Here is a 115343-nt window from a genome sequence, read left to right on the forward strand (position 1 = left end):
ATGGACAGGTTGAACAGGAAGGACAAGGCCACCAGCACGATGCCTACCTTGGTGATCAGCGGCTGCTCCAGGTAGCCGCGCCCCATGGTGGGCAGCAGGTCGTTACCGGTCAGGTGGGCCAGCACGTTATATGGCAAACCCAGATAGCCCAGGATGGTCAGCGCACCCGCCACCAGGAACACCCAGAAGGTGATGATGGCCAGCTTCGGGCTGTACAGCTCCCGTTCGCACTCTTCCGGAATCAGGAAATAACCCGCCCCCATGAAGCCGAACAGCAGCCAGACAATCAGCAGATTGGTATGCACCATGCGTGCAGTGCCAAACGGAATGGCGGGAAACAGGAAGTCGCCCTTGAAATACTGCAGGCCGATGATCAGGCCAAACAGGATCTGGCCGATGAACAGGCCGATGGCCGCCACAAAATAGGGTTTGGCCACCGCTTGCGAGCGGTATTTTATCTGGTCATTCACGGCCGCCTTGCTGGCTGGCAGTGGTGCCACGGTTGCATTACTCATGTATTTTCTCCGGAAGCAATTGATCGTGTTGCTGATCAGCCTTCGATATTGGGCGGCCAGTTATTGGTATTGATCTGCGAGCTGTATTTCAGGAATGCCACCAGATCATCCAGCTGGGCATCGTTCAGGTTGAACTGCGGCATCTGGCGACGACCCGGTACATTGGTCGGCATCGCCTTCATCCAGCCCTTGATGAATTCCGGACCACGGCGCACATAGACATTGCCCAGCTCCGGAGCGAAGAAAGCCCCCTCGCCAATCAGCGTGTGGCAACCGGCGCAGTTGCGTGTCTCCCAGATTTTCTTGCCGCGCACGGCGGCGTCGGTCAACTGGGCCTTGGCGTTATGGCTGGGCACCGCCATGGTGGTATCCACGGTCAGCCCCAGGAAAATCAGGAAAAAGAAAACCGACCCACCGTAAAAGATGTTGCGGGCCGTCGATTTGGTGAAGCTCGCGCTCATCACGTCCTCCTCAATTGCGTGTACCGGCAAGCCCGATACCTGCGGCGAAATGTACGGTTTTGGACATCCCGATAGCATTGATTCGAATCAACGATTTCCAGCCCCCTCTCTTCCTACACTGGCAACATCACCCCAAGGCCCAGCCAGAGGAGCCGGTATGAACAGCCCGCATCAAGTCCTGCACACGCCCCCTGTTCCGCCAGAAAAACCAGTCATTCCCGGCAGTGAATTCCGGCCGGGCAGCGTCGCCCTGGTAGGGGCAGGGCCGGGCGCGGCCGACCTGCTCACCCTGCGCGCGCTGCAACGCCTGCAACAGGCCGATGTCGTGCTGTACGACCATTTGCTGGACAGCAGCATTCTTGAACTGGCACCGGCCGCAGCCGAACGCATCTGCGTGGGCAAGCGCGCCAGCCGCCACACCCTGCCGCAAGCAGACATCAACCAGTTGCTGGTGAGCCTTGCCCGGCAGGGCTGGCGCGTGGTGCGGCTAAAGGGGGGCGATCCGCTGCTGTTCGGCCGTGGTGGCGAAGAGATGGAAGCACTGGCCGCCGCCGGCATTCCCTGTGAAGTGGTTCCCGGCATCAGCGCCGCGCTGGGGGCTGCCGCCAGCGCAGGCCTGCCCTTGACCCATCGCGACTATGCCCAGGGCTGTAGCTTTGTCACCGGCCATCGCCGCCAGGGACAACAAACGCTAGACTGGCCACGTCACTGCACGCCCGAGCAGACCATCGTGGTTTACATGGGGCTGGGTGAAGCCGCCAGCATCGCCAGCCAGTTGATGGCGCATGGCCGGGCGGCCGATACGCCGGTCGCCGTGGTGGAAAATGCCTGCTCCACTCGACAGCGCTGCCTGTGCGGCAGCTTGCAGAACCTGGCCACCCTGATCGAACAGGAAGGCATCAGCGCCCCGGCACTGCTGGTGATCGGGCAGATTGTCACCCTGCATCAAAAACTGCAGGCCAGCACGGCACAGCCGCTTGCAGCGACAAGTTCTTGATCCGCGTCATTCAAACGGACAGCCGCAGCACCGCATACTGCGGCTTTACTGATCGCCCAGCCTCACAGGACACCCCCCATGAACGCCATAGCCTGTCTGACCCAGCAGCATCGTGACTGCGACGCCATTCTTGCCCAAGCCGAACAGGCCGTACGACACGGTGACTGGACGAGCGCCGGGCAGACCTGCCTGCGCCTGACCGCCGAGCTGGAACAACACTTTCAGCTGGAAGAACAGCAGCTGTTCCCGGCTTTCGAGGCAGCCACCGGCATGCTGAACGGGCCCACGGCGGTGATGCGCAACGAACATCAGGAAATCCGCCTGCTGCTGCAAGACATGGACGACGCGCTGCATGCCACGGATGCCACGGCATGGCTGGGCCACGCCGAAACCCTGCTCATCCTCACCCAGCAGCACAATATGAAAGAAGAAAACATCCTCTATCCCATGTGCCGCCAGCACATTGCCGGCTTTGAGCAAATGGTGACGGCGGGAGCCAGCGCATGAGCCCGGTCGACCTGCGCCACCTCGCGCCCCCCGGGCCGATGGAAATCATTCTGGATGCCGCCGAGCAGCTGCAAGACCAGCAAACCCTGGCCTGGATTCTGCCGCACCACCCCACACCGCTGCTGCCGCTGCTCACCGCGCAAGGCATTGACTACCGCTTTGAACTGTCCGGCGATGGCGGGGTGATTCTGTTCATCAGCAAAGCATGAGCCAGGCCTGGCTTTCCTACGACGACGCACCACCCTTCTGGCTGCCCGCCAGTTTTTTTGGCGCAGCCATGCTGTGGCTGCTGACCCTGGGATGCTTGCTGCTGCCCGCAGACATGCTGGCCGCCAACCGCTATCACCCACAGCTGCTCGCCCTTACCCATGCCTTGGGCCTGGGCGTGCTGGGCAACATCATGAGCGGTGCCCTGCTGCAAATGCTGGCGGTGGCCAGCGGTGTAGCGACACGGCACGCAGGCCGCCTGTTGCTGGGCATTTTCCTGCCCTGGCAGGCGGGAACGGCCTTGCTGGTGGGCGGCTTTTTGCATGGTTTCTCCCCACTCGCCCTGCAGGCGGCTGCAGTCCTGCTGTGCGCGGCCATCATCCGCCTGGCCTGGCACGGCCTGTATGGTCTGGCCCGCAGCCCGGCGCGTGATGCCAGCAGCCGGGGCATGGCGCTGGCGCTGGTGGCGCTGCTGGTCACCGCCCTGCTGGGACTGTGCCTGGTGCTGACGCTGAGCGGCCAGTTACCGCTGCCGCTCATGCCGCTGCTACACAGCCATGTGCTATGGGCGGCGCTGGGCTGGCTGTTTCTGCTGGTGCTGGCGGTGAGCCAAACCGTCATCCCGATGTTTCTGATTACCCCGCCCTACCCGGCCTGGACGCTGATCACCGGCCGGGCGGTGCTGGTCTTGTTGCTAGCCTGCAGCCTTGCCCTGTTGTTCTGGCCCGAGCAGCTATGGTTGCCCGCCAGCCTGCTGCTGATTCCGGTCTTGGCGTATGCCGTGCAGTCCTGGCGACTACTGCGGCAAAGCCGGCGGCCAGCCGATCCGCTGTGGTGGCAATGGCAAGGGGTCATCGCCTGCCTGCTGCTGGGTGGCATGAGCGCCTGGCTGTGCAGCAGCTGGACAGCATGGCCAAGCCTGCCCTTGCTGGCCGGCTTGTGGTGGCTGGGTGGCGCGGGCCTGGGTGCCACGCTGGCCATGCTGGGCAAGATCCTGCCTTTCCTGGCCTGGCTGCATTTGAAACGGCTGAACCCGCCGCGCGGCCTGCTGCCCTCCACCCATGGCTTTCTGCCGGAGTCCGCCCAGCTGCGGATGCGCCATCTGCATCTGCTGTGGCTGCTGGCCGGCACGCTGTGGTGCTGGCAGCCCGGCCGCTTTCATCTGCTGTTTGCCCTGGCCACGCTGGAGCTGGCGGCTTACGCCTTGGTGCTGGGTGGGAAACTCGCCCGGCGCTACCGGGCAGTGCAACGCGCCGTATCAGCGTCTACGGCGCGCTGACTAGCCCAAAGCCGCGCTGCTGCACCCACCCCGCGCAGCTGGATTTTCTTGACGAGAATCATTCCGCTTTGCGCTGCCGCCACCGATACTGGGCTACCACCACCTCCGAGCCCGACCATCATGCCTGACACCCTCCCCCCCGCCTTGCTGCGTGCACCGCACCGCCTGGCCTTCCTGCTGGGCATGCTCAGCGCCCTGTTGCTGTTTGCCGCCTGGTTTGCCGAGCTGGCATCCCGGCTTGGCTCGCATACCATCACCCCGCAGATTCCTGCAGTCATGGCCCACGCCTTGCTGATGCTGTATGGCATTTTCCCGCTGTTCATGACTGGCTTCATCTTTACCGCCGGCCCGCGCTGGCTGGGGGTGGCCCCGCCCAGCCGGGTACGTTATCTGCTGACACCCGGCCTGATGGCTGCCGGGGTAGCCGGCTGGCTGGCAGGCCTCGCGCTGGGCAAAAGCTGGCTGCTCGCTGGCCTGCTGCTGTACGGCCTGGGCTTTGCCAGCCTGACCTTGTGCTTTGCCGGCCTCGTCTGGCGCAGCCCGCAGCCGGATCGCCGCCATGCACTGGTGGTACTGGCGGCTTTTGTGCTGGGGCTGGCAGGCGTGCTGGCGGCCGGGTTCTGGTTGCTCACGGGCAATGGCGCTTACTGGCTGATCATGCGCGATCTGGCCTTGTGGGGCTTTTTGCTGCCGGTATTCCTGACCGTGTGCCACCGCATGCTGCCTTTCTTTACCAGCAGCGCACTGCCGGAGCGCTTGGCATGGCGGCCCTACGCCCTGCTGGCCGCCATGGTGGCTGGCAGCTGGCTGCATGGTTTGCTGGTGCTGACCCAGCACAGCAGCCTGCTGGCTGATATTCCGCTCACCCTGCTGTTTGGCTACACCAGCTGGCGCTGGGGCCTGTTGCCGGCGCGCAAGGTCAAACTGCTGTGGATGCTGCATCTGTCCTTTGCCTGGCTGGCCGTGGCATTTGGCCTGTACACCCTGGCTGGCCTGCTGCCTGCGCTGTCGCTGGGGCTGGCTCCGCTGCATGCCATCACCGTCGGCTTCTTCATGACCATGGTCATCGCCTTTGTCTCACGCGTGACCCTGGGGCATTCCGGCCTGCCACTGCAAGCCGGAATCTGGCTGTGGCGCATCTACCTGGCCGTGCATGCGGTCGCGCTGAGCCGGGTCGTGGCCGACTTTCTTCCGCCGGCATGGGTAGCCTACCTGTATGCTGCCGTCGCCCTCAGCGGACTGCTGGCACTGCTGGGCTGGAGCCGGCAACTGATCGGGCTATACCTGAAACCCCGCGCCGACGGGCAAGCGGGTTGAACCGGATCGGACACGACACTGGGTCGCGGGGGGCAAAAGCTGGCGACATATTGCGCACGCATTTGCTGCCCGTCCTCAGTCCAGGCAGGCTCCGCCGCTGGCAATCACCTGCTGATACCAGTAGAAGCTGTCCTTGCGGATGCGCTGCAGGCTACGGCAGTCCTGTTCGTCCCGATCCACATAGACAAAGCCGTAGCGCTTCTGGTAGCCGTTCAGCCAGCTGAGAATATCGGTGAAGGACCAGGCGCAATAACCCAACAGCGAAACGCCATCCGTGATGGCCTGCTGGCAGGCGGCAAGATGGCTGCGCAGGTAGTCGATGCGGTAGTCGTCATGCACGCGGCCATCGGCCGTCAGCTGGTCGAATTCGCCCAGCCCGTTTTCAGTAATCAGCAAGGGCAAGGCATAACGTGAAGTCAGCCGGCGCAAGCCGATGCGCAGGCCGGAGGGGTCGATGGCCCAGTCCCAGTTGCTGGTGGGCAGATGCGGATTGGGCCGGGTCTTGTACAGCCCGGGCACGCCACTGGCCGGGGTACTGCCTTTCTGGCCGGTGGTGTTGATGCGCTGCAGGCCGATGCCATCTGCCGGATTATCGGTATAGCTGTGGGTCTGGTAGTAGTTGACGCCGATGAAGTCCGGCAGGCCGCGCCGTAGCAGCGCCTCATCGCCGGGCAGGATGTCCGGTGCTTCGCCGTGCGCCCGCAGCCAGTGCAGGGCCGCCGCCGGGTAACGCCCCAGGCAATAGCTATCCAGCCACCACAGATTGGTGAACTCCTCGGCATTTTCAAAAGCCAGCATGTCCTGCGGGCTGCTACTGGCGGCATAGGCTGGCGAATAGGCAAAGCTGGGGCCGATCAGCCCCTGCGGCACCCACTGGCGAAAGGCGGCAATGGCGCTGGCATTAGCCAGAAATGCGTGATGGTTGGCGGTGTAAAAGCGCTTGCGATCCTGCACGGCTGGCGGGTGGGTGCCCAGCAGATAGGCATTGCCAAGGTTGTAGTTCTGCTCGTTCAGCGACACCCAGTATTTCACCTTGCTGCCAAAGCGCTGATACAGGGTGGTGCAGTAGTGCGTGAAGTCATCAATGATGCGCCGGTCCTCCCAGCCACCGTATTCATCCTGCAAGGCCTGCGGCAGGTCCCAGTGATACAGGGTGAGCACCGGCTCGATGCCGTGGCCGCGCAGGCTGTCGATCAGCCTGTCGTAAAAGGCCAGCCCAGCCTCGTTTGGCGTACCACGACCTTCGGGGAAGATACGCGGCCAGCTGACGGAAAAGCGGTAGGCGGTGAGGCCCATTTCCGCCATCAGGGCGATGTCTTCCGGGTAGCGATGGTAGTGATCCACCGCCACATCGCCATTACTGCCCTGGAAGGTGCGTCCCGGCTCGCGGCTGAAGCTGTCCCATACCGAAGGGCCTTTGCCCTCGGCATTCCAGCCGCCCTCCACCTGATAGGCCGCCGAAGCGGCACCCCACAGAAAGCCAGCCGGGAAAGGCAGGGTTTGTTGATGGTGCATGCCACGGTCTCCTGCAAAGAATGGTCTGACCGCAGCATGCGCCCACGCTATCATTCCATCCATTGACATATTTTCACCATCACAAGTCCCTGGAGGAATGATGGAATTGCGTGATCTCAAGGCCTTTGTGGTGCTGGGCGAGTTGCTGCACTTCGGTCAGGCTGCCAACCGGCTGCACATCACCCAGTCCGCACTCAGCAAGCAGATACGGCGGCTGGAAGATGAAGTGGGTGCGCCGCTGTTTACCCGCAATGCCAGCAGCACCCGGCTGACCGGGCTGGGCCGCGCACTGCAGGACAATGCCGCCCGCCTGCTGGATGACAGCCAGGCCTGGCTACGGCAGGCGGCCGATTGGCAGGCCGGTCGCAGTGGCAGCTTGCGCATCGGCTTTGGCGCATCCACCCACACCCTGCTGCCGGGGCTGATTGCCCGCTTTCGCCACAGCCGGCCGCAGGTACGCATTACCCTGAGCGACCTGTCCAGCCATCACCAATGGCAAGCCATGCGCGAAGGCCGGCTGGATCTGGGCTTCTGCCGCCTGCCCGCCCCCGACGGCTGGCCCAGCCTGCCGGTATTGCAGGACCGCTTCCAGGCCGTGCTGCCACCGGGCTATCCGCCTGATATCAGCTTGCAGGCGCTTAGCGATCTACCCCTGGTCATCATCCGGCGCGAGCTGGCCCCGGCCTATCACGACCATGTGCAGTACTACCTGGCCAGCCGGGCGCTGGATTGCCGCGACATCCTGCCGGTGACTGACTTTCCGGCCGCCGTGGCACTGACTGCCGCCGGTCTTGGCTGGGCACTGCTCCCGGCCTCGGCCAGCCTGGGCGGCCAACAGGTCCGCAGCATCCTGTTACGGGAAGACGCTGCCGCCTGGCAGATCGGCCTGATCCGCCCGCCCAGCGTGGCCGGGCCACTAGTGGAGAGTTTCTGAGAGATGGTGCGGCAATCACTGCCAGTTAACACGGACACAAAATAAGAAAGGCCCCGCAGGGCCTTTGCTGATCAATCACTTACCGTTCAAGCACGCGGACGCACCAGCTGCCAGGCGCGGCCCAGATAGCCGACTGCAGCAAAGCCGCTCCACACATGCACCAGGCGGGTGAAGGGGAAGATCACGAACAGGCTCATGCCCATGAACAGGTGCAGCTTGAACACCGGCGAGGCCGTCACGATGAATTGCGCCGCATCTGCGCGCAGGGTAACGATATGCTGCGCCCAGGTCATCAGCAGCACCATTTCGTGGCCATCCAGATGCTGGGCGGACACGGCGATGGTGGACAGGCCCAGTAGCAGCGTGGCCAGCAGCCACAGCAGTACCAGCTTGTCGCGCCAGGTGGTATTGGCCGCCAGGCGTTGGTTGGTGAGACGGCGATGCAGCAGGATCAGCAGACCGATCAGGGCCAGGCTGCCCATGATGCCACCGGCGGTCATGGCGAATACCTGTTTGAAGCTGTGGGTCACACCCAGCGCTTCCCATACCGACAAGGGTGTCAGCAGGCCCACCAGATGGCCGAAGAACAGCCCGAGTACGCCGATGTGGAACAGGATGCTGCCCAGCCGCAGATTGCCGCGATACACCAGTTGGGACGACTCGCTCTTCCAGCTGTACTGTTCGCGCTCGAAGCGCATCAGGCTGCCCAGCAGGAAAATGCCGAGCGCAATATAGGGATAAATCCCGAAAACAAATTGATGCAGATAGTCCATCTCTCTCTCCTTGCTGTTCCGGCCAGCCCCTGATTGAGGACAGGGCGGGCCGGAAACGGGCAGATTCAGGCGCCGGATCGCGACGGGTAGAAGTTGACCGGAGCGATGGCCGGCAGGGCGGGCTTGAGCAGCGGCTCGCTGCCATCCGCACCGGGGCCAAAGGTTTCCAGCAGTTCGTCCATGTCGCGGATAGGCGGCACGCTCAGGGGCTCGGGCGCAACCGGCGACAGCCAGACCAAGAGGTCGAGCACGCCGGCATAGGGCGAGGACGACTCGCGCAGCTTGCCGGCGATATGGCCCAGCACATGCACGGCATCACCCAGCAGACGGTCTGCCTCCTGCGGCTCGCATTGCGTCAGGAACTCCAGAAACAGCGGCACGTAATCCGGCAGTTCAGCGCACACCGGCTCAAAGCCGTGCTCCTTGTACTCTTCCAGCAAATCCACCATGGCCTGACCACGGGCGCGGTCCTCGCCATGAATGTGCTCGAACAGGTGCAGCGAGTGCGCCGGACTGCGGTCGAAGGTCTGCACATAGTTTTCCTGCAGACGGATCAGATCGCCCCCCTCCAGCTGCACCAGCAAGGGCTGCAGCATGCTGGCGGCGGTGGGGCTGGCTTCCAGCTGCTGGCGGATATCATCCAGCGCGGCCAGCAACTCGGGCTCCGGATAGCACAGCAGCACCGAGCTGATCTTGTACAGTAACTGGTTCATGGCTTAACTCCCGGCGTTGGACTTGCGGTCGCGGCGCATGTCGTGGAAAACAATGGGCGTCGCCTTTTTCTTGCCAAACAGGCTGGCGTCCGACTTGCCATCCGAACAGCCATTGCCAAAGGTGAAGCCGCAACTGGCCTTGTCGTCGAAGGTGTTTTCCACCATTTCCTTGTGGCTGGACGGAATCACGAAGCGGTCTTCGTAATTGGCAATCGCCATCACCTGGTACATTTCTTCCACCTGGGCCGGTTTCAGATGCGTGCCGCGCAGGGTGGCCGGGTCGCTCACCTTCTCCACACTCTTTTTGCGCATGTAGCGGCGCATGGCGACCATGGTTTCCAGTGCGCTCACCACCGGCTCTTCTTTGCCTGCGGTCAGCAGATTGGCCAGATAGCGGATGGGGATACGCAGGTCTTTCACGTCCGGGATGATGCCGTTTTCACCGATCAGGCCGTTTTCCAGCGCGCTCTGGATGGGCGACAGCGGCGGGATGTACCACACCATGGGCAGGGTGCGGTATTCCGGATGCAGCGGGAAGGCCACTTTCCATTCCATGGCCATCTTGTACACCGGCGACTTTTGCGCCGAGTCGATCCAGCTTTGCGGAATGCCCTGCTTTTGCGCTTCGGCAATCACCTCTGGTGCATTCGGGTCGAGGAACACACCCAGCTGTGCTTCGTACAGGCTCTTCGGGTCTTCCACGCTGGCAGCCGCTTCGATCTTGTCGGCGTCGTACAGCAGTACACCCAGATAGCGGATGCGGCCGACACAGGTTTCCGAGCACACGGTCGGCTGGCCGGCTTCGATGCGCGGATAGCAGAAGATGCACTTCTCGGCCTTGCCGCTGGTCCAGTTGTAGTAAATCTTCTTGTACGGGCAGCCGGACACACACATGCGCCAGCCACGGCACTTGTCCTGATCGATCAGCACGATGCCGTCGTCTTCGCGCTTGTAGATGGAGCCGGACGGGCAGGAGGCGACACAGGCCGGGTTCAGACAGTGTTCGCACAGGCGCGGCAGATACATCAGGAAGGTGTTCTCGAAGGCCGAGTACATTTCCTTCTGGATGCCTTCAAACAGCGCGTCCTTGCTGCGCTTGGCGAACTCGCCGCCCAGGTCGTCTTCCCAGTTGGGGCCCCATTCGATCTTGTCCATCTTCTTGCCGGTCAGCACCGATACCGGGCGGGCCGTCGGCGGCGTCTGCATTTCCGGCGCGTTCTGCAAGTGCTCGTAATCGAAGGTGAACGGCTCGTAGTAGTCGTCGATGGACGGCAGGTTCGGGTTGGCAAAGATATTGGCCAGAATGCGCATCTTGCCGCCCTGCTTGGGCACCAGCTTGCCATTGGGCTTGCGCTCCCAGCCGCCCTGCCATTTTTCCTGGTTTTCCCAATCCTTGGGGTAGCCGATGCCCGGCTTGCTTTCCACATTGTTGAACCAGGCGTATTCCACGCCGTCGCGGCTGGTCCAGACGTTTTTGCAGGTAACCGAACAGGTATGGCAGCCAATGCACTTGTCCAGGTTCAGCACCATGCCGATTTGTGCACGGATTTTCATTTGTCTTCTCCTGCAGGCTGATCCATCCAATCCACTTTTTTCATCTTGCGCACGATGACGAATTCGTCACGGTTGGCACCTACCGTCCCGTAGTAGTTGAAGCCCCAGGACAGCTGGGCGTAACCGCCAATCATGTGGGTAGGCTTGGTCACCGCACGGGTCACCGAGTTGTGGATGCCGCCGCGCTTGCCACTGGTTTCCGCACCCGGCACGTTCACGATCTTCTCCTGGGCGTGGTACATCAGCGTCATGCCTTCCGGTACGCGCTGCGACACCACCGCACGGGCAGTCAGCGTGCCGTTGACGTTGAACACCTCGATCCAGTCGTTGTCGACGATGCCGGCCTTCTTGGCGTCCACTTCCGATACCCAGACGTGCGGGCCGCCACGCGACAGCGTCAGCATGCGCAGGTTGTCCGAGTAGGTACTGTGAATGCCCCATTTCTGGTGCGGGGTGATGAAGTTGAGCACCAGCTCGTGATTGCCGTTGGACTTCCTGCCCAGGATGGCCTGGGTGGTTTTCAGGTCCACATGCGGCTTGTACACGCACAGGCCTTCGCCGAAAGCGCGCATCCACTGGTGATCCTGATAGAACTGCTGGCGGCCGGTGATGGTGCGCCATGGAATCAGCTCGTGCACATTGGTGTAGCCGGCGTTGTAGCTGACTTCTTCGCTTTCCAGGCCAGACCAGGTGGGCGAGGAAATGATCTTGCGCGGCTGCGCCTGTACATCGCGGAAGCGGATGCTGTCATGCTCGCGTGGCAGCGCCAGATGGGTGTGGTCGATACCGGTAATCTTCGACAGCGCATCCCAGGCTTTCACCGCCACATGGCCGTTGGTTTCCGGAGCCAGGGTCAGAATCATCTCGGCGGCGTCGATGGCGGTATTGAGCTTGGGCTGACCCTTGCCCGCGCCTTCGGCCACGGTATGGTTCAGGCCGCGCAGCACGTCCACTTCATGGCCGGTTTTCCAGCTGATGCCCTTGCCGCCATTGCCCACTTTTTCCAGCAAGGGGCCGATGGAGGTGAACTTGTCGTAGATGGCACCGTAATCGCGTTCCACCACCGTCATCGCCGGCATGGTCTTGCCCGGCACCGGCTCGCACTCGCCTTTTTTCCAGTCCTTCGGATCGAAGGCCTGGCCCAGCTCCTGCGGGGTGTCGTGCATCAGCGGGGTGAGGATGAGGTCTTGCTGCACGCCCAGGTAGTCCTTGCCGATTTCGGAAATCTTCTTGGCAAAGCCCTTGTAGATTTCCCAGTCGGACTTGGCCTGCCACAAGGGCTGCACGGCTTCGGACAGCGGGTGGATGAAGGGGTGCATGTCGGACGTGTTGAGGTCGTCCTTTTCATACCAGGTGGCGGTCGGCAACACGATGTCGCCGTACAGGCAGGTGGTGGACATGCGGAAATCCAGCACGACCAGCAGGTCCAGCTTGCCTTCCACCGCCGGGCGCACGGTGATTTCGGTCGGCGTGATGCAGTCGTCTTCGCTGCCCATTACCGCGTTCTGCGTGCCCAGCAGGTATTTGAGGAAGTACTCGTGGCCCTTGCCGGAGCTGCCCAGAATATTGGAACGCCACACAAACATATTGCGCGGGAAGTTCTTCGGGTTGTCCGGGTCGTTGCAGGACATGTCCAGCGCGCCGGACTTGAGGTTTTCCACGGCCCAGGCCACCGGGTCCTTGCCTTCGGCAGCGGCCTGTCGGGTCACGTCCAGCGGGTTGGTGGTCAGCTGCGGGGCCGACGGCAGCCAGCCCATGCGTTCGGCCTTGGCGTTGTAATCGATCAGCGCCATCGAACCCATGGTCTGGTCTGCGGTGGGGCAAAGGATTTCGTTCACGCCCAGCTTTTCATGCCGCCACTGGCTGGTATGGGCATAGAAGAAGCTGGTGCCGTTCATCTGGCGCGCCGGGCGTACCCAGTCGCCGGCAAAGGCCAGCGGGGCCCAGCCGGTTTGCGGGCGCAGTTTTTCCTGGCCCACATAGTGGCACCAGCCGCCGCCGCTCTGGCCGATACAGCCACACAGCATCAGCATATTGATGATGCCGCGATAGCTCATGTCCATGTGATACCAGTGGTTGAGCGCGGCACCGACGATCACCATGGATTTGCCATGGGTCTGATCGGCGTTCTGGGCGAATTCGCGCGCAACCTGGATCACCATTTCCGGCTTCACGCCGGTGTGTTTTTGCTGCCAGGCCGGGGTATACGGCACATCGGCCATGTAGTCGTTGGTGACGTTGCCACCGCCCAGGCCACGGTCGATGCCGTAGTTGGCGGCCATCAGGTCGAACACGGTCGCCAGCAGCACTTCGCTGCCATCGGCCAGCACCGCCTTGCGCACCGGTACATTGCGGGTGAGCAGTTCCTCGTGCTCGGCGCCAAAGTAAGGGAAGCCCACGCCGACGACATCGTCGCGATGGTCAATCTGCGACAGGCGGGCCGAGACTTCACGGCCAGTGCTGCCATCATGCTGCTGCAGGTTCCACTTGCCACTCTGGCCCCAACGGAAGCCGATGGAACCAGTCGGTGCCACGATGTCGCCACTGGTTTCGTCGAAAACCAGGGTCTTCCATTCCGGATTGTTGTCTTCGTTCAGGTGGCCCGCCAGATGGCTGGCGCGCAGGAAGTAGTCCGGCACATAGCGCTCGCCATCCTTGCGCAGGGTCACCAGCATCGGCATGTCGGTGTAGCGGCGGATGTAGTCGGTGAAGTAGGCCGACGGCTTGTCCAGGTGGAATTCTTTAAAGATGACATGACCCATGGCCATGGCCAGCGCGGCATCGGTGCCCTGCTTCGGGGCCAGCCAGATGTCGCCAAACTTGGCCATTTCGCCAAAGTCACTGGAAACGGCTACGGTCTTGGTGCCCTTGTAGCGCACTTCGGTATAGAAGTGGGCATCCGGGGTACGGGTCATCGGCACATTGGAACCCCACACCATCAGATAGGTGGAGTTGTACCAGTCGGCCGATTCGGCCACGTCAGTCTGCTCGCCCCACACCTGCGGGCTGGCCGGCGGCAAGTCGCAATACCAGTCGTAGAAGGACAGCGGCACGCCGCCGATCAGGCTGAGGTAACGGCTGCCCGCTGCGTAGGACACCATGGACATGGCCGGAATCGGCGAGAAGCCCACCACGCGGTCCGGGCCGTAATTCTTGATGGTGTAGGCATTGGAGGCCGCGATGATTTCGTTGGCCTCGTCCCAGTTGGCACGCACGAAACCACCCTGGCCGCGCTTGCTCTTGTACTGCTTGGCCAGTTCCGGGTTCTGGCTGATGTGTTCCCAGGCCTGTACCGGGCTCATGCTCTGGCGCGCTTCGCGCCACAACTTGGCCAGGCGGCCGCGGATCATCGGGTATTTCACCCGCTGCGCCGAATACACATACCAGCTGTAGGACGCGCCACGCGGGCAGCCGCGCGGTTCGTGGTTGGGCAGGTCCGGCCGGGTGCGCGGATAGTCGGTCTGCTGGGTTTCCCAGGTGATCAGACCGTTCTTTACATACACTTTCCAGCTACAGGAGCCGGTGCAGTTCACCCCGTGGGTGGAGCGCACGATCTTGTCGTGCTGCCAGCGTTGGCGATAGGCGTCTTCCCATTGGCGGTCTTCATTGACCACCGCGCCATGGCCATCAGCAAAGGTGGATTTCACCTTGCCAAGGAAATTCAGTCTGTCCAGAAAATGGCTCATCTTGCCTCCGAGTATTTACCGCAGATGCGGTGCAGCGGCCCTGCCGCGCAGCCTTTGCTTACCCTGCAGAGATTACGTCCGGGCAACAACAGCGCCCATTGGCCACTAGAGGAAAAACCCATGCGCAGAGTGAGGAGACGCATAAGCCATAAGAAGTAGGTGGAACTACACAGGCTGGCCAGCGAAAAACGGAGCGCTGCTGACGATACGCTCAATGAGCCGGAATGCATGACGATCAATGACAAACGAATGGATTTGTGCTGCTGGCATGGCCAAGTCCGCAACGTGTACTACGCGCCATCCGTACGACACCGGCTCGCCAGGGCGGCAAGCCTTGATCTGGATTTGCTGTAACGCCGGAAAAACTCCCGCATCGGCTTAAAACAGGATTGCCAGCGCTACACCTGTCCAAAATGCCAGAAATCTTTCATATCAAGCAAAATTATCTATATACAAATCAGCAACTTCAAAGCAAGGCCGTCATCAGTAAATAAATCTAAAAAATGAATGAATTGCTACTAAGTTGTATCTCGGGAAAACATACCATTAGGAGTAGCTCCATGCAGCGCACACTCGCTATTTTCTGCACCGCTTGCGCCGGCCTCATCTCTCAAGCGCATGCTTCGGACGGCACCATTACCTTTACCGGCAATATTGCAGCAACAACCTGCACCATCAGCGTTGCAGGGGGCAGCAGCAGTGGCTCCATCAGCTTGCCCAGCATTTCCACCAAGGCATTGGCGGTCGCTTCCGCCACGGCAGGCACTATCCCGTTTTCCATTGCCCTTAGCGGCTGTACCGGCGCAGCCACCCAAGCCGCCATCTGGTTTGAAAATGACAGCAATGTCAACGCTGCCGGTCGCTTGATCAATACCGGCACAGCAAGCAATGTCGATGTGGCTCTCTACAACACGAGTTCAAGCTCCCACATTCTCATTGGGCAAACCAGTAGCACATTTGGTAGTAGCGGCATGGCATTTCCAATCAGCAGTGGCAACGCCACCCTGCGCTATCTGGCAAAGTATTACGCTAGCGGAGTAGCCACTGCCGGCACGGTCACCGCCATTGCCAACTACACCGTTCAGTATCAGTAAGTGAGGCCCAGCGGGGTGCCGATTTGCCAAGCAGAATCCGGGCAGCAAATGGCAAAAGCAGCCTGTGGCGATCCGCTCTGCCACACGGCATGCCAGTACGGTGGATTGCCTTCCTGCACACCATCACCACAGTCTGCTCAGTGACTGGTGTGCTGGAAACGGTCTACCAGCTCCACCATCTTGCCGGCAGTGCGGTTAAGCTGGCCGGACAAGGCAGCGGCCTCCTGCACGATATGGGCATTGTTTTCCGCCAGCGCGGCAATCTTGCTGACATTGGTGGCGACATCGTTGCTGGCAGCAGTCTGCTCTTGCATCGCCAGCGTGGTACTGCGGCTCTTGTCGGCAGTATCGCTGGCCTTGCCGTGAATCAGCGCCAGGTCTTCCACCGTCAGATCCACCTCAGCCATGCCACCCTGCATGCGCTGCCGCGCCGTGGCCATCTGCTGCGCCACGCCCTGGGTTTCGCGGCGGATATCTTCAATCAGCGCGGCGATGTCCAGCGTTTCCTTGCTGGTGCGCTCGGCCAGCTTGCGTACCTCGTCCGCCACCACGGCAAAACCGCGCCCCATTTCGCCAGCCCGTGCCGCCTCGATGGCGGCGTTAAGGGCCAGCAGATTGGTCTGGTCGGCAATCTCGCGAATGGCGGTGACAATGCTGTGAATACCCTCGGACTTGTCGCGCAGCATGTCCACACTTTCGCCGGTATGGGTCAGGCCATCGGCGGTTTCACTCAGCGCGGTGGCGGTACTGCGCATGCGGTCGCGACCATCATCCACACAGCCCTGCATGTCCTCGGCCACGCGCATGGCTTGCAAGGCATTGTCGGTCACGGCGGCAATGCCGGCGGACATTTCCTCGATGGCGGCGGCGATGTCCACGGATGAGCGGCTTTGCACCTCCGCCGTGGAGGCAGCACGGGCCGATACATCATTCAGTGAGTTGGCTGCCGCCATCATCTGGTGCGCTTCGCTCTTGATCTGGCGCAGGGTGTCGGCAAAGGCGTCTGCCAGATGGTCGAATGCCTGGCCCATACGGGCAATTTCGTCGCTGCCGGGCAGCGCGGCACGGCGCGACAGGTCGAAGTCGCGGCTCATGCCGCTCATCAATTGCTCCAGCCGGGAAATCGGCCGCTCCACGCTGTGGTAAATGGCCCAGCCCAGCACCGACAACAGCAGAATGGTGGCGGCAGAACCCAGCAGGGTGAACCACAGCTGGAAGCGCGCCTCACCCAGCAGCCGCTGCATATCACCATCCAGTTGTCGCAGCAGTTGATCCTGCAGCTTTTTCAGATTGGCCATTTGGGCGCTGGCGGTCTTGAACCACAGGGCCGGTGCCACGCCCAGCGGCTGCCCCAAGGGCACGGCCATGATCTGCTGGCGCATGGCCTGTACCGCAGCCGCCTCGGCGGACTGATCGGCCTGCTGTGATGCCTGGCGAATCTCGGCAGATGCCACCAGCCGCAGCTGGCTGGCACAGGCTTGTTGCCGGGCCTGCATGCCAGCAGCCTGCAGCAAGGCGGCCTGGTCAAAACTGCCCCGCCCCAGCAGGCCATTGATGAAGCCACGCTCCCGCCCGGCAAATTCCTTCTGGCATTGCAGATTGAGCAGCGCCACCGCATCGTGCAGCAGCCCGGCATCGCTGGTGCTGCCTGCCAAGCCGGCAATCAGGCCAATCAGCTGTTCGATATTGCCCGAGTAAGCGGCAAACATTTGCGCCGCCGGCTGGCTACGGCTGTCGATGGCGGCGCGCCCCTGCAGCAGGCTGCGCACCTGACCCTCCGCCGCTGTCGCCTGCGTGGCCTCTGGCAACTGCGCCAGGCTGGCGTGGAAGTCGGCCAGCGCGCTGTCAGTTTGCTGCCGTGCGCTTTGCAGATCGGCCGGCAGGCTGCTGCCTGCCACGCTCAGAAAGCCATTGCTCAAGCCCCGTTCGGCCTGCAACTGGTGAATCAGGCTGCTGGCCTTGCCAGCCACCTGCAATAGCTGGCCGGAAGCCTGCAGACGCGACAGGCTGTGCCATTTTTCCAGCGACAGCACGCCGGCAAGGCCGGCAATCACCAGGACGAAAGGCAGGATCAGCAGGCTCAGCCTGCTGGCAATGGAGAGTCTGGACAACATGACAGCCTCACAATCGGCGTGGGGGGAGTGGTGTGTTGCAATGCACTAACAGCATAGGCAATTTTTAACTGACAGCAAATATGCCGATAAAGTAAAAAAGGGGAAGCAGCCACGCTTCCCCTGCTCTCCCCGTTACCAGGGAGCTTGTCAGCCGCGCTGGATCAGCAGCGGATTTCCGCGTTCTGGCGCGCGTAGAACCACCAGTTGATCAGCACGCAGCTGGCATAGAACAGGATGAAGGCATACAGCGCAGCCTCCACACCACCGGTCATGGCAATGGAAGTGCCATAGCTCTTGGGAATGAAGAAGCCGCCATACGCACCAATCGCACCAGAGAAGCCCAGCACGGCTGCGGCCTCGCGCGTGGCATCGGCCTGCGCCTGCTTCTGTGCCGCCTCACCCTTGCCGGCCAGACGCTGATGCAGCGTCAGGAAAATCACCGGCACCTGCATGAAGGTAGAACCATTGCCCAGCCCGGTCAGGGCAAACAGGCAGAGGAACATGGCGAAGAAGCCCTGGAAGTTGCCACCCTGGCCAGCATGCGGCAGAAAGCCCAGCACGCCGCCCACTGCCAGCATCATCAGCACAAACACCGCCTGGGTCACCTTGGCACCGCCGATCTTGTCCGCGATCCAGCCACCGACCGGACGGGCCAGCGCCCCCACCAGCGGGCCGTAGAACACATACTTGGTGGGGTCTACATCCGGGAACTGGCCTTTCATCAGCAGCGGGAAACCAGCGGAGAAACCGATAAAGGAGCCGAAAGTGCCGATATACAGCCAGCACATCAACCAATTGTGCTTGCGCCGGAAAATCACCACCTGGTCGGCAAACGAGGCGCGGGCCGAGGCAATGTCATTCATGCCCAGCCAGGCAGCGACAGTGGACAGCACGATGAACGGCACCCAGACAAAACCGGCATTCTGCAGCCACATTTTCTTGTGCACCGCGCCCTTGATCCAGGTTTGCGGGTCGCCGCCAAAGGCACCGAACACGCCCATGGTGATCACCAGCGGCACCACAAACTGCACCAGCGACACCCCCAGGTTGCCCAGACCGGCATTCAGACCCAGCGCCGTGCCCTTTTCCGCCTTGGGGAAAAAGAAGCTGATATTGGACATGGATGAGCTGAAGTTACCGCCACCAAAACCGCACAGCAGCGCCAGCACCACCATGGTGATGTAGCTGGTATTCGGGTCCTGCACGGCAAAGCCGATGCCGATTGCCGGAATCAGCAGGCTGGCAGTGGACAGGGCCGTCCATTTGCGGCCACCAAACACCGGCACCATGAAGCTGTAGAAAATCCGCAGGGTGGCACCGGACAAGGCCGGCAGCGCCGCCAGCCAGAACAGCTGGTTTTGCGAATAGCCGAAACCGATATTCGGCATGTTCAGCACCGCCACGCTCCACACCTGCCAGATGACAAAGGCCAGCATCAACGCCGGGATGGATATCCACAGATTGCGCCGTGCTACCGCCTTGCCTTGCTGCTGCCAGAATTCGGCATTCTCCGGTTCCCACCGGTTAAGTATATGTGACATCAAGTCCTCCCTGACGGCACGCTGACCGTCAATCAAAAATGGGGTTGGCGCGATCAGGCCGACTGTCTGGCAACGCTGGCCACGGCCTTGCCCTGCGCGGGCTTAAAGGAAAAATGCATCCACACCAGCGATACGCATACCGTGCCGTACAGCAGCATGAAAGCGCTGGTACGCACACCGGTCACATCCAGCAGCACACCGAACAGGATGGGCAACAGGAAACCGCCCATGCCGCCAGCCAGGCCTACCACGCCGGATACCGCGCCGATATTGTCGGGAAACTCATTGGCAATGAACTTGAACACCGACGCCTTGCCGATGGCCATGGCAATGCCCACGCCAAACAGCATCAGGGTGAACTGGGTCACGCCCAGGCCGATATGAAAGCTTTGCACGCCGTGCGTGGTGGTAATGCTGAAGTCGGTTTGCGGGTAGGACAGGATGAAAAAGGCCACCCAGCAGGTCCACATCACGCCCCAGGTCACCTTGTAAGGGCCGAAACGGTCGGACAGCCAGCCGCCCATGGCACGCAGCACGCCGCCCGGCAGGGAGAAACAGGCCGCCAGAAACGCGGCATGCTTGATATCAAAGCCATACTCGCCAACGTAGTATTTGGTCATCCACAAGGCCAGCGCCACATAGCCGCCAAACACCACCGAGTAATACTGGCAATAGCGCAGCACCGCCGGGTCTTTCATCAGGGCCAGCTGCTGGCGCAGGCTCACCTTGCTGCTGACCAGATGGGCCGAATCCTGATAGGAAAACAGCCAGAACAGGATGGCCGTTACCAGCATGGTGATGGCGTATACCGTGGGCACCATTTGCCAGCCAGCCACGGCAATAATGGTGGGCGCCACCAGTTTGGTCAGCGAGGAACCGGCATTACCGGCACCAAACACCCCCATGGCCATGCCCTGCTGCTCGGGACGGAACCAGCGCGCCACATAAGGCGTGCCTACCGAAAAAGCACCGCCAGCCAGCCCTACCAGCAGGCCGATGGCCAGAAACTGCCAGTAAGCGGTGGCGTACTGCATGATGAAGATGAAGGGCACGCATACCAGCATCAGCACAAACATCACGATGCGGCCGCCGAAACGGTCGGTCCAGATGCCCAGTGGTACGCGAATCAGCGAGCCGGACAGCACCGGCGTCGCCGCCAGAATGCCGAATTCGGTTTCATTCAGGCCCAGATGCTGCTTGATGGGGATGCCCAAAACCGCAAACATCATCCAGATCATGAAACAGATGGTAAATGCCAGGGTGCTGGATGCCAGCACGGCGTACTGCTTGAAGCGTGGGGAAGCCATGGTGCCTTGCTCCGCGATGGGGATAGCAGGCATTTAACCCTGATACGCACACGGGAAATATTCGCCGATAGCAGCAAAACGCGCAGCATGAGGAGCTAGCCCGACCCTGCAGATGGGGAAGCCGGACTAATCACAAAGTAGCATGCCACCCCGCGCGGCCTTAGCCATTGCAGCCGGCCCCGGACATGTCACGCCACTGCGCCCTACCCCTTACGGAGAATTGCTGTCCGGCAGGCCAGGGGTTATTGTGGGCAGCATTGCCTTTGGCAATACCATGCCACCCGCCACCCGGATGCCCCGCACGATGATGCTCTACCAGACCCCGCGCCTAAGCAGCCTGTCCACCAAGCTCTTGCTGCTGACCATCGCCTGGCTGCTGCTGGCCATGACCTCCATCGGCTACACCCTCATCCTGTCGTGGAAGCTGGAAGGCGGCGCGGCCGCCATCAACGATGCCGGCAGCTTGCGCATGCGCAGCTACCATATCGCGCTGCAAGTAAGCGAAGGCGCACCGCTGGCCGCCATTCATGAAGGCGAGCAGCAGTTCGCCGCCATCCTGGCCCGGCTGAAGCAGGGCGATCCGGCGCGGCCGCTGTTCCTGCCGGACAATGCCACGGTCAGGCAGCAGGTGCGCGATATCGAGCACTCATGGCAGTCCGACATGCTGCCGCTGCTGGAAACCACAGCCAGTCAGCATGCCGGCCAGCGCCAGATGGAAAGCCCGGACATCGCCCGCTTCGTCAACCGTATCGACCGCCTGGTCAAGCTGGTGGAAGAAGACAACGCCCGCAATACCACCCTGCTGCGCTTTTTCCAGATGGCGCTGATCGCCATGGCCATCATTGGCTCGTTCAGCATGATGTTCCTGCTGTTCCTGCTGGTGATCCGGCCACTCAACACCCTGGGCGAAGGCATGCTGCGACTGCGCGACGGCAATCTGGACGCCCGGGTCAGCGTGGACAATAACGACGAATTTGCCACCATTGCCACCGGTTTCAACCAGATGGCCGACCGTTTGCAGGACCTGTACGCCACACTGGAACAGAAAGTGGCCGACAAGACCCGCTCGGTGGAATACAAGAACCGCCAGCTGGCCGCCCTGTACAACGTCACTGCCTTCCTGCATGACTCGCACAGCCTGACCGACATGTGCAGCGGCTTCATCGAGCGGCTGATCGAGCTGACCGGTGCCGATGCCGGCAGTGTGCGGCTGGTGGATTTCAAACGCGGACGGCTGGAGTTGATCGCCCAGAACGGCCTGCCGGCCGAACTGCAGGAAGAAGACGATTGCGCCACGCTCAATGGCTGCCTGTGTGGCGATACCGTGCCGCAGCCCTTCTCCGTGCTGCATCGCTTCGACCAGTTGCCGGCGGCGACCGAAAAGCACTGCCAGCGCGCCGGCTTCTCCAGCATTGCCGTGTTTCACATCCGGCACAACCAGACCAATGTCGGCATTTTCACCCTGTACTTCTATCAGGACCCCAAGCTGGCCACGCAAGACCAGTTTCTGCTGGAAACCCTGGGCAGCCATCTGGGCGTGGCGGTGGAAAACCACCGCCTGGCAGCCCGCGACCGCCAGTTTGCCGTATCAGAAGAGCGCAACCTGATGGCCCAAGGCCTGCACGACAGCATTGCCCAGTCGCTGTCCTTCCTGAATCTGCAAGTACAGATGCTGGACGCCGCACTGGCCGAGCAGCAAATGGAGCAGGCGCAGGAAAACCTTGGCTTCATCCGCGCCGGAGTGCAGGAATGCTATGAAGACGTGCGCGAACTGCTGCTGAATTTCCGCACCCGCATCAGCAAGGAAGACTTTTCCGATGCCGTGCGCACCCTGCTGGAGCGCTTTGAAAAGCAGACGCACATCCCCACCCAGCTCAATATGGGTGGTGACGGGCTGGCGCTCAATCCACAGCAGCAGTTGCAGCTGATCTTCATCCTGCAAGAAGCGCTGTCCAATGTGCGCAAACATGCGCAGGCACAGCGCGTACGCATAGAAATACTCAACCAGGCCGATTTCAGCATGAGCATACGGGACGACGGCTGCGGCTTTGATGAGGATGTCGTTGCCACCCGCCGCGCCAGCCATGTCGGGCTATCCATCATGCAGGAGCGCGCAGCCCGCATTCGCAGCCAGATCAGCATTCATCCCCATCCGCACGGCGGCACCGAAGTACAATTGCTGCTACCACAAAGTGAAAGACAAGCCGCATGACACCCATCCGCATTTTGCTGGTTGACGACCACACCCTGTTCCGCAGCGGCCTGAAGGCGCTGCTGCAACGACAAAGTGATTTCGACATCATTGGCGAAGCGGCCGACGGCCTGGAAGGCGTCAAGCTGTGCGAACAACTGAAGCCGGACGTGGTCCTGCTGGATATCGACATGCCGCAGATGAACGGGCGCGAGGCGCTGGCACAGATCATGGTCAGCCAGCCGCAACTGGCGGTGCTGATGCTCACCGTATCGGAAGACGGTGAAGATCTGGCCGAATGCCTGAAACTGGGCGCGCGCGGCTATCTGCTGAAAAACATCAATGCCGACTTCCTGCTGGCCAGCATTCGCCGCGCAGTGGATGGCGACAGCGTGCTGTCGCCGGAAATGACCTCACGGCTGCTGCAACAGCTACGCAGCGTCGACACGCAGAAAAACAAGCCGACCGGGCTGGATCAACTGACCCAGCGTGAACGCGAAATCCTGGCCTGGCTCAGCCGGGGCATCAGCAACAAGGAAATCGCCCGTGCGCTGGATCTGGCCGAGAGCACCATCAAGGTGCATGTACAGAACATCCTGCGCAAACTGAACCTGAACGGCCGGGTGCAGGCCGCGCTGTTTGCCGTGGAGCACGGGCTGGACAAGCTGCCCTGAAGCCAGGGCGGTATCCGCCCTTTCGCACCAGCCCCCTACTCCCTCAGACCTAGCGAAAACCCCACCACCGGCCAACTGGCAAGCCCGCTGGATGCGCCTACACTCTGGCCATTCTCCCCTCAGAGGGTCAGCCATGTTACGCGACCGTTTTGGCAGAAGCATCGACTATCTGCGGCTATCCGTTACCGACCGCTGCGATCTGCGCTGCAGCTACTGCATACCCAAGGGTTTCAAGAACTTTGAAGAACCGGCCAACTGGCTGGGCTTTGCCGAAATCCAGCGGGTGGTGGCAGCCTTTGCCCGCCTGGGAACCCGGCGCTTTCGCCTGACCGGCGGCGAACCGCTATTGCGGCGCAATCTGCCAGAGTTGATCGGCATGCTCGCCAGCCAGCCCGGCGTGGACGACCTGTCGCTCAGCACCAATGGCACCCAGCTGGCCGCCCAGGCCGGTGCGCTCAAGGCGGCAGGCTTGCAACGGCTGAACGTCAGCCTCGACTCGCTACGGCGAGACTGCGTCGCCAGCATCAGCGGCAGCGACAGCCTGGAGCAGGTATTGCAGGGACTGTCGATCGCCCGCGCTGCCGGTTTCAAGAGCATCAAGATCAATATGGTGCCACTGGCCGGCGTCAACGACCACGATATCGACGCCATGCTGGCTTACTGCAAGACACATGGATTCATCCTGCGCCTGATCGAAGCCATGCCCATGGGCCATACCGGCCAGCAAGCAGACGGGCTGGATTTGTCACAGCTCTTGCACAGCCTGAGCGAACGCCATGGCCTGACCCCCAGCGCGCTGAGCCTGGGCGGCGGCCCTGCCCGCTACTGGCAAAGCCAGGACGGCAGCTGCACGCTGGGGCTGATTACGCCGATGTCGCAGCATTTCTGCGCCAGCTGCAACCGGGTGCGCCTGTCGGTGGATGGCACCTTGTATATGTGCCTGGGACAAGAGGAAAAGCTGGAACTGCGCCCGCTACTGCGCGCAGGCTGCAGCGATGCCGAACTGGAAACAGCCATTCGCACCGCCATCGAACTGAAACCGGAACGCCACGAATTCAACCAGCAACCGCAGCAAATCATGCGTTTCATGTCGATGACCGGGGGCTGAGGCCAGCCCATCATGCAAGGAGCGAGCTGCCGGCCAAGGCAGGGCTCGCTCATCCCACCGCGCGAGTCAGTCCCCTGGCTTGTACCAAGTCCCCGTCCCCGCATGACGCATATTTTTACCGTCAGCCGCTGTTTTCAGTCTCCGACATAAACAAACGGTGCCCAAAAGAAAGGGTGTGCGCGCGAAACCTGCTGCCCGGCATTGCCATAGCGGCTTTGCTTGAGCTCACGCCGTGCCGCTTCGATAGCCGCCGTGGCGCTGCTGCCGGCCTTCAGGCGGCTGAACGTGGCCACCATCAATTCCTGCGTGGCCTGGCTTTCCACACTCCAGTGACTGACCAGCAAGCCCTGCGCGCCAGCATACATAAAGGCCCGCGCCAGGCCGGCAAAGCCTTCGCCGCTATGCGCCACATCATGCTCGCCAGCGGTATTGCAGGCAGACAGCACCACCAGCTCGGCGCTCAGGTTCAGTTGATCCACCACCTCATGCATGGTCAGCAGGCCGTCCTCACCATGCAGATTGCCGGACAGCGACAGCAATAGCGCAGGCTCCGGATGCAGGCGACTGCTGTCGCTCCCCTCATCCGCCAAGGATTCCTTGAGCATGACAAACTCGCCGCCCAGCAAACCGTGGGTGGCAAAGTGCAGGTAGCGGGTGGTGCTGAGGTCCAGATGCTTCAGCGTGTATTCCTGCGCATTTTCTTCCAGGTACAGGGTGTTGTTGCCACCCAGGATACGGTCGATGCCACGGGCCTCCTGCGCGGTTTCCGGCAGGCGCGGAATATTCAGCTGGCTGGCCTTGGGCTTGCCATAGTTGCGGGTCAGGCTTTGCCCCAGCAGGCTGGAGAAAAAGCCCGATTCCTGCTGCGCCGTCGCATCGAACAGCGGGTCGGCAAAGGACACCAGCTCGTGCCGGTAGGCAATGCGCGGGCGACGGTATTCACGCATCGACACCAGTGAGGACAGGCTGGGCAAATAAGCCAGCTGGTAGCGGTCGCCCAGATAATGCAGACCGGCATACTCGCCCAGCAGCGGCTGTTGCTGGCGGGCCTGGGCAAACTGTTGCTGGTCGGTGTCATCCCAGCGGGTGATCAGCATTTCCAGCGGCAGGGTGTGCAGCGGGCCATCGCCCACCGACAGCAGCCGGCTTCCCGGCTTCAGCCAGGGCTCCAGCGGCTGGAACAGCTGCTGATAGGCGCGGTACAGCAGGGCCGGGTCCAGTTGCTGCAAGCTGGCCATGGCGTCGCCGGCGGCCTCCTCCGGTGCGCGTAGTGCGGTAACCAGCTCGGCCACCTGCTTTTTCCCCACGGGCAGTCGCACCATGTGAAAACTATCGGTGGTGGTGACAAAAGCCAGGGTTTCCTTGTCGAGCAGGAAATAAGTCAGCAGGCTTTCGCCGGGATGCAGGATGTTCTTTTGCAGGCGCTGCACGTCTACCGCTTTGGGTTCGGCCAGGTCCATGAAGCGCGGAAACTGCTGCCACAGCTGTTGGTTGACGCCTTGCAGCGCCTGGCGCGCCTGGTGGATATCGGCATCGATACGCTGCCGGCTGGCCTGTACCCGCTCCTGCACCAGCTTGTCCCTGCCGGTGTTGTCACTGTCGCTGGAGGCCGCTCGCCCATCATCCGGATTTTCATTGAAGGCCCCGGTATTGGTGCGTTCGCGGCGCAACTCGGCCAGACGGGTCTGCAGCTCTTGCTGCTGTCGGCGCAAGGCGCGGAAGCTGCTGTTGTCGTTCAGGCGGCTGACATCGGCCTGCTTCAGCAGTTCGCTGAACAAACGGCTCTGGGTACGCGACACCACCGCCAGGATCTGCCGGTCGTAGCCGGCCGTTGGCTGCTGCTGGTGCAGACGCAACAGCAGCTGGATGGTTTCCAGATAATTGACATGAAAGCGCGAGACAAAACCTTCACGCACGCCATCATCCAGCCCGCGCGTCTGGGCAAACTGCTTGTCTACCGCGTCCAGCGTCTGCTGATAGATGGCCAGCGCCTCTTCCAGCCGGCCGTGGCGGGCGAGAAAACGCCCATACAGCAGGCCGGCGCGGCTGAAACTGTTCAGCGCATTCAGCTGCTCCAGCTGGGCGACCGCAGGTCGATACAGTGCGTCTGCCTCTGCGTCCTGCCCGCCATTCTCCAGCGCCAGCGCCAGATCGACGCCACTTTGCGCGGTGAGCGGATGCAACGGCCCCAGTACCTGGCTGGATAGCTGACGGGCCTGGCGCAGCACGCTGACGGCCTTTGCATAGCGCTTTTGCTGCAGATACAGCATGCCCTGGGAATTCAATATCTGAATGCTGGTGGCCGACTCTTTGGCACCCGGCAACTGGTGATAGCGGTCCAGTGCCTGCTGATAGAATTTCTCCTCAGCCGCCCGGTTGCCCAGGCCCGCCTGACACAAGCCATGCAGGTAGAGGCTGCTGGCACGCACTTTGGTCACGGTATTCGGGCCGGAGCCGTTATCGTCCGGGTCCATCGGCTCGGCCACCACCTTGAGCGCATCCGCTTTCTGCAGCACCTCCTCCGCCTGCTTGTCCTGATGCAGCTGGTGCAGCACGGAGGCCTGCAGATTGTAGAGCTCCACCATGGAGATGCGATCCGGCGCATACGCCAGCTGGCGGCGCATGCCTTCGCTGATGAAGGCCTGTGCTTCCTGGAAACGAGCCTGACGGATCATCAGCTTGGCCAGATTCTTCAGCACGCCAATCGGCTGGCGATTATTGCTGCCATGCTTGCTTTCAACCAGTGGCAGTGCCTGACGCAGCACCACTTCGGCCTCCACCCATTTGCCACGCATCACCAGCGTGCCGCCAAGGTTACGGTAGCCATCGCCCAGATGGTCGGTACCCAGGCTCATGGCCACGCGGGAGCGGGCGGTGGCTTCGGCATTCGGGTAGTCCTCCTGCAGCATGTACTGGGTCCACTGCCAGCCCATCTCCGACACCTGGCGGCCCAGTCCGTTACCGGCAAAGGCCGGGCTGGCCAGCAACAGGGCCAGCACAGCCAGCCGATGACGCAAGGGGCTGCGCTGGCGCAAAGTCGGACACAGCAATTTCAACAGCGTGGCAACACGGCCAGGACGATGGCAAACAGACATGCAGGGGCTCGATCAGGGTTTTCTGGTCAGGATGACGCGATTGATGACGGCATTGCCACCCGCGTCCTTGTAGTAATACACCTTGGCGTTGTAGCGCTTGGCCTGCGCATTCACCAGTGCTTCCCGCGCCTCCCCCACCATGGAATACATGATGGGCAGCAGGGCAAACAGTGCGCGCTGGTTCAACTGGGCCGGCTCGGGGATTTCCTGCAGCTCCATCAGGCCATTCTCGCCAATCAGCGACAGCCAGCGGTCCAGCCGCGGCGAGATATTGGTCAGGGTAATCTGGCCGGACATGGTGATTTCCAGCTTGTCCGGCTGCTTGCTCAGTTCGTTGTACAAGCGGCCATCAAACAGTTTGGAATCAATGAACATCAGGCTCTGGCTGGTCGGCTGCGCCGGTGGGGTGCTGGCCGGCAGCGGAAGGTTTTCTGCATGGCTCAGGCTGGCAGCCAGCAACAACAGGGTGGCGAGGCGTTTCATGCGCGGTTCTCCATGGGAGGGATTGGGGGCGAACGGGCTAGTCCACTTCCTGCAATGGCAACAGCGCCGAGGCAAAGGCATCCGAACAGCGTTTGCTGACCTGCAGGTTACGCAGCGGGGTGGCGCTGCTGCACTCTGTCATGCCGGTATTGGCCGAACTGGCCATCACCTGCTGCAACAGGGAACGGCCCTGCTTGTCGAGCAGGGTCTGCACAAAGGGGCCGGCCGCTTCGCCCTTCAGCTGTTTGAGCTGGCGCGGCGAGTCGGTCACCATCACCAACAGGCTGTCACGCCCTGCCGGCCCACCGGCGTCCACCTGCCATGTCTTGCGTGGCAATTGCACGGTCTGCCCGGCCTTGATCCGGTTGTCGCCATCCAGCTTGTTGGGGTAGAGCAGGTAGAGGCTCTTGCCATCCGAACCGGCCAGCGCAATGTAGAGATAGCCGTCCTGCGGTGCAGTCACGCTGAGTTCCAGCTTGTCGCGGCCTATCTTCAGCTGCTCGCGCCCCATTTTGACCTGCAGTTCACGGCTACCATCGCGCTGGGCATGAATCTGCTCCAGAATTTCCGCCGGGCTGGCCTGGTGTACAACAGTTTGCGGCAGCGGTGCCGGACGGTTGGCGGAGGCCGGCGTGGCAAGGGGCGGTGTGGGCGGTGTCGGTGTCACGAAGGCGCTCTTGATCCAGGCCGGCACAAATTCCTTGTTGCCACCTACCGTCATGTGCTGACCCAGCACACCGGGCTGATTGGCCAGATTGTCATCCAGCTTGGCCTGGGCACAGCGGGTGATTTCATCCACGGTAATGGCACCACTGCCATCCAGATCACGCGCCTCACCCTGCAGGCAATCGCGCCAGGCAGTAGTGGCCAGGCCTCCGCGCTGGGCATTGTCAAAAGACACTTCGTCCGGCTTGCTGGCGGCGATATGAACAATATTCTGCGGCAGACCGCCCTGCTCTTTCAGCGCGGCGCTGAGCGAGCGTGTTTTGAAATTGCTGGGGCTGAAGCAACTGCCCGGTGCCGTTTCGGAGGTGAACTTGGGGGTATACAGGGTATTGTTGATGGTCAGCGCCCGCGTCTTCATCGGATTGGCCACCACGCCACCGGAGAAGCAGGAGTCATAAAACACCATCATCTTGTCGGTCTTGCGCGCCAGCGGCTCCAGCAACTTGCCCATTTCCCGGTTGCTCAGCACATCGCCATCGGTGGCGACCAGGCCCTCGGTACACATGCCCTCGGCACTGCTCGATTCATGCCAGCGAGTGCCATGACCGGAGTAATAAACAAACAGCCGGTCACCGCTGTGCAGGCGCTGGTTTAATTGGGCAATCGCCTGGCGGATATGCTCGGCCGTGGCCTGCTCATCGCGCAGATAGCTGATGTTTTCGTCCGGAATACCCATGCTGGCCGCCATCTGGTGCGCACTGCCCATATCATGCTGCACCCCCTTGAGCGATGGAATGGCGGCATTGCTGTAATGCCCAATGCCGATGATCAGCGCAAAACGGTTGTTCACCACGGCCGGGGCATCGGCCGCCAGGGTGATGCCAGAGGCGCACAGCGCGGCCAGCGTGGCGGATAACAGGCTTTTCTTCATCGCAGTGGCTTTCACGGATTGACCTGATCGGTATTGACGATACGAACGCGGCGGTTTTCAGCTGCATAGGGGTCTGCCTTGTTGGCCGGCTCGTCCGAACCCTTGCCTAGTGCGCGCAATTGCTGGGCAGCCACACCACGGGTAATCAGCAGCTTGCGTACGGCATCGGCCCGCAGCTGCGACAGCTTGCGGTTATAGGCTGGCAGGCCCTTGGCATCGGTATGCCCCTCGATCAGGAAATGAAAGTCGCGCAGCTCGCTGGACTGCAGCGCCGAAGCCAGCCGTGCCAGCGCCTGCTGGCTAGCGCTGCTGATCTGTACCGAATTGGGATCAAACTGAATGGCCAGCGACAGGCTGGGCGCAGCCTCGGCCTGCGGTGGCGTGGCTGCAAGCGGCGCGGCGGCGACCGGCGTCGGCTGGTTACTCGCCGCAGGCACGGCGGGTGGCAGATTGACACTGTCGACGGCGGCCTCGGCAGCAGGCTCGGCCACCGGCTTGACCGGGCTCACCTGCAGATTGCGCAAGCTGCGGGTTTTCAGTGGCTTGAGCGACTCGATCATGGACCGGGTATCCGGCGCATCTTCTGCCTGCGCCACGCCTTGACAAACGAATAAAAACGCCATGACACCCCATGCCAGACGCAGCATGCTCTTGTTCTTGTACATCACGACTCCCTGCCATTTTTATTGATGGTTTCTTGTATGGCGGGCCTTCCCGGCCCGCAGACACTCCGGCAGCACCCGACAGCCACCACATATCCCATTTTCATGATAACAAACTGGCCTGCAAAAACCGAAAAAGCAAAGCATTTTTGTCAAGTGATAGAGGTAGCAACAACACCGCGACAAGGGACAGTGATCCACCCTTTGGGCAAGAAGGCCCGCTCAGGATGAGTGCGCCCTGCCAGAGCAACTGGCGGTGGTGGGCATGCAGCGAGGGTGGAACGCAGCAAATGCAACAGCCCGGTCTTTCACAGGAAAGATACCGGGCTGGCAGGAAGCGCTGACGGGCCTTGTCAGTGCTTGAGCATCACATGGCGCACGCAGCTGTAGTCTTCCAGCGCGTACATGGACATGTCTTTGCCGTAGCCGGAACGCTTCATGCCGCCATGCGGCATTTCGTTCACCAGCATGAAGTGGGTATTCACCCAGGTGCAGCCATATTGCAATTGCGCACTCAGCTGCATGGCGCGCCCCACATCGGCAGTCCATACCGAGCTGGCCAGGCCGTAATCCGAATCATTGGCCCACTGGATGACCTGATCGGCATCGTCGAACGGGGTAATGGACACCACCGGGCCAAACACCTCGCGTTGCACGATTTCATCCTGCTGCTGCGCACCGGCAATCACCGTGGGCTGGTAGAAAAAGCCCGGCCCCTCACCCAGCTTGCCACCGGTCAGCACCTCGACATGGGACAGTTGCTGGGCGCGCTCGACAAAGCTGGCGACGCGATTGCGCTGACGTTCGGAAATCAGCGGCCCCATCTCCACGCCATCCAGGTGTTGATGGCCCACTTTGATGGTGCTGACGGCACTGGCCAGATCAGCAGCAAAACGTTCGTACAGCCCTTTTTGCACATACAGGCGGCAGGCTGCAGTGCAGTCCTGGCCAGCGTTGTAATAACCAAAAGCACGGATGCCCTCTACTGCGGAAGCCAGATCGGCATCATCAAAAATGATCACCGGCGCCTTGCCGCCCAGCTCCAGATGGGTACGCTTGACCGAGCGCGAGGCGGTTTCCAGCACACGCTGACCGGTGGAAACATCACCCGTAATGGAGATCATGCGGACCTGCGGCTGGGAAATCAGCGGGCTACCCACGGTTTCGCCACGGCCCAGCACCAGGTTGAACACCCCGGCCGGAAACAGACCTGCCACCAGCTCGGCCAGCTTCAGCGTGGACAGCGGCGTCTGTTCCGATGGCTTGAGCACCACGGTATTGCCGGCAGCCAGCGCCGGGGCAATTTTCCAGGCGGCCATCATCAGCGGGTAGTTCCACGGTGCAATCGACGCCACCACGCCCAGCGGGTCGCGGCGAATCATGCTGGTATGGCCTGGCAGATATTCACCGGCCAGCATGCCCGTCTGGGCACGCACCGCACCGGCAAAGAAGCGGAACACGTCCACCACGGCGGGGATTTCATCGTTCAGTGCCAGATGATAGGGCTTGCCACAGTTAAGCGACTCGAGCCGGGCAAATTCCGGCCCGCGCGCCTCGATGGCATCCGCCAGTTGCAACAGGCGTTCGGATCGCTCACGCGGGCTGGTGCGCGCCCAGGCCGGGAAGGCTGCCTGGGCCGCCGCCACCGCCGCCTGCACCTGCTCCAGTGACGCTTCGTTGACATGCACAATCAGCTCGCCAGTGGCCGGGTTGAGAATGCCCTCCTGCTCGCCCTCTCCCGTCACGAATTCGCCGTTGATCAGCATCTTGCATTGCAGAGTCTTGTCCATGCTTGTTCCTCGTCTTATTTGCCGCTACCGGCAATGTCTTCCGTGCCACGGGTCAGGGTGTAGGCAGCCAGAATGGGCAGTGCTGTCATCAGCATCACGCACAGGGCCACCACATTGGTAATGGGTACATCGCGCGGGCGGCTCAGCTGGTTCAGCATCCAGATGGGCAGTGTCACTTCATTGCCCGCGGTAAAAGTGGTGACAATGATTTCGTCAAAGCTCAGGGCAAAGGCCAGCATGCCCCCGGCCAGCAGCGCGGTAGCAATTTGCGGCAGGATGACATAGCGGAAGCTTTGCCACATATTGGCACCCAAGTCCTGCGAGGCCTCCAGCAGGCTGGTGCTGATGCGGCGAAAGCGGGCAATCACATTGTTGTACACCACCACCACACAGAAGGTGGCGTGGCCGATGGCGATGGTCCAGAAGCCGGGTGTGATGTCCGCCAGCCGGAATGCCGACAGCAAGGCAATGCCGGTAATGATGCCAGGCAGCGCAATCGGCAGGATCAGCATCATGGTGATGGCGTCCTTGCCCAGAAAGTCGCGCCGATACAGCGCGGCAGCCGCCAGGGTACCCAGCAGCAGCGCCAGCACCGTGGCCAGCGCAGCCAGCCGCACTGACAGGCCAATGGCGGCCATCACGTCATCACGCGCAAAGGCAGCGGCAAACCAGCCCAGGGTGAAGCCCTGTGGCGGAAAGCTGTAACCGGAACTCTCCGCGTTGAAGGCGTACAGCACGATGACGGCAATGGGCAGAAACAGAAAGCCGATGCCACCAAAGGCCAGCAGACGCAGCAACCACGGCGCGCGGTCGGATTGATCAGAGTGCATCGAACGCTCCCAGTTTGCGGGCACCCAGCAGGTACAAGCCGATGATGCATACCGGCACCACGGTAAAGGCGGCGGCCAGCGGCATATTGCCGATGGAACCCTGCATGGTGTACACCATGGAGCCGATGAACAGGCCGGAAGGGCCAATCAGCTGCGGAATGATGTAATCGCCCAGTGTCAGCGAGAAGGTGAAGATGGAACCGGCCACCACGCCCGGAAAGGCCAGCGGCAGGATGACGTGACGGAAGGTTTGCGCACCACTGGCCCCCAGATCGCTGCTGGCCTGCAGCAGATTGGCCGGCACCCGCTCCAGAGCCGCCTGAATCGGCAGAATCATGAAGGGCAGCCAGATATAGGTGAACACGGTAAAGCGCCCCAGGTTGGACGTGGTCAGCGAATTCCCCCCGATCAGCGGCAGTGCCATCAACCAGTCGACAATCCCCTGCAGGCCCAGCGTCTGGTAAGCCCAGTACACGATGCCGCCCTTGGCCAGCAGTACGGTCCAGGCATACACCTTGACGATATAGCTGGCCCACATCGGCAGCATCACCGCCACATAGAAGAAGCCCTTCTGCCAGCCACGGGCATAGCGCACCATGTAATAAGCCAGCGGGAAAGCCAGTACCGCCGAAGCCAGTGACACCAGCGTGGCCATGCTGAGCGTGCGCAACACCACGTCCAGATTGGCCGGCGACAGCAGCTGGCGGTAGTTGTCCAGCGTCAGTTCGCGGCTGACCGACATGGTGAAGTCGTCAAAGGTCAACACGCTCTGTGCCAGCAAGGTACACAGCGCACCCAGATACACCAGCACGAACCACAGCAGCGGCAGTGCCAGCAGCAAGGCCAGTTGCAGGGCGGGATGGCGATACAGCGCGCCTCCCAGCCGCAACAAGATGCCCGGGCGGGTTGGGGTGGCCTGCCCTTCTGGCAGTGAAACAGTCATCATGTCATCTCCTTAGCCGGCCAGCGCATGCATGGCCTGCGCCGGCAGCCACACCGTAACCGCCTGACCGGGAGTCAACACCTGGCGAGCGGCTGCATCGTCATTGGGCAACACCATGCTGATGATGCGCTCCGGGCCGGCTTCCAGCTCGTAGCGGCTGACTGCGCCCAGGTACTGCACGTCGAGCAGCCGGGTGGGCAAGCGGATGCCATCGCCAGCCTGGCCATCCTGCACCGGGCGGATGCGCTCCGGACGCACGGCAAAAGCCTGCTGCTGGCCGGTCAGGCAGGCCGCCCAAGCAGCATCGAAAACATTCGACGTCCCGACAAAATCCGCCACAAAGGCAGTGGCCGGCTGGGTATAGAGCACCTGCGGGGCGGCAATCTGTTCGATGCGGCCCTTGTTGAACACCGCCACCCGGTCGGACATCGACAACGCCTCGCCCTGATCGTGGGTGACATAAATAAAGGTAATGCCCAGCTTGCGCTGCAGGGCCTTCAGTTCGGTCTGCATCTGCTCGCGCAGCTTCAGGTCCAGCGCACCCAGCGGTTCGTCCAGCAACAGCACCCGCGGCTGCAGAATCAATGCGCGCGCCAGGGCCACCCGCTGGCGTTGGCCACCGGACAAGGCGGACGGACGGCGGCTGCCGTACTGGCCCAGTTTCACCATGTCCAGCATGGCTTCGGCACGGCGGTGGCGCTCGGCCCGCGCCGCGCCCTTGATCATCAAGCCGTAGGCCACATTGTCCAGCACGCTCATGTGCGGAAACAGCGCGTAGTCCTGGAACACGGTATTCACGTCGCGCAGATTGGGCGGCAAGCCAGCGGCTTCGCGGCCAAAAATCTGGATGGAGCCACTGCTGGGCTGCTCGAAACCGGCAATCAGCCGCAAACTGGTGGTTTTGCCTGAACCGGACGGCCCCAGCATGGAAAAGAATTCGCCCTCGGCAATGGCCAGGTCGATCTGGTCCACCGCACGCACGGCATCGTAATGGCGGCTAACCTGTTGGAAACGGACGGCAAGGGTCATGACTCAAACTCCCGGCTGCCCATCGGCACCGTGCCGACAGGCAGCATGTTCTGCATGCGGTCAGCGACCGCCCATGATGGCAATGTAATCGGCAGTCCAGCGGCTATACGGCACACAGCTGCCCTGGCCACACTTGGCCACAGGAGTACGCCAGAAGCGGATCTGGGCAAAGCGGTCAAAGCCGTTGCTCTAGCAGAAATTGCTGCCGCCAGGGGCCTTGGTCTGGCAGGCTTCGGCCACCACCGGGTTAGAGCCAAACCACTCGGCCAGACCAGACTGCAGCTTTTTATTGAGCGACCACTCCATCCACTTGTAGGCGCACACCGGGTGCTGCGCCTGAGCATGCAGCATGGTGGTATCGGCCCAGCCCGTGGCCCCTTCTTGCGGAATGGTGCCGGCCACCGGGAATTTCTCTGCCTGCAGGGTGTTGATGGTGTAACCCCAGGCACTGGATACGGCCACGCCTTCTTTCTTGAAGTCATTCATCTGCACGGTGACATCATGCCAGTAGCGATGGGTCAGGCCTTTTTGCTGACGCAGCAGCTTCAGCACGGCGGCGTACTGGGCTTCATTCAGCTCATAGGGGTCTTTGATGCCCAGCTTGGGGTTCTTGTGCATCAGGTAGAGTGCGGCGTCCGCAATGTAGATGGCGCCATCGTAAGCCTGCACCCGGCCCTTGTTGGGCTTGCCATCGGGCAGATTGCCCGGCTCGAACAGCACCGACCAGCTGGTGGGTGCCTTGCTGAAGACCTTGCTGTTGTACATCAGGAAGTTGGCCCCCCACTGGTAGGGTACGCCATAGGGTTTTCCGGCCACGGTAAACCAGTTACCACTCTTCACTCGCGGGTCCAGCGTGTTCCAGCTGGGGATCAACGCCGGGTTGATTTCCTGCACCTTCTTGCCGTAGATCAGCCGCAGCGAAGCATCACCCGAGGCTGTTACCAGGTCGTAATTGGGTGAATTCATCAGCGACACCATTTCGTCCGAGGTGGCCGCGGTTTTCACGTTCACCTGGCAGCCGGTGGACTTTTCGAAACCGGTCACCCAGTCGTAATTCTTGTCGCTCTGCCCGCGCTCGATATAACCGGGCCAGGCAATGATATTGAGTTTGCCTTCCGGCTTGCCCAATGTGGCCAATGGTGCGGCCAGCACGGCAGGGGCAATCAGGCTGGAACTGACCAGGGCGGCGGTCAGGCGAATCAGGCTGCTTTGCATCACGTTTCTCCTTCTCCAAGGACTGCGCATTGTGCGTCTGGGAATGTGTGAGCCGATTCTAGGCAGCACACGGCAGAGCCCCTAGCCAGTCCGGCCAATGACAGGGATTGGAAAAACAGATAGCAATGCTTTGGTGCAGGAGAAAAAGAATAAGACAGGCCGGCGGCTGGACAGCAAGCGCTTGTCCGCAGCAAGACAACAGCATGAGGCGCACTAAGCCATCGCAATAAATGATGGCTTATGAATGATTATCGAAAATACAGATATCAAGAAAAGGTTTGTTTATGACTGCGGCTGTACTCTCTGGCCAGAGCAAGGAAGTTGTGAGTGCTGTCAGAAACCCGCATACCGCGCCGCCACACCACGCCTACTTCCAGCGTTGGGGTTTCTTCCTGTAAGGGCAGCACCTCCAGACGGTCCCCTTCTAGCGACCACGGGCGATAGAGCACATCCGGCATGATGGCCAGGCCAGCCCCGGTGGCCACCAGGCTACGCATGGCCTCGACCGAAGCCGTGCGCACCGCCAGTTGCGGCTTGCGGCCAATCTGCCGCCACAAGGCAGTCGCCACATCCTCCAGCTCATCCAGCTTCAGCGCCACCAGCGGCTGCTCGGCCAGGTCCGTCAACGTGACTACGCCACCATCCAGCAAACGATGGCCAGCCGGCAGCCATAAACGATAACTGGACTGCTGCAATACCTCGGCCTGTAGCGCCTGACGGTTCTGAACATTGGAGACGATCAGCACCGCCGCATCCAGCTCGCCATTGACCAGCAGGTGTTCGATATAGTCGCGCTGGTCTTCCACTACCCGCACTTCCACCTGCGGGAAAGTGCTGCGAAAGCGCTCCAGCAGATAAGGCAGGAAATAACCACACACCAGGCTGGTGACACCGATATTGAGCTGGCCGGTTACCGCATCCGGTCGCATCGACAGGGCTTCGCGCGCATGCCGCACCGATGCCAGGATCTGGTGGGCATGACGCAGAAACTGATAACCAGCATGGGTCAGGCTCATGCCACGGGCGTGTCGTGTAAACAGCTGCACCCCCAGGTCAAGCTCCAGCGCACGGATGGCTTCGGTCACCACCGATTGCGATACATTCAGATCCTGCACCGCGCGTGAAATCGACTGCATTTCAGCCACAGCAACAAAATAGCGCACATTTTTCAGCGTGATCGACACTTCCGCCCTCTTCACCCTATTGTTATGGCGCGATTGTGCCCGAGACCCGTTGCTGCGAACAGCCTCATGCCACGGCTGTCCTGCCCAAGCAGGAGCCAAGGGGCATTTCACCCAGAGAAGCCCGCTCGGTCGTGACAACGGACAAGACCTCTTCACCCGCTATGGATGGTCATTCTGTCGGGAGAATGATGCTGATCGGCCGGGTCCCGATGGGAAAGCCGGTTGCCCCATCAATGGCCACGGGCTGAATCTCGGTACCGTTCTCAGTATCCATAAAACGTATCATCTCGCCGCCGCCACGATGCTTGCGGCCCCACGCTCCGATCATGAACAACACCGGCAAGAAGTCTGTGCCTGCCGTAGTCAGGACATATTCGTCACGTGGCGGGTGTTCTGAATAACGCCTCTTCTCCAGCAAACCCTCCTCCGTCAGCTTGGCCAGTCTAGTCGTCAGCATGGTTGGCGCGATTCCCAGGCTTTTCCTGAATTGGTCAAAGCGGGTCAATCCTGCATGCGCATCGCGCAGGATAAGCATGCTCCATGCATCGCCAACCAGGGCAAGGCTGCGGGCGATTGGGCAGGGGTTGCTACAACTATTTTTCTTGTCCATATCAATTTAATAGTGACTATCGAGAAAAAGAATGCTACTGTTACTTTCAAATTGATAGTAACACCTTCGTGACCAAGAATCCATCTGCCCACCAAAGCTGAAGCAAAGGATGAATGGTCCGCAACCGCTCAACATACAGGAGTTTTCCCATGCTCATCCTCGCGGCCCCGCTGACTTACCTTGTTTTCACGCTGATGACTGTTGGCATTGGTCATGACCTGTCCACGGCAAAGGATGCCACTGCTCAGCCAGCCTACAGTGCCGACCAAAGCAGCAATTTGGTCCCGACTGCAGCAGGTATGGCGCAATGAGTCGTTCTACCATTGAATCTGATCAAGCAAGAAACGTTGAGCCCATGCAAGTACTGAGAATGGAGAGAAATTGATGAAAGCCCTTACCTTCAAGCGCTATGGCAAGTCACCCGATATCGGCTTCTCAGACGTGCCGCGTCCCATTCTGAAACCCAATGAGCTACTGGTTGAAGTGCATGCTGCAGGTTTGAACCCGATAGACAACATGATTCCGACCGGAATGTTCAAACCCGTACTGCACTTTCAGCTGCCAGCGACACTCGGCAGCGATCTTGCCGGGGTGGTGATGGAAGTCGGCAGCAGTGTCACGCACTTCAAGCCGGGTGATGCTGTTTTTGCCAGCATTTTTGACCAGGGAACGGGCTCCATTGCCGAGTTTGCTGTTGTGCCGGAAGAGTCTGCCGCACACAAACCGGCCAATCTGGACTTTGTGCAAGCGGCATCCATTCCGATGGTGGGATTGACCTCCTGGCAGGCACTGAAAGAACGCGCCGAACTGAAAAAAGGGCAGAAAGTCTTTATCCCGGCGGGTTCGGGTGGCATCGGAACATTTGCAATCCAGTTAGCCAAGTATTTTGGTGCCAAGGTTGGCACCACGACGAGTACGAGCAATGTGCAACTGGTAAGCCGTCTTGGTGCTGATGAGGTGGTTGACTACAAGAAACAAGAGTTCGAAAACGTGCTGCACGGCTATGACGTGGTGCTGGGAACCATCAAAGGGGATGCAATCGAGAAGTCGCTACGCATTCTGAAACCGGGCGGCAAGATCGTGTCACTCATTGGCCCGCTGGATGCTGCATTTGCCCGTGCCAAACGCTTGAATTTCGTTCTTACCTTCATTTTTGGCCTGATGAGTCGAAAGATCACACGCCTGGCAAAAAACCGAGGCGTCAGCTACGCCTTTCACTTTGTACGGCCTGATGGTGCTCAGCTCGCTGAAATCGGCAATCTCCTTAATGCAGAGCGCATCCAACCCGTCATCGACAAGGTATTTCCATTTGCACAAGCAAAGGAAGCCCTTGCCTACCTTGCTCAAGGACGGGCCAAAGGCAAGGTGGTGGTCAAAATCAGATAGCGCCTGACACTAGCCACTCCGGCGTTTCCAATTGCGGTCACACCTGAGCAGGAGTGACGTGTTTTCCCTATACGACCTGGTTTCCCCAGATGAAAAATGAAAATGCTGTTGTTTTGATTACCGGTGCTTCCAGCGGCATTGGCGCTACCTATGCGGAACGGTTTGCCCGCCGTGGCCACGATCTTGTTCTGGTAGCACGAGACAGAACACGACTGGATGCCCTGGCAACACGCTTGCGGGAAGAATTCAATGTCCTTGTTGAAGTCCTTCCGGCCGACCTGACCCAGCCCACCGACCTGCACGCAGTGGAAGACCGCCTGCGCAATGACGCCAGAATTGGCATCCTGATTAACAACGCAGGCATTGCACAGGCAGGCAGCTTTGTGCAGCAGACCCCGGACAGTATCGACCAGCTGATTACGCTGAATACGCAGTCGCTCACACGGCTTGCCGCTGCGGTCGCCCCGCGCTTTGTACAGGCTGGCAGGGGTTCCATTGTCAACATCGGTTCTGTGGTCGCTTTTGCACCCGAATTTGGCATGTCGATCTACGGTGCGACCAAAGCTTTCGTCTTGTTCCTGTCTCAAGGGCTGCATCAAGAGTTATCCCCCCAAGGCGTCTATGTACAAGCCGTGCTGCCGGCCGCAACCCGTACCGACTTGTGGCAGCGTGCCGGCATCGACATCAATACGCTGCCGGAAGTCATGGATGTTGGCGAGCTGGTCGATGCAGCGCTGCTTGGCTTTGATCGCCGTGAGCTGATCACCATTCCGCCGCTGCATGTAGCCGAACGCTGGGATGCGCTGGATGCTGCACGCCAAGGGCTGATGTCAGACATTCGGCAAGCACAAGCTGCCGCGCGATATCGCGGCTGATGCACAAGTATTTCGGAGAACAGTAATGACGGAAAATCACCTGACTACCCCGACGCGATTCGTTGATGTGGGTGGCGCAAAAATCGCCTACCGGCGCTGGGGTAATGCCAAGGCAGGCCAGCCACCCTTGCTGTTTCTGCAGCACTTCCGTGGCGGGATGGATCACTGGGACCCATTGATGACAGATGGGCTTGCCGAAGGCCGGGAGGTCATTCTTTATAACGGCCGCGGTATCGCATCGTCTGGTGGTCAAGCACGCACCCGTATCGAAGAGATGGCCGATGATGCCGCCGCCTTTGTTCGCACATTGGGCTTGGAACAAATCGATGTGCTGGGGTTTTCCTTGGGGGGCTTCCAGGCACTGGACCTGACCTGGAGACACCCGACACTGGTGCGCAAGCTGATGCTGCTAGGCACAGGACCGCGCGGGGGCGATCCCGCAATGGAAACACCGGTGCTGACCGCAGCGGCACGGCCAGCCCCTGTATTTGAAGACTTTCTGTATCTGTTTTTTGGCAAGTCCGCACAGGCTGAACAGGCTGCACGTGCATTCTGGGCGCGGCGTCACCAGCGCGTGGAGCAGGACCCGCCATCTTCACCCGAAGTTGCCAGGGCGCAGATTGAGGCCAATATGCTGTATCTGCCCAGATTGTCGGAGGAGGATCCATTCGCTTACCTGCGTGGCATCCAGCAACCCACCTTCATCCTGAACGGAGTAAATGATGTGATGATTCCGACCGTCAACTCATTCTACATGGTGCGAAATCTGCCAAATGCGCAGTTATTCATCTATCCGGATAGCGGCCATGCTGCGCAATTCCAGTACCCGCAGCGCTTCCTGCATCACGCAGCCCATTTTTTGAGTGAGTGATGCCAGCAGCAGCTCTTCCTATTTACCATCCAGTACCTAAGGTTCTGCCATGCTCAAATTCAAGCTCCTGCTGTGGGCGTTCACCCAGCTACTGAAACGACAGATCAAACACAACCCCGATTGCGCGCGTTACGTTGAAGGCAAGAGCCTCGCGTTTCAGATCCGCACCGCGTCTGGGGTTGGTCGTCACTACGTCATCCGCAATGGCACGATTCATTCCTCTGCAGAGCTGGCATCGAATCCGCAATTTACCTTGAACTTCAGGGATGCAGCCAAAGGCTTTGCCATCCTGGCGGCAAAAGATAGCCAGGCTGCCTTCCTGCGTGGTCTTGGTAGTAAAGACTTGATCATCAGCGGAGATTTCCAGGAGGTCATGTGGTTTCAGGGCCTGACAGCTTTCCTGCAAGCACCCAAGGAAATTTCTCCCTATGATCGCACCGCATTTTGAGGATTTATGGATAAAAACCTGCTGAACCAGCCTTTGAAGCTGCCTAATGGCAGCATGCTGCGCAACCGCCTTGCCAAAGCAGCCATGAGCGAAGCGCTGGGGACCTATGACAATCGTCCAACCGCGGACTTGGTGAAGTTGTACCAGCGTTGGGCTGCTTCGGGATTGGGCCTGATTGTGACGGGTAATGTCATGATCGACCGTCGGGCACTGGGAGAACCCGGCAATGTGGTGATTGAGGACGAGGCAGACCTGCCTGTTTTACGTGAGTGGGCCAAGGCAGCGACGGCCCAAGGGGCTGACATCTGGGTCCAGCTCAACCATCCGGGCAAACAATCTCCGAAAGGGTTGAATGCCTATAACCTGTCGCCATCGGCAGTCCCATTCCGGGAAGACATGGCCGCATTCTTCGACACGCCACGCGAAGCGACTCCTGCCGAAATACAAGACATCATTGCCCGTTTCGGGCGCAGTGCCGCGATCTGCAAGAAAGCAGGCTTCAGTGGTGTGGAAATTCATGGCGCGCATGGCTACTTGCTTAGCCAGTTTCTTTCTCCGCATCACAACCGCCGCAATGATGAATGGGGTGGCAGCCCCGAAAAGCGCCGACGTTTCGTGCTTGAGGTTTACGCGGAGATTCGCCGGCAAGTAGGGCCAGACTTCCCCGTGGGAATCAAACTCAACTCGGCAGACTTCCAACGTGGAGGCTTTAGCGAAGAAGAATCGATCGAGACAATTCGGGCACTCGCCGATGCAGGCATTGACCTGATTGAGATCTCAGGTGGCACCTACGAGGCACCGGCCATGAGTGGCTCAGTAGAATCAGCCAAGATGGCTTCCACATCAACACGCGAAGCTTATTTCCTGGAATTTGCCGAAAAAGTGCGGGCCGCCGTGACGGTTCCCTTGATGGTAACGGGTGGCTTCCGTACAGCCGCAGGCATGAATGCAGCCTTGCGTTCCAATGCGCTGGACATCGTCGGTCTTGCGCGATTGCTGGCCATTGATCCGGATGCGCCTGCCGCCCTGCTACAAGGACGTGACAGCCTGCAACAGGTGCGCCCCATCCGTACCGGCATCAAGAGCATCGACCGCCTGGGAGTCATGGAAGTACTGTGGTACACCCGTCAGCTCAAGCGCATTGCAAGGGGGCACAAGCCATGCCCAGATGAAAGCGGCCTGTTCGCATTCTTGAAATCGCTGCTCCACAGTAGTTGGGGGACTTATCGAACACGGCGATTACGGGCAGCTGCTTGATCAGGATGAATCGTTCCCGCGTGTAGCTACTTTTGGCTGCATCAATACTGGCGCAGCCATTTTTTATCCCGCCTACAAATGGCAGCCTTGGCCGATCAACCGCCGAAGAGTCAGCCAGACAGGCGGCCGTTTGGCCTATGAACAAGTTCTAAGCGCACAGTCACGCGAACTTGGGCCAACGACCGCGGCAGACGACATTCCAGACGATTGAGGCGCTACTGTTGCAAAAGCTGCTCGGTGGAGACCTTGGCAAGGCCAATCGCATCTGCCAGGTACACGTTGACCGCAAACGCTACTGCTTACCATGTGGGCCAGCAAGATACTGTTTATCGGCCTGCTCGGCATTGGCAGCCATGTGTGATGCAAATGGACTGCCAAGTAGCGGAGACCTCTGGTGCAGCCACCTTGCTCTCTCAGGGGCGTGCGCTACCCTCGGTGGCAAGTTGCGACATGATTTGGTACGCCACACTCACCCGCTCACCCAGCGGGGTGTTCTTGTTGGCCAGCATCACAATACCCACGCGCTTCTCGGGTACAAACGCGACATACGCGCCAAAACCGTTAGTCGACCCCGTCTTGTTAATCCAGACATCAGCACGCGGTGGCTGATGCGGCTTGATCTCGGTCGCCGGTATTGCTTCTACCATGCTCGACCCGTTTCCTTCTAGCAGCGTCGGTAAAGCGACGGGATACGGATACTGCTCCCAGATCAGGTCCTGAATCATTGGCCCGGCCCGGAAATAAGCCGTATGCGTCTCGTCTATCGCGCGCTGTAGCTTTTCGTCGAGTGAGATCGCATGCATATTGGCGTCGATAAAGCGCAGCAAATCCGCGGCCGTACTCTTGACACCGTAAGCTTCGGCCGACAACACCCCACCTTTCATCCGGATCGGCACACCGGTCTTGCTATAGCCCTGCGCATAATCGGCTAATTTGGCGGCCGGAACATCGATATAACTGTTGTTCATCCCCAGTGCCGGAAACAGCTTCTGCTCGATCAGCGCAGTAAAATCCTGCTTCATGCTTTTTGCCGTGATCCAACCCAGCGTACCGATGCCGGGGTTGGCATAGGTACGGTAGGTGCCAGGGGTATAGGCCGGCTGCCACGCCTTGAAGTAATGTAGCAATTGCTCGTCGTTATGAATGTTCGCCGGCACTTGTAATGGCAAGCCGCCAGGTGTGTGCGTCCCCAAATTGAGCAGGCTTACTTCACCGAAGGGACTCCCGCTTAGCGACGGCAAATACTTGCTAGTTTTGTCCTGCAGAGAGAGGTAGCCCCTCACTTGCGCATAAGAGGCCAGCGTGGCAGTGAAAGTCTTGCTCACCGAGCCAATCTCGAACAAAGTGTCGCGCGTGACCGGCTGGCGCGTTTCCAGAGAGGCCACGCCATAGTTGTATACGTAGGTCGTCCCCGCGACAGTGACCCCAACGGCCATGCCAGGAATGCCATCTTTGACCATCAAGGTGTGGATCGCTTTGTCCACTAAACTTTTGATTTTATCTTGCGGCATATCGGACGCCTGACTGACAGTGGCGGTCGCACAGAACACCGCACAGACCACTGCGGCGAAACGCATGGTGTTGGATTTCATGACTTTCTTCCTTTCGTCTTGCTCGTGGGAGGCTACCTCGACTCATTAGCCTTGTTTATGTATTGATTGCGCCAAGTATTTTCATTTCTTGCCGTATCAACCACAAGCGACGAAAATTTGTATTAGACAATAGAAATTCTTATACATAAGCCCAATGCGCCCACACTTACCGTTAAACGCTCTCCGGGCGTTCGAGGCCTCGGCCCGGCACCTGAACTTCACCCGAGCCGGGCTGGAATTGAAGGTTACCCAAGCGGCGGTCAGCCAGCAGGTGCGAATGCTGGAAGACTGGCTCGGTACCCCGCTATTCAAACGCCTACCGCGCGGCTTGGGACTGACGGACGAAGCCAGGGCGATCCTGCCGGTGCTGAGCGATGCGTTCAACCGTATCGAAGCGGTACTCAAGCAATGTGAAGGTGGCCATATGAGCGAGGTGCTGACCATAGGCGTGGTCGGCACCTTCGCCGTTGGCTGGCTGCTGCCTCGGCTCAAACTATTTCGCGATGCTCATCCCTTTGTGGATCTGCGGCTGCTTACCCATAACAATCTGGTCGACCATGCCGCCGAGGGGCTGGATTTTGCGATTCGCTTCGGCGAAGGAGGCTGGCCAAGCACCGAGAATGCTTTGTTGTTTGATGCTCCGCTCTCGGTGCTCTGCTCGCCGGAGATCGCCAGGCGGCTTGCCGTGCCGGCCGATTTGACCAGGGAAACCTTACTGCGCTCCTACCGCACCGAAGAATGGATGCAATGGTTCGAAGTAGCACGACTGGAACCATGGACCATCAGTGGCCCGATCTTCGACTCCTCGCGCTTGATGGTAGAAGCGGCGATGCAAGGGGCAGGTATCGCGCTGGCTCCAGCACGGATGTTCCAGCGTGAGCTGCAGTCGGGTGTTCTGGCGCGACCTTTTGAATTGGAAGTACGCACCGGCAGCTACTGGCTTACTTGGTTGAAATCACGCAGCCGGTCCCCGGCCATGCAGATGTTCCACGACTGGCTTTTGCATGAGGCCGCCTGCGCATCTGGCTAGCCGGGGCCGTGTCCGCAATGATGTGTATAGCCGCCGTTTTCACTACTCGATGGCGCGTTCGCCAAGGCCGAACCGCCGCCGAACAGGCTGACGAACCGCCAGATGATCGGCCGAAACGGTCTTGCGGCTGCAAAATGGAATATGGCTGCATCCACCCGTGATGCAGCCATAAAGCATCTGGCCCTCAAGGTCGAGTCAGACGCTCACAGCGTCCGTCACCAAGCTGCAATGCAGCCCACCCATCTGCGTCAAGCCACTGACTTGGCTGCGTTTGCCCATATCTGAGGGAACTGCTCGGCACGGATGGCCGGCGCAATGGCCTGGATGCTGAAGCTGGCCAGTTGGTGGCTATCAAAAGGGTCGGCTGCAATCATCTGCTGCATGTCAGCCTTCTGCTCGCCGTGTGCCAGGATAAATCCGCCCGTGCCGCTGACCAGCGGGCCGGCAAACAGGATGCGGCCTTGGCGGATATTGTCGGCCAACCATGCCTTGTGGCCTTCCAGTTGTGTCTGGACTTCCTGCTCCGGGCGCAAATAGTTGAGGGTAATGGCAAATAGCATGCTTTTTCTCCGGTAATGAAGGTGACTTACAGTCCGCCGAGGCTACGGTTAATGGCGCTTTTGGCTTTGGCAATGCCTGCCGCACGGATTTCAGCGGCTTTCGATGCGCCTTCTGCACGGACGAACTGCACATCGTCGATACCCAGAAAGCCGAAGAGTGCGCGCAGATAGCCCTCCTGGAAGTCCATGTGCGCCAGCGGGCCTTCGGCATAGAAACCACCACGGGCCGAGACGACAATCACGCGCTTGCCACCGGCCAGACCAACGGGGCCGCGCTCGGTGTACTGGAAGCTACGCCCGGCCTGGGCCAGGCGATCCAGCCATGCCTTGAGCTGGGAGGGGACGGAAAAATTGTACATGGGGGCAGCCACGACGATGACATCGCTGGCCATGAACTCCTGCAGCAGTAACTCCGATAATTGATGTTCCTGCAGCGTGGCCGCGTCAAACGCGCTCACGCCGCTGGGCCGGAATCCGGCTGCGATGGCAGCGGTCAGATGGCGGATTTCCTGCTGCACCACGTCGCGGTAAACAAGCCGGGCGTCAGGGTGCGTGGCTTGCAGCTGCTGCACCACGGCAGCAGCCAAGTCACGGGTGATGGACTGTGCGCCAAGAATGCTGGCATCAATTTGCAAAATATTCATGGGTATCTCTTTGCTGGGTGAGGTGTTAGCGACTGGCGGCTCTGGCTGCCTGATCCAGCAGGCTGGCGATGGCCGCCGGGCGGGAAATCATGGAGAGATGACTGGATGGCACCGACCACACGGTGGCACCGATTTGCCTGGCCATGCGCAGCTGTACCTCGGGCGGCAAGGCCTGGTCACGTGTGGTGTGCACATACCAGCGGGGCTTGTCGCGCCAGGCGGCATGCCCGATCTTGCTGCCAAAGCTGGCGCTGGCAATGGGCTGCTGCACGGCGGCCAACAGCCGCACCTGTTTGAGAGGCACATCTGCAGCCATCACCTGACGGAACTGGGCCGGCTGATCCAGCCAGAGCATGCCATGCTCATCGGCAGCAAGACCTTCCATGGGAGCGTGCAAGCGCGTCAGCAGCTCACTGACTGATTCATTACTGTCCGGCACCAGGGCCGACAGGTAGACCAGGCCTTTCACCTTGGGATCATTCCCCGCCTGGGTGATAACCGCTCCGGCCCAGGAGTGGCCAACCAGCAGCACATCTCCCGTCTGGCGCTGCAATACTTTTTCAGTGGCAGCCACATCGTCAGCCAAGGAAGTCAGCGGGTTTTGTACGGCGCTGACGTGATAACCCAGGCGCTGCAGCCTGCTGATGACTGGCGACCAGCTGGAGCCATCGGCGAATGCGCCATGCACCAGCACGATATTGCGGATGGTGGGCGCAGCCTGGCTTGGCGTGCTGGCCAGCGTCAATACCACACCGGCAAGGGCAAGCAGTTTCTGCTTCCAGTCACGGGGGAGCCGTGCGCTGGCATTCTTGCTTGAAAATTCTTTTGAATCATTGGCTTGTGACATTTCTTGCATCCGGCAAATCAATGTCATGCAGTGTAGCCGGGTGGATGAAGGCAAATAAGATGGCGAATTGGACATTGTTCATGCAAAATTCGCCAAACAAACAAGGGGAAGATCATGCAGATCGCCATCGTGGCACTGGAAGGCAGTTTGTTATCCGCCATCAGCGGCCTGGCGGACATGTTCTGGATCTGCAATCAGGCCAGCCGCAATCCGCCACCCGGGGTGGTGACCGCACGGGCTGGCAGTCCCGGCCCGTTGTTCCATAGCCGTATTGTCAGTGCCGATGGCCTGCCGCTGCGCGACCCGCAAGGACGGTGGATTCCGGTAGATGCTGCGTTTGATACAGAAACCGCCTACGATGCCATCCTGATTGCCGGCATGGCGCTGGGGCCGGACGGCCAGCCCCCACATACCGGCGCACAAGCACAGGCTGCCCGCTGGCTGTCATCCCGCCATCAGGCTGGCGTGCTGATTGGCGGTGCCTGTGCCGGCACCTTTGTGCTGGGAGAGGCCGGTTTGCTCGACCGGCGTCGTTGTACCACCACCTGGTGGTTACACCATGTATTCAAGCAGCGCTTTCCCGCTGCCTGCCATGTGTGGGGTAGTGCCATGGAGGAGCAAGACGGCATCATTACCACGGGAGGGCCGCTCTCCTGGGTGGATCTTGCGCTGCATGTCATCCGGCACCTAGCCGGCCCGGAACTGGCCCGACTGGCCGCAGACATTGCAGTGGCCGACAGCCTGCCCTTACCCCAGTTGCTGTATGCCCCGCGTGGCTTCGTCAACACGGCCAACCCCCTGCTTTTGCAGGCAGAACAAATCATCCGCCATGCCCAGCCCGGGATAACGGCGGAGGCCTTGGCCCAGGCATTGCACCTGAGTGAACGCACCTTGCACCGCCGCCTGAAGCAACTGACCGGTGAGTCACCCAAGGCCTTTATCACCCGCGTCCGCATCGAGACGGCCTGCGTGTTACTGGGTACGCCGGGCATCGGCATCAAGCAGGTGGCCAGCCAGTGTGGTTATGGCGATGAAACGGCTTTCCGACGGGCCTTCATACAGGCCATGGGTCTGACTCCGGTGGATTACCGCCGCCGGATGCAAAGCCGCAACAGCTAAATAGTTAGCTTCAGCAGTCCGGCTCTCCTGCTCTGCGGGCAAGTTGCGCCTGCAGGAGGCGAAATACGGTGAAATAGCACAGAAAACCGGGCTGGCTAGGCAGTTGGGGTGGCTGAAAATCAAGAAAATGGCCTAGCCAGTCATCGGAAGCTAACGCTTGGAAAGTTGTACTTCACGTGTTTTTCAACCGAGCAGCCACTAAGGGGAACAGTAATCAGCCCCCTCCCCTCATGTGCTTACACCACCTCCAATTGCCCCATCATCCCAGCAGCCTCATGTTCGAGAATGTGGCAATGGAACATCCGGATGCATGGCCAGTGCTGTACCGTTTTGATACGCACAGTTTCACCCGACTTCAGGTTGATGGTGTCGTGCCAGGCCAGATAGGGCTCGGCCTTGACCACACCGTCCATTTCCCGCGATTGCACCTGGAACTGTGTGCCATGCAGATGGAAGGGATGATCCATGTCGGACTGGTTGACGATCTCCCATAGCTCCACCTCATCGACTCGGCTGCTCAAGTCAATGCGATGCATGTCGTACTCCTTGCCATTCACCAGGAACTGCATGCCATGCTGGCCATTGGTCATGGTCATTTTTTCGGAGAAGACAACCCGCTTTTGGGCAACCGGGCGTCCCAGATCCTTGATGGTGGCCAGCCTGGCCGGCAAGGGTGCAACTTGGCCAGTCGTAACCCGTGAAAAATCGACAGTCAGAATGTCCAGCGGCGTGTCAGGGGCAACCTCTCCCATTTTTCCACGCGCATACACTGCGGCAATCAGCTTGCCCTGATCACGCCGTTTGCCCGCATCAACGATCAATTCGATACGCTGGCCCGGTGCCAACACATGCTCGGTCAAACCGGTGACGGGCCGTTCCAGCAAGCCACCATCTGTTCCAATCAGGATCAGCAGCGAGCCAGGCAACTGCAGGCGCAGATAGCGCGCGCTATTGGCATTCCAGATCCGCCAGCGCTCACGTCCCCCCGCATCGAAATGGACGGTCGGCTTATTCTGCGCATTGGTCAGGACAAACTGCCCTTCGCGCCCGTTCATCCAGTCATCGCTGTTATTCGGCGCAATCTGCCCCATGTGATCCAACTTCAGATCAGACAGAATCAGCAAACGCTCCGGCACTCCGGCAAGTGGGTCTTGTTTCGCCCGAACGATAAAGCCACCGGCAAGGCCACGAAAGGCCTGTTCTGCCGTGAACTCATGTGGATGAGGGTGATACCAGTAAGTCCCGGCGCTGCCTTCCGGCAAGGTAAAACGATACGTAATGTGCTGGCCGGGAGCGACGGCCTGCTGTGGGTTGCCATCCTGATTCGGTGGCACCGGCAGTCCATGCCAGTGAATTGAGGTCGGTTGGCTCAGTTGGTTGTGCAACGTGATTTCAACCGTATCGCCTTCCATCACATCAATCAGTGGCCCGGGCAGGCTGCCGTTATAAGTCCAGAATTCGGTCGGCCCGTCTTTCAGCAGCGGGACGCCTACCGCTTTTGCCGTCAGCGTAGCCTTGAACAAGCCGGGCTGGCTGCTTTCATTGGCGAGTAAGGGCATGCTGCCCAGATCCGCAGCTGAAGCCAGTAATGCCGGATCCAGCAAGGGCATGGGGCTGCCATCAACCGGCATGGCATGTGACATGGAGGCAGCGAGGGACTTCAGGCTGAAGCCCCCCAGGCTTGCCAGCAACATGCCGCTCAAGAATGAACGTCTGTGCATGATAAGCCTCGTCTGTTATTGCGCCGTCGGCATTTTCATCATTGACGACTGCTGGTCCATCATCTGCATCATCATGTCCATCATGCGCATATCACCCTGCATCATGGATTTCATCGGCATGCCATCACCCTGCTTCATCCCTTTCATCATGCCCATATTGGACATGCCACCCTGACAGTGCGCCATGTGCATTTGCTTCATCATGCCCATGCTGTCCTTCATCACTGCCATTCCTTCTTGCATGGCGGCTTGCCGTTCTTCCGGCGTTTTGGCAGCAGCCATTTTTGCGTGTACCGCATTCATTTTTTCCATCTGGGCCTCCATCTCCTTGCTTGCTGCCATTTGTTTGACAGTGGGCTTGGCCGCTTTCTTGGTGACGACCGCAGCGGAAGCATCCTGGTGATGGGCTTCATTTGCCTGTGCGGTAAAGGTGGTGGCGGCAATAGCCAGGGCGATAACGGTTTTCCATTGGGTTTTCATGATTCGACTCCGTATAGACGTGACAAAGGATTGTCCTGCCACGATGGCAGGAGAGGGGCACGAGGGTGGCTGCGCCACCCCATCGGGTAATGACTTAGAAGCGGCCGAACAGCACGCCGGTACGTTGGTCTTTAGTCATGGTGTAGATGGCCAGCGTACCTGGCTTTTCTTCACCCATACCGGGGCTGTTCAATGGCATGCCGGGGGCAGACAGGCCCACTACGTCGGCCTTGCTGGCGATCAGCTTTTTGATGGCGGCCACTGGTACATGGCCTTCAATGGTGTAGCGGCCAATCTTGGCGGTATGGCAGCTGCCCAGACCCGGCGTGACACCCATCTGCTGCTTGATCGGCTGCATGTCGTCGCGATTGATGGCGGTGACATCAAAGCCGTTGTGCTTGAGATAGCTGATATAGGCCTCGCAGCAGCTGCAAGTCGGGCTCTTGTACAGCGTGACTGGAGTGGCGGCAAAAACGGAGGTGCTGAACGCGCCGATCAAGACGGCAAGAACGCGGGTACGGATGGTGGCCATGATGGCCCTCCTTCTGGCAATGACAATGATTCAGATAACCGGCAACAGGCCGGCAAGTCAGAAAATACGGTCAGGCGAGTAAAGGGGGGCGATGCGGCGGAGAAAGGGTGATACCAGCCAGTTTGGCGGGCTGGGTAGGGACAAAAATACCAACCTGGGCTAGCGGGGCAGCAGACCAAGCTGCTTGCTGGAACAAGGACGGTGCACAGAGTTGCACGCAGCCTGCACCGCTACACAACATGCCATGCGCAGCTTTTGCATGGGCGGCATGTGTCGGCATCTTGCCTGCGGTTTCCTCATGGCAGGCCGCATGGGTTTCATGGGCCATGCAGTCTGCCGATATGATTGCCTCGCCTGCCATGGCCATATCTGCACTTGCTGCCAGCACATTGAGTGCCGGAAGCGCGAGCAGAAGCATGAGCAGGAAACGGTATAAGGCTTTCATATTCGGCAAGATAGCACTGTTAAGCGGCTAAGGTGAATGCAAAATAATTCTTTGCTATCGCATTGTTGATCTGGATCAGTCGCACTACCAGCATGTCGCCACCTCACTTCACGGGCAGGTCCGCATTTTTGTGTAAACGGGTTTTGGGTTACGTCTGTGGCATGCGTTCCTCGAACTGAATGGTAAGGCGCGTCAGCTCCGCCTTCCACTCGCCTTCGCCCATCATCTTGATGCCGGCACGGTCCACGAGGCGATGCAGACAAACCGACACCATGTCGCGCCTGTCAGAAGTTCTTCGGAAGTTACACGGTCTCTCCGGCAACAAGGCCATGACACCAAACGTGATTGGACATATTCAAGTTGTCGCAAAAGGCAGCAGTTACTCGGGGCTGAAGCCTGCAAAGATCGCTATTGTCGAATGCAAAGTGCCGCCATTCGCATTTACAGACCGCGATGTTCAAACCTCGTATATTGCCCAGGCAACTGAAATTATTCACGAAACATCTGATCGCAAACACCCGAAGGAGTACATCTGGGTCAACATGACTCACGCCATTGACGGTGCATGGGGCATTGCAGGCAAGGCGTATATCCAGCCCGATCAAGAATAGAGAGACAGCGACCGGCCATGATGCGTCAACATCAGGCCGGCCAGCTGACCCGCAGAACGACCCTGCAAGTCACCCCAAGGCTGCCACTTTCTGCGCAGAAAGCCCGGACAGTCTAACGGTTAAACGGTCCTGGACCACCTTGCCGATGTCACTACCCGAAATCCGCTGCGGCCATTGCGGCCGCAAACTCGCCGAGGGCCACGTACTGGTCCTCAGCATCAAATGCCCGCGCTGCCGGGCACACAATCACCTGAAGGCCGCCGAGCCTCCTGCCAGCGCGTCATCGCACGCCACTGCAAAGGATGCACATGCATGGCCCACAACCCACCATCGGTAGCCTGTTCGCCGGCATCGGCGGCTTCGACATCGGCTTTGAAAACGCCGGTTTCACCACCGCCTGGCAAGTCGAAATCAACCCCGTCTGCCGCGCCGTCCTCGCCGACCGTTTCCCCCACGCCCGCCAGTTCGACGACGTGCGCACCGTCGGAGCCCACAACCTCAGCGCCGTTGACATCCTGGTCGGCGGCTTTCCCTGCCAGGACCTGTCCACCATGGGAGCCCGGCAAGGCCTGGCCGGCCAGCGCTCTGGCCTGTTCTTTGAAGTCTGCCGCCTCGCCCGTGAGTTACAACCTCGCTGGCTGGTCCTTGAAAACGTCACGGGGCTGCTCTCTTGCCGAGATGGCCAGGATTTCCAGGCAGTCATTTCCACGCTTGCCGAATGCGGGTATCTGGGATGCTGGCGGGTGCTGGATGCTTCATGTTTCGGAGTCCCCACAAAACGCCGTCGCGTATTCATTATTGCCGGTCTTCACGAACAGCCCCCCATCAAGCTGCTGGCTGACGCCAGCCCAGTGGCAACAGTTCCTGGCACGCCGCCAGCGCAACAATCCGAACTCAAGCCTTTCCCTACTTTACTTGCCGGACAAGCTGCCAGCCAGATCCCTATCAATGGCGCAGGCCTCGTCGCTCAAGCCGACGGATGGGATTCGATGGCTGAACGGGCCCGAGCGTCTGAGCATCATGGGCTTTGCCTCGGACTGGATGCGACCAACTTTGCAGAGGCTCAAGCTGCCGGCAACGCCGTTGTGCCGCAAGTCGTGGAATGGATCGCCCGGAAGCTGAGGGGGACTTATGTGTAGGGCTGGGGGGTAATCAGGATGAAGGGGGTGGAGGCCCCCTTTTTGCGTTGTGGATTAGGAGTAAGGTGGCTGGATTCGGCCAGTTGCGGGCATAGGGAAGCTTCAACTACTCGGCAGCTGAACGGCCAGTATTTATCGAAGAGCTGCCATCAACGTTCGACATGAGCGGCAGTCTTTATTCCGTCCACACGACAGAGCGTCATACGATGAATGATTTTGGCAGTAGCTTGTTTATAAAAACATCTTGCTCATATTTGTTTTTGAGTTCCATTTCTGCCATAGCCTCTCTGACTCTTTCCTGTGATAAGTGGCAGATATACGGAGGCGAGCAAGAAATAAGTAGAAAATATTCGCCGCACTCATTCCGGCAAATTCTATGAAGATCCTCGAAAGTGTATCGCATATGCTCTAGCCGTTGAACTACGATCTCTGCCTTGGCTCCATCAAATTCATACTTTGGATCATCAGCCTTTAGCTTGATCTTTTTTAGGATCGCATCCGCACTGGAAATTTCTTTGATCTTTGCTCTTGAGTATGCATAACTTCCAAAAAAGAAAATAACATACATCACGGCCAGTGTAGGCAGCCCTGTGATAAGAAAAATCAGAAGAAATGTCATAAATTAGGTTTCTTTATCAAGTTCATTTCTTCAATCACCAATAGTATTTGAAGACACATCATAGCGAATGAAAAACTGTCGGCTGCAATAGTTGGTTAGCTGTTTCCAGTATCGCGTTGAACGAGGTGAAAACGCACTACAACGTTGAACGCAATGCCTCTAGCATGTCAATTGATTTTGATGACAAAATTTATATCCCCAACCGATTGACATGTAAAGGCATTGTCATAACAGGGACCCATAGATGCCTCAGACCAAGCCCCGATAAGTGGCAGCCACAAGCTGCGAAGTAGACGCCACTTGGCCAAAGGGGCAAGTGACCGCTTTGGGTCGAAAGCAGTCACCGACCAGCATCACACCCTGCCTTCACGCAGGGTGTTTTCATTTACAGGTAGTGGTAGAACACTGAGAAGTAAGACTGGACCACCCTCCTCCATCACAGGAAAAGGTAGCAGTAAAGGAAGCGTTAGATCGCTATGGATTTTTGCACCCCGGTGACAAAAAAAGCGCAAATAGTGCCAAAAACCCTGCAAATTAGCGGTGACAATAAAAGTGCAAACGAGTGCCAAAACGGCCGCAAAGTTACATTGGGGGTGGCGCTGCAGGCCGGTGGGTAACATTGGCATCGTTCATTGAGTTCCGATCCAGAGTATAGGAAGCCAAGAAAAAAACTGAACTCTTATCGCCAATGTGTAGGAGTGTTGTGTAGAACTCAGGGGCAAAAAAGCCTTATAGAACCTGAATTTACTGTAAAAACAACACTTTAGGGGTGTTTGGCGGAGAGGGGGACCGCTTGAATATCATCCAACACGACTCAAAGATAGCCATTTAACCTAGTAAAATCATAACACTACGAGAATATAAAGTCTTTTAGTGTCCAACGACATCTCGTAGCAGCGCGAATAAATGGCATACTAACTGGCATACCACATCTGCAGGAACTGCTCATGGCCGTCCTTACTGATACCAAAGCGCGCGCAATCAAACCCGGTGACAAAAACCTCCCTCATGGCGGAGTTACAGGGCTGACCCTCCACCCGTCTGAGACCAAGGGACGAGGGAAGTGGGTTTTCCGCTACGTCAGCCCGACTACCCACAAACGCCGCAACAAAGGACTTGGCCCCTACCCCGAGGTCGGCATTGCGGAAGCTGGCAAAGTTGCTCAGGAGTTACGCGTGCTGCTTGCCCAAGGCGTAGACCCACTTGCGGCAGAAGAACCACTGCCGCAAGTACAGCCCACACCAACATTCCACGAAGCCGCTGAACTTTTACATGGTGATCTCAAGCCTGGCTGGAAAAATGCCAAACACGCCGTGCAATGGATAAGCACGCTGGAAAAATTTGCATTTCCAACTATTGGTTCCATGCCGCTCAACACAATTGAGCCACGCCATATCGCTGACGTTTTACGTCCTATCTGGCTCGAAAAAGCGGAAACTGCAAGCCGCGTAAAGCAGCGTCTCCATGCTGTTATGGCCTGGGGATGGGCTCATGGTCATAACCAGGCCAATCCAGTGGATGTCGTCGTACACCTGCTTCCACAGCAACCAGGTAAATCTGTTCGCACTCAGCGCCAGCCCGCCATGCCTTGGCAAGATCTTCCCCAGTTTTATGTCGATCATTTCAAGGCACGAAAAACCTATGACATCACACGCTCTACCCTTCTGTTCCTGATTCTGACCGCAGCACGCTCGGGCGAAGTGCGCGGGATGACCTGGAGTGAAGTCGACCTGAAAGCTAAGGTCTGGGTCATTCCTCCAGATCGCATGAAAGCAAAAGTTCAGCACCGCGTTCCATTGAGTGATGTCGCCATTGAAATTCTTCGTCGCCAGATGGGACTACATCGAGAACTGGTCTTTCCCTCACCTCGAGATGCAGTTGTCTTGTCAGACATGGTTCTCACGGCATACCTGCGGCGCGTACGCGCTATCAGTGATGTGGAGGGGCGGGTTGCAACCGCTCACGGATTTCGTTCGAGCTTCCGCGACTGGTGCAGTGAGAACGGCTTTGCGCGGGATCTGGCAGAACGCGCACTAGCACATACCGTGGAAAACAAAGTCGAAGCAGCCTATCACCGTACTGACCTGCTTGAGCAGCGACGCCCCATGATGGACGCATGGGCCTCATTCATCACAGGAAGATAACTTCGCAACACTCAGCCACATGGTGGCTCATAAAGGCAGAACATAAGTTTCAATTAAAAAACAATAACATAGATAATAAATTAGGAAAAACACTGTGGCAAAAGCAAAAAAATTGGTTGTGTGACTTTCAAACCAACAAAGTGCAGAGTATTGTAAAAAAGCCAGCTTAACTGGTGATTTTTACTTTAACCAAACAGGAGTAAGCATGGATCTCACAGCTACAAGCGAGCTTTTAACGCCGGACATCACCTATGTTTGCAACACATTCGCCGACTCAATGGAAGGTAGGCGGCAAGCGGTCCAAGCCGTAGAAACAGATTCCGGGCCTACCGCATCGGAAGCAGTAAAGGAAATTTTCAATCAAGTTCTAAATCACATCCAAAAAGCAAAAAAAGTTCTAGAACCTATTGTTAGTTTTATAAAAAACCGCCAGCAGGCCGTAAATCTCTGTTCTCGCATTTCGTTGAGTGTGAAGCGTATTGGTACGCACCGTGCTCAGCGCAGTACCCGTCGTAGCTCTACCAAGCGTGCAAAACCATCAGGTTCATCCGACTCCGACGGAGGCCCCGCTGCGTCAGACACATCTGATCGACGTATCGTCTACCGTACCTCTCTTCCGCATTACCTCAGCTTTTCCAGTAACACCGCAGTAAACTCCTCTAGTAAATCAATAGCACACTCCAGCAATGGCTATTTATGCCATGCTATTTCCACGCTTCTCATCTGGCTTTATTACTTAGCCTTAATACCATTTCAAATCGACATATCAACCTCGTCACGCATGGGGGTGAGTCATGTCTAATCAAAATTCCCCAGTACAAATTCTGCGAATAAAAGATGTAATTGCAGTAACAGGATTAAGTCGATCCTCGATATATAACAAAATTAGCCCAAAGAGCATCTATTACGACAAATCATTTCCAAAATCATTCAAGCTTGGAGAAAGAGCAATTGGCTGGTTAGAAGGCGATATTGAACAATGGATTTTAGAAACATCGAAATGTTTTCATACAGTGGAGAACGTGAATGGAAACTAATTATTACCCCCCATACGAGTTCAAAATCGACATTAAAGAACTTGTCAAAAATTATACAATGGGAGAAAAATCATTTCCATTCGAATCTCTACCCCTCATATCTGAAAATACAGTTGACGAAGCACATCAGAACACAGGCATCAGTAAAGGGTTACTTGCTCACATAATTCTGGCAGCAATGTGCACTTCGGCCCAAGGGCTTTATGACGTCAGCCCGACACCTGGCTTTATAAGACCCATAACTCTATCCATCATCGGAATAGGAGAATCCGGAATAGGGAAAACTACGGCCGTTGAAATACTATTCAAGTCAATTTTTGAATATGAACAAAAATTGGATGATAAATATAAAAATGAACTTGAAGAATACAATGCAGATCTAGTCATCTGGGATGCCATAAGCAAAGACTTAATAGGAGAAATTACTAAAACTGCCGATGAAAAAATTAGCAACCAAATAAAAGAACACCAAAAAAATAAACCAAAACTACCAAGGAAAAAATCCATCGCAGCCAGTGACTACTCCAACGCTGGACTTATCAAGGAACTTAATAACAACCCCAAAACATTTACGCTAATATCAGCGGAGGCTGCCGAAATACTTAACAGCAAAGAATTCAAAAACCCAACACTACTACTAAAAGGATGGGGAAGTGAAAGTATTAGAAAAATACGACACAACACCGAGAACGTCAATCTTAACGAATATCGACTCTCCCTTACAGCACTGACAAACAAAGCGCAATTTGATCAATTCAGATCGGGAAATGGAAAAAACGCAAAGGAAATAGGATTTGATGCAAGAACCCTATTCATGGAAATTACAGAGAAGAAAAAACCATCATCAACAGCAGAGTACAAAGAAGAGAAATTAAATATCTTTTACTCATTCACAAATAAGCTCCTTGATAAAACATTTGATGGCAATAACAGTACTTCAGAAAGAGAGTGCTTGAATTTCTCAAAAAAAGCTTCTGAGCGTTGGCATCAAATTATAGAGGACGTAAATCGTGCATGTGAACCAGGTGGTTACTTTGAACACCACCATGAATACGCCGCAAAGTGGCCTGACAATGTCGCCAGGATTGCTGCGCTTCTTCACATATTTGATCAGTCAACTGGGGAGATATGCCTAAGCACATTAAATAGGGCTGAGAAAATTTGCAGTTGGTTCGCTGATGAATTTCTTGGAATATTTTCGACAAACCCCATCAGCACCCCCTTAGAGCAATATGCTGAAAATTTAATAAATTTCATCTTGTCCGAATGTAGAAATTTGAATAAAAATTGCATTCCATTCAATCGAATTCTTCAATACGGACGAGGCATTTCAAGAGACAAAACTGAAAGAAATAAGGCCACGGACTATTTAATACAACAAGGAAGACTTCGCAAATTCATGTATGGGAAAACCATGTACATAGAACCAATCATCTTACCGTAAAGTACTTTAAACCGTAGCAACTACGAAAAGTATACCCTGCTATTCTTGCTATTCCTGCTATTTGTAGCAGGAATAGCAAGAATAGCAGGGTTGTAACAATCAACAAAACACCGTCAAGGCAATAGAACAAGCACTGATTGAGGGTTAGCAACACTTCACCAAACCAAAAAGGAATTTACCGTGCAATACATGAAAGGTCCACATCACAAAGGCAACGTAAATAACACCCAGCAAAATAAAATTTCAATTAACACCACCCCGTACACAATGCCTTTCAACAATTCAGCAGGTATGTTCCCAACAACAATGAACATGAACATGGCAAACAATCAATACTGGGGAAATTTCACACCACAGATAACAAATTACTTCAAACCAAATAACATCAACTTACCATTAAATCCATCATTCACAGAAAGCACTTGGAAGAACAACACTTTCACACCCAACAACATCCACAACAGCGTCCAACCCGAATTGAGTCACGATACTGAGCAAAACATCATACATCAACGCCCCCACCCGACCCCCTCTATTGATAGCTTCTCAATTTACGCCAGGGATACTCATTTAGTCGAAAAAACACCTGCAAACGACAAACCAACAATTATCATTCCTATTAATAATCAAATTTACCACGATCTAAAGTATTTACGAAAAATCGCAAAACAACTTAGCAGAGAAAATGGATATTTTTTTCAAATAGATGAATTTAAAAACAGGGCTAAATTCATTGGCTGTGAAAAGTATAAATTAGCTTATAACGCACTATCAAACCGTATTGATTTACAAGCCATTAAAGAAAAGATGCCATACATGCAACTACACCCGATGCTTACTCTTTTACGTGAAACACTTTGCAATGAAGAATGGGTTGGATGCCATCCTAATCAGACCATGTCAAATGGCGAACTAGCAGCAACTCACTTTGACCGATGGCTTGACAAGTTTCGTACTTTCCTAAGAAAGCCGGCGAACGAAGAGAAAATTGCAGAATGGGAATATGAACCCAACAAGCAATACAATGATACCGTAGCAAAATTCAATTTAATGCTCAAAAACACAGATCATACACCGACCATATCCAGGTTTGATCTCAGCACTACCAACCAACCTTTTAATACAAATGATCTACGCCTCCTGTCCGACTCGTTAGATGATTTACTAAAAGCCATTCGTAACAAGAAGCTGCCTGCAACTATTCATGGCCTCATTTGGCACCTTCAATATCTAGAACGGAAAGGGTTTTATTATCACTGCATGATCTTCTATACCGGCACAGATAACGAAACAGAAAGTGAAATTCTTGAAGAAGTAGTGGAGCATTGGAAATACACCATCCTAAGAGGAAAGGGAACAGTGACTAATTGCGAAGAGGAATTATCACATTATCGAAAAATGGGAATAGGAACTCATGATTTTCCAAATCAACAAGAATACGATCAGTTTTGCAATAATGTATTGCCGATGTACAGCCTCATTGACCAGGACTTTCGACTGTGCGTCCCCGATGTATTGTTAGAAACAAATAACATCAAAAGACACAAATTACAAACAGTTGGATCATGGTTAAAATATTAAAACAATACAATCTCACCAAGGAATAAGTATGTACATACTCAATTGAATAATTTATAGCAATTTCAAAAAAGAGTTCAACCAATGAAAGGAAAATAACACTACATTAAACACATCCTCATCACAAGAACAATGTGGTATACATTTATTATTACTTGCAGTATTTATATATAACTTAGTTATAAATATCATTCATAACTTAATGATTAGGAAGTAACAAACCAATCCAAGGGTGTAAGCGATGAATAAGTCCACAATCAATAGAGACAATTACACTCTGTCACCAGGAGCACAGGAAGAGCTAATCTTAAGCAGAATCAACCACCCTCTTCTACAGCAACACACTGGTCCTACTATTGCCAGCCACATTCTGGCATACCGTAGAACAATTGAACTCGCTGAATGGCTTTTTAAAGCAGACTTACCCATTCTTGCCATTAGTAACAAAGGAAAGTCGTTAGCTACTGTCACAACCACTAACCCTGACGATATAGACTATGCTAGCAGGCTGATCAGCACACCTAGGTCACACTACTTTACCAATGCATTTCCTGACGTTTTTATTCACCCTTTTGTGGAGTTAATTACTACTAAGCTTGACGCGCTTGAATGCCGCTCTATGGAGCTTGGCAGGGTACTTGCTGATGGTAAAGTCGTTGCTGAGCAACTCAATCAAGCAATTGCAGAGTATCAACGTGAAGCATCGGCTCCTAGCATTCAAAAACAGGTTGCTGTATGGCGTGCAATGCAAAGCGATCATTACGCAACAGCAAAGCGTTTTATTCAGTCCTGTGAGCCAGCAGGCTATCCACGCGTACTTGTTGTTCGTGTCGATTTATCTTTGAAGGAGCCGTATCAAAAGACCAGTAGCATTTTTACATTCCATCAGGCTGTGCATGCTTTATGGAAGAATCATCGCCATAAGCCAAATATCTTTCAACACTGCTTAGGGTGGGTATGGTCAATCGAATACGCGGAAGAATGTAACTACCATGCACACTGCGTTTTTATCTTCGATGGCAACAAGGTCCAGAATGATTGCTACTATGCCGATCAGATCGGTCAATACTGGATCAAGACGATTACGCATGGGAAAGGTAGCTATTACAACTGCAATCGGGACAAGGCCAAATATCAGTATTGTGGATTAGGCAGGATAGATCTTAGAAGCTCACAGAAACGCCGCTACTTGCTTGAGCGTGTTTTGCCCTACCTGGCCAAGGAAGACACCGAGATCGCAGCTGCTATAGCCCTAGACGGGGCTGCAATGGGACTTGCAGCACAAAACATCAGAACATTTGGCTGCTCAGGCCAATTGAAACACAAATTAATCCGTTAAATATCTAAGTTTTCTTGACTTAATGGATAGCGCCTGCTGAAATGCAGAGCATACTTACCATGGAGACAAAAATGAATCTGTCTGAACTGAGCTTTGCTGAACTGCAAGACCTGCATGCTAAAATTGCTACTGCTATCGAGCAGCAACAAGCTGCTGAAAAAGCGGAAGCCAAGAAACAGATCCTGGAGCTGGTTAAGCTACATGGTCTTAGCCTGGATGACGTACTGAGCAAGGCCACTGCTACTGTACGTAAGCCGGTAGAAGCCAAGTACAAGAACCCGAATGATGAGTCCCAGACCTGGACTGGTCGTGGTCGCAAGCCGGTATGGGTACAGGCACTGCTGGATGAAGGTTTTAGCCTGGAAGATCTGGCAATCTGATCGCACTGAATACCAGTAAAAAAGCGCTCCATAAGGTAGCGCTTTTTTTAATTCATGGTGCTTATCCTATGTAGACCATACAGTCCAAGGATATCGCCATGTTTACGTTCATCAAACGGTTCATCACCCGATTCAGACCAAGACCCAAGCCATTCACATCCGACATCATCGTAGGCTATCAATGCACCAATTGCGAAATGACCCATGAGCTATTTGAAGCGTTTGAACGCCTTGGTCGAGTGCTCATTGAGCATAGAAAGAAAGCCAAGCCAGAAGTGAGTTCTTCAGTACCAGCAGCGACTGAGACACATAATTTGCACTAGTACATGTGAAGAGTTATCGATCATTTTTCGCCCCCCGCCAAGGCGTAGACATCCCGGAAGGGGTCGCCTGTACCTAATTAACCGGTGTCAATTTCCCCAATGCACTCGCAAGCTGATATTTAGCCGTATGCCAATCGGCAATAGACTGGATCCGCTGCTGACGTGCAGTTGCCAAGGCAGTTTGCACATTCATCAGCTCCATGATGTCGGCCACACCGGTTCGATAGCGTTTCTGGCTGGCGGTAAATGCCGCCTCTGCATGCCGCAACAATTCCGCCGTGGCAGCGACATTCAGGCCACTGGTCCGCAAGGCTTCATGGCTAGTCCATACATCTCTTGCTACCTGCTGCTCGGCATCTGCCAAGCGTGCCTCCTGTAGATCAACTTCCGCTTCTGCATTACGGATCTTGTAAGTCCGTCCAAATCCTTCAAAAATCGGCACATTAAGCTCAATGCCGAGATAACGATCCTGCGAACGTGCCGGGGTAGTCGACAAACCTACGCCCAGGCTTTCCGGCTGGGTGTTGTGACTGGCACGTGCCACCAGATTGATACTGGGTCGCCCCTCTGCCCTGACCTGATCCACCCGGGCTCTGGCAGCATCCCGCTGTAGCCGTGCTGCTTTCAGAGTAGGATGCTCACGCTGGGCCTCACCCAACAGCACACTGACAGCTTCTCCTACTTGGTCGAGGTTCGCAGCTGTACTTTGCAAGGCAACTACCTTACGTAGTTGGTTGACTGGCAAGCCCATGTCCAGCGCCAATACACCCAGCGCATTATGCTGCTCTCCTTCCGCTTTGATACGACTGATCATCGCTTGGGTATAGGCAGTTTGTGCCTGTAGTTGATCGGTAATGGCCGAGACGCCGCCAGCCACCCGGCCGGAGGCGGCCTTTAGTGTTTGCTGGGCCGTCTGCTCATTCTCCACTGCTGCAGCCAAAGCAGACTGTGCTGCTACGGCCTGATAGTAGTCACGAGCGGTATTGGCAAAAATCTTCAGCAAGGCTTGGTCGTACTGCCCCTGCGCGGCCTGCAGCAACAAACGGGCATTGTCCAGGGCCGCGGCGCGAGAACCAAAGTCGTAGAGCAGCCAATTCAGCGTGGCGGTATCGACATGGTAAGTATTGGCAATATCAGTACCAAGACGCGGGTACTGAGGCGTGGTGGTACGCGCCCGATTACGCACGCCCTGGATGCTGGCACTGATTGTGGGCAAGTAGGCTGACTCAGCCACACCCACTTGCATGGCCTGGGCTCGAATGCCGGCCCAGGCACTTTGGCTTTGCGGGTTATGGCACAAAGCCTGATCCACTGCGGTGGCCAGATCAATCTGCGTCTGCTCAGTCAGAATCGGACACGGGCCGCCACCTGAAAGTGGAGGCGCAACAAGTGCGGGCATCACCCTTAACGGATCTTGCGGATAAGGGTCCCAGGCGTGACAGATAGAGGGGCACAACAGCAATCCGCTGAATAAAACTGGCCATATTTTCCTGCGGGTACTCACAATTCGGGAGATCACAACAAAGCTTGATTTCATGACACGAGACAGTTCATCAATAGGAATGTAAACAGTGATATATCCCCCGGCTAAGACCGGGGGATATCCTGAGTGTTAAGGCTTATTTCCAATTGGCAGCCAGAGTCGGCTGCAAGGAACTGCTGTAGTTGCTAGGCAAGCTGGTCTGGCCTGCGGCGGGCGGGCTGAAAGAAGCCATTGCACTGACCAGATTCTGCACCTGGCTGTTCAACAGCAACTTGCCATCTCCGGAACGAATCTGCTCTACCTGATTATTCGTCCCACTGCCAGCCAGATACCAGTTCTGAATGGTCACCTTGTCACTGCTACCGATAATGGTTACCACCAGATCGTTGCTGCTCTTCTGGAACCAGAGCTGGTCGTAGCGGACATCAGACCCCAAAATCAGCTGGTCGGTATTACCTGCCGTACTGTCCTGATCCTGGATGATGTCGGCACCATCACCACGTTTGAGACGGTAAATATCATTACCCAGGCCACCTTTCAGCGTGTCACTGCCAGCGCCACCCCACAGATCGTCATTGCCGGCACCGCCATCCAGTATATTGCTGCCGGCATTGCCAATCAGCACATTGGCAAGGCTATTACCCGTGCCATTAATGGCGGTCGTGCCGGTCAGCGTCAGGTTCTCCAGATTATTACCCAGCGTCCAAGTCACCGAACTTTGCACCGTATCCGTCCCTTCATTGGCATTTTCGGTGATCTTGTCTCCCGTATTATCCACGATATACAGGTCATCACCGGTACCGCCGAGCAAGGTGTCGGCACCGGTACCGCCGTCCAGCCGGTCGTTGCCCGCACCGCCAGTCAGCGTATTGATAGCCGAATTTCCAATCAACACATTATCCAGCGCATTACCGGTGCCATTGATGGCTGCTGTACCGGTCAGGGTGAGGTTTTCAAGATTATTGCCCAAGGTGTAGCTGACCGAACTTTGTACGGTATCCGTCCCCTCGCTGGCATTCTCATTGATGACATCGGCAGTGCTATCCACCACATAGGTATCGTTACCCAGGCCACCATTCATGGTGTCATTCCCTGCCCCGCCATCCAGCGTGTCGTTACCAGCTCCACCATTCAGGATGTCGTTACCTGCCAGTCCACTCAGGGTATCGTTACCGGCCCCGCCATTTAGCGTATCAACACCGGAAGTACCAGTCAGGGTAAGGTTCTTCACCGACACGACCAGATCGAACACATCGGAAGCCGTCAGATTGCCGCTATCACGAGCGGTCACCATGACACTGACGGTTCCAGAAGCACCGACGGGTGGTGTCCCGCTGAATTGGCGGGTGCTGGCATTGAAAGTGAGCCAGGAAGGCAAAGCCTTGCCGTCCGCGAGCGTCGCGCCATAGCTCAGCGTGTCACCACTATCCGGATCGGTAAACGCATTACTCGCCACCGTGTAGGTGAAGGCTAGCCCTTCACCTGCTGTTTGATCCGGCAAGGCCGCCGACAGCACCGGGGCTCGATTGGCTGCGCCGATGGTCATGTTGACGTATACCCCGGTGGAGTAGTTGTAATTATCGGTCCCCCACAGCACAAACTTCAGGCTGCCGACATTGGCAGTACCAGGCGTCCCCGACAGGGTGCGCGTGCTGGCATCAAAACTCAGCCACGATGGCAGTGGCGAACCGTCCTGCATCTTGACGCTGTAGGTGATCGAATCCCAGACATCCGGGTCGGTAATCGTGTTGACGGGTACCACATAACTGAAGACAGCGCCGGCCTTGGCTTGCAAGGTAGGCAGACCGCTATTAAGTACTGGCGCATGGTTGTTATTGGCCCGATCCACCACGCTCTGGATTTTTGCCTGGTCCCAAACCACGCCATTGGCAAACTCGATGCGATCAATCTTGTGATCAGCGGCCTGCCCATTAAGCGTGGTATTGGCGGCGTAATAGTCCAGGAAACCAATCTGGTCTGTCGAGTTCTTGAGCTTCAAGAACATATTGTTGCCAGACTGGAAAGCCAGCACATCGGCTTCGGCAATCCCTGCGCCAAGTCGCAGGGTGTCACTGGCGCTGCTTACATCGGTATTATCGATAGTGTCCTGGCCATCACCCTTGTTAAACACATAGATGTCATTGCCCAGTCCGCCTGACAGATAGTCGTTGCCCGTGCCGCCAGCGAGGACATTATCGCCATCATTCCCCCACAGGCCATTGGCCAGTGCATTGCCTGTCGCATTCAGATTTGCCGTACCGTCCAGAGCCAGCCGCTCGACATTGGCACCAAGCGTCCAACTGACCGAGGAGCGGACAAAATCATCCCCCTCGCCCTCCTGCTCCACGATCACATCGCCGACATCATCAATTTCGTAGTAGTCGTCACCGCTACCGCCAATCAATGTGTCCTGCCCCTCACCGCCGAACAGCGCATCATTGCCTGCACCACCAATCAGCGTGTCATTACCCGTCAGGCCCAACAGGCTGTTATCGGCGGCATTGCCGGTGATGACGTTATCCAGCTCATTGCCATTACCGTGAATCACATTGCCTTTGAGGACAAGGTTCTCGACATTACGCTCCAGCACATACAGCGTGTCGTAACTGCGTTCGATGGTATCGATACCCTCAGACATCGACTCAATCACCTGATCACCTTCCGAGTCGACCACAAAAGTATCGTTACCCCGGCCGCCGTACAGGGTGTCCTGTCCAAGACCACCATCCAGACGATTATTGCCATCGTTACCAGTCAGGATGTTATTGGCCGCGTTGCCTGTACCATCCAGGTTTGCCGAGCCGGTGAGTGTCAGATTTTCGACGTTGTCCTGCAGGGTATAACTGAAGCTGCCGGTTTCGATGGTATCGCGGCCCTCATCCGCAAGCTCCACGACCACATCCTGCAGATTATCAATGACGTAAGTATCGTTGCCGGCGCCACCAATCAGGGTATCAGCACCGGCACCACCATCCAGGCGGTTGTCACTGACATTGCCGTACATGGTGTTGTCCTGCGCATTGCCGACCGCTTCCTGCATGCCCCCGTCTTCGGCCATGCGCAGGATCTCGACATTGTCCGCCATACGGGTAAGCCAGGACGTGGTGTAGATGGTATCGATTCCCTCATTGGCCGCCTCGACAACAACGTCATTCAGGCTATCGATGTAGTAAGTATCATCACCCAGCCCACCAACCAATGTATCCGGAGCAGACAAGTCGACATTTCCCTTCAAAATGTCGTTGCCTGCGCCGCCATCCAGCAAACCGCTACCGATCAGCGTATCGTTGCCATCACCACCATACAGCGCATTGCGCCCCAGGCGGTCTTCGATGACATCATCACCTGCCTCGCCATAGATGGTGTCATCTCCGATCAAACCATTCAGTTTGTCATTCCCCTTGCCACCATGGATCACATCATTTTCGGGGTGGCCGAAAATCACGTCATCACCATCGCTACCCTGCAACACCTGCAGCCGGATGGCCTCCAGATCCCAGCTGGTGCCATCACCCAGAACAATCGTATCAATCGCCAGGGGATGGCTCTTGTCATACTCGGTGTAGAAATGTTGCTGGACGCGAATCTGGTCTGCCGTCACGGTATTGCTGATAACCAGGTCATCACCATCCCGGCGCAGAATGGCCGTTTTGGCAGTGAGGGAGGACAACACGATAGTGTCATTACCTGCCACATCCATGACGGTATCGCTGCCATCGCCAGCCACAAATACATAACGGTCATCTCCTGTGCCGCCCAACAGGCTGTCATTACCCACACCGCCATTCAGGGTGTCATTGCCATCCATCCCCCACAGCGTGTCGTTGCCTGCAGCGCCAGACAACACATCAGCCTTGGCCGAGCCTTCAATCACATCGTCAGCGGCTGATGGGCGCTGGGTGGCGGCAACAATTGCCACGGCATCCAGGGTCGTAACCGTATTACCTTCCATCATCTGGATGACATTGCGTGGCATGTCCTCCCAGAAGAAACCACCCAGGGTAATGCGGTCTTCCGGGCTGCTGCTAAAGCTGAGTACCAGATCATTGTTATGCCGCCGGAAGGTCACCTCACTGACCGACAAATCGATGAGGGCGACGGTAGTCAGGTCCTGATAGTCATCCATCACATAGTCTTTGCCATCGCCACGAGCAAAAACATAGGTGTCGGCGCCGGCATCGCCAGACAAGGTGTCATCGCCCGTCCCACCCTGCAGAATGTCATTACCGTTATCGCCATTCAGAGAATCGCGACCACTCCCACCACGCAGGATATCGGCACCATTGCCACCAACTAGCCAGTCATCCCCGTCGCCGCCATCCAGAGAGTCCTGACCATCACCACCATCCAGCACATCGTTGCCAACAGCGCCTTGCAGTACATCGTTGCCATAGCCGCCAGACAGGTGGTCATCTCCGGCATCGCCATACAGCATGTCGTTTCCGTCACCACCGCTAAGCGTATCGTTGCCATTACCACCATGCAGGATATCGTTGCCACCCATGCCATCAATGATGTCATCACCGCCCAGGCCATCAATCACGTCATCAATGACATAACCACCAATATAATCATTACCCTCAGTGGCACGCTGCATGGAAACCAGTACATCCTTGACCAGCCACACCTTGCCATCAGCAAACTCGATACGGTCTACGGCATAGCCGGTTTGTCCATCACCATCGAAATAGCGTTCAACCGTGATGACATCCGTCGCAGAGCTATGAATCAGCAGATTATCGCCAACACGTTCAAGCGTGACCGCCGAGGATGCAATGGATGCATCAAAACGGATGATGTCGATCGAACCTTCGTTATTGTCATAGTTGCGGATGGTGTCTTTGCCATGGCCAGCCGAGAACAGGTAGGTATCCTGCCCTTTCCCGCCCACCAGCAAATCATCCCCCTCACCACCGATCAGGGTATCGTTGCCGGCATCGCCAGTGAGAAAATCATTGCCCTTGCCACCATCCAGCACATCATTGCCGGCATAGCCGTACAGCTTGTCGTTGCCGCTCAGTCCGTTGATACGATCATCAAGCGGCGTGCCATACAACTGGTCATCACCTGGCGTACTCGCACTGATCAGCCTGTTGACAAGGTCCCCATAACTCCAGCTACTGCCATCGGCAAAGCGGATGGATTCAATCAATCCTTCCGCAACATTGCCATCAAAATCAAAGAAGCTATCAATCTGAATACGGTCGCCGGTATCGCGGCCGTTGGCATCCTGGATATTGATCCAAACTGTCGTTGCATCTCGTGTCAGACGCAGCCGATCAGGTGTTATGTCCGCGCTGAGGAAAACCAGTACATCCTGACCGGAACTATCGTAAATACGGTCTTGCCCATCGCCAATTTGAAATTGGTAGGTGTCATTACCTGCAGCGCCGAACAGCAAGTCATTACCTTTATGTCCTTGAATGACATCGTTTCGATCGCGTCCAATAATAGTATCGTCGGCATCCGTACCCAACTCGGCAACGATATCAAGCAGTTGCTGCTCCAACTGTGGGTTATACAAGGATAAATCATGTAATACGGATAGAATGCCCGCCTTGATCGGATCATTCGGGTCCATTGCAGTAAGCGCTGCCTGCATGGCAGGGAAATCAATTGCCATCCCCTGAGAAGCAGAAGAAAAGGCACTATTGATAAAATCCAGCTTTCCGGCATAGACCGTTTGTGCCAGCAACTCAGCCTGGAAGAATTTTTTGAATTTTTCATACTCGGCAATAAGCACGGGAGCTGCCTTGCCGTGCGGGTTAGGGTCACGCGTCCCCCAGCACCAGGTGCCCAGATATCCCCGGCCAGACAGATGCTCCAGCGTAACCAGTTGGCGCGCATCCATCACATGGCCATAACCATTACTGGAGTCACGGCTATTGGGGTCTACGCCTTCAGAACCGGTCCAACGATAAATGATATTATCGAGTGGATTGGATGCCGGATTGGCGATGTAATTTTCAACCATCTTGCGCAGTGTGGCATCACCTGCCATGGCGGTACGCAAGTCATGCACCTGGCCAAAGCCGATGGCATCAGGCAACTGATAAAGATCCATATCGATTTCATCCGGTGTGCTGTCGATACGGTTCTGATTATTGGTCTTGAACCAGACATCCACCGCCGCCGCGCTGGATCCGTCATTACGGATAACCGAGCCGGTCTGCCCCAGGGTATTGCCATTGGCATCAACGCTATTGGTGTCGGTGTACGCGGTATTGATGGCCTTGATGCCAGCCTGGGCCAGCGTCAATAACTCACCGTCATCGGTCACACCATCTCCATTGGCATCACGCCAGATATGCAGATCGGCAAAAATCTTGTCTGCTGCATCAATCTTGCCATCGCCATTGTCGTCAAAAGACGCAAGAGCCCGGAAACCGTTGGCAGCAGCCGAACCATCCGCGGCCAGCGTATTACTGCCAAACAACTCTCCACCATTATTGATCTGGCCATCACCGTTCAGATCACGCACCAGCAGGCCATCATCCGCCCCCACCCAGGCGGTTTGCTCTTGCAAGCCATCCTTGTTGTGATCGAAGTAATGCGCACCAATACCGACGGTTTCGACACCATCACCATCCAGATCAATCACAATGGGAGAAGTAATGGGCTCTGCCTTGCCCATATTCGGCCCCGGAGGCAATGGCGGGTCTTCTTCCAGCAGATGAATACCCAGGTCATGGTTTTTATACTTATCAATCACTAGGCCGTTGTTAACGGTGAGCTTGTTACCCACTAATACGTAAGTAAATCGACCATCCTTACTCTTATAGACGCCAGCTGGATCGTCTTTTTGGTGCACACCACCAGTCAATAACGACTTGCTAGCAATAAGCTCATTTTTCTTGAAATAGACCTCACCTTTTCCATCATCATCAAGAATATAATCTTGCATGTCGGTAATATACGAATCAAAGCCCCCCCCACCTTTTAATGTATCGCGCCCGACTCCCCCAACAAGAAGATCACGCCCATCGCCCCCCAGTAGAACATCCTGGCCATTACCACCGAAAATTTTGTCATCACCTGCCCCCCCTGCCAAGAGGTCATCACCATCCATCCCAAACAGAATGTCATTCCCATCTCCAGCATCAAAAATATCTGAAGATATTCCGCCAACTACAGCATCATTACTCTTTCCAACGGAAGTACCAGACAAACCGCCACCTCCCTGCTGAATAAACCAGCCATCTTTGGCAATCAAATCTGAATACACATTGGTAGTACTTTCTACCACATACTTTTTAACCGCATCGGCCAGCATAGGCAATGACTTGTATGTTTTTGCACCAATCGTACTGTACTTGAACGACACGCCTCCGCCAGACTGCTCAAAAAAACCAGCGGCGGTTGCCGCAGGGTCCTTATAGTTAAAATATTCAACTACCGCTAGCGTCAAAGCCTTTTTAACATCATCCCCACCAGCAACACCTGCACTCCCGGCAATTTTACCCAACTCCACAGCGAATCTTTCAAGCAAGGGGAAATCACTACCATCCATTTGCTTAATATATAATTTACTTAAAATATCTTTTTCATTAGAATTTTGCGGATCCCTTGCGTAATACATTTCATCAAACAAAACTTCAAGTGAGAATTTATTACCTCTAATAGCCTGAGCAAAGGCTGGCGACGCAATCATCGCAGCAAGTAGTGTCATAGAGTGCAAGTTCACCCGTGCAGAATCCAACGGCGAACTGAATGCACCATCCAACATGGTTTGCTTACCAACATCAATAATAGTTTCATTACCAAAAACCACATTCTTGAATGGGGCACCATCCCATAAAGTGGTAGCCCTGAGGTAAAACAATGCCTCACCCGAAACCGAATACGACCGAATAGCACCAACACGCGCATCATACGAATCGAATGGATGCAAAATATAATCATTCAATGCAGAATCAACATAGCCACGCGCCAATAAATTTGCTGCATAGATAGAAACCGTTTTCAAATTTGCGGCAGTCGGGGCGAATGGTGCAGGATCAAAAATAACAGCTGATTTATTGAAGAAAACTCCCATCAGCGATGCCAAACCTCCACCCAGCGAGTGCCCCGTAAAGGTAATATTAGCAGTGGGGTGCTCCTTCCGAACCTTCTCGTACACCAACATCGCATCCAAAACCTGAGATGAATACTCCCCGGCTCCTGCTGGTATATTTCCAGACAAAAAATCTAGCGCTTTGCCCTCATTCGTCCCCGTGTAGGCAATAACAATATCATTGCCACTAGAGAAAACACCATAAGAAAATCCTAGATTAACCACATCCGATAGCCACCCACCATCACCAACACTATCCAGAACATTCCACCCCAAAGGAACTGTGGTTTTGTTTGCAGGCGTTCTACGATAAACAGAATTAGCCAATTGAGCATATACAGCATCAGAAATAGTACTCATCTCATTACCCTCTATTCAATATGTGCAATTAACATAGACAACCACAACCTCACCGACACCCACCACTTTCCACGAGCAACTCCGCCATAGTTGCTACTTTTAAATACTGAATAAAAATTCGACCATCTCCTTTTATTCTAGCTATTTTCTTATCTCGCAATGTCAAATCATCCATCGTGTCATTTCTAATACCCGGCCCCAAATTAGTTAGCCTCCCCACCAATCTGGCATCCAACTTCACCTGTTGCCATTTACCATCCTTTTCAATAAACTGGGTATAGGGTTGATAAGGTTTACCCAGCGCTAACATACGCTCACAGGTATAAGCAGTCGCCACAATAAACCATCTACCATCCGGGTAGCGATCTATCAGAATTGGCACATAAGGCTGTATCCAAATGGGCGGGGTATGCTCTACTGCAGCACCATTCACCATTAACACCCACTCCATTACTTCCCCACCGCCCTCGCCCCAAGGGCCAACTCCATTTATCCAGTTAAAATTTCTGACCGAAATGATTTTCCCGGACTCCAGTTGCACCTCTTCCTTCCAGCTAACCGGCCACCATGCCCTGATAACCAAACAACAAACAAGCAATGCAATGAACACCAATGCACCACGTATCTTATCCGCCAACAACCACTGCCATATTCTTTGCATGATTTATCCACTCAACAAAACGAGTCATTAAAAACTTCAGCACCCTTTATCGCTCCCGTAATCCCTCACTCGCATACTCCTGTAAAGGGCTCAGGAAATAACTGATCACTCTGCGCTTGCCTGTTTTTATTTCCGTACTCACCACCATGCCTGAGGTCAGATTTACCCGGGTACCATCGATATCCAGATGGGTCTGTTTCAACTTCACCCGGGCCTGATAAATCAGCCCTTTCTTTTCATCCTGTATGGCATCGTGGCTGACACTTTCCACCGTGCCTTGCAAATAGCCGTAACGGGTATAGGGGAAGCTTTCTATCTTGATGGTGGCACTCTGCCCGGGTTTGACGAAGCCAATGTCCTTGTTTTCCACCTGTGCTTCGACCTCCAGGGTTTCGTTGTCCGGCACAATCGCCATCAAGGCCTCCGCTTCTTTCACCACCCCGCCGACGGTATGGATCGCCAGTTGCTGCACGGTGCCGGTGACCGGTGCAGTCAAGCGGGTCAAGGCCTTGCGCTGACCGGTTTTCTTGGTGTCTTCGCCGGACTGGGTAATCTGGTCCTGTGCGGCGCGCAGCTTGTCCAGAGCATCGCTCTTGAAGTTTGCCGTCAGCGAGTTCAGCTCTTTTTGCTGATTGGCGATGGCGGCGCTGATTTCACGCAGACGGCTACGCTGGGTGGCCAAGTCCCCCTGTTGCTCGATACGGTTTTGTTCTTTTTCCAGATAGGCGTGTTTGGAGATGTAGTTATCCGCCAGCAAACCCTGGTAGTCCTTCTCCCGGTCCTGGGCAATCTTTACCGTTGCTTCCAGTTTGGCCACCTGCTGGCGCGTGGTATTCAGTTCGGCCTCGCGTTGTTGCAAGGTGGCGTTGAGCGCCTCCCGCTTGGCCTGAAATGCCTGCCATTGACCGACTGCCAGTGTTTCTTCAGCCAATCTTTGGGTTTCGGTCACCCCTTCCACCTTACCCAGCTGTGGCAACTGGCCGGCTTGCAGCGCAACCAGCAAGGACTGATAACGGGCGGCTGCCAGATTGGCGACATCCAGTGCTTCGTCGGCTTTCTGGTAATCAGCACTGGCACTGGTGGCATCCAGTTCGATCAGGAGCTGATCTGCCTTCACATGTTGGCCATCCTTGACATAAATAGCCTTTACCACGGCGGTTTCCAGCGGCTGGACGACTTTGGTGCGCCCTCCCACCAGGGTTTTGCCGTTGGCGACGGCGACCACGTCCAGTTGCCCCACGCAGGCCCAGAGCATGGCAACGAGGAACAAAGCCACGATGATGCGCATGCTCCAGCGCGGCGCTGGCGAAACCGGGCTATCGGTCAACTCCAGGTGAGCAGGCAGAAAGGCAAGCTCCTGCTCCTGCCGCTGCGGCGGGTCCAGCGTATCGCGCAGCGACCAACTGACCTGGAATGCCTGACAGTAGCGTTGAATAAAGTCGGCAGCACCTTGCAGTAGATGTTTCATGCTGTTTTATCCTTGCTGCAGACTGTGAAGATGGGCGTAGTAACCATCGGGTTTACGCAGCAGTTCTTCGTGCTGGCCACTCTCGACAATCCTGCCTTTGTCCATGGCAATGATGCGGTGGGCCCCCCGCACGGTAGACAGGCGGTGGGCGATGATGATGACGGTACGGTTCTGGCAGATGGCGCGCATGTTCTGCATGACTGCACGTTCGGATTCGTAATCCAGTGCGCTGGTCGCTTCGTCCAGAATCAGGATGCGCGGATTGGTGACCAAGGCACGGGCAATGGCGATGCGCTGGCGTTGCCCACCGGAAAGGCTGGCACCATGCTCACCCACCATGGTGTCGTAGCCTTCTGCCAGTTCCATGATGAAGTCGTGCGCGCCTGCCAGCTTGGCAGCCTGAATCACACCTTCAAGCGGCATGCCGGGATCAGACAGGGCGATGTTGTCGCGAATGGAGCGGTTGAACAGCAGGTTTTCTTGCAGTACCACGCCGATTTGCCGGCGCAACCAGGCAGGGTCAGCCAGCGCCAAGTCATTGCCATCCACCAGTACCCGCCCACCCTCTGGCACATACAGCCTTTGTACCAATTTAGTCAGCGTGCTTTTGCCCGAGCCGGAACGGCCGACAATGCCGACGGTTTCACCAGGACGGATATCCAGCGACAGTTGTTTGAGGATTTCCGGGCCATCTGGCCGGTAACGGAACACCACATCTTCGAAGCTGATGCGCCCCTGAATTTGTGGCAAAGCAGCGCGGCTGGCCGGCAGTTCGGTGCGGGTATTGAGAATGTCCCCCAGCCGCTCCACCGAAATCCCGACCTGCTGGAAGTCCTGCCACAGCTGCGCCAACCGGATAACCGGGGCGGCGACCTGGCCGGCCAGCATATTGAAGGCCACCAGTTGGCCAACGGACAAATCACCAGCAATCACCAGCCGTGCACCCAGCCACAGCGTGGCGACAGTGACCAGTTTCTGAATGAGCTGTACGCCATGCTGGCCGATATTGGCCAGGCGGGTTACCCGGAAACCAGCCGCGACATAGGCCGCCAGTTGCTGATCCCAGCGACGGGTCATCTGTGGTTCCACCGCCATGGCCTTGATGGTGCCGATGCCGCTGACCGACTCCACCAGAAATGACTGGTTATCCGCCCCACGGGCGAACTTCTCGTCCAGCCGCCGGCGCAGTACCGGTGTCAGCGATGCCGACCACAAGGCATAGCAAGGCAGCGACACGATGACAATCAGCGTCAACCAGCCACTGTAGTAAAACATCACCGCCAGGAAGACAAAGGAGAACAGCAGGTCCAACACACTAGTCAGTGCCTGGCCTGTCAGGAAGTTACGGATGTTCTCCAGCTCGCGCACCCGCGCTACCGTATCCCCTACCCGCCGCGCCTCGAAGTAGGACAAGGGCAGCGTCAGCAAATGCCGGAACAAGCGTGCGCCCAGCTCCACATCGATACGATTGGTGGTGTGGGAAAACACATAATTGCGCAGGGTGGACAGGATGATGTCGAACAGGGAAATCACCAGCAGCCCGACAGCAATCACATCCAGTGTGGTAAAGCCCCGGTGCACCAGCACCTTGTCCATCACCACCTGGAAGAACAAGGGGGTGATCAAGGCAAACAACTGCAGGATGAAAGACACCCCCAGCACTTCCAGCAGCAGCTTGCGGTATTTGATGACAGCCGGCACAAACCAGGTGAAGTCAAAGCGGGCCAGACTGGCGGCGACGGAAGCACGTGAGGCCACCACCAGCAAACGACCGCTATAGCGTTCTGCCAGACCAGCCATATCCAGCACCACCGGCTTGCCTTGCTTCAGGTCGTGGATCAGCACTTTGTCCTGATCCACTCGCGCGATGATGAAATGCTCCCCGGTTTGACTCAATGCCAAAGCCGGCAGCGCGGCATATGCCAACCGATCTAGCGGTTGGCGGATGATGCGGGCCCTGAGCTCCAAGGACTTGGCGGCCAGCAGCAGATCCGATTCCGTGAAAGGCTGCCCACGCTGGCCATACTGGTGAATCAACTGGGCAGGGTCGGCGGCTACACCATGGAATTGCGCTAACAGTACCAAGCCAATAAGGCCGGTATCGCTCACCGTTTGCGTGTCAGACTCAGTACTCAAACGCGGCGGGTCTACGTGTGACATGTAAAGTTTCTTAACATTAATTAACAATTAATGCGAAGGGTACTCCACTCATTATGACAGTCAAGTAATGTCAGTCACAAATCGAACACAATTCGTCATAATCAGGATATGAAAACAACATGGCAGTAAATGATTGCCCCCCGCATTGAATGGCACGTGACTTAGAGTCCAATCCACTCACACTGAAGAACAGATCATCAGCGCTCTGCACGAAGAGGAAGCGGGAATGCCTGTTGCAGAGTTGTGCCGCAAGCACACTTCCTCGGAAGCCAGCCATTACCTCTAACGCAACAAATTCGGCAGTATGAATGTCCCCGAGGACAAGCGCCTCAAGAAGCTGGAGACCGAGAATGCGCGCTTGAAGAAACTGCTGGCAGAGACCATGCTTGAGAACAAAATTGCCAAAGAGGCTCTGCAAAATAAGTGGTAAGCGCACCGTCACGGCGGGAGCTGGTGCGCCCTCTGGTGGGCAAAGGACTCAGCGAGCGTCGATCGCTACATCTAGCCAGCATGAGCCCCTGTTCATTTCGCTACAAGCCCACTACCGACCGTAATGCTGCCTTGAAAGTGCAGATCATTGCGCTCGCACAATGGCACCGTCGCTACGGAGCCCGCATGATCTATTTGAAGCTGCGGCAGTGCGCATGGTAGTCCATCGCACGCGGGTTGGATCGACTCTATGCCGAGGTGGGTTTGCAAATTCGACTGTGCAAGCGCAAGAAAATCCCCTTGGCAGACCGTCACCCGCTGGCTCGCCCTTTGGCACCAATCAGGTCTAGTCGATGGACCTCGTGCTCGACCAGACGGCAGAGGGTCGTATCATCAAGAATTTGACGGTGGTCAATGATGCCATGCATGAGGCAGTGACCATTGTTCCGGAACACGCGATGGGATGTCAGCATCTGACCCGCACCTTCGATCAGGTGGCGAAGACACGTGGCTTGCCCAAAGCCATCCGGACCGATAACAGCAAGGAGTTCTGCAGTCGCGCCATGCTCACCTAGGCGTCAACTCTTCCTCATCGAACCGGGCAAGCCCAATCAGAGCACTGATATCGAATCTTTCAACGTGCGTTTCCGGGATGAGTGCCTGAACGAACACTGGTTCACTCGCCTGCACCATGCCCAGGTTGTTATCGAAGCCTGGCGTAGGGAATACAACAACGAAAGGCCCAAGAAAGCACTGGATGGTTTGACACCGGCAGTCTATGCCAAATCGTTTACAGAAAAATTAGGTAAATTAAGCTCGGACTTTAAAGCCCTCTGTTACTGACAGTGGAGGGATGTCGTATCTACGGCATTCTGCTTGCTTGTGTCGTAAGCAATTCAACAAATGCATCAACCGGCACTGGACGACTCAGCAGGTAGCCCTGATACAGATCACAGTGAATGCTTTGCAGGAAATCAAGCTGCGCCCGGGTTTCCACCCCCTCAGCAATGACTTCAAACCCCATGGTATCTGCAAGTGCCACAATCGTTTTGGCAATGGCTGCATCATTTGGGTCACTGAGGATTTCCTTGACAAAGGACTGATCAATTTTCAGCTGATCAATGGGCAGGCGCTTCAGGTAGTTGAGAGAAGAATAGCCAGAACCGAAATCATCTAGTGAGAATTTCAGACCCAGTGCTTTCAATGCACACATTTTTACAACGGTAGCAGGAAGGTCATCCAGAAATAGGCTTTCAGTAATTTCGAGCTTCAGGTTCATACCATCACATTCATGTTCATCCAGAATGGCTTTGACATGCTCGACAAAATTTTCCTGCCGCATTTGCTGTGCACTGACATTAACCGCAATCGAGATGCTTTCGGCTTCACCGGCAAGACGCCACTGACGCAGCTGCATGCATACCTGCTCCAGCACCCAACTTCCCATTTGCACGATAAACCCCGTTTCCTCTGCTAGAGGTATGAATTTAGCGGGTGAAATCATGCCCAGGCGAGAATGCTGCCATCTTAACAGGGCTTCAGCCCCAATAATCCGCCCTGCACTATTCCACTGCGGCTGGTAATAAATCACCAGTTCACGATTGGCAATGCTATTTTTTAGCTCACTTTCCAGCGCTACCCTTTCCAATACCGCTTTTTGCATTTCAGGATCATAAAAGCAGAGTGCGTCTCGGCCCATTCTTTTGGCTTGATACATAGCCAAATCGGCTTCTTTGAGTAACTCCTCAGGAGTGGTGTTATGTAGACCAAACAAAGTTACTCCAATACTGGGAGTAATTCTTAATGTCTCGTTGCGGATATCCAATGTAGCACTAATTGCTTCACGCACCTTCTCACCAGCACTTCGGGCACTCTGGGTGGCATCGAAAATGCTCGAGCTGGAAAACTCTTGCATAATGACAAACTCATCACCACCAAAACGCGCTACCGTATCATTACTCCTGACGCAATCACGCAAGCGCAGTGCGGTCTGCTGTAATAAAAGGTCACCGATATCATGCCCTAAAGTGTCATTGATATCTTTGAAACCATCCAGATCTATAAAATACAGGGCACCAATCTTCCCGGATTGTACGCAGGACTTTATCGCATGGTGTAAGCGGTCGATCAGCAGCTCCCGATTAGCCAGACCGGTCAGCTTGTCAGAAAAGGACAGACGCAAAATTTCTTCTTCATTTCTTTTCTTTTCTGTTGCATCAAGAATAGTGGCAACATAGTTACTGATTTCCCCATCATCGCCCAAAACGGTATTATAAGACATAATGCCGGGAAAGAAGTTACCACTTTTGTGACGCCCCCAAGCCTCTCCCTGCCACTTGCCTTCTCGGATAATCTTGTCCCACATGTTTTTATAAAAATCCTGATTATGCTGAGAGGACTCAAGCAGAGCAATACTCTTACCAATTACATCGTGAGAAGAATAGCCAGTAATTCTTGAAAAAGATGAATTAGTTGCAATAATTTTTGTATTTTTATCAGTAATAACTACCCCTTCGGCACTACTTTCGAAAAAAGTTGCCGCCTGCCTTAGGTCATCTTCCATTTTCTTGCGGTCAGTAATATCCAGCATCAAGCCGACCAAGCCACCAACCGTTCCATCCTTATTGGTAAAAGTCGCCTTGTGAAAAATTACATCACGATATCCAACATCAGCATATAAAACTTTGCTTTCATAGATTTCAGAGCCAGGATGTTTGAACAAGCGGATATCTGACTCAACATAGGAATCGGCCAGCTCTTTAGGTGCGATATCATAAGGTGTCTTGCCGATCAGCTCGGCAGATGTCATTCCGATATAGGCCTCGAACGCTTTATTGCAACCGAGGTAACGAAAGTCCTTGTCCTTGTAAAAGACAGGACCGGGGATGGCATCAATTAGCTGTTCTTCAAAATGCAGCTGCTGCGATAGCTCGACCGTCCTGGCGCGTACTTTTTCTTCAAGAATTTCATGATGTCTGAGCAGTTCGTTCTCGGCATTTTTGAAGCGACTCCGATCTTCCAACATCCATACCATGCCATGTGTAACATCATGAGCACGGGTGGCGTATCCGATCACATTGACCCACACGGCCTCACGTGTTCTGGAATACAAATAAAGCTCCCGATGGAAAGCCCTCCCACCATCTTGCAGGGTCGCTACCTCATCCAGAAAATCAGCATATTCTTGCGGTGAAGAAAACAATATTCCAGGCGAACTTTCCGTTGCATCCGGATACTGAAAAATTTCAACAAACTTATGATTATGCCTGACAATCCTACCTTCATTGATAAATACAATAGCGACCGGGGCATTTTCCATGAATAACTCGATAAATTCAACAGAATTACGTAAGGCCTCTGTCCTCTCTTTTACCTGCTCCTCAAGCAAATACGTACTCTGAAATAATTTATAATCGGTATTTTTGGCGTTGACATTACTCTCGACCTGATACATCAGCGCATTGATAATCTTGTTCCGGCGCTGTATTTCTTCCAGCAAGCCAGCATTGTCATCAAGCTCGCACCGGATATCTAGCATATCCATCATGGCCGCCTCCTGCTGCTGATTGCAACACCGGTAAAGGTTTGATTGACGTGAATCCCCATGTATTGCTCACCATAAGTACCAAAGCCAAAAACCCTATACTGTTCCATCAAGCAGCTAACCTCCTGCTGCAAAGCCTTCTGCCGGACTTCCACACCCCTTAGCACGCAGTCAAAACCAAATATCAAGCTGACACTACCGATTCGTTGTTCGATTCTTTCAAACGACTCTCTTGTTACCTTGACAAGATCACTTCCAGTGGCCAGCTCGAAAACAATTCCATTGTCAATGGCACAGAAAAATGTCAACGAACCATCACTGTTGACGTTTCGTATCGAACGGACAAACTCCCCCCCTCCAATCTTGACTACCACGGGATAATTGGCAAAGGAGAAGGGAGAGAGCGTTTTGTCGTCAATACCCATGGCTCTGGCGTACTCAGCAGAGGCTGGGAAGCCGTTTATTTCGTAAACAATCCGTGATTTCGGTGCAGTATCAGTCACCACAAGCTTGCGTTCATTACTAATGAAATGCTGAGTTTTAAATACCTCGAAGATGAAGGGAGTCGTCACCAGCAACAAGACTGCCGCATCTTGCTCGAATCTTCCATTGAAGTAGATAAAAGTGGACTTGAAATGCAGATCGTCTCCTGCCGAGCCACCGACCAGGGCAATACCACCCAGGCCTTCGTAAAACGCCTTTGCCACATGCTCTTCGCTAGAAGAGATTCCATCAATCAACATGATCGAAAAAGTATTTTCAGCCGACACATGTGGCAGCCTGTGACGCAGTTTGTTTTTCAGCGAAAAGGCCATTTTATGGTTAGCCGTATAATCGGATTTTGATACATCACGAATGATGTCAACCTCGAAATCCATCATTTCTCGGTGAAAGGAAATGCCAACAATCGAATTGTCATGACAGCCACCAGGGCCAATTTCCCCTGCAGAGGTACAGCCAATCACACAACATCCGGCAAAATTTCGTTCAATTTCCCGAGACACCACATCCAAATCATACTGCGTCGAAATATACAAAATAACCAGCACTACATCCGCATGCATGATAGAGCACGCAATATGTTCCAGTGCAGCTACAGGATCTGGCGAATTGCTCCAGGATTTATTTATGTGCTTGGTATTTTCATCTGGCTTAATGGTTTGCATTGTTTGCCTCAATATTAATGTGCAAATTTCAGCTTTCTTCTACTACCACATCGCCATGTCACAACTAGTCGTTGGCCAAGCACTAGCGCTAGTCAACAACGCAGACAAGGATGCAGCCATCAGTCCTTTGACTACCTAGCTGTTGCTTGGCCTGCAAGTGACAATTTCCATTGCCAGTACCTACTAGTAGGCATTGGTGGCACGTTGGCTAGATCTGCAGCAAGTCGCCAGTTTCCTGCCGAAATGAACATCTCAGGGCTCAATAAAAGAACACCCAAGCCACCGGAGGATGGATTGGGTGCCTGAAAATATGCTCGCTCGCCTACGGTTACATCACCAAGTGGACACTTGATGCTTTACTATAGCTGTAGAAATCCACATTGCATTGGATTTTGTTACCCCATGCCCAAAAAGAAAAACCGCCACGTGGGCGGCTAATGAGATGAGACATCTCAGGCTGGTGCTGCAAGGGGCAGCTTTATCACTATAGCAGTTGATACCGTGATGCCAAGAGGAAATACAAGGCAGACACACCAACACCGATCTTCCTGATGCCGAAAAGGGGTATTGTTTGACTGACAAACCGACAACAGCCCCACTAGGAGCCTCCCGCCTACGCATGGGCAACACGTGCCTAAGACGCTGGGCCGCAATATGCACAATGGCGGGCCTTATCTTGATCAGCACAAGCTGGGCTCCACTTGCCATAGCAATAGAAACCGTACGGTTTCCAGACTACCCAGACCCGAACAAAAGCTTCTTTCGCGCAGCACTGCAATTGGCACTAGACAAGAGTGGGCATGCTTACCAGTTGGCGGCCATCAAGTCAGAAATGCTGCAAGGGCGCTCGATTGCACAAGCAATGAAGCCCGCAGGAGGTATTGATGTGCTATGGAGTATGACCACGCGCGAACGCGAAGCAATGCTGCTGCCGGTTCGCTTTCCTATAGACCGTGGACTATTGGGATGGAGAATTGCACTCGTACGAAAAGACAAGGCATCACAGTTTGCTCGTATCGATTCATTACAAGCGTTACGCTACTTCACGGCAGGACAAGAACACGATTGGCCTGATTACAGTATCCTGCGACACAATGGCCTGCCCGTGATCGCAGGTGGAGATTATGCTTCGCTGTTTTCCATGCTAGCCAATAGCCGTTTCGACTATTTCCCACGTGGTATCACTGAGGCGTGGTCCGAAGTGAATCAGTGGCCCCAGCTCAACTTGACTATCGAACCATTCCTGGTGTTGCACTACCCTGCTGCCGAATATTTTTTTGTTACCCCCAGCAAACCAGCCTTGGCAGAAGATATCCGAATCGGGCTGACCAGAGCACAGGCTGACGGCAGCTTCGACAAGCTATTCCATTCGCATTTCGATCCACTACTTCGCAAGGCAAATCTGATAAAACGGCACACTATTGAATTGACTCTGCCGCCGGAGGATACCGTTAATCTGTTACCACCTAAGTCCCCATGGTGGTATCAGCCGCGATAGAAATCGAACCAGCGTCTCAATGCGACACTCATCTCCCTGGCCAAACCAATAAAACCCATTCTGCCCAGGGAAATACTCAAGCCGTGATTCAAAGCTTGTAATGACGTAACGTAGCAATCTGCTGCTGTGCCAGCTCAGCCAGCCGTTGTGCACTACTGGCTGCCTCCTGCGCTGCCGCAGATGACTCCTCTGTCATCTGTGCAATGCGCTCCACCTGTGCCGCAATATTGTTGGTCGCATTACCCTGCTCTTTGATCGCACCAGATATTTCTGAAACCATGTGTACCGTGTTTCCAGTAGCGTCACCAATTTGCCTGATCGCTTGGTCAGCATGATCAGCACGCGACACCCCATTACGCACCAACTCTTCCGCACCGTGCATCTGTCCTGAGGCTTGCCGGGACCGATCACGCATAGCGTTTATGGTTCCAGAAATCTCCTGAGTCGAACTAGACGTTCGCTCTGCCAACTGACGCACCTCATCAGCCACCACAGCAAACCCCCTCCCCATCTCACCAGCCCGTGCTGCTTCAATGGCTGCATTCAGTGCTAGCAGGTTAGTTTGGTCTGCAATGTCCTTGATCACACCAACAATGGTATCTACTTGAGCACTGTACGTGTCCAGTTCACGGATACTGCTCGCCGCATGATCAACTGCATGCGAAATTTCGCGGATATCCTGAATGGTTTGAGAGATTGTCTGGGAACCATTAATTGCGAGGTCACCTGCACTTTGCGCCAGGTTTCGTGATTCCTCTGCACGCTCAGCGACATGATTGACACTAACCGTCATTTGCTCAATGGTCGCAGCCATACTAGCCGATGAAGCACTTTGTGAGTCAGCTGCGGTAGCAACCTGAGTTGCGGCTTGAGACAAGCTCTGCGAGGAGCTGGCAACTTCATTTGCTCCCACAAGGATAGACTTCATATTCCTTTGCAGTCCATCCAGTAGCGCATTGAAAGCCTCTGCAGTCTGACTGATCTCATCCTTGTTCTCTACATGGGCACGCTGGGTAAAATCAAGTGAAGTGCTCACCGTTTGCAAGGTGTTACGAATACTGGTCAGGCCGCTTTGAATGGTACGAAACAGGGTAAAACCCATACAAGCAACAACGAATAATACGGCAAGAATCACAACAACTGTCTGAACTGTTGAAGTTGAAACAGATTTCTTGTTTTCTTCAAGCGTAGCATTTGTTAGTTTAACGTTGTTGTCAATATGATCAATCAGCGCTTTTCTGAAAATACCTGCCGTTTCTGCCATCACTCCAGTCACCAGTTTCTTTGCTTCCTCATCATCATGCCCAGTAACCAACAATGAAAAATATTTCTTTGACGCCTCATGATAAACGCCGATCTTGGCACGATCATCATTTAGTAGGGCGCGATCTTGATCATTCGAAATATCATTTTTCTCATAGCTTGCGAGCGCATCATCTAACTTTCTGAATGCGGACTCAGCCTCCTCTGCGGCAGCCTTCCTAACCCCCAAATCTGTAGAACTAGCACCCTTTATAATTGCGCCTCGCACGTCCATGAAGGCGTAAGTCGCATCATTTAGATCTTTTACACTTGGGATAAAATTATCAATTTGATCTGCAAATAATTGAGTAGATGACCTCAGCTCATAAATACCAAGGCTGCCAATAGCGAGCAGACCAAGCATAGCAATGCCAAGAGTAATAAGTAGTTTCTTGATAATCGTCATCACGCTTCCTTTGCAGAACAAAATTTTATACTTACCAGTATTCACCATTTCATGCTGAAAGCAAGGACTACTACGTCATCATCAGGTACCAAAATAAGGAGACTAAACATCACATACGACAGACAATAGCGGCAGCGTAATTAGAAGGTCGCGCTCTGCTTGAAGAAGGCAAAGCAAGATTTCAATGCCGCCTGTTGTTTGGCTCCCCGTGTGATGAACTCCAGACCGTACGCCTCACCAGAATCTTTGGTCTGCACCCACATCACCCGGGCCTCCATCTCCAGCGGGGCCTGGGAGCGATACTCCTCAATACGGTCGTACGGCATCAGGATCAGCAGCTGCATACGACTACCCTGCGACAGGCCCAGCGCCACCGGCAGGCGTAGGCGCAAGCCGGACAGACTGAAGTCCTCGGTAATCGCATCCCGCCACTGCGCGCCATGCTTTACCTGCACCAGGATGTGCTGCTGCAGGCGTGGCAGCTTCCGGTTTTCATTCTCCGCCGGCTGCACCATGACGCTCTGATCAAACTGGAATTGCTCCATGATGTTGCGCAAACTGGTCGAGGCCTGATACAGCACCTGGCTGATGACACTGGTGGTATGCATCTTGTAGGCATTCTCGCTCATGGTATTCAACAGGACTTCCAGCTGCGCGCGCATGCTGTCGATACGGAGCATCTGCTCCTGGCTGGCCTGGCCGATCAGCTTGGCCACATCCACATTGCCTTCAATGTCGGCCACCAGGCTGCCAATGGTGGCACGGGCCTGCTCGGCCCTTTCCATTCCCAGGTGGGTACGGCTGATGATGCCTTGCACCGACACGGTATTTTCCTGAATCAACTGGCCGAGGCTGGCGATAATCTGGGTAATTTCACCGGTGGAGCGGGCCGCATCTTGCGCCAGCTTGCGAACCTCGTCGGCCACCACCGCAAAGCCACGGCCATGTTCGCCGGCACGCGCCGCCTCGATCGCGGCGTTCAGGGCCAGCAGATTGGTCTTCTCGGTAATGCCGGCAATGGTCTGGGTGATCAGCTGTATTTTCTGATTGGCCTCGCCCAGCGCCAGGATCTTGGTTTCCGCGTCCTGCGCCTGCGCCTGCGCCACACCCATGCCCATTTCCCGGATGTTATCCCGCATCGCCCCCATGCCCTGATGCGCACTCTGCCTTGCCTTGTCGGCATTTTCCCCAACCTGCAGCGCCATTTGCAGGACTTGCCCGGCAGTCTGCGCCAGATCCGATGTTGCCAGGCGCACCTCGGCAGAATGATCCTGCTCTGCCTGCGTTGTATCGGAGATATGATCTGAAATATCGGATATCTGATAGGAAGACTGCGCAACCTGCTTGGTCCCCAAGTCAATCTGGCGCATATGCAGGGTCAGTTGCGCGGTCATCTCCCGCATGCTGGCCAGCAGGCTGTTCGCATCGCCGGACTTGTCAACGATCTGCACCCCAAGGTTGCCGCCGGCAATGGCGCCGGCGATGCTTGCAGCATAAGCGGGCTCGCCACCCAGCGTCTTGATCAGCCGGCGATACTGCAGGCGGCTGACCAACAGAACGCTCAGGATGGTCAGAATGGCGATCAGGGCATTGACCAGCAGCGCGTTGTCGATGATTTTTTCCTTGGCGCTGCTCGTTTCCCGGCTTTTCTGCACCAGAGTCGCGGCCAGCTTGTCCAGATGCTGGTTGATCGCCTCGGTGGAGTCGTCAAAACCGCTGCCCTTGGCTTTCATGATGGCATTGCCGGCATCCCTGCCCTGATGAATATAGACTTCCGCCATGCGCACACCAGTCTGGTGCAGCCCCTGCACCAGCGGCTTGAGCTGGCTGACGGCCTCGGCCTGCTCCGGCAGCAGTTTGTGCAGGGTATCCAGGTTCTGCATGGCTTGCTGGCGGTTGCTTTCGGCATCCCGGTAATCGTCGGCCCCCTCGCCGGTGGCGGCGGCATCAGTCAAAAATTGCTGGATTTGCACGATGTTGTAGCGGGTTTCCTTGAAGATCAGGCTGGCCTGGCTATAGACCTGGACCTGGTCATCCGCCTTTCTTTGCAGGGTATTGGTCCACAACGAAATTACACTACCGGTCAGCAGCAACAAGGCCACCAGCAGCGCTCCCCAGATCATCGTCTTTCTCACCGACATGAATTATTCCCAGCTAGTGCCAATATAAAATTCAATGCCACCAGATAAATTACACTGTTGGAGAGTTGAGCAAAATTTCGTTAAATTTATCAATAGGAACAGGTGGACTAAATAGATAGCCCTGCATTTCATTACAATTTAAATGCGACAAAAATTCTAATTGGAGAACTGTTTCTACCCCTTCGGCGAGCACACTCATTCCCAGGTCATGACCAAGATTGATAACGGAACGTACTATTGTTTCATCGTCATGATCTGCGGAGATACCACGCACAAATGACTGATCTATTTTCAAGGTATCAATCGGAAAACGCTTCAAATAATTCAGACTTGAATAGCCTGTACCAAAATCGTCGAGAGAGAGCTTAACACCAAGTTTCTTGAGTGCGATCAATATTGAAGTAGCGCACTCCGGGCTGATCATCAGCGCACTTTCTGTCACTTCAAGATTTAACAAATTTGGATTAACATTATAGATTCTAATCAACTGCTCAAGCCGCTCTGCCAACCCTTCCTGTTGTAGCTGGCGGACAGATAAGTTAACAGATAGTACTAAATCTGACCGTCCCATTTCAGCCCATTTCTTTAGCTGCATACATGCCGACTCAAACACCCAGTCACCAATAGGAATAATCAGCCCGGCCTCCTCAACTAAGGGAATAAATGCCCCTGGAGGCACCATTCCACGGATAGGATGACGCCAACGAATCAGTGCTTCAGCTCCGATAATTTGTCTAGTAGGAATATCAAGTTGAGGCTGGTAAAAGAGTTCAAATTCCTTACGTTCAATTGCCTGATGTAGTTCAGCCTCCAATTCAAGGCACTCCAACATTCGCGTATTCATGTGCGGCGCATAATACTGAAAACAATTGCCACCCAACTCCTTCGCACGGTACATTGCTACATCCGCATTTTTAATGAGCTCACGTGCCGTTTCCCCATCTTCGGGATATAGTGCAATTCCCAAACTCCCCGTGACCACCATGTTATAACCCATGATCTTCATGGGTTGTCTGATCGCCGTAAGTAGCTTATCAGCCAGTCTGGCAACATCATCGCGCGAGTTAAGATCCAACAAGATCACCATAAACTCGTCCCCACCGAGACGAGCAACAGTATCCCCCTCTCTGACCAGCGCACTCAAGATAATAGCAATCTCCCGAAGTAGGGAATCTCCGGTTTCGTGCGTCAGTCCATCATTAATCGTTTTAAAACGATCCAAATCCAGTAACAAGGTGGCGGCCAATGATCCGGTACGGTGAGCATGTGCAATTGCTTGACCAATACGGTCATTCAACAATTGACGATTTGCCAGTCCAGTCAACTTATCATGCGTAGCCAAGTGGCTGAGCTCAGCCTCAATTTTCTTCTGCTCAGTAATATCGCGAAAGGCACCGTAATAAAAACCATCAGGCAACTGAACTGCATTCACATCGACAGGCACCGTCGTACCATCTTTACGTAATACTTCCGTCTCAATTCTGACAAAATCCTTCTGTGTCAGGGCTTGAGTTACCGAACTCCAGCGCGCCCCATTGTCAACAGAAACATTAGCAACACATAACTCCAACAAATGGTCGGCATCATAACCAAGCATGTTAACAGCCTGAACATTGGCATAGACCAATTTACCAGTAACATCGGCGATCATCACCGCATCTGCAGCATGATCCAGCACAGTGCGATAACGCTGCTCACTTGCCTGATGCTCCGTTACCGCCTTTTGTCGAGCCAATTCAGTACGTAATGCATACATTCCAAATGCTAAATCATTGGCCAGTTGTTTAAGCAAATCAATTTCATCAGGCAAAAAAGCATTCACTTCAGTAGCATAGATAACCAGTACAGCTAATGTCTGACCATTCGCAATAAGTGGCAAAGCCATGCATGATTGATATCCATGATCAGTAGCGATATCACGCCACGGAAATACGGATGGGTCTGCCTTAATATTCTGAACCACCTGAGTTTCTTGTGAAGAGATTGCTTTGCTTGCCGGCCCTGATCCATAGGACTTCATTCCTTGACTCAAACGGACGGCGGTCAAATAGTCTTCAGTATCTCCAGCTTGAGCAATTGGCTGAATAAACTGGAAATTATCATCAATAGCAGTACCTACCCATGCCATTGCATAGTTACCCACTCTGACAATCAGCTCACAGATTGCGTAAAGTAGCTCTGACTCAACACTCGCATGCACCAATACACCATTACACTCACAAACCAGTAACAATGATCGATTCAGACGTTCCAGGACCTGCTCTGACTCTTTCCGCTGCGTGATATCCTGAATCAACCCTTGCAACCGGACAACCCGCCCAGTTGCATCACAGCGGGCATTCCCTGCCATCGTCACCCATCGATGTGATCCATCCGTTCGAATAACCTCTACATCCAGGATGAATTCTTTTCCTGTCTCCAGGCAATGTGTAATCGCCACGAGCAACTGCGACATGCTACGCTCAGCATAATAAAAAAGAACCGCAGGATAAGCCGCCGGGGGCAAGCTCATATCACGACCATAGATTCGATACACTTCTTCAGACCAGATATGGATGTCTTTTTCCAGGTCCCATTCCCAGAGACCGATCCCGGCAAGTCGCTGCACCTCATGTAGCGTTGTCGCTGCTTCTTTTTTGATAACCAGCATGGCATTTAATTGATCAGCAACTTTCATGAATTCAGAAGGTGCTAATAGCTGAACCATGTCATGGTCTTTGCCCGCAATCGTAGAGTCGACCGCATTTGACAAGGCATTGAGCGACCGTTTTATTTGACCACTAAATCGTTGAATTAGAATAATGCTCAGAAAAATAATTACCAACACCAACGAAATTGGCAGTGTGAGTTTCTTCACTAAGCTCATCACGAAGATAACCGAAGGCTCCCCTGTCGCCACAGATAATCCACTGCGGGTGGAGCGCTTAAAAGCGCCAAGAATAATCAGCCCTTCCTGATAACTGGTGGAAGTCAAGCCTTCAGTAGCAAGCCCCAGTGTATATTGCAATGTAGGCGGAACCATTTTTCCGACATACTTATCAGCCTCATCAGTTCTGGCGACAAAGTGTCCGACCTGATCATAAATGGCAGCAACCCAACCTGACGGTAAGGATTGGCTCTGTGTAAAGCGGGAAAAACGCTCTGCGCGTACAGACAATCCCATGCAATACGCAATTTTTCCATCGACAATGATAGGGACAACGATAATCAGGCGTGGGTTATGCGAACCCACGCGCAAGAAAAGGTCAGATATTTGTGGACGGCCTGTTTTGAAAACACGCTCAATAGTTGGTAAGTTGCTACTCCTAGGCAAGTGATCCCCTAGGGTAATGCGTGTATTCATTAACTCTTGACCGGATCGGTCAAACAGCTCCATGCTGTCACCATAATCCGTCGCCTCGAGGAACTGCTGGGATCGTTTGCGCAGCAATAGCCAATCGGTTGCAATGAGATTTTGGTTAGTCGCGACAAAGCCAAGCAAAGCGCGCTGCGCACCCAACACTTCTGCATCCACTTCATCAGATAGCAGATGTGCCACTTGCATGGCTTGCGTATTGAACTGTTCTCGCTCGGCACTATAAAGTGATATTACACTGGCAATCAGACCAGCCAGTGCCGGTAATACAATTGCGAGCAGAACCCATCGAACCCCAACCCGAATCATGAGATGTCCTATTTGTTATCGTAATTTTTAATCTGCATCTATGATGTGCCATCATTATGCCCGATCATAATGAGTTACACTTTTCCCTTCAAACTAACACGGTGCTTTTACTACAACCCAATAATCAATTTATTTATTATTTATTTCTGTATTTCACTATGATTTCCAGCATGACCGACCGGTCTCCCAACGCAAGCAACTGCCGCTCTTTCCAGGCATCCTCCATGCCATGACGTAACTGACCGATATACTCCTCATTTGGATTCTTCTTTATTCGTTCATCAACAATACGCTCTCGCAACAAGGCACATTGAACATTAAGAAGATGAAAAGCCAACTCAAATGTTGAAGATGTATTGGCATCCAACTCAACAGGAGACTCTGTTAATTCATTCACCTGCGTACTCTCATTTTTCTTATCTAGTGACATCACATCAACCCTCGCTTATCATGAGAAGTGCATCGTGATGCTGACCACAAAATTGTGATCAACAAATGAATTTTCATGCGCACAGAGTAAGATCAAAGCATTTCGACTCTACCCCTGCCGGCTCCTTTCGCTTTGTACATGGCCTGATCTGCTGCATTCAGCATCTGCTCTACAGTGAGTTCCTTATTTGCAGCAGAATATAATTGAAAACCAATACTGGCACTTACCGTCACATTCACTTCATCATCCACCACAACAGGGTGAGAAATGTATTTAACAATCTTCTCCCCAACCTTGACTGCACTCCCAGCACCATGGTGCAGCCCTTCCAGGATAATCACAAATTCATCACCAGCCAGTCTGAATGCGCTATCCGTTTTTCTGATGTTATCACTCAATCTATTGGCGACTTGACATAGAAGAGCATCGCCAACCTTATGCCCATAATGGTCATTGATACCTTTAAAGCCATCCAGATCAATAAACAACAGAGCCAATTCCTTTTCCCAGCGTACTGCACGCGCCATCGCCTGAGGCAACACTTCAAAGAAAGCACGCCGGTTTGGCAGTCCAGTCAATGCATCTCTTCTAGCCTCTTCCTCACGTACTTTTTCCGCTTCCTTCCTTGCCGTGATATCGTGCAAAAAAGCACAAAATATTGTGCGGTCATCGGAGGTCAGTGCTTTGATACGTACCTCAACAGGAATAAATCCCCCATCGCGGCATTGTGCAGTAAATTCCAATCTTTTATTTAACACATTAGACTGCCCAGACACCATGTACTGCTTGATGCCGTGCTGGTGCCCTTCCCTCGACTTTTCAGGGACAATTAAATCATGCATCAACTGGCCGATAGCCTCATCTGCACTCCAACCAAATAGTACTTCTGCCTGGTGGTTCCATGAAATCACGACACCCGTATCATCGATACTGATATAAGCATCGTAGGCATTATCAATTACCGCAGCGAGCTCAGCTTCCCTTTTTATCAGAGATCGTTGTGCATCAGACTGCTCCACCATGCTACGAAACAACATTTCATTGGCAAGATGCAATTCATGCGTACGCTCTTCAACATCGCTCTCCAGGGTCAACCTCAGCTGTGCCAATGCTGCTTCAGCTTCTTTGCGTTGACTGATATCACTGACAAAGCTAACAAATCCTTCTAGATGTTCGTTTGCACCCCGTAAAGCGCTAGTGTTCAAGGTAACCCATACCGCATTACCATCTTTATGGATGTAGCGTTTTTCAAATTGATATGACTCAATCTCACCCTTGGCCAATTGATTCAGATAGTAAATATTCTTTTCCAGATCATCGGCGTACGTCATTTTCTGAAAGGTCAACACCGACAATTCTTCACGGGAATAACCTACGATGGTGCAAAATGAATCATTGACGCGTACCCACTCACCATCGGGTGTAACCAATGCGATACCAACGCCTGCCCGCTCAAATATTTCTTTGAAATGATCACTACCCGTCCGCCCTTCAAACGCTACTTGGCGGTATACCTTGGTTACTGCCGCAGCCTCACGTGATCTTACCTCCCGCGTAATCAGAGTGCTCAGATCCTCCAAAATCGACAGCTGCTCAGCGGTAATAGCACGAGCTTTGGTATCAATCGCACATAAAGTGCCAATCGCCAATCCGCTACTCGTTGTAATGGGCATTCCTGCATAGAAACGAATACCTGGGAAACCAGTCACCAGTGGATTATCACTAAAACGTGCATCCTGCCTCGCATCAGGAATCACTAATGGCACATCATCTAATATAGTGTGTGCGCAAAACGCCACCTCACGAGAGGTCTCTTTGCTATCCAGTCCAATACTAGACTTAAACCATTGTCTATCCTTGTCTACCAGACTGAATAAACAAATGGGAACTTCAAGTGTTTTTGACAAAATGCGTACAATGCTATCGAACACTGGCTCTGACGGCGTATCCAACAACTCTAAACGGTGTAGTGCATGTAAACGCTCTTGCTCATACACAGGGAAAGGTGCTTGGTACATTTTGGTCCATTCAATAAGTGAACTTCACATGCAGATCAGGAATCATCCACGAAAGGAACCACAAGTACGAGAAATTACACCCCATACCAGCTTATCAATTTACTTTCCTACCGTTTTATCCAAAAACTTTCCAAGTGCAATATCTCTGAACTCAATATGCCTCACAAGCCATTCCTTAATATTTTTTACTACTGAAGCAGCATCAACCTCGTCCAGCTCATCTGCAAGATCTCGAATATTAATCAACAACTGGCAGTGATCTTTTTCATGAGCAATACGATCTGGATACGCATAGCGCTCCATTAAATCATTTTCAGTTTGAAAATGAAATGCAGTAAATTCTATTACCTCTTCAAATAAACGACTCAGTTCATCACCATGAATATCATGACTGATCTTCTGAGCCAACAAGTTCACCAGCTCAACAAGGTGTTCATGCTGCCTGTCGATGGTATCAAAGCCTGTTGCCGGCGCATCCTCAATCAGCATTTCGCTCAATGATGATTTTCTTCCTTCTAAATCTTCATCAAAATATGTGAAGCGATTTTTTCCATTCATTTTGCTGGAGTACATTGCCGTGTCCGCAGCCATTAAAAGTGACTCAACATCACTCCCATGCTCAGGAAATATGCTAATTCCGATACTCGCGCCGACATAACACTTCTGCTGCTCATCCAATGATATTTCCCGTGAAATTTGGTCAATTATTTTTTCACTGATCGACCCACAATCACTTCGCTCCGCAACATTTACCAGTAGAACCCAGAACTCATCTCCCCCGGCTCTGGCAACGGTATCTTCTGCGCGGATGCCTGAGCGCAGTCGCTGTGCGACGACCTTCAATACCGTATCACCAGCATCATGGCCAAATCGATCATTGACCAACTTAAAACCATCCAGATCAATAAAAAGAAGACCAAATTGTTCGCCATGCCTGGTGGCATGGGAGATCACTTGTGAAAATCGATCAAAAAATAATGAACGATTTGGCAGCCCTGTCAGCTGGTCGTGATAAGCAAGAAACTGCATTTGCTGTTCATTTTCGATGCGATCAGTCACATCACTAGCAGTACCATAGATGAGTTCGTGCTGCACCACAGCATGCCACTCAATGAAACGATATCCTCCATTCTGGTGGCGGCATCTACTCACAAAATGTGAAACAGCCTTTTCCTTTGCCAGATCGGACAACATTGCTCGCATCGAACCCTGGTCATCTGGATGCACAAAATGCAGGATATCAGTCCCCTCCATTTTGGCTGCAGCATAGCCAAGTACATTCCCCCATGATGCATTGACCTTTAAAAATACCCCGCTCAAATTGGTAATACAAAGTAAATCTGGAATTAAGGTAAAAAAATCCTCCAACTGTGCTCGTGCAGCACGCAATTCATCATCAGCCTGATCAATTACCATCTGTACTGCATTTCGTCTACGTTGCAGTACCAAAAGTCCACATCCACACATTGCCGCCAACAGAGTAAATATAGATATTCTAATTAATGCTTTCTTTTTTATTTCATTCAAAACTGCATCAATATCACTGGCAACTGCAACTCTCAATACTGCATTTGTTGCCGTGACTGTTGACCTGATATTTGCCGTCGCCAGCATCCGATGCTCACCAATCGGATTAAACACATCCGTATTAACACTGATCTCATTCGAAACTGTTGGATATTTTGAGAAAAAAGTATCTTTCCCACCTAAATAAAGTCCAATCAGACTCGGGCGATCTGGTTCAAACATAAAAAGCGTGCCATCTTCATGTGCGAGTGCAACCCACATTCCGGATGAGTAGCGGACCGCACTGAGGATAATTCTTAACTCAGCCGCATCCAAAGAAGCCGTTACCACACCAACAAATTTTTTATCCGAATCAAGAATCACTCTGGATAAATTAATAGTCCAATTCCCTCCTACAGTTTTAAATGGCGGACTGATGTATAATTTCTTAGGGTCCGGGTTACTTTTTGGAGCAGTAAAGTAGGCTCTACTTCTAAAGTCACGCCCAATAGAATCTGCTTTACTGGACGAAGTCACAATCCCGTCTGCATCCAACACAGCTAGCCATCGGATACTAGGAATTGCATCAACCAAAGTAAGCAATTGCTGATCTGCTGTATTCGAACGCCCACGCGTCCATTGCCAACTAGATAGATTATGCGTAATGTGATTTAATGTATCATCGACCGCATCAAATTGATGTGCAATCAATGCTTGGACAACTTTTACTTGGCTGGATAGTTTTTCCGCCTGGCGCAATTTGCTATTTTTACACTCCCGATATTCAGCAAAAAACATTACAGTCAAAACAAGAATGAAACAGAACAGAAAGAAATACCACTCTTTCTTTGACTGCCCGGACATGCTTATGATATATCGCATATATTTTAATTTAATTGTTATTTAATAACTGCCAATCACTTTACTCTGGCGCAATTCGCATGTGAAAAACTAACGCACCCCGTCGGTTAATTTTATCAAACGCCGCAAGAAAAAATGATTACCATCAATCTATAATTCAAATAAACTGCCGGACGCAAAATACGTACTTACACTTACAGCGTAGTTCTCCGTGATTCTCACTGCAAGTTGGCGTATCAGTGCCAAGTTCCCTGGAACCTAGATTCCTTTCTTCACCGTACGCTGTCGCAACGCAGATTGTTTCATGGCGAGGTATTTCGGTTACTCCATCCATTTTAGTGAGAACAATTCTCACTCCAGCCGCTCATCCCCATACCAGTTACCGACAATTCTGGGCTAGCTGTCAATGCCCTTCCCTAAACATGGAATTCATCATGTACACACTGCCATGCTGCAGCACGTTGCCACCACCTCACGTCATGACATGTAGATTTTGCGCATGACTGTGGGCAAACAAGGATCGTACTGATCTATATCGTGCAGGATATAGTGGAGCCATGCTCAACCCACATTGGTTTTCTAGATTTTTTCAGACCTCACCCCCTTGAACACGCCGACGTCCCCCCGGTATTGAGCAGCACGTGACTTTAGAGTCCAATCAACCCCACACGGAGATTGGACATGAAGAAACGATTCACCGAAGAACAGATCATCGGCTTCCTGCGCGAAGCAGAAGCCGGCATGCCCGTTGCACAGTTGTGCCGCAAATACGCCTTCTCAGAAGCCAGCTATTACCTCTGGCGCAACAAATTCGGCGGCATGAAGTCTCCGAGGCCAAGCGCCTCAAAGAGCTGGAAACCGAAAATGCGCGCCTGAAAAAACTCCTGGCCGAGACCATGCTCGAGAACGAGATTGCCAAAGAGGCCCTGCGAAAAAAGTGGTAAGCGCACCGTCACGGCGGGAGTTGGTGCGCCATATTGTGGGCAAAGGACTCAGTGAGCGTCGATTGCTGCGTCTGGCCGGCATGAGCCCCAGTTCATTCCGCTACCAGCCCGCCAACGACCGTCATGTCGCCTTGAAAGCGCAGATCATCGCGCTCGCCCAACGGCACCGTCGCTACGGTGCTGGCATGATCTATTTGATAGCTGCGGCAAAGCGGCATGGTGGTCAATCACAAGCGGGTGGACCGGCTTTATGCTGAGGCAGGTCTACAAATTCGCCGGCGCAAGCGCAAGAAAATTCCCGTGGCCGACCGTCACCCACTGGCTCGCCCTTTGGCTGCCAATCAGGTCTGGTCGATGGACTTTGTGTTCGACCGGACGGCTGAGGGGCGTGCCATCAAGAATCTGACGGTGGTCGATGATGCCACGCATGAGGCAGTCGCCATTGTTCCGGAACGTGCGATGAGAGGCCTGCATCTGACCCGCGTCCTCGATCAGCTGGCGAAGACACGTGGCTTGCCCAAAGCCATCAGGACCGATAATGGCAAGGAATTCTGCAGCCGTGCGATGTTGAGCTGGGCCCACGCTCGTGGGGTTCAGCTCTTTCTCATCGAACCGGGCAAGCCCAATCAGAACGCTTACATCGAATCCTTTAACGGGCGTTTCCGGGACGAGTGCCTGAACGAGCACTGCTTCACCAGCCTGCGCCATGCCCAGGTTGTCATCGAAGCCTGGCGGAAGGAGTACAACAACGAAAGACCCAAGAAAGCACTGGGTGGTTTGACGCCGGCACGTCGAGGTGGCCATAAATCAATCGTCAATTCAATTTAAAAAAAATCAAACAAATTAAATCATTTGCTTATAAATAATTTTGTGCTAAAAATATTAATTTTTCAAGAATATTACAACCTCAACTCATGAAAAATTAGTTTTAATTTTTATTATTTCTGTACTAATCAAAATCAAGTATTAATTTCAAACAATCGATTGCTTGATAGCTCCAATAGATGACTATTAAGGTGTAGAGTGTAAAAACCATCCTAATCTCATGGAAAGTTAATGAACCAAAAAATTAGAAAGCAAATACTTATAATTGAGGACAGCAAAAGTCAGAGAATGCTTTTAAAATCATATTGTGAGCAGTATGGTAATATTTTAGTTCTAGATGCTGCGGATGGATATCAAGGATGGTGCATTAGCAATCAAAAAGAAACTCTTGATTTGATAATTGTGGATCTGAATTTACCAAAAATGGATGGAATTCAGTTAATTGAGAAATTTGCGAGAAGACCCCAAATTCCTGCGATTATCATAATTAGCGAAAAATACTCAGATCTTCTTTTATCAAGCTCGTATGCCGCACAGGAATTAGGATTTCATAAAGTAGCTATACTTGAGAAACCAATAAATAAAAATGAGTTACACCACACAATAAAATCATTACTTGACACATTCCAAATCACACCAAACTCAGAACATAACTTCCCTCTAATTGATATTGTTTCCGGATTAGCAAAAAACCAATTTACAGCTCACTATCAACCAATATACAACAGTATTAGTGGTGCAATCCAGCAACTTGAAGCACTTGCACGCTGGAATCACCCTTCAGCAGGGCTTGTCACCCCAAACCAGTTTATTACAACACTAGAATATGAAGGATTAATAACTTTACTAACACATAAAATCGTACAAACGAGTCTAGACATGCTTTTACGAAATGAGAAACTATCAAAAATGAAAATATCGATAAATCTTTCAAGAAAATTATTAGTAGATGATGAATTTATTGAATGGTTAATATATCAAGTTAATTTGAGAAAAATTGATTATAACCAAATAGTTCTAGAAATAACAGAAACGATGGCCTTTTCCAACTCAGGTCACTCACTGGCTACCTTATTGAGATTACGAATGAAAGGCTTCGAAATATCACTTGATGACTTTGGAACAGGGCACACCAATCTAGAGCATATAAAAAATCTACCAATATCAGAACTAAAAATTGACAGAAGCATCATCAAAAATATACACAAAAACAAGAGAAGCCAACATATTACATCTGGCATGAAAAACATAGCAGCCGATCTCGGAATAAAAATGGTTGCAGAAGGAATTGACAATGCAGAAGATCTAAAATTTATTTGCAACAACTACAATGACATTAATCTTCAAGGCTATTTTCTCTGCAAACCCATTCATTCCGAAATGATAACTGAAAATATTACAATAAAAGATAAATTAAATTCATAACTGAGAAAATCACATTCACTAATAAATAAGCCATAAAAAATCAATCAACAAAACCATTGCTCTCGCTGAAAACACGCATACCAATTTAGCAGTATTCAAAAAATTCCTCGAAAGTAAAAATATGAAAATTGACAACAAGCATAACAATTACACGGAAGCAACAAAAATACTTGATAACTTAGTTGTGCTAAATTCAGACAAACCAGAATGCTTAACACAGTTACTAGAATTACAATTCATCTTACGTGACCTGCGCAGAGAGATGGACGCACTGAATAAAGAGACAATTCAGTTTAATTCAAAAGTTACAACAACTACGCACGACTAGAATTGCGTGCTCAACATGTCGACGAAGACTTATCTTAAAAAAATGGGCTCTGAACTTAATGTCAATCTTACTCGTTAAATAAATCACAAATCTCAACAAAACCGCACCAGTAAAAATAATTATATTTATTAAAACGACTTAATTAGGATATTTCCCATTTGCATTAACTATAGCGAAAATCTAATCCTGAGTATTTAAACAGCTTACTAGCTACGCAAATGGGACTGGGACTGGGACTGGGACTGGGACTGGGACTGGGACTGGGACTGGGACTGGGACTGGGACTGGGACTGGGACTGGGACTGGGACTGGGACTGGGACTGGGACTGGGACTGGGACTGGGACTGGGACTGGGACTTTAATAAAACTTATTTTAAAAATAAAAATTCATGAACAATTTTACTCGAAAATATTTACACAAGGAGATGTAGAATGACCGTAGCACGAAGAATAATAATTCAGATTACATTAGCGATTATCGCCATCATTGGCATAACTTCTTTTAGCGTCTACACTCAAAAAAAATTGGCAGATACCGCTAGAAAATTTTCAACCGTTGACTATCCAAATCTTATCACACTTAATAAGTTGAGCCAAGCGACAGGGCAACTCAGAGTAGATACAATGCAGTACCTGCTTTCTACCACATCAGATGAAAGAGCGGAAAGCAAAGTCTCAATGAGTAAATCATACACTATTGCAAAATCATTCCTGACCGACTATGAAAGAATGATTAAGAACGAGGAAGATCGCATAGACTTTAACGAAAATAAGGAAAAACTAGAAACATATTACAAAAAAATAACACCAGCCATGATCGCAGTTGAAAAGGGAGACCTCAATTTAGCAATAAAGATTCGAAAGGAGCAAATTGTCCCAGCAGCGAAAGAGCTATTTCTAGCAATTGAAAAGCATATTAATTACAATAAAAAATATGTCGAAAGTGAAGCAACGCAAGCCAACCAACAAGCCTTAATAGCAAAAAATATATCAATATTAGTATCGATACTATCTGCGATAGTATTAATACTCAGCGGATTACGAACTTTTAGCTCCATTATCAAACCATTAAATGAATTAAAAATCACGATGACTGAAATTCAAGAAAATCTTGATTTCACCAAAAAAGTTACAATTATTTACAGACAAGATGAAGTTGGAAAAACCGCCATTGCTTTCAATAAATTAATTTCTGAAATTAATAGTAGCCTACGGCATATTTCAGAAACCTGCAAAAAAGTCAGCTCTTACTCAAGCGATCTTGCCAAAACGGCGATTAATGTTTCGCAAGCAGCTAGCAACCAAAATGAAGCATCTGCGAGTATAGCCACCACAATGGAAGAGCTTACTGTCAGTATCAATCACGTAGGCACGCGTGCGAATAAAACTAGTGAAAAAACAAATGAAGCGAATAAATTAGCAGAGATAGGTCAAGCTGTAATAGGGAAAACCGTTCAAGACATTCGCTCAATTCATGCCACCGTAAGCAATACAACCAACAGTATCAAAGCGCTAGAACATGAAAATAGCAGGGTCGCATCCGCAGTAGATAGTATTAAGGATATTGCAGAACAGACTAATCTGCTTGCTTTGAATGCGGCGATTGAAGCAGCTCGTGCGGGTGAACAAGGTCGTGGCTTTGCTGTTGTTGCCGATGAGGTACGCAAACTAGCTGAACGCACGACAAGCCTTACTAGTGAGATTAATAATATCATAAAAAGTATCACCACTGCATCTCGACAAAGTGTAGAGGCTATGGCAAAGACTCAAAATCTTGTAGAGGCTGGTGTTAAAGGAGCAGATAATGCCCTTCAATCGATTGAACAAATTGATAGCGCATCATCTGATGCGAAAGAAATGGTATCAGAAATTACGGATGCAATTCGTGAACAGGCTACTGCTAGTACTTCCATTGCTGTTCAGGTTGAACAAATAGCTCAGATGGCAGAAAAATCAAGTGATGCAGCAAGGAAAACGGAGTCTACAGCAAATAAACTTGACCTAGCCGTTATATCAATGACAGAAGCCGTTCGCAAGTATCAACTATAGAACTAATTTCACTCACTAATTTAATAAAGAATGTTTTAGTCAATTTCATAAGGACATCGCCGATACAATCCATTATTTTAAATATTTTCAGACCTATATCACCTCCTTGAACCCGCACAGCGACACCCACTTCGGGTGTCTTTTATGCCCTGGCCTCCGTCTTGACGGGGGCCATTTTCATTGGAGTGATCTCATGTCCCATCTCATCGAATCCATGGCCTTTGTCGGAGCCACGCCCTGGCATGGTCTGGGCAATCCTTTGTCTCCACAACAGCCGCTGGAAGTGTGGCTAACCGAATCCGGTATGGACTGGCGTATTGAGCAGAGTGATGTTTTGTTCAACGTGGCTAACGACGGTATGCACATCCGTCCGTTTGCCGATTCCAAGGTGCTGTATCGCTCGGACTCTCTGGCTCCACTGTCGGTAGTGTCACCGCGTTACAAGGTAGTGCAGCCATCAGAAGTGCTGGAGTTCTATCGCGACCTGGTCAGTGCTGGTGGCTTTGAGCTGGAAACCGCTGGGGTGTTGAAGGGTGGTCGCAAACTGTGGGCGCTGGCCAAGACCGGGCAGGAAGCCCTGCTCAAGGGTGGTGATCGGGTGAAGGCCTATCTGCTGCTGGCCACCAGTTGTGACGGCACCTTATGTACCACGGCCCAGTTCACCTCGGTACGGGTGGTGTGTAACAACACCCTGCAGATGGCGGTAAAGGATAGAACCGGTGCGGTGAAGGTGCCCCACTCCACGGTGTTCGATCCGCAGTCAGTGAAAGAAGCCCTGGGTCTGGGGTTATCTGCCTGGGACCGTTTCATTGGGAACATCAAGCAGCTGTCGCAGCGTACGGTGTCATCGGAGGAAGCCTGCCAGTTCTTCCGTGAAGTACTAGATGAGCCATTGGTAGAAGGGACTGAAGATGCAGTGACGTCGAAGGCTCTACAGCAGGTGTCGGCACTGTATAGCGGTGGTGGCATGGGTTCACTGTTGGCCGGCACCAAGGGGACCGCCTGGGGCCTGGTGAATGCCATGACTGAGTATGTTGATCATCGCCGTCGTGCCCGTAGCCAGGACTACCGTCTGGATTCGGCCTGGTTCGGTCAAGGTGCCCAGTTGAAGGGCAAGGCGTTAGAACATGCACTGGCCTTGGTGGAGTAATGCCATGGCCTCCGTGCAATCTATTGCGTTGACGGCAGCCTGTCTGACGGCAGGGATGCGGGACTTCTGTACCTGGAACAGTCTGGGTGTGGCATACGACGGGCCCGATGCCGAGCGCAGTCTGCTGGTGATCTGGGGTGCTGGCTGTCTGGAGCTGCATGCCGAACTGGTGCAGTACGCACCGATGGTGGCAGCCCTCGCGGATACCTTGTACGACCAGCTGGATCAGGGTGCGCCAGGGGTGTGGCATTACGAAGTGACTGAAGCCCTGGGCAGTGCTATGGCCGAATGGATCATGCTGCATGATGGTCTGCCTCCTTCCCTCGACTGGGTCAAAGCCTGCCTGGTGCGCTTGGCCGGGGAGTTCATGCTGCGTGGTCAGCCACAGCAGTGGCCTGCCATCCGGCAAATCCTGCTGACGCTCTCTCCGGAGCTGCCGGTGATCGTGCCGGTTGTGCCATCGTAAATCTGTGGTTGGTCTGATGTTGGTCTGATTCTGTCTTGTTGGTTCTGTAGTCCTGCTCTCTGCTGTTGCTTCTTTCGTTTCCGTTTACCCCTATCAAACCTATCGCCCGGTCAGCCTTGCTGCCGGGCTTTATGCCTTTATAAGGAGTGTTTTGCCATGGCTGAACGCTACGCACAGGCCATTCGTCTGGCCTCTACCCTGAAGTTGTCTCGTGATGAATGGCTGCGCATTCGCCAGTTGGGCATTGGTTCTTCCGATGCTGCCCCGGCCATTGGGCTGTCGCCGTACAAGTGCCCGCTGTCCTTGTGGCTGGAGAAGACCGGTCGTAAGGAGCCGGAAGATCTCTCAGAGAAAGAGCCTGTCATCTGGGGCACGATTCTGGAACCCATCCTGGCCCGGGTGTACGCCGAGCGTACCGGGCGCAAAGTACGGCGGGTGAATGCGGTACTGCAGCATCCTGAACACCGTTTCATGCTGGCCAATCTGGACCGGGAGGTGCGTTGTCCTGATGAGGGCTGGGGCATTCTGGAGATCAAGACAGCCAGTTATCACTCTGCCCCGCAGTGGGAGGAAGGCATCCCGGTGACCTATCAATGCCAAGTGCTGCATCAGCTGGCGGTCACCGGCCATGACTGGGCCGATGTAGCGGTGCTGATCGGCGGTCAGGATTTCCGTATCTATAGAGTGCTGCGCGATGAAGACAAGATCGCTGATTTGATCGCCCGGGAGACTGGATTCTGGCAACACGTGTTACTGGACACCCAACCCGCACCGGATGGTTCGGATGATGCTGCGTCAGCATTGTCCTGGCTGTTCCCGCGTGACGATGGCCAAACCATCGACCTGTCGGAATCAATTGAAGGGAATCGGCTGTTCTCTGCCTTGTTGGCTGAGCGACAACGTAAAGAGGATGCCGAGGCCCGGGAGGCAGCCATCCGGCAGCAGATCCAGAACGTGTTGGGCCATGCTTCCGCCGCCGTATTCCAGTCTGGCCGTATCACCTGGAAGCGCTCCAAGGATCGTGTTGCCCCTGACGTTGAACGCCTATCTCAAGACCACCCCACCCTGCTCGCCCAGTACAGCAAGTCCATTGCCGGTTCCCGGCGCTTTGTCATTCAAACGGAAAGGAAAGCATCGTGATTAAAGGCCTCGCCATTACTCCACCCGTCATCGGGCGTATCAGCATTGGCAAGCTGGTGCAGAAGCAAGAACGCTGGCTACCGGAGAAAGACGACAGCTTTAGCCTCACCACCCAGGTACAGAGTCGGGATGGCTGGTTGCTACACCCCTTGCACCAGGCTCTCTCTGAGCAGGCGCAGAACGGCAAGATCCGCGCCATTCCCATTCAACTGCTGTTCAACGATAGCGAGCTGAATCTGCGTGCCGAATACAGTGCCTTCGACCGGAATAATGGGCGTCCAGTGTGTGTCGGTAACGGAGAAACGGCACGGCGGGTAACCAATCAGGGTATGGAGGAGATTGGCTGCCTAGGACCTGACCGTTGCCCGCTGGCCAAGGAGCTGGGCTGCAAGCTGTATGGTCGACTCAACGTCCAGGTGGAAGGGCAACAGGATGAACTGGGTAGCTTCATCTTCCGCACCACCGGTTACAACTCGGTGCGGACCCTGGCAGCACGCTTGAAGTATTACGAAGCAGCCAGTGGCGGTAACACCAAGCATCTGCCGCTGTTACTGCGCCTACGGGCCAAGAGCACCACCCAGTCACACCGTACCCCGGTGTACTACGTGGATCTGACGCTACGCGATGGCCAGACCTTGGCCGAAGCCGTCAGTACGGCACGTAAAGCAGCGGACGAGCAACTGGAAGCCGGCATCGACACCGCCGAACTGGAGCAAGCCGCCCGGCTATTGCTGCAGAACGGTCAGTTCGAAGATACCGAGGAGGAAGTACCTCAACTGCTGGAGGAGTTTTATCCGGTAGTGGAAGGCAGTACTGAGTCCGAGGAGAAGCAGAAAGCGGTGTCTCGCCCTACCCGGCTCACTTCCAAGTTGGGTGCCGTCAGGTCGGCTTAGCCAGCCGGTTGGTCAGCTGTTCTACCATCGCCAGCACCATCTCTCGATCCGCACTATCCAGGCGGGCCAGCATCTGCGCCAAGTGCTGTGCCTGCTCGGCTGGGCGGTTGCTGGATTCCACCAGCAAGGATGAGGCGTCGCAGTTAAACAGGCTCGCCAGTTCCAGCAGGCGGGCCACCGTCGGCATCACCAGTCCCCGCTCCATGCGGGATACCGCTTCATTGCCAATATCCAGTCGTGTTGCAACCTGCTCCTGGGTCAGTCCAGCGTCCTGCCGTCGTGCTGCAATCGCTTTACCAATGCTCAGGGACAGCGCGTCCACCTTCGTTTTTGCCATCGTATTCTCCATTCAACGCGAATAGTGGCAAATCAACCCATTGACATGAACATCCTCAAAGACCGAATATCAACTCATTAAGTTGAAATAAGACAATACAGGATGATGAAATGCTTAAGAAAGGAAACACCATGCAATCCAGACAGACACTGATCGCCCTCCCCGTCCTGCTGCTGGCAGGTGCCATGTTGACCGGGTGCAACTCGGATGCGCCTTCTGCCAGTGAGGCTCAACAAGTCGCAGAAGGGATTTTTGCCAGCTGTGACAACCTGAAAGTCAAAGACTTCGAACGGGTCAACGGCATCCCACAAAACGATGGCAGCTATCTGGTCCAGGTGAAGTACACCGTACGGCTCACCCCGCCAGACAGTATCGCCAGCTATATGCGTGACACCTACCCAAAAACACTGGCAGAGCTACAAGCCAAGGACTCGCTGTTCAAAGAGCTACGCACCCAGTACTACGACCGCCTACACGCACTAGAAGCAACAGAGTCGATGGCGACAGAGAACGACCTGCTGGCCAAATACCCTGATCTTTCCCAGCTGTCAGCGAAGGTCACCGAGGCCAATTCGGGGCCGCAATTAAACAGCTTTGTGAACGACACCATGAGCATGATTGAACGGAACATGATGGCTGCCTGCCCCAAGGTGAATCCCAGCACCACTATCCGAATGGTCGATGTGCCAAAGCCACTGGAAAAATTTGCTGGCGACGTCGATATCCCCTTCAACGATACCTACGCCATGATCAAGACCGACAACGGCTGGATGGCACGCCAGTAAGCCACCCCCTCTCCCATACACCAGCCAGCGCCCATCACCGTCACCACGGGATGGGCGTTGTCGTTTCCTGCACGGAGCTTCTTATGTTCTTACCGACATTTCATGGCGAGCAGATGCTCTCCTACCTCAGCAATACCCTTAACCTACATGGCCAAGCCTTTACCCAGACACAACGTGAAGAGCTGCAGGCCCGTATCGAAGAGCTGGTCAACTATCAGGCCGTGGTCGGCATCATGGGTAAAACCGGGGGCGGCAAGTCCAGCCTGTGCAATGCCCTGTTCAGCCAGGAGATTGCCGAAGTAGATGACATTGCCGCCTGCACCCGTTACCCACAGGAATACACACTGGCGTATAAAAATGGGAAAGGGATTGCCTTGATCGATGTCCCCGGTGTCGGGGAAAGTATCGGTCGGGATCAGGAATACACCGAGCTGTACCAGCGACTACTCCCGGAACTGGATCTGATCCTGTGGGTAGTCAAAGCCGATGACCGGGCCCTGGCCATTGATCAACAGGTGTTCAACAACATCATCCGACCTTACCTCGCAAATCGGGACATCCCGGTGCTGTTTGTGATCAGCCAGGTCGACAAAGTGGCCCCTACCAGCGAGTGGGACCATGAACGGCATTTGCCAGGTAGCACCCAGCAGAACAACCTGAGCCGCAAACAGATCCAGCTCTCACAAACCTTCGACATTGCCCTCGACCATATCTGCGTCACCTCCGCCGAAGAAGGCTATGGCCTGACCAGCTTGGTCGAGCAGATCGTCACCCTGCTGCCCAATCAAAAAAAGTGGGCGATTGCCCGGGAGGCCAAACCTGAGTATGTATCAGGGAAGGCGTACCAGACGGCAAGCAAAGGGCTGTGGGAAACCATCAAAGAGACTGCCAGCACCATCCTGCGAGAAGGCTGGTCAGTGATCTCCAGCAAGGTGGAAAGCTGGCTGGACAGGCTGTTCAACTGGTAGGGCATAGCGGGCAGGGCTTCGGCCTTGCCCGCTATGCTGTACTGGTGCGGTACTTCTTTTTTGGTTAAAACGAAGACAACAGGCAGAAGTTCGGCCAAAGCGGTCTGTCGCAGCATCTGCCCTGAGCGCCTGCTCAGGGACACATTCCGGACATTCCTCTGACACCGGCACCGAATGACAGCTTACTGCGATGTGGAGCGCGAACTCCCAACCCTGATGAGTCATTTACCGAAATGTGGGAGAGTCAGCTTTGCAGCGGTCGTCGTTGCTCGATCACGAGGACCTAGAGGCAACATTGCTATCCGTTGCCGTCCCTGGAACGATCTGACGCAGTCAACGTCGGCGTCGCAGTATTCGCTGCAGGTGCAACCTAGCGTGACAATCCACCACCCAATGGCAGAGACATCGTCGAGCTCATGATTACTTGCAAGTAATCATGAGCTCGACGAGAGGCCACTCGTGGTTTAAAGCTTACCAAGCTCCTCCTCCAGCCACGTGGCCTCAGGCACTCCAAGCGCAATTAACGACGCTACGAGAGTGTCGATGGCAGGCCTCAGCGGCGCGATGTTGCTGAAGCTGATCGGGCTAAGTGCCCGGATGGCCTCCAGTAATAAGCACCAACGGCGGCCCACACCGTATCCGATCCATAGCTCTTGGAAATCAGGATAGGCCTCGATCCATGCCCTTCCGGCCTCAACGAGTACATCCAGTTGCTCAGCTCGTGGAGCAACCTCAAGCAGATTGAGCAGTACCAAGGCGACGAAAGGTGACGGCCCTTTGCTGACCAGTTTGCCTAGAACAGGGAGAAACGGACCGACTCGCTCCACGCCCTTCTCAAATAGGTAGCACTTCGATCCCTGCCCGTACATGTGGTTGTTAAAGAACAAAACGGCGACTGCCGGGGCTATGTGCATTTCGATAGACAAGTCCCTGCTTCGGCTAAGGTGTCCCCATCCACGTGTGGTCAGCATGTGGTCGGCGAGCGCGCTCCGAATGTCTACGGCCACCTGCGTCGGAATGTTGTCGCCCTCGAAGTACACTGAGTCTATGCTGCGCAAGAAATCTACGAGTACGTTGTAGAAATTCCGGTCTGGAAGCGCAACTATATGCTGCACGATCAGTTCAGTGACCTCAGGCGTTGTCAGACCGACAACGCATCGTGCAGCCGCCGCAAAGAACGTATCGTTCCACTCAGATGGCGGATTTCCCGTTTCGTCTCCATCGTCTAAGTACGCTCCATTCGCGAGGACCGTCCAAGGCATGTAGGCTTTCACGATCTCGCTAAACCAAGGGCGAGTGTCATCGAGGGAAAGAGCGTGTACTTGGCGCAACCAGAGAGCAGCAGCCTGATGATTTACATGCACTGTTGTCGAAGGCGCTGGCGTTACAGGTGGCTCTGGTGTAGCAACCGGGGTTCCAGGCAAGCGTAGTCGCCTTCTCGACCTAGCTTGTTCTATTGGGAATGTCGGCCACGTTGGCTCCGGGCCTTCGCCGCTAAGCCATGCCATCTCAGCGGCAACGGCGGCCCGCGCCTGCTCATGACTGCGCGCTTTGCGAGCGTCGTCCACTTCCTCCGACGCATCCCAAGCTCGGTTTTCCACGACACTCGCGCTGAATGCACATCGAAGCACAGCTCTCGGTAGGCGACTATCGACGTCCGCTAGGACTGCGGCGGACGTCCCGAAGCCGTGCGCGGCAGCGTGGCTTCCTGTCGCCGCTACCTCAAGAAGCGACCGTACGTCTTCCTGCGTTGACCTATACCGCAAAGCGTGGATCAACCCGGCATAGGCGATTGCGGTCGGATTAAAGAGCAGGCCTCCTCGCATCTGACGTGCAGGATCGTCGTCGAAAGTCGCAAGCGTCTTGTCCAGTTGAGATCGCGCCCATTCTCCGTACTCAGCGCGCAAAACGTCATCACCGTCCCGCATGACTATCATCGCGGCCGCCACAACAGCTTCCTCTTGCATGCGCCGTACTCCGCCGTCGTCGTCGGATTCGACATGTGCCGTAACCGTCGCAGAACGCCGCGCCCAAGCCACCGCTTCCGACCGGCTTTCTGGTAGCAACCGGGCAGGATTGTCGACCGCAAGGGTCAGCGCAGACCGCATGGCGAAGTCTGACTCTCGCTCAGCCGCAGCGTCTCGCAAAGCTTGAAGATGGGTCTGCTCTTCCGTTGGCGATAGATACTTGCATACAGTCACGGAAGATCCGTCCTTGCGCGTTACTTCAACCTCTTGCCAATTTGCGGCATCCGAGAGGTTCAGTGCGTGCCGGACCATGAATTCCGGGTCGCCCAGATCCGCGCTCGCGGCAGGTTCTCCTAGGTGTGCTGCCGCGGTCGCCAGCAGTGTCCTCAGTGTCGCGAGTTGATCCGGGGATGCCAGAAACGTGAAGTAGCCAATAAGTTCGTCAAGCGATGCCTGTCGGGATGGCCGTCGCTTCAGGTCAGCGGCGGTCACGCTGCCGCGCGGTTCGCTACGCAAGTCGCCAAGCCCGAAGAAGTCCGGCATTTCGACGCGATCATGCACCTGACGCGTGTGATCGATGCACAGTAGTTCTGGGCAGCCGAGAAAGGCCGCCGCCACGTCAAGCGATTTGGGCCAATGCGAGATGATGAGATCGACTGCCACCAGCAAGTACGCAGCGCACGAGCCCTGCGGTCCGAGCACGTCTGTCAGGACAGCTTCAAATCCTTCGCCTGCCTCGATGCGGCGGTGCGCCCATGCTTCGAGTGCCATCAGCGCGGATGTGACTGCGTAGAAGTTGCAGTTGCGTGACCAGAAGTAGGTCTGCGTCCACGGAAACGTGCGCGCACCTCCAGGCAAGGGTAAGTCGAACCCATTCGTCCCTGGGTCAGCACCTCGGCTTTCGTGTGCGACTGCGTGTGCGATCAAGTGATGTACCAAGGCCAACCCGTCCTTGGGCGAGTGGGTCAACAAATCGAGGAATGGGCCTTGTGCAGGCGATGCCGGAAGGAACTCGTGATCGAGATAGGTAAACGCCCCTTCGTGCTCACTGCCGAAACGGGACTCTCGTTGCCGGGGACTCGAGATCAGCGCCTGTGCAGTCAGGTTAGCCAGCTCTACCGGGGCTGCTTGCGCCAGCGTACCGCGTATCTTCAGGATGCTGCGCACAATATCTTCGTTGTGCTCGCTCTTTCCCACTGCTGTCAGATATTCTGCGGCCAACTCCGGCGTTGCCCGCGCAAACATGATAAACGAATTGCGAAGGTCCAATTTAAGGGACTGGACCCCGTCGCGATCCAGGTGTGCCCAAAACACAGGGCCTTCGCTCGGCGTCGGCATTGCATCTCTTGGCTCCATCAACCTCAGCCAACGATAGACCTGTCGTGTCGTAAACGGCGTGATAGCGGTGGTTCCAAGCGTGCCAATCGAGAATGCCGCGTAAAGCTGAACGATCTCTGGAATGGCCTCATTAGGAACGCTATCTCCGGTTCCCAAGAGCCAGAAAATCAACGTCTTCCATGCCGGGCCACGCGGTATGTTGATCGATGCGGGTATGAGCGCGGGGGCGACTCCCTCAGTCGCAAAGACCTTTGCGGCCGGAATCACGTCGACGGCCATGACCGTTCGGATGAGCTCACGTAAAAGTGCTGCGCCATTGGCGAGAAGTTCGGGCGATGCGCGTTGGAGAAGTGCTTCCGCAGCTTCGGATCGAGCTAGGGCTAGCAACGCAGCCCGGCGCCAAGAACGATGAACGCCCGCTTGGCTCAGCCGATCAACGAGTGCGTGCCACCTCACGCCATCAGTCGTCCGCTCGATTGCCATGCGTGCAGCCAACTCAACTCCACGTGCAAACATTGCCGTTGCTGGTCGGTCTAGTTGCAGCCTATCGACGAGTTCGGGGTTGGCTTGCAGGGCGTTTGCAATCGCCCACTCGCGCAGTACGTCATGACGAAATGCGACCCGGTCAATGCCCAAATCCCGCAGAGTGCCGCTGGATACCAGCGCATCGATCGGTGCCGTAGCTTGGCCAGTAACGTCGAGGAAGTCAGCGCCAGATAAGGTCTGCACTGCTGCGCAGTGCAGCAGCCGAGCCCGATCACGCCACCCGGAGTCGCGGGCACCGTCCGCAGTGGTCCACCACTGCTCGGCCATATCGACTTCAGTCCGTGGCACGGGATCAGATACTGGCTGACTCGCCAGCCGTGCGAGACGAAACAGGTTCCTGGCGACCTGACGTGCGGGATGGCCGTCCGTTAGAAGGGGCGCGAGCGAAGGATCAGTCACCTTCAGCTGCTCAATCTCCTCCTTACTTAGCTCACCTATTGTGATCGGGTCGGTTTGGCCAAGGCGTGCCAGTACATCGCTTGGTAGCCAGCTGGGTTCATCAATCCCAAATTCGCACCGAGCCGTCGCGACCACGGCCACTCCCGGAACAAAAGAGGCCTCCCCGACGACGTCGACGACCGTGAGCCTCTCCTCTGTGCTGAAAGAGTCGAGGTTGTCGACAAAAATCGTGGCACCACCATCATTCGCCAGTTCAACGAGCAATTCGTGAAGCGTTCCGTCGAAGCTGAGCTGCGCGCGCAACGCGGCCCATCCTCGCGGAACACATCGCCCTGGACTGAGAACAATGACTTGACCTTCGGCTTGCATGGCCTCGGCCATCTGCCGAAGGACGCCCGACTTGCCGACGCCTGCATCACCACGGATCTCCACATAGCGTCCACGATCCAACGCTTCTCGCGTTGCGGAAACGCGCCCCTGCCGTGCAAGTACGACGTTACCAACGCGGTTACGAATGTCAGCAAGTGCCAAGCGGGATGACTCGGCTAGCGCGGCTCGGGTCGTAGCGTGCCGAAGTTCGCCTCGGAATCGATAGCCCAACTGCGCGAGAGATTGCAGCGCAGTCTCGTGGGTTCTGTCGCCGCCGCTTTTCGCAACGTCGATTGCTAGCTCAATGAGGCTAGTCCAGAAGCCCCCAGCGCGCGATCCATCGTCGGTATGCAGTAGACGGACGGCACGCTCTAGCGCTAGGTCGTGCGATGCAGAGCCTGGGGCTGTGAAGTCGAATGTCAGAATCTGCAGCCGGCGCAGCAACAGCCAGACGGTTTCTTTGTCGTCTGGCAAGCCTTCGTCTCGCAGGTGGCTTCTGAACGTTTTGACGAAGGCGCGCATGTCGTCGTTTGCCACGCCCGCCAGATCAATTTCGGCGGCGAACGTAGCCGCGTCGCCAATCTGCCGCGCGAGCGTGAGCACATCCTGATATGCGCCGTCGATCTTTCGCGACCCCTTCGTCGTTGCAATCGCTAGCTCGTACCGTTGAGTCAGAAAGTCAGTCCGTTTCGACGCTTCGACAATTTGGCTAACGACTTTACGAAAGACGGGATCAGCGGCAGAGAATGTGATCGATCGCTTTACTTGAACCTCCAGTACTGCAGGCTTCCCGGTCAAGTTGTCATGGGCGTGGATGACCACGTCGTCAAGCGGGTGCCCCGCATTGGCCTGCTGTAGCGAGACTCGGTCAATCATGGTGCCGGGAAGGCCTCTAGCGGGCGCCCCTGCAAGCATTGCTAGCAAATATGAAGCGCCGACCTGAGCCTCAAAATGGGTGCCCGCTGGCCCGCTGGCCAACGTGCTGGTTCCCGAGCTACTGTCTGCCGGAGACCTTTCATGCTCACTCATGCTTCTCCCTTTCGAAGCTGGCGCTATTTTTGCTCGATGCGAGCGTTACGGTATTTTCTAATTCTTTGGATGCCGTCTTTGTGAGCTATCGTTCATACGGGACTTGTCTGGCAGCGGTATTTCCGGCACTTGGCGAATTCCTCTAAGCTCTAGCTGGAAGTGGCCAATAGCTGCGCATCGAATTGAGCAGCCGCGCCTCGAATGGCGTCTATTTGTTCTAACGCCGGGTGTTTCATAACTTCCAGTCGGTGAGCAATCAGTGCTGCCATTGTCAGCTCTACGCAATTTTCTAGGTAAGGGAATAAAAGTAGCGCATATCCTTCCTCGGGGTTTACATGCTGGCTGGCCATTGATCCCGGCCCAAGTTCAATGATGAAAGGAAGTTTTTCGTCAATGGATACGCACATGCTCCAGGAAGGGCCGGTTTTCATGACGATGATAGCTACTGCGCCGGGATAACCCGCCACTTTCGCAAAAGGCGTATCACCCGCGAAAAGGGTTGAGGTTCCGCGTATTGCAGATTTCGTTCCATCACTGGCCGGCCAGACACCTTTGCGTGCTTCGGCTGCTGTGGTATGGCTCAAACACTCTTCGCCAAAAAGCGAATACCCGATTCCCAACGCAAGTTTGCACATGAATCGCTGATCGAACTTTGTGTTCACTGAGAGCTGCACGGGAATGTTGCCGGCATGAATTGCCGCTCGGATAACGTCTCGATCGGTTTCTTCGTCAGGAGTTGGTGAATCGAACCCCCAAATCTTTGGGTTAACTGCCGCACCGTTGGTATCTCGAAGTTCGGCGCAGAGAATCTTCCGAGCCTTTCGTTTATCTAAGGCGCGATGAAAACTACGCAGCCCAAGCGCGTGCTTCTCCGGGCTTTCCGATACGGGGAAGAAATATGCAACGGATGGCTTTTTCTTTGTGTCTATAGGGTTGCCACCCGTGTATGAATCCATTCTTTCGTCATGTGGGCGAATCCAAGTGACTGTCTCGCCGGAAGGGCCGATCCAATGTTCCGCAGCATGACCATCGGGAACATTGAGGTTTGGTATTTGCGCTCTACCCATGCAACGAAGTGGTAGGCCGGGATCATCCGATTTCGTGCAAAGCAAGCGCGCGGCTTCTGCCAGATAGTTCGTGATGAACCAAGACTTGGCATAGGAGGCATCAACCCACAAGCCTAAGTTGTTGTTGCACGTCTTGCAGACGTTGGGGAGCTGAAAGATTTTTGGCGCGTATTCGCCACCCATGAACTGGGGAATGGCGTGTTCCAGGCTGGATTCGCTTTGTTGTTTCTCTTTGCCGCAATAAAGACACGTGAACGCGCTGCTCATAATTTCTTTCCCCCGAAAAGTGTGTGTGCCGTCGAGGATTTTATCGACCCTTAACGAACTATCCAGTTTAGCTACCTGGATCTACGAAGCTCAGTGCTGCGGAACATCACTGAGTGTCTACTTGGGCATGCTGTGCATGAAGTTATCTCCTCCTAGCCGGTGGCTACCCCAGCCAACGCAGTATCCAGGCGACAGTTGAGTTCTCAGGTGCTCGGCATCGTCCTGTGATTTGAATACGCCAGAAAGGTGCCAAGGGTCTGTACGGTAGACACCGAAGCCTAACCTGCAGCCTGGGTTATCAATATCCAATGTAGGAACCAACCTGGATGCATTCGGGATCATGGCTAAGGATGTGGCATAGCCTATGCCTGGCCCCTCGTCACTTGGCGGCAGCGAGGAGCTAACGATTCCGATGACCTCGCCTCTTTCATTGAAAACGGGGCCGCCGCTCATTCCCGGGCGCCAATCAGCTTCAACCTCAAAGCCCGGTGATGGGCGATTGCCCCGTCCATCGGGACAGAGATTGGTTACCCGTCCGTACACTCCAAACATGCCTTCTTTTAGATATCGCGCGATCTCATCCCCATTCAAGGCCTCAAAACCTAGCTCGGGGTATCCCACAGCAAAGACGGCCTCACCAACCTCGGGGTAAGTTTGGAAGTTCACTGGCACGGTATGAAACGGCGGGGCGTCAGGCTGAAGAACGGCACTCATGCCTGCGATATCCGGACCGATCTGATACGGCGACGACCTGCCTCGTAACGCAGCCATCGGGTCCACGTTCTTCTCAGTTAGGATGGCATCCACTCGATCCATAGGGGCCCAGCACGAGCTAGGAATGGCAGCAGTCCCGAACACAACACCGTAGCCTAGCAATACGGCTGCATGCGAGGATCGAGTGATATCGACCTCAATCAACGTATCTGGTGATACCTGATCCAAGTGATGCGTTCGAATACGATCCACCACATGGTCGGCAGTGAGCAGTCTGCCCCAGCCGTCAACATGGAACGCCGTCCCAACCCCTTCAGCGCTGCCATCGGGATTGCGCAGGAATACCGGTACGACCGCGCGACGTAGGCCAAAGGGATCATCAATCGGGAACGGAACACCGTCATTGGCAGTTTCCCCATAGGGTTTACGGGGCGAGTGAATCTCGAAAGTCTCGAAGGTATTGAGTGCGAAGCGGTTAGGCATAGATGATTCTCTCTATTAGGGCATCTACCCGCATTTGACTGCTAGTGGCCGATAGCAGTCATGCTAGCACAACAGCATTATGGCCGCTTTGGCCGGAGGCTGTGTGGAAACGCAGCATCCGGGCTCTGCCAAAATAGTTGGTACAGCGTCTTGCCGGGTTATCAAGTTCGTCCGCTGCGCAAACTAGGCTATTTAGATGGGCAAAAAGCCCCTTTCAGGCCGCTACTGCTGCCATTAATCCTGCAATTCCAATGATCTTCATAACTCGCTTCAAGTTGTACGCAAGCACGTGCAAGCTCATCTCGGTGCTGACATGTTCTAGGGTGCGTGTCAGGAAGTGCGTCGCCCCCATCCAGTC

At 54.7% G+C, this 115343-nt stretch carries 87 protein-coding genes and 2 pseudogenes (2 of these 89 cut by a window edge); 40 read left to right on the forward strand and 49 right to left on the reverse strand.

All coding sequences use genetic code 11. The features are described 5' to 3' along the window. Together FAZ30_RS17360 and FAZ30_RS17365 are read right to left on the reverse strand one after the other, a co-directional pair. Nucleotides 1–515 carry the 5' portion of a cbb3-type cytochrome c oxidase subunit I gene (locus FAZ30_RS17360; RefSeq protein WP_124643902.1) on the reverse strand. 913 nt of this gene lie to the left of the window's left edge, so the window shows 515 of its 1428 coding nt (coding positions 1–515); it begins with the start codon at nucleotides 513–515; the stop codon falls past the left edge of the window. 35 nt (nucleotides 516–550) lie between these two features. Further along, on the reverse strand, nucleotides 551–976 hold the full coding sequence (locus FAZ30_RS17365; protein ID WP_103523853.1) for a c-type cytochrome: 426 nt from the start codon (nucleotides 974–976) through the stop codon (nucleotides 551–553). Nucleotides 977–1133: 157 nt separating this feature from the next. Between FAZ30_RS17365 and cobA the strand changes: the two genes are divergently transcribed. The 5 genes from cobA to FAZ30_RS17390 all read left to right on the forward strand — a co-directional run bounded on the left by cobA (nucleotide 1134) and on the right by FAZ30_RS17390 (nucleotide 5283). Further along, entirely contained in the window at nucleotides 1134–1973 is an 840-nt protein-coding gene (gene cobA / locus FAZ30_RS17370) for a uroporphyrinogen-III C-methyltransferase (protein WP_124643901.1), read from the forward strand. 78 nt (nucleotides 1974–2051) lie between these two features. Continuing rightward, complete coding sequence (locus FAZ30_RS17375) at nucleotides 2052–2480, forward strand: hemerythrin domain-containing protein (RefSeq protein ID WP_124643900.1); 429 nt, start codon at nucleotides 2052–2054, stop codon at nucleotides 2478–2480. After that, a complete protein-coding gene (locus FAZ30_RS17380; RefSeq protein WP_124643899.1) occupies nucleotides 2477–2689 on the forward strand; it encodes a DUF2249 domain-containing protein in 213 nt (70 codons plus the stop codon). Before FAZ30_RS17375 ends, FAZ30_RS17380 begins: the two co-directional genes overlap by 4 nt. Then, on the forward strand, nucleotides 2686–3966 hold the full coding sequence (locus tag FAZ30_RS17385) for a hypothetical protein (protein ID WP_124643898.1): 1281 nt from the start codon (nucleotides 2686–2688) through the stop codon (nucleotides 3964–3966). The genes FAZ30_RS17380 and FAZ30_RS17385 overlap by 4 nt, the downstream gene beginning before the upstream one ends. A 120-nt stretch (nucleotides 3967–4086) precedes the next feature. After that, nucleotides 4087–5283 (forward strand): NnrS family protein, encoded by a 1197-nt coding sequence (locus tag FAZ30_RS17390; RefSeq protein WP_124643897.1) that lies wholly within the window; start codon nucleotides 4087–4089, stop codon nucleotides 5281–5283. Between the two features lie 75 nt (nucleotides 5284–5358). Here FAZ30_RS17390 and FAZ30_RS17395 read toward each other — a convergent pair whose 3' ends face one another. After that, nucleotides 5359–6798 (reverse strand): glycoside hydrolase family 1 protein, encoded by a 1440-nt coding sequence (locus FAZ30_RS17395; RefSeq protein ID WP_124643896.1) that lies wholly within the window; start codon nucleotides 6796–6798, stop codon nucleotides 5359–5361. A 97-nt stretch (nucleotides 6799–6895) separates the two neighbouring features. On the opposite strand from FAZ30_RS17395, the gene FAZ30_RS17400 reads away from it, so the two are divergent. Further along, the gene (locus FAZ30_RS17400) at nucleotides 6896–7732 is read left to right on the forward strand and encodes a LysR family transcriptional regulator (RefSeq protein WP_205676612.1); all 837 of its coding nucleotides are present in this window, start codon (nucleotides 6896–6898) and stop codon (nucleotides 7730–7732) included. An 86-nt stretch (nucleotides 7733–7818) separates the two neighbouring features. Here the strand turns inward: FAZ30_RS17400 and narI are convergent, their stop codons facing one another. From narI to FAZ30_RS17420, 4 genes are all read right to left on the reverse strand, one after another. Beyond that, nucleotides 7819–8505 (reverse strand): respiratory nitrate reductase subunit gamma, encoded by a 687-nt coding sequence (gene narI / locus FAZ30_RS17405; protein WP_124643895.1) that lies wholly within the window; start codon nucleotides 8503–8505, stop codon nucleotides 7819–7821. A gap of 65 nt (nucleotides 8506–8570) precedes the next feature. Further along, complete coding sequence (gene narJ, locus FAZ30_RS17410) at nucleotides 8571–9218, reverse strand: nitrate reductase molybdenum cofactor assembly chaperone (protein ID WP_124643894.1); 648 nt, start codon at nucleotides 9216–9218, stop codon at nucleotides 8571–8573. Nucleotides 9219–9221: 3 nt separating this feature from the next. Continuing rightward, nucleotides 9222–10772: a nitrate reductase subunit beta gene (gene narH / locus FAZ30_RS17415; RefSeq protein ID WP_124643893.1), complete on the reverse strand. Its 1551-nt coding sequence runs from the start codon at nucleotides 10770–10772 to the stop codon at nucleotides 9222–9224. Continuing rightward, nucleotides 10769–14458 (reverse strand): nitrate reductase subunit alpha, encoded by a 3690-nt coding sequence (locus tag FAZ30_RS17420; RefSeq protein WP_124643892.1) that lies wholly within the window; start codon nucleotides 14456–14458, stop codon nucleotides 10769–10771. The genes narH and FAZ30_RS17420 overlap by 4 nt, the downstream gene beginning before the upstream one ends. 503 nt (nucleotides 14459–14961) lie before the next feature. Between FAZ30_RS17420 and FAZ30_RS17425 the strand changes: the two genes are divergently transcribed. Beyond that, nucleotides 14962–15552 carry a fimbrial protein gene (locus tag FAZ30_RS17425; protein ID WP_124643891.1) on the forward strand — a complete coding sequence of 197 codons (591 nt, stop codon included), beginning with the start codon at nucleotides 14962–14964 and terminating at the stop codon, nucleotides 15550–15552. 137 nt (nucleotides 15553–15689) lie between these two features. On the opposite strand, the gene FAZ30_RS17430 is transcribed toward FAZ30_RS17425, so the two are convergent. From FAZ30_RS17430 to FAZ30_RS17440, 3 genes are all read right to left on the reverse strand, one after another. Beyond that, nucleotides 15690–17666, reverse strand: a complete 1977-nt coding sequence (locus FAZ30_RS17430) for a methyl-accepting chemotaxis protein (RefSeq protein ID WP_124643890.1) — start codon at nucleotides 17664–17666, stop codon at nucleotides 15690–15692. Nucleotides 17667–17827: 161 nt separating this feature from the next. Then, nucleotides 17828–19207, reverse strand: a complete 1380-nt coding sequence (locus tag FAZ30_RS17435) for a NarK family nitrate/nitrite MFS transporter (RefSeq protein ID WP_124643889.1) — start codon at nucleotides 19205–19207, stop codon at nucleotides 17828–17830. Between the two features lie 53 nt (nucleotides 19208–19260). Then, complete coding sequence (locus FAZ30_RS17440; RefSeq protein ID WP_124643888.1) at nucleotides 19261–20514, reverse strand: MFS transporter; 1254 nt, start codon at nucleotides 20512–20514, stop codon at nucleotides 19261–19263. A 304-nt stretch (nucleotides 20515–20818) separates the two neighbouring features. Between FAZ30_RS17440 and FAZ30_RS17445 the strand changes: the two genes are divergently transcribed. The 3 genes from FAZ30_RS17445 to moaA all read left to right on the forward strand — a co-directional run bounded on the left by FAZ30_RS17445 (nucleotide 20819) and on the right by moaA (nucleotide 24487). Beyond that, on the forward strand, nucleotides 20819–22726 hold the full coding sequence (locus FAZ30_RS17445; RefSeq protein ID WP_137009922.1) for a type IV pili methyl-accepting chemotaxis transducer N-terminal domain-containing protein: 1908 nt from the start codon (nucleotides 20819–20821) through the stop codon (nucleotides 22724–22726). Continuing rightward, on the forward strand, nucleotides 22723–23379 hold the full coding sequence (locus FAZ30_RS17450) for a response regulator (protein WP_124643886.1): 657 nt from the start codon (nucleotides 22723–22725) through the stop codon (nucleotides 23377–23379). The genes FAZ30_RS17445 and FAZ30_RS17450 overlap by 4 nt, the downstream gene beginning before the upstream one ends. Nucleotides 23380–23512: 133 nt before the next feature. Beyond that, complete coding sequence (gene moaA, locus FAZ30_RS17455) at nucleotides 23513–24487, forward strand: GTP 3',8-cyclase MoaA (RefSeq protein ID WP_137009923.1); 975 nt, start codon at nucleotides 23513–23515, stop codon at nucleotides 24485–24487. Nucleotides 24488–24621: 134 nt separating this feature from the next. Here the strand turns inward: moaA and FAZ30_RS17460 are convergent, their stop codons facing one another. The 11 genes from FAZ30_RS17460 to FAZ30_RS17510 form a co-directional block, all read right to left on the reverse strand. Next, entirely contained in the window at nucleotides 24622–27582 is a 2961-nt protein-coding gene (locus tag FAZ30_RS17460; protein WP_137009924.1) for a CHAT domain-containing protein, read from the reverse strand. A gap of 12 nt (nucleotides 27583–27594) precedes the next feature. Beyond that, the gene (locus FAZ30_RS17465) at nucleotides 27595–28065 is read right to left on the reverse strand and encodes a hypothetical protein (protein WP_124643883.1); all 471 of its coding nucleotides are present in this window, start codon (nucleotides 28063–28065) and stop codon (nucleotides 27595–27597) included. 37 nt (nucleotides 28066–28102) lie between these two features. After that, entirely contained in the window at nucleotides 28103–29677 is a 1575-nt protein-coding gene (locus FAZ30_RS17470; protein ID WP_124643882.1) for a caspase family protein, read from the reverse strand. Then, a complete protein-coding gene (locus FAZ30_RS20595) occupies nucleotides 29674–30327 on the reverse strand; it encodes an OmpA family protein (RefSeq protein ID WP_199731009.1) in 654 nt (217 codons plus the stop codon). The genes FAZ30_RS17470 and FAZ30_RS20595 overlap by 4 nt, the downstream gene beginning before the upstream one ends. 350 nt (nucleotides 30328–30677) lie before the next feature. Continuing rightward, complete coding sequence (locus FAZ30_RS17480; RefSeq protein ID WP_124643881.1) at nucleotides 30678–32114, reverse strand: gamma-aminobutyraldehyde dehydrogenase; 1437 nt, start codon at nucleotides 32112–32114, stop codon at nucleotides 30678–30680. A gap of 14 nt (nucleotides 32115–32128) precedes the next feature. Beyond that, nucleotides 32129–32944 (reverse strand): ABC transporter permease, encoded by an 816-nt coding sequence (locus FAZ30_RS17485; RefSeq protein ID WP_137009925.1) that lies wholly within the window; start codon nucleotides 32942–32944, stop codon nucleotides 32129–32131. After that, nucleotides 32934–33890, reverse strand: coding sequence for an ABC transporter permease (locus FAZ30_RS17490; protein WP_137009926.1), 957 nt, complete (start codon nucleotides 33888–33890; stop codon nucleotides 32934–32936). The genes FAZ30_RS17485 and FAZ30_RS17490 overlap by 11 nt, the downstream gene beginning before the upstream one ends. A 9-nt stretch (nucleotides 33891–33899) precedes the next feature. After that, complete coding sequence (locus FAZ30_RS17495; RefSeq protein ID WP_137009927.1) at nucleotides 33900–34916, reverse strand: ABC transporter ATP-binding protein; 1017 nt, start codon at nucleotides 34914–34916, stop codon at nucleotides 33900–33902. Between the two features lie 189 nt (nucleotides 34917–35105). Further along, nucleotides 35106–36131, reverse strand: coding sequence for an ABC transporter substrate-binding protein (locus FAZ30_RS17500; RefSeq protein ID WP_205676613.1), 1026 nt, complete (start codon nucleotides 36129–36131; stop codon nucleotides 35106–35108). Nucleotides 36132–36397: 266 nt separating this feature from the next. Continuing rightward, complete coding sequence (locus FAZ30_RS17505) at nucleotides 36398–37315, reverse strand: LysR family transcriptional regulator (protein ID WP_137009928.1); 918 nt, start codon at nucleotides 37313–37315, stop codon at nucleotides 36398–36400. A gap of 169 nt (nucleotides 37316–37484) precedes the next feature. Then, a complete protein-coding gene (locus FAZ30_RS17510) occupies nucleotides 37485–37925 on the reverse strand; it encodes a winged helix-turn-helix transcriptional regulator (protein ID WP_124643875.1) in 441 nt (146 codons plus the stop codon). 384 nt (nucleotides 37926–38309) lie between these two features. On the opposite strand from FAZ30_RS17510, the gene FAZ30_RS17515 reads away from it, so the two are divergent. The 5 genes from FAZ30_RS17515 to FAZ30_RS17535 all read left to right on the forward strand — a co-directional run bounded on the left by FAZ30_RS17515 (nucleotide 38310) and on the right by FAZ30_RS17535 (nucleotide 42762). Next, nucleotides 38310–39311 (forward strand): NADP-dependent oxidoreductase, encoded by a 1002-nt coding sequence (locus FAZ30_RS17515; RefSeq protein WP_137009929.1) that lies wholly within the window; start codon nucleotides 38310–38312, stop codon nucleotides 39309–39311. A gap of 89 nt (nucleotides 39312–39400) precedes the next feature. Beyond that, on the forward strand, nucleotides 39401–40186 hold the full coding sequence (locus FAZ30_RS17520) for an SDR family NAD(P)-dependent oxidoreductase (protein ID WP_137009930.1): 786 nt from the start codon (nucleotides 39401–39403) through the stop codon (nucleotides 40184–40186). 25 nt (nucleotides 40187–40211) lie between these two features. Next, nucleotides 40212–41057 carry an alpha/beta fold hydrolase gene (locus FAZ30_RS17525; protein ID WP_137009931.1) on the forward strand — a complete coding sequence of 282 codons (846 nt, stop codon included), beginning with the start codon at nucleotides 40212–40214 and terminating at the stop codon, nucleotides 41055–41057. A 49-nt stretch (nucleotides 41058–41106) separates the two neighbouring features. Further along, nucleotides 41107–41505 (forward strand): helicase, encoded by a 399-nt coding sequence (locus FAZ30_RS17530; protein WP_124643871.1) that lies wholly within the window; start codon nucleotides 41107–41109, stop codon nucleotides 41503–41505. A gap of 6 nt (nucleotides 41506–41511) precedes the next feature. Further along, entirely contained in the window at nucleotides 41512–42762 is a 1251-nt protein-coding gene (locus tag FAZ30_RS17535) for an NADH:flavin oxidoreductase/NADH oxidase family protein (RefSeq protein WP_124643870.1), read from the forward strand. Nucleotides 42763–43175: 413 nt separating this feature from the next. Here FAZ30_RS17535 and ampC read toward each other — a convergent pair whose 3' ends face one another. Next, nucleotides 43176–44354, reverse strand: a complete 1179-nt coding sequence (ampC, locus tag FAZ30_RS17540) for a class C beta-lactamase (RefSeq protein ID WP_124643869.1) — start codon at nucleotides 44352–44354, stop codon at nucleotides 43176–43178. Nucleotides 44355–44508: 154 nt separating this feature from the next. Here ampC and FAZ30_RS17545 point away from each other — a divergent pair, with 154 nt between their 5' ends. Beyond that, nucleotides 44509–45384, forward strand: a complete 876-nt coding sequence (locus FAZ30_RS17545) for a LysR family transcriptional regulator (RefSeq protein ID WP_199731008.1) — start codon at nucleotides 44509–44511, stop codon at nucleotides 45382–45384. Nucleotides 45385–45632: 248 nt separating this feature from the next. Here FAZ30_RS17545 and FAZ30_RS17550 read toward each other — a convergent pair whose 3' ends face one another. From FAZ30_RS17550 to FAZ30_RS17560, 3 genes are read right to left on the reverse strand one after another with little or no spacing between them, the layout of a single operon-like run. After that, nucleotides 45633–45944, reverse strand: coding sequence for a YciI family protein (locus tag FAZ30_RS17550; RefSeq protein ID WP_124643867.1), 312 nt, complete (start codon nucleotides 45942–45944; stop codon nucleotides 45633–45635). A gap of 26 nt (nucleotides 45945–45970) precedes the next feature. Then, nucleotides 45971–46588, reverse strand: coding sequence for an FMN-dependent NADH-azoreductase (locus FAZ30_RS17555; RefSeq protein ID WP_124643866.1), 618 nt, complete (start codon nucleotides 46586–46588; stop codon nucleotides 45971–45973). 25 nt (nucleotides 46589–46613) lie between these two features. After that, nucleotides 46614–47435: an alpha/beta fold hydrolase gene (locus FAZ30_RS17560; RefSeq protein WP_124643865.1), complete on the reverse strand. Its 822-nt coding sequence runs from the start codon at nucleotides 47433–47435 to the stop codon at nucleotides 46614–46616. A 114-nt stretch (nucleotides 47436–47549) separates the two neighbouring features. Between FAZ30_RS17560 and FAZ30_RS17565 the strand changes: the two genes are divergently transcribed. Next, nucleotides 47550–48554, forward strand: a complete 1005-nt coding sequence (locus tag FAZ30_RS17565) for a GlxA family transcriptional regulator (RefSeq protein WP_124643864.1) — start codon at nucleotides 47550–47552, stop codon at nucleotides 48552–48554. A 236-nt stretch (nucleotides 48555–48790) separates the two neighbouring features. On the opposite strand, the gene FAZ30_RS17570 is transcribed toward FAZ30_RS17565, so the two are convergent. The 5 genes from FAZ30_RS17570 to FAZ30_RS20920 form a co-directional block, all read right to left on the reverse strand. After that, entirely contained in the window at nucleotides 48791–50275 is a 1485-nt protein-coding gene (locus FAZ30_RS17570) for a multicopper oxidase family protein (protein ID WP_137009932.1), read from the reverse strand. A gap of 15 nt (nucleotides 50276–50290) precedes the next feature. After that, nucleotides 50291–50797 (reverse strand): hypothetical protein, encoded by a 507-nt coding sequence (locus FAZ30_RS17575; protein ID WP_205676614.1) that lies wholly within the window; start codon nucleotides 50795–50797, stop codon nucleotides 50291–50293. 52 nt (nucleotides 50798–50849) lie between these two features. Then, nucleotides 50850–51287 carry a DUF411 domain-containing protein gene (locus FAZ30_RS17580; RefSeq protein ID WP_124643861.1) on the reverse strand — a complete coding sequence of 146 codons (438 nt, stop codon included), beginning with the start codon at nucleotides 51285–51287 and terminating at the stop codon, nucleotides 50850–50852. A gap of 70 nt (nucleotides 51288–51357) precedes the next feature. Continuing rightward, a complete protein-coding gene (locus FAZ30_RS17585; RefSeq protein WP_124643860.1) occupies nucleotides 51358–51741 on the reverse strand; it encodes a hypothetical protein in 384 nt (127 codons plus the stop codon). Nucleotides 51742–51880: 139 nt separating this feature from the next. Beyond that, entirely contained in the window at nucleotides 51881–52006 is a 126-nt protein-coding gene (locus FAZ30_RS20920; RefSeq protein WP_255424582.1) for a hypothetical protein, read from the reverse strand. Between FAZ30_RS20920 and FAZ30_RS17590 the strand changes: the two genes are divergently transcribed. The 3 genes from FAZ30_RS17590 to FAZ30_RS17600 all read left to right on the forward strand — a co-directional run bounded on the left by FAZ30_RS17590 (nucleotide 52005) and on the right by FAZ30_RS17600 (nucleotide 53482). Further along, nucleotides 52005–52343 (forward strand): hypothetical protein, encoded by a 339-nt coding sequence (locus FAZ30_RS17590; RefSeq protein WP_199731007.1) that lies wholly within the window; start codon nucleotides 52005–52007, stop codon nucleotides 52341–52343. The two genes, FAZ30_RS20920 and FAZ30_RS17590, sit on opposite strands and share 2 nt — an antisense overlap. A gap of 145 nt (nucleotides 52344–52488) precedes the next feature. Further along, nucleotides 52489–52680: a Com family DNA-binding transcriptional regulator gene (locus FAZ30_RS17595; RefSeq protein ID WP_124643858.1), complete on the forward strand. Its 192-nt coding sequence runs from the start codon at nucleotides 52489–52491 to the stop codon at nucleotides 52678–52680. After that, the gene (locus tag FAZ30_RS17600; RefSeq protein ID WP_124643857.1) at nucleotides 52652–53482 is read left to right on the forward strand and encodes a DNA cytosine methyltransferase; all 831 of its coding nucleotides are present in this window, start codon (nucleotides 52652–52654) and stop codon (nucleotides 53480–53482) included. The genes FAZ30_RS17595 and FAZ30_RS17600 overlap by 29 nt, the downstream gene beginning before the upstream one ends. A 199-nt stretch (nucleotides 53483–53681) precedes the next feature. On the opposite strand, the gene FAZ30_RS17605 is transcribed toward FAZ30_RS17600, so the two are convergent. Beyond that, nucleotides 53682–54101 (reverse strand): hypothetical protein, encoded by a 420-nt coding sequence (locus tag FAZ30_RS17605; protein WP_124643856.1) that lies wholly within the window; start codon nucleotides 54099–54101, stop codon nucleotides 53682–53684. A gap of 947 nt (nucleotides 54102–55048) precedes the next feature. Here FAZ30_RS17605 and FAZ30_RS17610 point away from each other — a divergent pair. From FAZ30_RS17610 to FAZ30_RS17645, 8 genes are all read left to right on the forward strand, one after another. Continuing rightward, nucleotides 55049–56245 (forward strand): tyrosine-type recombinase/integrase, encoded by a 1197-nt coding sequence (locus tag FAZ30_RS17610; RefSeq protein WP_137009519.1) that lies wholly within the window; start codon nucleotides 55049–55051, stop codon nucleotides 56243–56245. Between the two features lie 205 nt (nucleotides 56246–56450). After that, nucleotides 56451–57047 carry a hypothetical protein gene (locus FAZ30_RS17615; protein ID WP_137009518.1) on the forward strand — a complete coding sequence of 199 codons (597 nt, stop codon included), beginning with the start codon at nucleotides 56451–56453 and terminating at the stop codon, nucleotides 57045–57047. Further along, nucleotides 57040–57282 (forward strand): AlpA family transcriptional regulator, encoded by a 243-nt coding sequence (locus FAZ30_RS17620; RefSeq protein ID WP_137009517.1) that lies wholly within the window; start codon nucleotides 57040–57042, stop codon nucleotides 57280–57282. The genes FAZ30_RS17615 and FAZ30_RS17620 overlap by 8 nt, the downstream gene beginning before the upstream one ends. Beyond that, the gene (locus FAZ30_RS17625) at nucleotides 57272–58726 is read left to right on the forward strand and encodes a DUF3987 domain-containing protein (protein WP_137009516.1); all 1455 of its coding nucleotides are present in this window, start codon (nucleotides 57272–57274) and stop codon (nucleotides 58724–58726) included. Before FAZ30_RS17620 ends, FAZ30_RS17625 begins: the two co-directional genes overlap by 11 nt. 180 nt (nucleotides 58727–58906) lie before the next feature. Beyond that, nucleotides 58907–60307: a hypothetical protein gene (locus FAZ30_RS17630; RefSeq protein WP_137009515.1), complete on the forward strand. Its 1401-nt coding sequence runs from the start codon at nucleotides 58907–58909 to the stop codon at nucleotides 60305–60307. A 238-nt stretch (nucleotides 60308–60545) separates the two neighbouring features. Further along, nucleotides 60546–61643 carry a YagK/YfjJ domain-containing protein gene (locus FAZ30_RS17635; protein ID WP_137009933.1) on the forward strand — a complete coding sequence of 366 codons (1098 nt, stop codon included), beginning with the start codon at nucleotides 60546–60548 and terminating at the stop codon, nucleotides 61641–61643. A 71-nt stretch (nucleotides 61644–61714) separates the two neighbouring features. Beyond that, nucleotides 61715–62023: an H-NS histone family protein gene (locus FAZ30_RS17640; RefSeq protein WP_137009934.1), complete on the forward strand. Its 309-nt coding sequence runs from the start codon at nucleotides 61715–61717 to the stop codon at nucleotides 62021–62023. A 98-nt stretch (nucleotides 62024–62121) separates the two neighbouring features. Then, nucleotides 62122–62346, forward strand: a complete 225-nt coding sequence (locus FAZ30_RS17645) for a hypothetical protein (RefSeq protein WP_137009935.1) — start codon at nucleotides 62122–62124, stop codon at nucleotides 62344–62346. Nucleotides 62347–62419: 73 nt separating this feature from the next. Here the strand turns inward: FAZ30_RS17645 and FAZ30_RS17650 are convergent, their stop codons facing one another. From FAZ30_RS17650 to FAZ30_RS17670, 5 genes are all read right to left on the reverse strand, one after another. Continuing rightward, on the reverse strand, nucleotides 62420–63883 hold the full coding sequence (locus FAZ30_RS17650) for a TolC family protein (RefSeq protein ID WP_137009936.1): 1464 nt from the start codon (nucleotides 63881–63883) through the stop codon (nucleotides 62420–62422). Nucleotides 63884–63965: 82 nt separating this feature from the next. Next, the gene (locus tag FAZ30_RS20840) at nucleotides 63966–72242 is read right to left on the reverse strand and encodes a calcium-binding protein (protein WP_137009937.1); all 8277 of its coding nucleotides are present in this window, start codon (nucleotides 72240–72242) and stop codon (nucleotides 63966–63968) included. 49 nt (nucleotides 72243–72291) lie between these two features. Next, nucleotides 72292–72903: a hypothetical protein gene (locus FAZ30_RS17660; protein ID WP_137009938.1), complete on the reverse strand. Its 612-nt coding sequence runs from the start codon at nucleotides 72901–72903 to the stop codon at nucleotides 72292–72294. Between the two features lie 46 nt (nucleotides 72904–72949). Further along, entirely contained in the window at nucleotides 72950–74371 is a 1422-nt protein-coding gene (locus FAZ30_RS17665) for an HlyD family type I secretion periplasmic adaptor subunit (protein ID WP_137009939.1), read from the reverse strand. A gap of 6 nt (nucleotides 74372–74377) precedes the next feature. Continuing rightward, entirely contained in the window at nucleotides 74378–76531 is a 2154-nt protein-coding gene (locus tag FAZ30_RS17670; protein WP_137009940.1) for a type I secretion system permease/ATPase, read from the reverse strand. A 193-nt stretch (nucleotides 76532–76724) separates the two neighbouring features. Between FAZ30_RS17670 and FAZ30_RS17675 the strand changes: the two are divergent. Next, nucleotides 76725–77803 (forward strand): annotated as a pseudogene (locus FAZ30_RS17675) (IS3 family transposase). Nucleotides 77804–77822: 19 nt separating this feature from the next. Here FAZ30_RS17675 and FAZ30_RS17680 read toward each other — a convergent pair. Both FAZ30_RS17680 and FAZ30_RS17685 read right to left on the reverse strand, forming a co-directional pair. After that, on the reverse strand, nucleotides 77823–80507 hold the full coding sequence (locus FAZ30_RS17680; RefSeq protein ID WP_137009941.1) for a sensor domain-containing protein: 2685 nt from the start codon (nucleotides 80505–80507) through the stop codon (nucleotides 77823–77825). Beyond that, nucleotides 80504–81670, reverse strand: coding sequence for an FIST N-terminal domain-containing protein (locus FAZ30_RS17685; RefSeq protein WP_137009942.1), 1167 nt, complete (start codon nucleotides 81668–81670; stop codon nucleotides 80504–80506). The genes FAZ30_RS17680 and FAZ30_RS17685 overlap by 4 nt, the downstream gene beginning before the upstream one ends. A 661-nt stretch (nucleotides 81671–82331) precedes the next feature. On the opposite strand from FAZ30_RS17685, the gene FAZ30_RS17690 reads away from it, so the two are divergent. Further along, the gene (locus FAZ30_RS17690) at nucleotides 82332–83168 is read left to right on the forward strand and encodes an ABC transporter substrate-binding protein (RefSeq protein ID WP_137009943.1); all 837 of its coding nucleotides are present in this window, start codon (nucleotides 82332–82334) and stop codon (nucleotides 83166–83168) included. 88 nt (nucleotides 83169–83256) lie between these two features. Here the strand turns inward: FAZ30_RS17690 and FAZ30_RS17695 are convergent, their stop codons facing one another. The 6 genes from FAZ30_RS17695 to FAZ30_RS17720 form a co-directional block, all read right to left on the reverse strand. Next, nucleotides 83257–84876: a methyl-accepting chemotaxis protein gene (locus FAZ30_RS17695; RefSeq protein ID WP_168190875.1), complete on the reverse strand. Its 1620-nt coding sequence runs from the start codon at nucleotides 84874–84876 to the stop codon at nucleotides 83257–83259. A 140-nt stretch (nucleotides 84877–85016) separates the two neighbouring features. Further along, nucleotides 85017–87017, reverse strand: a complete 2001-nt coding sequence (locus tag FAZ30_RS17700; RefSeq protein ID WP_137009945.1) for a methyl-accepting chemotaxis protein — start codon at nucleotides 87015–87017, stop codon at nucleotides 85017–85019. A 49-nt stretch (nucleotides 87018–87066) separates the two neighbouring features. Continuing rightward, the gene (locus tag FAZ30_RS17705; protein WP_137009946.1) at nucleotides 87067–90681 is read right to left on the reverse strand and encodes an EAL domain-containing protein; all 3615 of its coding nucleotides are present in this window, start codon (nucleotides 90679–90681) and stop codon (nucleotides 87067–87069) included. Nucleotides 90682–90817: 136 nt separating this feature from the next. Next, a complete protein-coding gene (locus tag FAZ30_RS17710) occupies nucleotides 90818–91111 on the reverse strand; it encodes a hypothetical protein (protein WP_137009947.1) in 294 nt (97 codons plus the stop codon). Between the two features lie 92 nt (nucleotides 91112–91203). Then, entirely contained in the window at nucleotides 91204–93129 is a 1926-nt protein-coding gene (locus FAZ30_RS17715) for a PAS domain S-box protein (protein ID WP_137009948.1), read from the reverse strand. Nucleotides 93130–93228: 99 nt separating this feature from the next. Further along, nucleotides 93229–95433 (reverse strand): diguanylate cyclase domain-containing protein, encoded by a 2205-nt coding sequence (locus tag FAZ30_RS17720; protein ID WP_168190876.1) that lies wholly within the window; start codon nucleotides 95431–95433, stop codon nucleotides 93229–93231. Nucleotides 95434–96177: 744 nt separating this feature from the next. Between FAZ30_RS17720 and FAZ30_RS17725 the strand changes: the two are divergent. The 8 genes and pseudogenes from FAZ30_RS17725 (at nucleotide 96178) to FAZ30_RS17760 (ending at nucleotide 104716) form a co-directional block, all read left to right on the forward strand. After that, nucleotides 96178–97268: pseudogene (locus FAZ30_RS17725) on the forward strand (IS3 family transposase). A gap of 228 nt (nucleotides 97269–97496) precedes the next feature. Further along, nucleotides 97497–98690, forward strand: a complete 1194-nt coding sequence (locus tag FAZ30_RS17730; protein ID WP_137009950.1) for an EAL domain-containing response regulator — start codon at nucleotides 97497–97499, stop codon at nucleotides 98688–98690. Between the two features lie 546 nt (nucleotides 98691–99236). Then, a complete protein-coding gene (locus FAZ30_RS20640) occupies nucleotides 99237–99380 on the forward strand; it encodes a hypothetical protein (protein ID WP_205676615.1) in 144 nt (47 codons plus the stop codon). A gap of 70 nt (nucleotides 99381–99450) precedes the next feature. After that, nucleotides 99451–101067, forward strand: a complete 1617-nt coding sequence (locus tag FAZ30_RS17740) for a methyl-accepting chemotaxis protein (RefSeq protein ID WP_137009951.1) — start codon at nucleotides 99451–99453, stop codon at nucleotides 101065–101067. Nucleotides 101068–101260: 193 nt separating this feature from the next. Beyond that, complete coding sequence (locus tag FAZ30_RS17745; RefSeq protein ID WP_137009952.1) at nucleotides 101261–102217, forward strand: DUF932 domain-containing protein; 957 nt, start codon at nucleotides 101261–101263, stop codon at nucleotides 102215–102217. Nucleotides 102218–102221: 4 nt separating this feature from the next. Next, on the forward strand, nucleotides 102222–102683 hold the full coding sequence (locus FAZ30_RS17750; RefSeq protein WP_137009953.1) for a hypothetical protein: 462 nt from the start codon (nucleotides 102222–102224) through the stop codon (nucleotides 102681–102683). Between the two features lie 156 nt (nucleotides 102684–102839). After that, on the forward strand, nucleotides 102840–103823 hold the full coding sequence (locus tag FAZ30_RS17755; RefSeq protein ID WP_137009954.1) for a YqaJ viral recombinase family nuclease: 984 nt from the start codon (nucleotides 102840–102842) through the stop codon (nucleotides 103821–103823). Continuing rightward, nucleotides 103820–104716 (forward strand): recombination directionality factor, encoded by an 897-nt coding sequence (locus FAZ30_RS17760; protein WP_137009955.1) that lies wholly within the window; start codon nucleotides 103820–103822, stop codon nucleotides 104714–104716. Before FAZ30_RS17755 ends, FAZ30_RS17760 begins: the two co-directional genes overlap by 4 nt. Here the strand turns inward: FAZ30_RS17760 and FAZ30_RS17765 are convergent. Then, nucleotides 104703–105053: a helix-turn-helix domain-containing protein gene (locus FAZ30_RS17765; protein ID WP_137009956.1), complete on the reverse strand. Its 351-nt coding sequence runs from the start codon at nucleotides 105051–105053 to the stop codon at nucleotides 104703–104705. The genes FAZ30_RS17760 and FAZ30_RS17765 overlap by 14 nt on opposite strands. Nucleotides 105054–105184: 131 nt before the next feature. Between FAZ30_RS17765 and FAZ30_RS17770 the strand changes: the two genes are divergently transcribed. Beyond that, complete coding sequence (locus tag FAZ30_RS17770) at nucleotides 105185–105838, forward strand: hypothetical protein (RefSeq protein WP_137009957.1); 654 nt, start codon at nucleotides 105185–105187, stop codon at nucleotides 105836–105838. Between the two features lie 83 nt (nucleotides 105839–105921). Then, nucleotides 105922–106806 carry a GTPase family protein gene (locus tag FAZ30_RS17775; RefSeq protein ID WP_168190877.1) on the forward strand — a complete coding sequence of 295 codons (885 nt, stop codon included), beginning with the start codon at nucleotides 105922–105924 and terminating at the stop codon, nucleotides 106804–106806. Between the two features lie 464 nt (nucleotides 106807–107270). Here FAZ30_RS17775 and FAZ30_RS17780 read toward each other — a convergent pair whose 3' ends face one another. The 4 genes from FAZ30_RS17780 to FAZ30_RS17795 all read right to left on the reverse strand — a co-directional run. Next, nucleotides 107271–112301, reverse strand: coding sequence for a DEAD/DEAH box helicase family protein (locus tag FAZ30_RS17780; RefSeq protein ID WP_205676616.1), 5031 nt, complete (start codon nucleotides 112299–112301; stop codon nucleotides 107271–107273). A gap of 302 nt (nucleotides 112302–112603) precedes the next feature. Beyond that, nucleotides 112604–113788, reverse strand: coding sequence for an HNH endonuclease (locus tag FAZ30_RS17785; RefSeq protein WP_137009960.1), 1185 nt, complete (start codon nucleotides 113786–113788; stop codon nucleotides 112604–112606). 117 nt (nucleotides 113789–113905) lie between these two features. Further along, nucleotides 113906–114985 (reverse strand): S1 family peptidase, encoded by a 1080-nt coding sequence (locus tag FAZ30_RS17790; RefSeq protein WP_137009961.1) that lies wholly within the window; start codon nucleotides 114983–114985, stop codon nucleotides 113906–113908. Between the two features lie 214 nt (nucleotides 114986–115199). After that, a protein-coding gene (locus FAZ30_RS17795; RefSeq protein ID WP_137009962.1) for an IS1182 family transposase crosses the window boundary here: on the reverse strand, nucleotides 115200–115343 show its 3' end. Its footprint extends 1290 nt past the window's final position; 144 of the gene's 1434 nt are visible here — the last part of the coding sequence; the start codon falls outside the window, past its right edge; its stop codon occupies nucleotides 115200–115202.

This window comes from Aquitalea aquatilis (assembly GCF_005155025.1).
Classification (GTDB): Bacteria; Pseudomonadota; Gammaproteobacteria; order Burkholderiales; family Chromobacteriaceae; genus Aquitalea; species Aquitalea aquatilis.

Excerpts from the sequence above, each read along its gene's own strand:
- FAZ30_RS17365 (WP_103523853.1), bottom strand. The coding sequence starts at position 976 with ATGAGCGCGAGCTTCACCAAATCGACGGCCCGCAACATCTTTTACGGT.
- cobA (WP_124643901.1), top strand. The coding sequence starts at position 1,134 with ATGAACAGCCCGCATCAAGTCCTGCACACGCCCCCTGTTCCGCCAGAA.
- FAZ30_RS17375 (WP_124643900.1), top strand. The coding sequence starts at position 2,052 with ATGAACGCCATAGCCTGTCTGACCCAGCAGCATCGTGACTGCGACGCC.
- FAZ30_RS17380 (WP_124643899.1), top strand. The coding sequence starts at position 2,477 with ATGAGCCCGGTCGACCTGCGCCACCTCGCGCCCCCCGGGCCGATGGAA.
- FAZ30_RS17385 (WP_124643898.1), top strand. The coding sequence starts at position 2,686 with ATGAGCCAGGCCTGGCTTTCCTACGACGACGCACCACCCTTCTGGCTG.
- FAZ30_RS17390 (WP_124643897.1), top strand. The coding sequence starts at position 4,087 with ATGCCTGACACCCTCCCCCCCGCCTTGCTGCGTGCACCGCACCGCCTG.
- FAZ30_RS17395 (WP_124643896.1), bottom strand. The coding sequence starts at position 6,798 with ATGCACCATCAACAAACCCTGCCTTTCCCGGCTGGCTTTCTGTGGGGT.
- FAZ30_RS17400 (WP_205676612.1), top strand. The coding sequence starts at position 6,896 with ATGATGGAATTGCGTGATCTCAAGGCCTTTGTGGTGCTGGGCGAGTTG.
- narI (WP_124643895.1), bottom strand. The coding sequence starts at position 8,505 with ATGGACTATCTGCATCAATTTGTTTTCGGGATTTATCCCTATATTGCG.
- narJ (WP_124643894.1), bottom strand. The coding sequence starts at position 9,218 with ATGAACCAGTTACTGTACAAGATCAGCTCGGTGCTGCTGTGCTATCCG.
- narH (WP_124643893.1), bottom strand. The coding sequence starts at position 10,772 with ATGAAAATCCGTGCACAAATCGGCATGGTGCTGAACCTGGACAAGTGC.
- FAZ30_RS17420 (WP_124643892.1), bottom strand. The coding sequence starts at position 14,458 with ATGAGCCATTTTCTGGACAGACTGAATTTCCTTGGCAAGGTGAAATCC.
- FAZ30_RS17425 (WP_124643891.1), top strand. The coding sequence starts at position 14,962 with ATGAATGAATTGCTACTAAGTTGTATCTCGGGAAAACATACCATTAGG.
- FAZ30_RS17430 (WP_124643890.1), bottom strand. The coding sequence starts at position 17,666 with ATGTTGTCCAGACTCTCCATTGCCAGCAGGCTGAGCCTGCTGATCCTG.
- FAZ30_RS17435 (WP_124643889.1), bottom strand. The coding sequence starts at position 19,207 with ATGTCACATATACTTAACCGGTGGGAACCGGAGAATGCCGAATTCTGG.
- FAZ30_RS17440 (WP_124643888.1), bottom strand. The coding sequence starts at position 20,514 with ATGGCTTCCCCACGCTTCAAGCAGTACGCCGTGCTGGCATCCAGCACC.
- FAZ30_RS17445 (WP_137009922.1), top strand. The coding sequence starts at position 20,819 with ATGATGCTCTACCAGACCCCGCGCCTAAGCAGCCTGTCCACCAAGCTC.
- FAZ30_RS17450 (WP_124643886.1), top strand. The coding sequence starts at position 22,723 with ATGACACCCATCCGCATTTTGCTGGTTGACGACCACACCCTGTTCCGC.
- moaA (WP_137009923.1), top strand. The coding sequence starts at position 23,513 with ATGTTACGCGACCGTTTTGGCAGAAGCATCGACTATCTGCGGCTATCC.
- FAZ30_RS17460 (WP_137009924.1), bottom strand. The coding sequence starts at position 27,582 with ATGTCTGTTTGCCATCGTCCTGGCCGTGTTGCCACGCTGTTGAAATTG.
- FAZ30_RS17465 (WP_124643883.1), bottom strand. The coding sequence starts at position 28,065 with ATGAAACGCCTCGCCACCCTGTTGTTGCTGGCTGCCAGCCTGAGCCAT.
- FAZ30_RS20595 (WP_199731009.1), bottom strand. The coding sequence starts at position 30,327 with ATGTACAAGAACAAGAGCATGCTGCGTCTGGCATGGGGTGTCATGGCG.
- FAZ30_RS17480 (WP_124643881.1), bottom strand. The coding sequence starts at position 32,114 with ATGGACAAGACTCTGCAATGCAAGATGCTGATCAACGGCGAATTCGTG.
- FAZ30_RS17485 (WP_137009925.1), bottom strand. The coding sequence starts at position 32,944 with ATGCACTCTGATCAATCCGACCGCGCGCCGTGGTTGCTGCGTCTGCTG.
- FAZ30_RS17490 (WP_137009926.1), bottom strand. The coding sequence starts at position 33,890 with ATGATGACTGTTTCACTGCCAGAAGGGCAGGCCACCCCAACCCGCCCG.
- FAZ30_RS17495 (WP_137009927.1), bottom strand. The coding sequence starts at position 34,916 with ATGACCCTTGCCGTCCGTTTCCAACAGGTTAGCCGCCATTACGATGCC.
- FAZ30_RS17500 (WP_205676613.1), bottom strand. The coding sequence starts at position 36,131 with ATGCAAAGCAGCCTGATTCGCCTGACCGCCGCCCTGGTCAGTTCCAGC.
- FAZ30_RS17510 (WP_124643875.1), bottom strand. The coding sequence starts at position 37,925 with ATGGACAAGAAAAATAGTTGTAGCAACCCCTGCCCAATCGCCCGCAGC.
- FAZ30_RS17515 (WP_137009929.1), top strand. The coding sequence starts at position 38,310 with ATGAAAGCCCTTACCTTCAAGCGCTATGGCAAGTCACCCGATATCGGC.
- FAZ30_RS17520 (WP_137009930.1), top strand. The coding sequence starts at position 39,401 with ATGAAAAATGAAAATGCTGTTGTTTTGATTACCGGTGCTTCCAGCGGC.
- FAZ30_RS17525 (WP_137009931.1), top strand. The coding sequence starts at position 40,212 with ATGACGGAAAATCACCTGACTACCCCGACGCGATTCGTTGATGTGGGT.
- FAZ30_RS17530 (WP_124643871.1), top strand. The coding sequence starts at position 41,107 with ATGCTCAAATTCAAGCTCCTGCTGTGGGCGTTCACCCAGCTACTGAAA.
- FAZ30_RS17535 (WP_124643870.1), top strand. The coding sequence starts at position 41,512 with ATGGATAAAAACCTGCTGAACCAGCCTTTGAAGCTGCCTAATGGCAGC.
- ampC (WP_124643869.1), bottom strand. The coding sequence starts at position 44,354 with ATGAAATCCAACACCATGCGTTTCGCCGCAGTGGTCTGTGCGGTGTTC.
- FAZ30_RS17545 (WP_199731008.1), top strand. The coding sequence starts at position 44,509 with ATGCGCCCACACTTACCGTTAAACGCTCTCCGGGCGTTCGAGGCCTCG.
- FAZ30_RS17550 (WP_124643867.1), bottom strand. The coding sequence starts at position 45,944 with ATGCTATTTGCCATTACCCTCAACTATTTGCGCCCGGAGCAGGAAGTC.
- FAZ30_RS17555 (WP_124643866.1), bottom strand. The coding sequence starts at position 46,588 with ATGAATATTTTGCAAATTGATGCCAGCATTCTTGGCGCACAGTCCATC.
- FAZ30_RS17560 (WP_124643865.1), bottom strand. The coding sequence starts at position 47,435 with ATGTCACAAGCCAATGATTCAAAAGAATTTTCAAGCAAGAATGCCAGC.
- FAZ30_RS17565 (WP_124643864.1), top strand. The coding sequence starts at position 47,550 with ATGCAGATCGCCATCGTGGCACTGGAAGGCAGTTTGTTATCCGCCATC.
- FAZ30_RS17570 (WP_137009932.1), bottom strand. The coding sequence starts at position 50,275 with ATGCACAGACGTTCATTCTTGAGCGGCATGTTGCTGGCAAGCCTGGGG.
- FAZ30_RS17580 (WP_124643861.1), bottom strand. The coding sequence starts at position 51,287 with ATGGCCACCATCCGTACCCGCGTTCTTGCCGTCTTGATCGGCGCGTTC.
- FAZ30_RS17590 (WP_199731007.1), top strand. The coding sequence starts at position 52,005 with ATGTCGCGCCTGTCAGAAGTTCTTCGGAAGTTACACGGTCTCTCCGGC.
- FAZ30_RS20920 (WP_255424582.1), bottom strand. The coding sequence starts at position 52,006 with ATGGTGTCGGTTTGTCTGCATCGCCTCGTGGACCGTGCCGGCATCAAG.
- FAZ30_RS17595 (WP_124643858.1), top strand. The coding sequence starts at position 52,489 with ATGTCACTACCCGAAATCCGCTGCGGCCATTGCGGCCGCAAACTCGCC.
- FAZ30_RS17600 (WP_124643857.1), top strand. The coding sequence starts at position 52,652 with ATGCATGGCCCACAACCCACCATCGGTAGCCTGTTCGCCGGCATCGGC.
- FAZ30_RS17605 (WP_124643856.1), bottom strand. The coding sequence starts at position 54,101 with ATGACATTTCTTCTGATTTTTCTTATCACAGGGCTGCCTACACTGGCC.
- FAZ30_RS17610 (WP_137009519.1), top strand. The coding sequence starts at position 55,049 with ATGGCCGTCCTTACTGATACCAAAGCGCGCGCAATCAAACCCGGTGAC.
- FAZ30_RS17615 (WP_137009518.1), top strand. The coding sequence starts at position 56,451 with ATGGATCTCACAGCTACAAGCGAGCTTTTAACGCCGGACATCACCTAT.
- FAZ30_RS17620 (WP_137009517.1), top strand. The coding sequence starts at position 57,040 with ATGTCTAATCAAAATTCCCCAGTACAAATTCTGCGAATAAAAGATGTA.
- FAZ30_RS17625 (WP_137009516.1), top strand. The coding sequence starts at position 57,272 with ATGGAAACTAATTATTACCCCCCATACGAGTTCAAAATCGACATTAAA.
- FAZ30_RS17635 (WP_137009933.1), top strand. The coding sequence starts at position 60,546 with ATGAATAAGTCCACAATCAATAGAGACAATTACACTCTGTCACCAGGA.
- FAZ30_RS17640 (WP_137009934.1), top strand. The coding sequence starts at position 61,715 with ATGAATCTGTCTGAACTGAGCTTTGCTGAACTGCAAGACCTGCATGCT.
- FAZ30_RS17645 (WP_137009935.1), top strand. The coding sequence starts at position 62,122 with ATGTTTACGTTCATCAAACGGTTCATCACCCGATTCAGACCAAGACCC.
- FAZ30_RS17650 (WP_137009936.1), bottom strand. The coding sequence starts at position 63,883 with ATGAAATCAAGCTTTGTTGTGATCTCCCGAATTGTGAGTACCCGCAGG.
- FAZ30_RS20840 (WP_137009937.1), bottom strand. The coding sequence starts at position 72,242 with ATGAGTACTATTTCTGATGCTGTATATGCTCAATTGGCTAATTCTGTT.
- FAZ30_RS17660 (WP_137009938.1), bottom strand. The coding sequence starts at position 72,903 with ATGCAAAGAATATGGCAGTGGTTGTTGGCGGATAAGATACGTGGTGCA.
- FAZ30_RS17665 (WP_137009939.1), bottom strand. The coding sequence starts at position 74,371 with ATGAAACATCTACTGCAAGGTGCTGCCGACTTTATTCAACGCTACTGT.
- FAZ30_RS17670 (WP_137009940.1), bottom strand. The coding sequence starts at position 76,531 with ATGTCACACGTAGACCCGCCGCGTTTGAGTACTGAGTCTGACACGCAA.
- FAZ30_RS17680 (WP_137009941.1), bottom strand. The coding sequence starts at position 80,507 with ATGATGGATATGCTAGATATCCGGTGCGAGCTTGATGACAATGCTGGC.
- FAZ30_RS17685 (WP_137009942.1), bottom strand. The coding sequence starts at position 81,670 with ATGCAAACCATTAAGCCAGATGAAAATACCAAGCACATAAATAAATCC.
- FAZ30_RS17690 (WP_137009943.1), top strand. The coding sequence starts at position 82,332 with ATGGCGGGCCTTATCTTGATCAGCACAAGCTGGGCTCCACTTGCCATA.
- FAZ30_RS17695 (WP_168190875.1), bottom strand. The coding sequence starts at position 84,876 with ATGACGATTATCAAGAAACTACTTATTACTCTTGGCATTGCTATGCTT.
- FAZ30_RS17700 (WP_137009945.1), bottom strand. The coding sequence starts at position 87,017 with ATGTCGGTGAGAAAGACGATGATCTGGGGAGCGCTGCTGGTGGCCTTG.
- FAZ30_RS17705 (WP_137009946.1), bottom strand. The coding sequence starts at position 90,681 with ATGATTCGGGTTGGGGTTCGATGGGTTCTGCTCGCAATTGTATTACCG.
- FAZ30_RS17710 (WP_137009947.1), bottom strand. The coding sequence starts at position 91,111 with ATGTCACTAGATAAGAAAAATGAGAGTACGCAGGTGAATGAATTAACA.
- FAZ30_RS17715 (WP_137009948.1), bottom strand. The coding sequence starts at position 93,129 with ATGTACCAAGCACCTTTCCCTGTGTATGAGCAAGAGCGTTTACATGCA.
- FAZ30_RS17720 (WP_168190876.1), bottom strand. The coding sequence starts at position 95,433 with ATGTTTTTTGCTGAATATCGGGAGTGTAAAAATAGCAAATTGCGCCAG.
- FAZ30_RS17730 (WP_137009950.1), top strand. The coding sequence starts at position 97,497 with ATGAACCAAAAAATTAGAAAGCAAATACTTATAATTGAGGACAGCAAA.
- FAZ30_RS20640 (WP_205676615.1), top strand. The coding sequence starts at position 99,237 with ATGGGACTGGGACTGGGACTGGGACTGGGACTGGGACTGGGACTGGGA.
- FAZ30_RS17740 (WP_137009951.1), top strand. The coding sequence starts at position 99,451 with ATGACCGTAGCACGAAGAATAATAATTCAGATTACATTAGCGATTATC.
- FAZ30_RS17745 (WP_137009952.1), top strand. The coding sequence starts at position 101,261 with ATGTCCCATCTCATCGAATCCATGGCCTTTGTCGGAGCCACGCCCTGG.
- FAZ30_RS17750 (WP_137009953.1), top strand. The coding sequence starts at position 102,222 with ATGGCCTCCGTGCAATCTATTGCGTTGACGGCAGCCTGTCTGACGGCA.
- FAZ30_RS17755 (WP_137009954.1), top strand. The coding sequence starts at position 102,840 with ATGGCTGAACGCTACGCACAGGCCATTCGTCTGGCCTCTACCCTGAAG.
- FAZ30_RS17765 (WP_137009956.1), bottom strand. The coding sequence starts at position 105,053 with ATGGCAAAAACGAAGGTGGACGCGCTGTCCCTGAGCATTGGTAAAGCG.
- FAZ30_RS17770 (WP_137009957.1), top strand. The coding sequence starts at position 105,185 with ATGCAATCCAGACAGACACTGATCGCCCTCCCCGTCCTGCTGCTGGCA.
- FAZ30_RS17775 (WP_168190877.1), top strand. The coding sequence starts at position 105,922 with ATGTTCTTACCGACATTTCATGGCGAGCAGATGCTCTCCTACCTCAGC.
- FAZ30_RS17780 (WP_205676616.1), bottom strand. The coding sequence starts at position 112,301 with ATGATTGACCGAGTCTCGCTACAGCAGGCCAATGCGGGGCACCCGCTT.
- FAZ30_RS17785 (WP_137009960.1), bottom strand. The coding sequence starts at position 113,788 with ATGAGCAGCGCGTTCACGTGTCTTTATTGCGGCAAAGAGAAACAACAA.
- FAZ30_RS17790 (WP_137009961.1), bottom strand. The coding sequence starts at position 114,985 with ATGCCTAACCGCTTCGCACTCAATACCTTCGAGACTTTCGAGATTCAC.